Origin of the sequence: Pseudomonas sp. Cab53 (assembly GCF_018325965.1) — a bacterium.
GTDB classification, from domain to species: Bacteria; Pseudomonadota; Gammaproteobacteria; order Pseudomonadales; family Pseudomonadaceae; genus Aquipseudomonas; species Aquipseudomonas chlororaphis_E.
In genome coordinates this window covers 1,008,187-1,120,291 of the sequence record NZ_AP021902.1, presented here as the reverse complement: position 1 = coordinate 1,120,291, position 112,105 = coordinate 1,008,187, and the positions used below count along the sequence as shown (strand labels likewise).

At 61.7% G+C, this 112,105-nt stretch carries 114 protein-coding genes, 1 other RNA gene and 1 pseudogene (2 of these 116 running past the window's edge); 46 read left to right on the top strand and 70 right to left on the bottom strand.

Annotated elements, in window-relative coordinates:
• The 8 genes from murF to rsmI all read right to left on the bottom strand — a co-directional run.
• Nucleotides 1-1,071: the 5' portion of a UDP-N-acetylmuramoyl-tripeptide--D-alanyl-D-alanine ligase gene (gene murF, locus KI241_RS04810; RefSeq protein ID WP_042729554.1), read on the bottom strand. Its footprint begins 297 nt before the window's first position; the window shows 1,071 of its 1,368 coding nt (coding positions 1-1,071); the start codon lies at nt 1,069-1,071; its stop codon lies off the left edge, out of view.
• On the bottom strand, nt 1,064-2,527 hold the full coding sequence (locus KI241_RS04805; RefSeq protein WP_042729553.1) for a UDP-N-acetylmuramoyl-L-alanyl-D-glutamate--2,6-diaminopimelate ligase: 1,464 nt from the start codon (nt 2,525-2,527) through the stop codon (nt 1,064-1,066). Before KI241_RS04805 ends, murF begins: the two co-directional genes overlap by 8 nt.
• Nucleotides 2,527-4,266: a penicillin-binding protein 2 gene (locus KI241_RS04800; RefSeq protein ID WP_172679750.1), complete on the bottom strand. Its 1,740-nt coding sequence runs from the start codon at nt 4,264-4,266 to the stop codon at nt 2,527-2,529. Before KI241_RS04800 ends, KI241_RS04805 begins: the two co-directional genes overlap by 1 nt.
• Nucleotides 4,266-4,559, bottom strand: a complete 294-nt coding sequence (gene ftsL / locus KI241_RS04795) for a cell division protein FtsL (RefSeq protein ID WP_018930128.1) — start codon at nt 4,557-4,559, stop codon at nt 4,266-4,268. Before ftsL ends, KI241_RS04800 begins: the two co-directional genes overlap by 1 nt.
• The gene (rsmH, locus tag KI241_RS04790; protein ID WP_047738223.1) at nt 4,556-5,503 is read right to left on the bottom strand and encodes a 16S rRNA (cytosine(1402)-N(4))-methyltransferase RsmH; all 948 of its coding nucleotides are present in this window, start codon (nt 5,501-5,503) and stop codon (nt 4,556-4,558) included. Before rsmH ends, ftsL begins: the two co-directional genes overlap by 4 nt.
• Nucleotides 5,500-5,955, bottom strand: a complete 456-nt coding sequence (gene mraZ, locus KI241_RS04785; RefSeq protein ID WP_003205355.1) for a division/cell wall cluster transcriptional repressor MraZ — start codon at nt 5,953-5,955, stop codon at nt 5,500-5,502. Before mraZ ends, rsmH begins: the two co-directional genes overlap by 4 nt.
• A 308-nt stretch (nt 5,956-6,263) precedes the next feature.
• An RNA gene (gene rnpB, locus KI241_RS04780) (RNase P RNA component class A) lies at nt 6,264-6,617 on the bottom strand.
• Between the two features lie 74 nt (nt 6,618-6,691).
• Nucleotides 6,692-7,597: a 16S rRNA (cytidine(1402)-2'-O)-methyltransferase gene (rsmI, locus tag KI241_RS04775; RefSeq protein ID WP_042729550.1), complete on the bottom strand. Its 906-nt coding sequence runs from the start codon at nt 7,595-7,597 to the stop codon at nt 6,692-6,694.
• 208 nt (nt 7,598-7,805) lie between these two features.
• Between rsmI and KI241_RS04770 the strand changes: the two genes are divergently transcribed.
• The 4 genes from KI241_RS04770 to KI241_RS04755 all read left to right on the top strand — a co-directional run bounded on the left by KI241_RS04770 (nt 7,806) and on the right by KI241_RS04755 (nt 11,261).
• Complete coding sequence (locus tag KI241_RS04770; protein ID WP_212803428.1) at nt 7,806-9,617, top strand: penicillin-binding protein activator; 1,812 nt, start codon at nt 7,806-7,808, stop codon at nt 9,615-9,617.
• Entirely contained in the window at nt 9,617-9,979 is a 363-nt protein-coding gene (locus KI241_RS04765; protein WP_042729548.1) for a YraN family protein, read from the top strand. Before KI241_RS04770 ends, KI241_RS04765 begins: the two co-directional genes overlap by 1 nt.
• Nucleotides 9,980-10,092: 113 nt before the next feature.
• Nucleotides 10,093-10,686: a phosphoheptose isomerase gene (locus tag KI241_RS04760; RefSeq protein WP_042729547.1), complete on the top strand. Its 594-nt coding sequence runs from the start codon at nt 10,093-10,095 to the stop codon at nt 10,684-10,686.
• Nucleotides 10,683-11,261, top strand: a complete 579-nt coding sequence (locus KI241_RS04755; RefSeq protein ID WP_042729546.1) for a BON domain-containing protein — start codon at nt 10,683-10,685, stop codon at nt 11,259-11,261. The genes KI241_RS04760 and KI241_RS04755 overlap by 4 nt, the downstream gene beginning before the upstream one ends.
• A gap of 612 nt (nt 11,262-11,873) precedes the next feature.
• Here KI241_RS04755 and KI241_RS04750 read toward each other — a convergent pair.
• The 8 genes from KI241_RS04750 to rplM all read right to left on the bottom strand — a co-directional run bounded on the left by KI241_RS04750 (nt 11,874) and on the right by rplM (nt 17,591).
• Nucleotides 11,874-12,173, bottom strand: a complete 300-nt coding sequence (locus KI241_RS04750; RefSeq protein ID WP_237614185.1) for a hypothetical protein — start codon at nt 12,171-12,173, stop codon at nt 11,874-11,876.
• A gap of 536 nt (nt 12,174-12,709) precedes the next feature.
• Nucleotides 12,710-13,120 carry a ClpXP protease specificity-enhancing factor gene (locus KI241_RS04745; protein WP_042732146.1) on the bottom strand — a complete coding sequence of 137 codons (411 nt, stop codon included), beginning with the start codon at nt 13,118-13,120 and terminating at the stop codon, nt 12,710-12,712.
• A gap of 16 nt (nt 13,121-13,136) precedes the next feature.
• Entirely contained in the window at nt 13,137-13,754 is a 618-nt protein-coding gene (locus KI241_RS04740; RefSeq protein WP_042732147.1) for a glutathione S-transferase N-terminal domain-containing protein, read from the bottom strand.
• 158 nt (nt 13,755-13,912) lie between these two features.
• On the bottom strand, nt 13,913-14,695 hold the full coding sequence (locus tag KI241_RS04735) for a cytochrome c1 (RefSeq protein WP_042732148.1): 783 nt from the start codon (nt 14,693-14,695) through the stop codon (nt 13,913-13,915).
• Complete coding sequence (locus KI241_RS04730) at nt 14,695-15,906, bottom strand: cytochrome bc complex cytochrome b subunit (RefSeq protein ID WP_042732149.1); 1,212 nt, start codon at nt 15,904-15,906, stop codon at nt 14,695-14,697. Before KI241_RS04730 ends, KI241_RS04735 begins: the two co-directional genes overlap by 1 nt.
• A complete protein-coding gene (gene petA / locus KI241_RS04725; RefSeq protein ID WP_003205363.1) occupies nt 15,906-16,499 on the bottom strand; it encodes a ubiquinol-cytochrome c reductase iron-sulfur subunit in 594 nt (197 codons plus the stop codon). Before petA ends, KI241_RS04730 begins: the two co-directional genes overlap by 1 nt.
• A gap of 256 nt (nt 16,500-16,755) precedes the next feature.
• A complete protein-coding gene (rpsI, locus tag KI241_RS04720; RefSeq protein ID WP_003228056.1) occupies nt 16,756-17,148 on the bottom strand; it encodes a 30S ribosomal protein S9 in 393 nt (130 codons plus the stop codon).
• Nucleotides 17,149-17,162: 14 nt separating this feature from the next.
• Nucleotides 17,163-17,591, bottom strand: coding sequence for a 50S ribosomal protein L13 (gene rplM, locus KI241_RS04715; RefSeq protein ID WP_003205365.1), 429 nt, complete (start codon nt 17,589-17,591; stop codon nt 17,163-17,165).
• Between the two features lie 245 nt (nt 17,592-17,836).
• Between rplM and KI241_RS04710 the strand changes: the two genes are divergently transcribed.
• Nucleotides 17,837-18,877: an NADP(H)-dependent aldo-keto reductase gene (locus KI241_RS04710; RefSeq protein WP_047738232.1), complete on the top strand. Its 1,041-nt coding sequence runs from the start codon at nt 17,837-17,839 to the stop codon at nt 18,875-18,877.
• 131 nt (nt 18,878-19,008) lie between these two features.
• Here KI241_RS04710 and KI241_RS04705 read toward each other — a convergent pair whose 3' ends face one another.
• The gene (locus tag KI241_RS04705) at nt 19,009-20,145 is read right to left on the bottom strand and encodes an acyl-CoA dehydrogenase family protein (RefSeq protein WP_047738234.1); all 1,137 of its coding nucleotides are present in this window, start codon (nt 20,143-20,145) and stop codon (nt 19,009-19,011) included.
• 245 nt (nt 20,146-20,390) lie between these two features.
• Here KI241_RS04705 and KI241_RS04700 point away from each other — a divergent pair, with 245 nt between their 5' ends.
• On the top strand, nt 20,391-21,287 hold the full coding sequence (locus KI241_RS04700; RefSeq protein WP_172679749.1) for a GlxA family transcriptional regulator: 897 nt from the start codon (nt 20,391-20,393) through the stop codon (nt 21,285-21,287).
• 190 nt (nt 21,288-21,477) lie between these two features.
• Here KI241_RS04700 and zapE read toward each other — a convergent pair whose 3' ends face one another.
• From zapE to KI241_RS04685, 3 genes are all read right to left on the bottom strand, one after another.
• Nucleotides 21,478-22,572 carry a cell division protein ZapE gene (gene zapE / locus KI241_RS04695; RefSeq protein ID WP_042728267.1) on the bottom strand — a complete coding sequence of 365 codons (1,095 nt, stop codon included), beginning with the start codon at nt 22,570-22,572 and terminating at the stop codon, nt 21,478-21,480.
• 101 nt (nt 22,573-22,673) lie between these two features.
• Nucleotides 22,674-24,029, bottom strand: coding sequence for a tryptophan--tRNA ligase (locus tag KI241_RS04690; RefSeq protein ID WP_047738236.1), 1,356 nt, complete (start codon nt 24,027-24,029; stop codon nt 22,674-22,676).
• A gap of 24 nt (nt 24,030-24,053) precedes the next feature.
• Complete coding sequence (locus KI241_RS04685) at nt 24,054-24,683, bottom strand: alpha/beta fold hydrolase (protein ID WP_042728265.1); 630 nt, start codon at nt 24,681-24,683, stop codon at nt 24,054-24,056.
• A gap of 147 nt (nt 24,684-24,830) precedes the next feature.
• On the opposite strand from KI241_RS04685, the gene KI241_RS04680 reads away from it, so the two are divergent.
• Nucleotides 24,831-25,268, top strand: coding sequence for a DUF1043 family protein (locus tag KI241_RS04680; RefSeq protein WP_042728264.1), 438 nt, complete (start codon nt 24,831-24,833; stop codon nt 25,266-25,268).
• Between the two features lie 228 nt (nt 25,269-25,496).
• Here the strand turns inward: KI241_RS04680 and KI241_RS04675 are convergent, their stop codons facing one another.
• Entirely contained in the window at nt 25,497-26,231 is a 735-nt protein-coding gene (locus KI241_RS04675; RefSeq protein ID WP_018604257.1) for an OmpA family lipoprotein, read from the bottom strand.
• A 240-nt stretch (nt 26,232-26,471) separates the two neighbouring features.
• The gene (locus KI241_RS04670; protein WP_042728263.1) at nt 26,472-27,647 is read right to left on the bottom strand and encodes an aspartate aminotransferase family protein; all 1,176 of its coding nucleotides are present in this window, start codon (nt 27,645-27,647) and stop codon (nt 26,472-26,474) included.
• A gap of 98 nt (nt 27,648-27,745) precedes the next feature.
• Between KI241_RS04670 and KI241_RS04665 the strand changes: the two genes are divergently transcribed.
• The 4 genes from KI241_RS04665 (at nt 27,746) to KI241_RS04650 (ending at nt 31,444) form a co-directional block, all read left to right on the top strand.
• Complete coding sequence (locus KI241_RS04665; protein WP_212803427.1) at nt 27,746-28,663, top strand: LysR family transcriptional regulator; 918 nt, start codon at nt 27,746-27,748, stop codon at nt 28,661-28,663.
• 114 nt (nt 28,664-28,777) lie between these two features.
• Entirely contained in the window at nt 28,778-29,791 is a 1,014-nt protein-coding gene (locus tag KI241_RS04660) for a sensor domain-containing diguanylate cyclase (protein ID WP_212803859.1), read from the top strand.
• Between the two features lie 66 nt (nt 29,792-29,857).
• Nucleotides 29,858-30,601, top strand: coding sequence for a DUF72 domain-containing protein (locus tag KI241_RS04655; RefSeq protein ID WP_042728261.1), 744 nt, complete (start codon nt 29,858-29,860; stop codon nt 30,599-30,601).
• Nucleotides 30,602-30,739: 138 nt separating this feature from the next.
• The gene (locus tag KI241_RS04650; protein ID WP_042728260.1) at nt 30,740-31,444 is read left to right on the top strand and encodes a hypothetical protein; all 705 of its coding nucleotides are present in this window, start codon (nt 30,740-30,742) and stop codon (nt 31,442-31,444) included.
• A 210-nt stretch (nt 31,445-31,654) separates the two neighbouring features.
• On the opposite strand, the gene KI241_RS04645 is transcribed toward KI241_RS04650, so the two are convergent.
• The 9 genes from KI241_RS04645 to hmpA form a co-directional block, all read right to left on the bottom strand.
• Complete coding sequence (locus KI241_RS04645; protein WP_042728259.1) at nt 31,655-31,969, bottom strand: helix-turn-helix domain-containing protein; 315 nt, start codon at nt 31,967-31,969, stop codon at nt 31,655-31,657.
• Nucleotides 31,966-32,310, bottom strand: a complete 345-nt coding sequence (locus KI241_RS04640) for a hypothetical protein (RefSeq protein ID WP_042728258.1) — start codon at nt 32,308-32,310, stop codon at nt 31,966-31,968. Before KI241_RS04640 ends, KI241_RS04645 begins: the two co-directional genes overlap by 4 nt.
• A 137-nt stretch (nt 32,311-32,447) precedes the next feature.
• The gene (gene cyoE / locus KI241_RS04635; protein WP_025211928.1) at nt 32,448-33,335 is read right to left on the bottom strand and encodes a heme o synthase; all 888 of its coding nucleotides are present in this window, start codon (nt 33,333-33,335) and stop codon (nt 32,448-32,450) included.
• Nucleotides 33,336-33,346: 11 nt separating this feature from the next.
• A complete protein-coding gene (gene cyoD, locus KI241_RS04630) occupies nt 33,347-33,682 on the bottom strand; it encodes a cytochrome o ubiquinol oxidase subunit IV (RefSeq protein WP_025211927.1) in 336 nt (111 codons plus the stop codon).
• Nucleotides 33,683-34,309 (bottom strand): cytochrome o ubiquinol oxidase subunit III, encoded by a 627-nt coding sequence (locus KI241_RS04625; protein WP_042728257.1) that lies wholly within the window; start codon nt 34,307-34,309, stop codon nt 33,683-33,685. It lies immediately after the preceding gene.
• Nucleotides 34,310-34,312: 3 nt separating this feature from the next.
• Nucleotides 34,313-36,343 (bottom strand): cytochrome o ubiquinol oxidase subunit I, encoded by a 2,031-nt coding sequence (gene cyoB, locus KI241_RS04620; RefSeq protein ID WP_042728256.1) that lies wholly within the window; start codon nt 36,341-36,343, stop codon nt 34,313-34,315.
• Between the two features lie 3 nt (nt 36,344-36,346).
• Complete coding sequence (gene cyoA, locus KI241_RS04615) at nt 36,347-37,294, bottom strand: ubiquinol oxidase subunit II (protein WP_042728255.1); 948 nt, start codon at nt 37,292-37,294, stop codon at nt 36,347-36,349.
• Nucleotides 37,295-38,071: 777 nt separating this feature from the next.
• Entirely contained in the window at nt 38,072-38,581 is a 510-nt protein-coding gene (locus KI241_RS04610; RefSeq protein ID WP_042728254.1) for a disulfide bond formation protein B, read from the bottom strand.
• 296 nt (nt 38,582-38,877) lie between these two features.
• The gene (gene hmpA, locus KI241_RS04605) at nt 38,878-40,059 is read right to left on the bottom strand and encodes an NO-inducible flavohemoprotein (protein ID WP_042728253.1); all 1,182 of its coding nucleotides are present in this window, start codon (nt 40,057-40,059) and stop codon (nt 38,878-38,880) included.
• A 144-nt stretch (nt 40,060-40,203) separates the two neighbouring features.
• Between hmpA and norR the strand changes: the two genes are divergently transcribed.
• The 5 genes from norR to KI241_RS04580 all read left to right on the top strand — a co-directional run bounded on the left by norR (nt 40,204) and on the right by KI241_RS04580 (nt 45,340).
• Nucleotides 40,204-41,760, top strand: coding sequence for a nitric oxide reductase transcriptional regulator NorR (norR, locus tag KI241_RS04600; protein ID WP_212803426.1), 1,557 nt, complete (start codon nt 40,204-40,206; stop codon nt 41,758-41,760).
• A 248-nt stretch (nt 41,761-42,008) separates the two neighbouring features.
• Nucleotides 42,009-42,911 (top strand): chemotaxis protein, encoded by a 903-nt coding sequence (locus KI241_RS04595; protein ID WP_042728251.1) that lies wholly within the window; start codon nt 42,009-42,011, stop codon nt 42,909-42,911.
• Nucleotides 42,912-43,016: 105 nt separating this feature from the next.
• A complete protein-coding gene (locus tag KI241_RS04590) occupies nt 43,017-43,343 on the top strand; it encodes a hypothetical protein (protein WP_042728250.1) in 327 nt (108 codons plus the stop codon).
• 80 nt (nt 43,344-43,423) lie between these two features.
• Nucleotides 43,424-44,173: a YkgJ family cysteine cluster protein gene (locus KI241_RS04585; protein ID WP_212803425.1), complete on the top strand. Its 750-nt coding sequence runs from the start codon at nt 43,424-43,426 to the stop codon at nt 44,171-44,173.
• A gap of 195 nt (nt 44,174-44,368) precedes the next feature.
• Entirely contained in the window at nt 44,369-45,340 is a 972-nt protein-coding gene (locus KI241_RS04580) for a D-glycerate dehydrogenase (RefSeq protein ID WP_042728248.1), read from the top strand.
• Nucleotides 45,341-45,428: 88 nt separating this feature from the next.
• Here the strand turns inward: KI241_RS04580 and KI241_RS04575 are convergent, their stop codons facing one another.
• Nucleotides 45,429-46,331, bottom strand: coding sequence for a DMT family transporter (locus KI241_RS04575; RefSeq protein ID WP_047738250.1), 903 nt, complete (start codon nt 46,329-46,331; stop codon nt 45,429-45,431).
• 139 nt (nt 46,332-46,470) lie between these two features.
• Here KI241_RS04575 and KI241_RS04570 point away from each other — a divergent pair, with 139 nt between their 5' ends.
• On the top strand, nt 46,471-47,349 hold the full coding sequence (locus KI241_RS04570; protein WP_212803424.1) for an AraC family transcriptional regulator: 879 nt from the start codon (nt 46,471-46,473) through the stop codon (nt 47,347-47,349).
• Nucleotides 47,350-47,426: 77 nt separating this feature from the next.
• On the opposite strand, the gene KI241_RS04565 is transcribed toward KI241_RS04570, so the two are convergent.
• Complete coding sequence (locus tag KI241_RS04565; protein WP_212803423.1) at nt 47,427-47,837, bottom strand: HPF/RaiA family ribosome-associated protein; 411 nt, start codon at nt 47,835-47,837, stop codon at nt 47,427-47,429.
• 495 nt (nt 47,838-48,332) lie between these two features.
• Between KI241_RS04565 and KI241_RS04560 the strand changes: the two genes are divergently transcribed.
• A complete protein-coding gene (locus tag KI241_RS04560) occupies nt 48,333-48,650 on the top strand; it encodes a DUF3509 domain-containing protein (RefSeq protein ID WP_042728244.1) in 318 nt (105 codons plus the stop codon).
• On the opposite strand, the gene KI241_RS04555 is transcribed toward KI241_RS04560, so the two are convergent.
• Entirely contained in the window at nt 48,647-49,147 is a 501-nt protein-coding gene (locus tag KI241_RS04555) for a phosphate-starvation-inducible PsiE family protein (protein ID WP_042728243.1), read from the bottom strand. The genes KI241_RS04560 and KI241_RS04555 overlap by 4 nt on opposite strands.
• A 450-nt stretch (nt 49,148-49,597) precedes the next feature.
• Here KI241_RS04555 and KI241_RS04550 point away from each other — a divergent pair, with 450 nt between their 5' ends.
• A complete protein-coding gene (locus KI241_RS04550) occupies nt 49,598-49,864 on the top strand; it encodes a YebG family protein (protein ID WP_123578208.1) in 267 nt (88 codons plus the stop codon).
• Between the two features lie 351 nt (nt 49,865-50,215).
• Here KI241_RS04550 and KI241_RS04545 read toward each other — a convergent pair whose 3' ends face one another.
• The 3 genes from KI241_RS04545 to KI241_RS04535 form a co-directional block, all read right to left on the bottom strand.
• Nucleotides 50,216-51,847, bottom strand: a complete 1,632-nt coding sequence (locus KI241_RS04545) for a methyl-accepting chemotaxis protein (protein ID WP_212803422.1) — start codon at nt 51,845-51,847, stop codon at nt 50,216-50,218.
• A gap of 161 nt (nt 51,848-52,008) precedes the next feature.
• Nucleotides 52,009-52,911: an AraC family transcriptional regulator gene (locus KI241_RS04540; RefSeq protein WP_259697617.1), complete on the bottom strand. Its 903-nt coding sequence runs from the start codon at nt 52,909-52,911 to the stop codon at nt 52,009-52,011.
• A gap of 612 nt (nt 52,912-53,523) precedes the next feature.
• Complete coding sequence (locus KI241_RS04535) at nt 53,524-54,543, bottom strand: Glu/Leu/Phe/Val dehydrogenase dimerization domain-containing protein (RefSeq protein ID WP_042728238.1); 1,020 nt, start codon at nt 54,541-54,543, stop codon at nt 53,524-53,526.
• 185 nt (nt 54,544-54,728) lie between these two features.
• Between KI241_RS04535 and KI241_RS04530 the strand changes: the two genes are divergently transcribed.
• Nucleotides 54,729-55,532, top strand: a complete 804-nt coding sequence (locus KI241_RS04530) for a tetratricopeptide repeat protein (RefSeq protein WP_042728237.1) — start codon at nt 54,729-54,731, stop codon at nt 55,530-55,532.
• A gap of 199 nt (nt 55,533-55,731) precedes the next feature.
• On the opposite strand, the gene maiA is transcribed toward KI241_RS04530, so the two are convergent.
• From maiA to hmgA, 3 genes are read right to left on the bottom strand one after another with little or no spacing between them, the layout of a single operon-like run.
• Entirely contained in the window at nt 55,732-56,373 is a 642-nt protein-coding gene (maiA, locus tag KI241_RS04525) for a maleylacetoacetate isomerase (protein WP_047738255.1), read from the bottom strand.
• A gap of 9 nt (nt 56,374-56,382) precedes the next feature.
• Nucleotides 56,383-57,687 (bottom strand): fumarylacetoacetase, encoded by a 1,305-nt coding sequence (fahA, locus tag KI241_RS04520; RefSeq protein WP_042729374.1) that lies wholly within the window; start codon nt 57,685-57,687, stop codon nt 56,383-56,385.
• A gap of 3 nt (nt 57,688-57,690) precedes the next feature.
• On the bottom strand, nt 57,691-58,995 hold the full coding sequence (hmgA, locus tag KI241_RS04515) for a homogentisate 1,2-dioxygenase (RefSeq protein ID WP_042729375.1): 1,305 nt from the start codon (nt 58,993-58,995) through the stop codon (nt 57,691-57,693).
• 152 nt (nt 58,996-59,147) lie between these two features.
• Between hmgA and KI241_RS04510 the strand changes: the two genes are divergently transcribed.
• The gene (locus tag KI241_RS04510) at nt 59,148-59,969 is read left to right on the top strand and encodes an IclR family transcriptional regulator (protein ID WP_042729376.1); all 822 of its coding nucleotides are present in this window, start codon (nt 59,148-59,150) and stop codon (nt 59,967-59,969) included.
• Here KI241_RS04510 and KI241_RS04505 read toward each other — a convergent pair.
• The 8 genes from KI241_RS04505 to KI241_RS04470 form a co-directional block, all read right to left on the bottom strand.
• Complete coding sequence (locus KI241_RS04505; RefSeq protein ID WP_042729395.1) at nt 59,934-60,635, bottom strand: hypothetical protein; 702 nt, start codon at nt 60,633-60,635, stop codon at nt 59,934-59,936. The genes KI241_RS04510 and KI241_RS04505 overlap by 36 nt on opposite strands.
• 121 nt (nt 60,636-60,756) lie before the next feature.
• Nucleotides 60,757-63,306, bottom strand: a complete 2,550-nt coding sequence (locus KI241_RS04500; RefSeq protein WP_042729377.1) for a LuxR C-terminal-related transcriptional regulator — start codon at nt 63,304-63,306, stop codon at nt 60,757-60,759.
• A 185-nt stretch (nt 63,307-63,491) separates the two neighbouring features.
• A complete protein-coding gene (locus KI241_RS04495) occupies nt 63,492-64,859 on the bottom strand; it encodes a DUF1329 domain-containing protein (protein ID WP_042729378.1) in 1,368 nt (455 codons plus the stop codon).
• Between the two features lie 22 nt (nt 64,860-64,881).
• Entirely contained in the window at nt 64,882-66,675 is a 1,794-nt protein-coding gene (locus KI241_RS04490) for a DUF1302 domain-containing protein (RefSeq protein ID WP_042729379.1), read from the bottom strand.
• Nucleotides 66,676-67,192: 517 nt separating this feature from the next.
• On the bottom strand, nt 67,193-68,104 hold the full coding sequence (locus KI241_RS04485) for an SDR family oxidoreductase (RefSeq protein ID WP_212803421.1): 912 nt from the start codon (nt 68,102-68,104) through the stop codon (nt 67,193-67,195).
• Between the two features lie 372 nt (nt 68,105-68,476).
• On the bottom strand, nt 68,477-69,379 hold the full coding sequence (locus KI241_RS04480; RefSeq protein ID WP_212803420.1) for an alpha/beta hydrolase: 903 nt from the start codon (nt 69,377-69,379) through the stop codon (nt 68,477-68,479).
• On the bottom strand, nt 69,379-70,161 hold the full coding sequence (locus KI241_RS04475; RefSeq protein ID WP_212803419.1) for a class II aldolase/adducin family protein: 783 nt from the start codon (nt 70,159-70,161) through the stop codon (nt 69,379-69,381). The genes KI241_RS04480 and KI241_RS04475 overlap by 1 nt, the downstream gene beginning before the upstream one ends.
• Before the next feature lie 143 nt (nt 70,162-70,304).
• Entirely contained in the window at nt 70,305-70,760 is a 456-nt protein-coding gene (locus KI241_RS04470; RefSeq protein WP_042729383.1) for a flavodoxin, read from the bottom strand.
• Between the two features lie 160 nt (nt 70,761-70,920).
• Between KI241_RS04470 and KI241_RS04465 the strand changes: the two genes are divergently transcribed.
• Nucleotides 70,921-71,397 (top strand): PAS domain-containing protein, encoded by a 477-nt coding sequence (locus tag KI241_RS04465; protein WP_042729384.1) that lies wholly within the window; start codon nt 70,921-70,923, stop codon nt 71,395-71,397.
• A 54-nt stretch (nt 71,398-71,451) separates the two neighbouring features.
• The gene (locus KI241_RS04460) at nt 71,452-72,057 is read left to right on the top strand and encodes a hypothetical protein (protein WP_042729385.1); all 606 of its coding nucleotides are present in this window, start codon (nt 71,452-71,454) and stop codon (nt 72,055-72,057) included.
• On the opposite strand, the gene KI241_RS04455 is transcribed toward KI241_RS04460, so the two are convergent.
• On the bottom strand, nt 72,058-73,017 hold the full coding sequence (locus KI241_RS04455) for a MerR family transcriptional regulator (protein ID WP_042729386.1): 960 nt from the start codon (nt 73,015-73,017) through the stop codon (nt 72,058-72,060).
• A gap of 190 nt (nt 73,018-73,207) precedes the next feature.
• Between KI241_RS04455 and folM the strand changes: the two genes are divergently transcribed.
• The 5 genes from folM (at nt 73,208) to KI241_RS04430 (ending at nt 76,521) form a co-directional block, all read left to right on the top strand.
• The gene (gene folM / locus KI241_RS04450) at nt 73,208-73,918 is read left to right on the top strand and encodes a dihydromonapterin reductase (RefSeq protein ID WP_042729387.1); all 711 of its coding nucleotides are present in this window, start codon (nt 73,208-73,210) and stop codon (nt 73,916-73,918) included.
• A 50-nt stretch (nt 73,919-73,968) separates the two neighbouring features.
• Nucleotides 73,969-74,349: a dihydroneopterin triphosphate 2'-epimerase gene (gene folX / locus KI241_RS04445; protein WP_042729388.1), complete on the top strand. Its 381-nt coding sequence runs from the start codon at nt 73,969-73,971 to the stop codon at nt 74,347-74,349.
• 89 nt (nt 74,350-74,438) lie between these two features.
• Nucleotides 74,439-74,735, top strand: coding sequence for a DUF1244 domain-containing protein (locus KI241_RS04440; protein WP_042729389.1), 297 nt, complete (start codon nt 74,439-74,441; stop codon nt 74,733-74,735).
• Nucleotides 74,728-75,066, top strand: coding sequence for a HopJ type III effector protein (locus tag KI241_RS04435; RefSeq protein WP_042729390.1), 339 nt, complete (start codon nt 74,728-74,730; stop codon nt 75,064-75,066). Before KI241_RS04440 ends, KI241_RS04435 begins: the two co-directional genes overlap by 8 nt.
• Nucleotides 75,067-75,270: 204 nt before the next feature.
• Nucleotides 75,271-76,521, top strand: a complete 1,251-nt coding sequence (locus tag KI241_RS04430) for an aspartate aminotransferase family protein (protein WP_042729391.1) — start codon at nt 75,271-75,273, stop codon at nt 76,519-76,521.
• A gap of 179 nt (nt 76,522-76,700) precedes the next feature.
• Here the strand turns inward: KI241_RS04430 and trxB are convergent, their stop codons facing one another.
• The gene (gene trxB / locus KI241_RS04425) at nt 76,701-77,663 is read right to left on the bottom strand and encodes a thioredoxin-disulfide reductase (RefSeq protein WP_003205459.1); all 963 of its coding nucleotides are present in this window, start codon (nt 77,661-77,663) and stop codon (nt 76,701-76,703) included.
• A 309-nt stretch (nt 77,664-77,972) separates the two neighbouring features.
• On the opposite strand from trxB, the gene cysZ reads away from it, so the two are divergent.
• The gene (gene cysZ, locus KI241_RS04420; protein ID WP_042729392.1) at nt 77,973-78,731 is read left to right on the top strand and encodes a sulfate transporter CysZ; all 759 of its coding nucleotides are present in this window, start codon (nt 77,973-77,975) and stop codon (nt 78,729-78,731) included.
• 37 nt (nt 78,732-78,768) lie between these two features.
• Nucleotides 78,769-79,968, top strand: coding sequence for a glycosyltransferase family 1 protein (locus KI241_RS04415; protein ID WP_212803418.1), 1,200 nt, complete (start codon nt 78,769-78,771; stop codon nt 79,966-79,968).
• A gap of 131 nt (nt 79,969-80,099) precedes the next feature.
• Here KI241_RS04415 and KI241_RS04410 read toward each other — a convergent pair whose 3' ends face one another.
• The 3 genes from KI241_RS04410 to KI241_RS04400 form a co-directional block, all read right to left on the bottom strand.
• Nucleotides 80,100-81,203 carry an NADH:flavin oxidoreductase gene (locus KI241_RS04410; RefSeq protein ID WP_042729394.1) on the bottom strand — a complete coding sequence of 368 codons (1,104 nt, stop codon included), beginning with the start codon at nt 81,201-81,203 and terminating at the stop codon, nt 80,100-80,102.
• A gap of 241 nt (nt 81,204-81,444) precedes the next feature.
• Nucleotides 81,445-81,927 carry a glutathione peroxidase gene (locus KI241_RS04405; RefSeq protein ID WP_047738275.1) on the bottom strand — a complete coding sequence of 161 codons (483 nt, stop codon included), beginning with the start codon at nt 81,925-81,927 and terminating at the stop codon, nt 81,445-81,447.
• Between the two features lie 115 nt (nt 81,928-82,042).
• Complete coding sequence (locus KI241_RS04400; protein ID WP_047738276.1) at nt 82,043-82,528, bottom strand: peptidylprolyl isomerase; 486 nt, start codon at nt 82,526-82,528, stop codon at nt 82,043-82,045.
• Here KI241_RS04400 and KI241_RS04395 point away from each other — a divergent pair.
• The 3 genes from KI241_RS04395 (at nt 82,497) to KI241_RS04385 (ending at nt 85,905) form a co-directional block, all read left to right on the top strand.
• On the top strand, nt 82,497-82,835 hold the full coding sequence (locus KI241_RS04395) for a DUF3565 domain-containing protein (protein WP_080964411.1): 339 nt from the start codon (nt 82,497-82,499) through the stop codon (nt 82,833-82,835). The two genes, KI241_RS04400 and KI241_RS04395, sit on opposite strands and share 32 nt — an antisense overlap.
• Before the next feature lie 61 nt (nt 82,836-82,896).
• Nucleotides 82,897-84,996, top strand: a complete 2,100-nt coding sequence (pta, locus tag KI241_RS04390) for a phosphate acetyltransferase (RefSeq protein ID WP_047738280.1) — start codon at nt 82,897-82,899, stop codon at nt 84,994-84,996.
• Nucleotides 84,997-85,905, top strand: a complete 909-nt coding sequence (locus KI241_RS04385) for an acyltransferase (protein ID WP_042732317.1) — start codon at nt 84,997-84,999, stop codon at nt 85,903-85,905.
• 183 nt (nt 85,906-86,088) lie between these two features.
• Here KI241_RS04385 and cysN read toward each other — a convergent pair whose 3' ends face one another.
• The 4 genes from cysN to KI241_RS04365 all read right to left on the bottom strand — a co-directional run bounded on the left by cysN (nt 86,089) and on the right by KI241_RS04365 (nt 90,430).
• Nucleotides 86,089-87,987, bottom strand: a complete 1,899-nt coding sequence (gene cysN, locus KI241_RS04380) for a sulfate adenylyltransferase subunit CysN (RefSeq protein WP_042732316.1) — start codon at nt 87,985-87,987, stop codon at nt 86,089-86,091.
• Nucleotides 87,988-88,040: 53 nt separating this feature from the next.
• Nucleotides 88,041-88,382, bottom strand: coding sequence for a four helix bundle protein (locus KI241_RS04375; protein ID WP_042732315.1), 342 nt, complete (start codon nt 88,380-88,382; stop codon nt 88,041-88,043).
• 104 nt (nt 88,383-88,486) lie between these two features.
• Nucleotides 88,487-89,404, bottom strand: a complete 918-nt coding sequence (gene cysD, locus KI241_RS04370; protein ID WP_042732314.1) for a sulfate adenylyltransferase subunit CysD — start codon at nt 89,402-89,404, stop codon at nt 88,487-88,489.
• Between the two features lie 267 nt (nt 89,405-89,671).
• Nucleotides 89,672-90,430, bottom strand: a complete 759-nt coding sequence (locus KI241_RS04365) for a Nif3-like dinuclear metal center hexameric protein (protein WP_042732518.1) — start codon at nt 90,428-90,430, stop codon at nt 89,672-89,674.
• 104 nt (nt 90,431-90,534) lie between these two features.
• Here KI241_RS04365 and algW point away from each other — a divergent pair, with 104 nt between their 5' ends.
• From algW to KI241_RS04350, 3 genes are all read left to right on the top strand, one after another.
• Nucleotides 90,535-91,695 (top strand): Do family serine endopeptidase AlgW, encoded by a 1,161-nt coding sequence (gene algW, locus KI241_RS04360; protein ID WP_042732519.1) that lies wholly within the window; start codon nt 90,535-90,537, stop codon nt 91,693-91,695.
• A gap of 254 nt (nt 91,696-91,949) precedes the next feature.
• Complete coding sequence (locus KI241_RS04355; protein ID WP_042732520.1) at nt 91,950-94,055, top strand: TonB-dependent siderophore receptor; 2,106 nt, start codon at nt 91,950-91,952, stop codon at nt 94,053-94,055.
• Nucleotides 94,056-94,067: 12 nt separating this feature from the next.
• Entirely contained in the window at nt 94,068-94,787 is a 720-nt protein-coding gene (locus KI241_RS04350) for a DUF4198 domain-containing protein (protein WP_042732521.1), read from the top strand.
• A gap of 59 nt (nt 94,788-94,846) precedes the next feature.
• On the opposite strand, the gene hisC is transcribed toward KI241_RS04350, so the two are convergent.
• From hisC to KI241_RS04300, 10 genes are all read right to left on the bottom strand, one after another.
• On the bottom strand, nt 94,847-95,899 hold the full coding sequence (gene hisC, locus KI241_RS04345; RefSeq protein ID WP_212803417.1) for a histidinol-phosphate transaminase: 1,053 nt from the start codon (nt 95,897-95,899) through the stop codon (nt 94,847-94,849).
• The gene (hisD, locus tag KI241_RS04340) at nt 95,896-97,239 is read right to left on the bottom strand and encodes a histidinol dehydrogenase (protein ID WP_042729871.1); all 1,344 of its coding nucleotides are present in this window, start codon (nt 97,237-97,239) and stop codon (nt 95,896-95,898) included. Before hisD ends, hisC begins: the two co-directional genes overlap by 4 nt.
• A gap of 122 nt (nt 97,240-97,361) precedes the next feature.
• Nucleotides 97,362-97,997, bottom strand: a complete 636-nt coding sequence (hisG, locus tag KI241_RS04335) for an ATP phosphoribosyltransferase (RefSeq protein WP_042729872.1) — start codon at nt 97,995-97,997, stop codon at nt 97,362-97,364.
• 146 nt (nt 97,998-98,143) lie between these two features.
• Nucleotides 98,144-99,409 (bottom strand): UDP-N-acetylglucosamine 1-carboxyvinyltransferase, encoded by a 1,266-nt coding sequence (gene murA, locus KI241_RS04330; RefSeq protein ID WP_042729873.1) that lies wholly within the window; start codon nt 99,407-99,409, stop codon nt 98,144-98,146.
• A 22-nt stretch (nt 99,410-99,431) separates the two neighbouring features.
• The gene (locus KI241_RS04325; protein WP_042729874.1) at nt 99,432-99,671 is read right to left on the bottom strand and encodes a BolA family protein; all 240 of its coding nucleotides are present in this window, start codon (nt 99,669-99,671) and stop codon (nt 99,432-99,434) included.
• Between the two features lie 113 nt (nt 99,672-99,784).
• A complete protein-coding gene (locus KI241_RS04320; protein WP_042729893.1) occupies nt 99,785-100,090 on the bottom strand; it encodes an STAS domain-containing protein in 306 nt (101 codons plus the stop codon).
• 8 nt (nt 100,091-100,098) lie between these two features.
• A complete protein-coding gene (locus tag KI241_RS04315) occupies nt 100,099-100,752 on the bottom strand; it encodes an ABC transporter substrate-binding protein (protein ID WP_042729875.1) in 654 nt (217 codons plus the stop codon).
• An 11-nt stretch (nt 100,753-100,763) separates the two neighbouring features.
• The gene (gene mlaD / locus KI241_RS04310; protein WP_042729876.1) at nt 100,764-101,231 is read right to left on the bottom strand and encodes an outer membrane lipid asymmetry maintenance protein MlaD; all 468 of its coding nucleotides are present in this window, start codon (nt 101,229-101,231) and stop codon (nt 100,764-100,766) included.
• Nucleotides 101,231-102,028, bottom strand: coding sequence for a lipid asymmetry maintenance ABC transporter permease subunit MlaE (gene mlaE / locus KI241_RS04305; RefSeq protein WP_042729877.1), 798 nt, complete (start codon nt 102,026-102,028; stop codon nt 101,231-101,233). Before mlaE ends, mlaD begins: the two co-directional genes overlap by 1 nt.
• Nucleotides 102,028-102,837: an ATP-binding cassette domain-containing protein gene (locus KI241_RS04300; protein WP_042729878.1), complete on the bottom strand. Its 810-nt coding sequence runs from the start codon at nt 102,835-102,837 to the stop codon at nt 102,028-102,030. The genes mlaE and KI241_RS04300 overlap by 1 nt, the downstream gene beginning before the upstream one ends.
• A gap of 277 nt (nt 102,838-103,114) precedes the next feature.
• Between KI241_RS04300 and KI241_RS04295 the strand changes: the two genes are divergently transcribed.
• The 10 genes from KI241_RS04295 (at nt 103,115) to KI241_RS04250 (ending at nt 110,118) form a co-directional block, all read left to right on the top strand.
• Entirely contained in the window at nt 103,115-104,089 is a 975-nt protein-coding gene (locus tag KI241_RS04295) for a KpsF/GutQ family sugar-phosphate isomerase (RefSeq protein WP_042729879.1), read from the top strand.
• Complete coding sequence (locus KI241_RS04290; protein ID WP_042729880.1) at nt 104,090-104,614, top strand: HAD family hydrolase; 525 nt, start codon at nt 104,090-104,092, stop codon at nt 104,612-104,614.
• 7 nt (nt 104,615-104,621) lie between these two features.
• Entirely contained in the window at nt 104,622-105,191 is a 570-nt protein-coding gene (gene lptC / locus KI241_RS04285; protein ID WP_042729881.1) for an LPS export ABC transporter periplasmic protein LptC, read from the top strand.
• Nucleotides 105,178-105,723, top strand: coding sequence for a lipopolysaccharide transport periplasmic protein LptA (lptA, locus tag KI241_RS04280; protein WP_042729882.1), 546 nt, complete (start codon nt 105,178-105,180; stop codon nt 105,721-105,723). Before lptC ends, lptA begins: the two co-directional genes overlap by 14 nt.
• Complete coding sequence (gene lptB, locus KI241_RS04275; RefSeq protein ID WP_018614004.1) at nt 105,723-106,448, top strand: LPS export ABC transporter ATP-binding protein; 726 nt, start codon at nt 105,723-105,725, stop codon at nt 106,446-106,448. Before lptA ends, lptB begins: the two co-directional genes overlap by 1 nt.
• Before the next feature lie 164 nt (nt 106,449-106,612).
• On the top strand, nt 106,613-108,106 hold the full coding sequence (locus KI241_RS04270) for an RNA polymerase factor sigma-54 (RefSeq protein WP_042729883.1): 1,494 nt from the start codon (nt 106,613-106,615) through the stop codon (nt 108,104-108,106).
• A 76-nt stretch (nt 108,107-108,182) separates the two neighbouring features.
• Nucleotides 108,183-108,491 (top strand): ribosome-associated translation inhibitor RaiA, encoded by a 309-nt coding sequence (gene raiA / locus KI241_RS04265; protein ID WP_003178005.1) that lies wholly within the window; start codon nt 108,183-108,185, stop codon nt 108,489-108,491.
• Nucleotides 108,492-108,502: 11 nt separating this feature from the next.
• The gene (ptsN, locus tag KI241_RS04260) at nt 108,503-108,967 is read left to right on the top strand and encodes a PTS IIA-like nitrogen regulatory protein PtsN (RefSeq protein WP_042729884.1); all 465 of its coding nucleotides are present in this window, start codon (nt 108,503-108,505) and stop codon (nt 108,965-108,967) included.
• 2 nt (nt 108,968-108,969) lie between these two features.
• Nucleotides 108,970-109,827, top strand: coding sequence for an RNase adapter RapZ (rapZ, locus tag KI241_RS04255; protein WP_042729885.1), 858 nt, complete (start codon nt 108,970-108,972; stop codon nt 109,825-109,827).
• A gap of 15 nt (nt 109,828-109,842) precedes the next feature.
• Entirely contained in the window at nt 109,843-110,118 is a 276-nt protein-coding gene (locus KI241_RS04250) for an HPr family phosphocarrier protein (RefSeq protein ID WP_042729886.1), read from the top strand.
• On the opposite strand, the pseudogene KI241_RS04245 reads toward KI241_RS04250, so the two are convergent.
• The 3 genes and pseudogenes from KI241_RS04245 to KI241_RS04235 form a co-directional block, all read right to left on the bottom strand.
• Nucleotides 110,097-110,728 (bottom strand): annotated as a pseudogene (locus tag KI241_RS04245) (superoxide dismutase). The gene KI241_RS04250 and the pseudogene KI241_RS04245 sit on opposite strands and share 22 nt — an antisense overlap.
• Nucleotides 110,729-110,730: 2 nt before the next feature.
• Complete coding sequence (locus tag KI241_RS04240; RefSeq protein ID WP_042729888.1) at nt 110,731-111,171, bottom strand: tetratricopeptide repeat protein; 441 nt, start codon at nt 111,169-111,171, stop codon at nt 110,731-110,733.
• A 26-nt stretch (nt 111,172-111,197) separates the two neighbouring features.
• Nucleotides 111,198-112,105, bottom strand: the 3' portion of a protein-coding gene (locus KI241_RS04235; protein ID WP_042729889.1) for a class II fumarate hydratase. The gene runs 469 nt beyond the window's last position; the window shows 908 of its 1,377 coding nt (coding positions 470-1,377); its start codon lies beyond the right edge, outside the window; the stop codon is at nt 111,198-111,200.

The window sequence follows — 112,105 nt, the reverse complement described above, 5'->3', positions numbered from 1 at the left end:
GGTGCGACCGGTAAAACCGGCGAGGATATCCACCGCCGCGCACATGGACGTCGGGTTGGCGTTGTAGGTGTCGTCGATGACCCGCATGCCGTTGCTGGCCAACTGCGCGACGCAACGGCCCTTGACCGGTTGCACCGCGTTCAGCCCGGCGACGATGCCTGGCAGCGACACGCCCAGGGCATGGGCCGCCGCCGCTGCGGCCAGGGCGTTGGCAATGTTATGGGTGCCGAGCAGGTTCAACTGCACTCGCTCGGCCCCGTCGGGGCTGTGCAGGTTGAAGGCCGGGCAACCGCGTGCGTCACGGTCCAGGTCGCTGGCGTAGAAATTGGCGGCGAGGTTACTCAAGGCAAAGGTCAGCACCTTGCGTTCGCCCGCCCGGGTCTTCCAGATTTCGAAGGCCTTGTCGTCCAGGTTCAGCACGGCGATGCCATCGGCTTGCAGCCCTTCGATGATCTCACCCTTGGCCTCGACGATCTTGTCCGGCCCGCCGAACTCGCCGACGTGGGCGGTCCCGGCATTGTTCAGCACCGCCACATGCGGCTGGGTCAGGCCCACGGTGTAGGCGATTTCGCCGAGCCGCGAAGCGCCCAGCTCGATGACCGCGGCCGTGTGCTCCGGTGCCAGCTCCAGCAGGGTCAATGGCACGCCGAGGTCGTTGTTCAGGTTGCCCCGGGTCGCCAGCACGGGCCCACGGGTGCGCAGGATGCTGGCCAGCATTTCCTTGACCGTGGTCTTGCCGCTGGAGCCGGTGATGGCCGCGACCGGGTTGCCATACGCCGCGCGATTCAGCGCACCGAGTTGGCCCAGGGCCTGGCGCGTGTCGTCGACCAGCAACTGTGGCAGCGCGCTGTTGGTCACTTCGCGCTCGACCAGCGCCGCGACTGCACCTTTGGTCGCTACGTCGTTCAGGTAATCGTGGCCGTCGAAGCGCGGGCCGGTCAGGGCGACGAACAACTGGCCCGGCGCAATGGCCCGGCTGTCGATGCTGACGCCGTTGAAGGTGGCGTCCGCGGCGATGAGGCGCGCATTCAGGGCGCTGGTCAATTCGCTGAGCGTCAGGGCCTTAAGCATGGGCCACCTCCCACGCGGTCAGGGCGTGATCCGCTTCCACCAGGTCGGAGAAGGCATGGCGCACGCCGTTGATTTCCTGGTAGTCCTCGTGGCCCTTGCCGGCCAGCACGATCACGTCGTCCGCCGAAGCGCCGGCGATCAACTGGGCGATGGCCTGGCCGCGACCGGCCACGAAGGTGACGTTGTCCGCCACCGAGAATCCGGCACGGATGTCGTCGAAAATCTGCAACGGGTCTTCGGTCCGTGGGTTGTCATCGGTGACCAGCACGCCGTCGGCCAGCCGCTCGACCACTTCGGCCATCAGCGGGCGCTTGCCGCGATCGCGATCGCCGCCGCAGCCGAACAGGCACAGCAACTTGCCCTTGGCATGGGGCCGCAGGGCCATCAAAACTTTTTCCAGCGCATCGGGCGTATGGGCGTAGTCGACCACCACCAGCGGTTGCGTGCCGCCACCCAGGCGCTGCATGCGCCCGGCCGGGCCTTCGAGCTTGGGCAGGACCTTGAGGATTTCGTCCAGCGCGTAGTCCAGGCCCAGCAAGGCGCCGATGGCGGCCAGTACGTTGCTCAGGTTGAAGCGACCGAGCAAGGTGCTGCGCAAATGGTGTTCGCCCTGGGGCGTGACCAACGTGGCGCGCACGCCCTCGTCATCGAACTGGGCCTGGCGTACATAGAGGTAGGCACCCGCGTCTTCCAGGCTGTAGGTGATCAGCCGGGACTCGTGCGAGTCGGCGGCCAGTTGCCGGCCGAACGCGTCGTCGATGTTGATGACCCGGCATTTCAGGTCATTCCAGGCGAAGAGCTTGGCCTTGGCTTCGCCGTAGGCCTGCATGGTGCCGTGGTAGTCCAGGTGATCGCGGGACAGGTTGGTCAGCACGGCGACATCGAACGCCAGCGCGGTCACGCGTCCCTGATCCAGGCCATGGGAGGACACTTCCATCGCGACGGCCTTGGCACCGGCCTTTTTCAGGTCGGCCAGGGTCGCTTGCACGGCGATCGGGTTCGGCGTGGTGTGCAGGCCGCTGGCCAAGGCGCCATGGAACCCGCTGCCCAGGGTTCCGACAATGCCGCAGTGCTGGCCGAGCAGGTCCAGGGCCTGGGCCACCAGTTGGGTCACGCTGGTCTTGCCGTTGGTGCCGGTCACGCCAATCAGGTTCAGGTGGCGGCTCGGGTCGCCATAGAAGCGCCCGGCGATGTCCGACAGTTGGGCCGCCAGGCCCTTGACCGGAATCAGCGGGACGTCGGTGATCGGCAACACCGTCGCGCCCTGCACTTCATAGGCCACGGCCGCCGCGCCACGCTGGAGGGCGTCGGCGATATGGGCACGGCCATCGAAACGGGCGCCCGGCACCGCCAGGAACAGATCGCCGGCACGCACATTACGACTGTCCAGGGCCAGCTCGCGAATCAGCAGGTCGTGCCCGGCATGGGCAAAAATCTTGTTCAGGCTCAGGGACATCAGCCGCGCCCTCCTTCGGCTTTCAAGGGAACGACCGGTGCGGTACTGGCTTGCTGCGTCGGCGGCAGGTTATCCGGGGTGATGTTCATCAGGCGCAGGGTGCCGGACATCACTTTGCTGAACACCGGCGCCGAGACCAGGCCACCGAAGTAACCAGCCTTGCTCGGTTCGTCGATGACCACGACGATGGCGTAGCGCGGATCGCTCATCGGACCGAAGCCGGCAAACAACGAACGGTAGGAGTTCTCGGCATAGCCCTTGGTGCCCACGGAAGTCTTGCGGGCCGTACCGGACTTACCGGCGACATGGTACGCCGGCACCTGGGCACGGAAGACGCCCCGGGGCGCCTCGATCACCTGTTGCAGCATGCCCTGCATGGTCTTCGCGACGTTCTCCGGGATCACCTGGGTGGTCTGCGGGGCCTTGTCGGTCTTGATCAGGGTCAGCGGCGCGATGCGCCCGTTGTTCGCCAGCGCGGAAAACGCGTGGACCAACTGGATCGCCGTCACCGAAACGCCGTAGCCGTAGGACAGCGTGGCCGTCTCGGCCTTGCGCCAGTCGCGGTAGTTGGGCAGGTTGCCGACCCGTTCGCCCGGGAAGCCCAGGCCGGTGTCCTGGCCGAGGCCGATCTTCTGCGCCAGGCGGTAGATGGTCTCGCCGCCAATGTCGAAGGCGATCTTGCTCATGCCCACGTTACTGGAGTTGATCAGGATGCCGGTCAGGTCGAGCACCGGGCCTTCGGTCTTGGACACGTCACGAATGGTGTATTTGCCGATCTGCAAAGTGCCTGGGTACACCTCGACGGTATCGCTCGGCTTCCAGCGACCGGTTTCCAGGGCGGCGGCCATCGACACGGCCTTCATGGTCGAACCCGGCTCGAATACGTCGATCATCGCGCGGTTGCGCATCATCGCCGGCTGCAGGTTGCGACGGTTGTTCGGGTTGTAGGTCGGCTGGTTGACCATGGCCAGGATCTCGCCGGTCTTCACGTCCATGATCACCAGGCTGCCGGCCTTGGCACCGTTCTCGACGATGGCATTGCGCAGTTCGCGGTTGGCCAGGTATTGCAGGCGCAGGTCAATGGACAACGCCAAGGGCTTGCCGGCCTTGGCGTTCTTGGTGACCTGGACATCCTTGATCAGCCTGCCGCGCCGATCCTTGATGACCTGGCGCTTGCCGGCGACGCCAGCGAGCCATTCGTCATAGGCCAGCTCGACCCCTTCACGGCCGCGGTCATCGATGTCGGTAAAGCCGACCATGTGGGCCGTGACTTCACCGGCCGGGTAGAACCGCCGGAACTCTTCGATGCCATAGACGCCCGGCACTTTCAGGTCGAGCACACTTTGGCCTTGCTCAGGCGTCAGCCCGCGCACCAGGTAGATGAATTCTTTATTGGCCTGGGCTTCAAGGCGTTCGGCCAGAGCCTTGGGATCCTGCCCGAGGGCGGCTGCCAGCGCTGGCCACTTTTCCTTGGCCAACTGCATTTCCTTGGCGTTGGCCCACAAGGTGGTCACAGGGGTACTCACCGCCAACGGCTCGCCATTGCGGTCGGTGATCAGGCCACGGTGGGCCGGGATCGGAATGTGTCGCACGCTGCGCGCGTCGCCCTGCCCCTTGAGGAAGTCACGGTCGACGACCTGCAGGTCGATGATGCGCCAGGAAATCGCCGCCACCATGATCCCGAGCAACCCCAGGACCAGGCGGAACCGCCACGGGAACAATGCCCCTTCGAGCTTCATCATGGCGCCACCATCTGCACTTCGGCAGCGCCGGGAATGCGCATCTTCAGTTGTTCGGTGGCCAGTACTTCGATGCGGCTATGGGCGGTCCAGGTGCTCTGCTCCAGGATCAATCGCCCCCACTCGGCCTGCGCCTTGTCGCGCACGCTGAGTTCGTTGTAGAGGGTATTGAGCAACTGCCGGTTCCAATGTGCGCTATAGGACACGCCGATGGCCGACACGAGCACGCCGATGAACAGCAGCAGCATGAAAAAGCTGCCGCCTGGCAGGGGCTTGGCGAAGAGCTTGCTCACCGCAACTTCTCCGCGACACGCATGACCGCACTGCGGGCACGCGGGTTGGCCTTGAGTTCGGCTTCGGAGGCGAACTGCGCCTTGCCGTGGATCTTGATTTTCGGCACAAAGGCTTCGAAACGCACCGGCAGGTTGCGTGGCAGATTATCGGCCTCGCCCTTGGTGAGCTTGCGCATGAACAGCTTGACGATGCGATCTTCCAGGGAGTGGAAGCTGATCACCACCAGCCGGCCGCCGACTTCCAGGGCGTCGAGCGCCGCTTCGAGGCCGGCCTCGAGGTCGCCCAGTTCATTATTGACGTGAATGCGCAAACCCTGGAAAGCCCGGGTCGCCGGGTTCTTGCCCTTCTCCCAGGCCGGGTTGGCAACCTTGAGCACCTCGGCCAGATCGCCAGTGCGTTCGAAAGGCTTGATGTCGCGGCGCTCGACCACGGCACGAGCCATGCGCCCGGAGAAACGCTCTTCACCGTATTCCTTGAAGACGCGGGCGATTTCTTCTACCGAGGCGGTGTTGACGAATTCGGCGGCGCTGATGCCCCGGGACGGGTCCATGCGCATATCCAGCGGGCCGTCGTTGAGGAAACTGAAACCGCGCTCCGGGTCGTCCAACTGCGGCGAAGACACGCCCAGGTCGAGCAACACGCCACTGACCTTGCCGGCCAGGCCGCGCCCAGCGACCTCCGCGCCCAGCTCGGCAAAGCTGCGCTGCACAACGACAAAGCGGCCGTCTTCGGCCGCCAGCGCTTGCCCGGTGGCAATCGCTTGAGGATCTTTGTCGAATCCCAGCAGGCGACCACCCGGCCCCAGCTGGCTGAGGATCAACCGGCTGTGCCCGCCGCGACCGAACGTGCCGTCCAGATAGCAGCCATCAGGACGTACCGCGAGCGCCTCGACGGCCTCGTCAAGCAGTACGGTGATGTGGTTAAAGCCGCTATCAGTAGTCACAGGATCAAATCACGCAGTTCGTCAGGCATGGCGCCCGGTTGTTGAATAGCAGCAAGGTCAGCGGCAGAAACCGCATTCCAGGCATCTTCGTCCCATAGCTGGAACTTGTTCAGCTGGCCGACCAGCATCGCGCGCTTGTCCAACTTGGCGTATTCGCGCAGACGCGGTGGAACCAGGAAACGACCGCTGCCGTCGAGCTCGAGATCGACGGCATTACCGATCAGCAAACGCTGCAGCCGGCGGTTTTCTTCACGCAGCGAAGGCAGTGCGCGCAGTTTGGTTTCAATGATTTCCCACTCATCCAGAGGGTAAACGCACAGACATGGGTCAACGGCATCGATCGTGACGATTAATTGTCCCGAACTTCGCGAAACGAGCTCGTCACGATACCGGCTCGGCATGGCGAGACGGCCTTTTGCATCGAGACTGATAGCGTTGGCTCCGCGAAACACGTCAGCGTTTCTCCACTTTTTGGCGTTTTACCTTCAAAAAAACCCACTTCATGCCACTTTCCGCCACTTGCGCACACTATAGGAATGCGCCCACCGCACCGTCAAGGCACGGATTGCAGGAAAAGCCTTATAGATCGGAGATTTAGGAGCGTTTCAGAAGGGTTAACGGGAATCTGACGTAGGAATTTTCACCCCAACCCGAGCAGGCACAGGAAGCTGCGCGCACAAGTTAAAGTGATTTATTAAGAGTAAGATTTTTTTGGTCTTAGGAATTGCGTCTGCCAGTGATTCAGGCAGGAAGGGAAAAGGTGGAGAGTCGATCTGTAAGCCGGGTTCTGTCTTGAACAGTCATTCGTCTACGATGGCCATCACTGGACATCTTTAGCAACCTACCCGGTCCCAGCGCGGGCCACGCCTTGGGACCCTATTTGGTCTTGCTCCAAGTGGGGTTTACCTAGCCACGAACTGTTGCCAGCCGTGCGGTGCGCTCTTACCGCACCTTTTCACCCTTACCGGCGCCGAAACGCTTAGGCGGTTATTTTCTGTGGCACTTTCCGTAGGCTCACGCCTCCCAGGCATTACCTGGCACTTCGCCCTATGGAGCCCGGACTTTCCTCCCCCCTCTAATTCTCATAGAGGGCAGCGACTGTCCGATCGACTCTCCGCCGCGAAGGTTAACGGTAGAGCGCCCGAAGAACAAGCGCTAAAAGCCTTTGGCCAGCCCGGCGCCCCGGTTTCATTGCCCCTTCTGTTTATCCAGCGCGACCTGGTACAACACGTTCTTGCGCTCGCCGGTAATCTGCGCCGCGAGGGCAGCGGCGCGCTTGAGCGGCATTTCCTCCAGCAGCAGGTCGAGGATGCGCATCGCTTCGCTGCTGACCGCATCTTCACTGTCCGGCGGCGTCCAGCCCGCCACCAGCACGACGCACTCACCGCGCTGCTGGTTGCTGTCGCTTTCGACGAAGGCGCGCAACTGCGCCAGGGGTAAGCCTTTGAGTGTCTCGAAGGTCTTGGTCAATTCGCGGGCCAGCAACGCCGGCCGCTCAGCACCGAATACCAGCTCCATGTCCTGCAGGCATTCGAGGATGCGGTGCGGCGCTTCATAGAAGATCAGCGTGCGCGGCTCTTCCTTTATAGCCTCCAGGCGCGCCCGACGCCCCACCGCCTTGGCCGGCAGAAAGCCTTCGAAGATGAAACGATCCGACGGCAGGCCCGCCGCGGACAATGCCGCGATCAAGGCGCACGCCCCCGGCACCGGCACCACGTTGATGCCGGCGGCGCGGGCCTGGCGCACCAGGTGATAGCCTGGGTCGGAAATCAGCGGTGTGCCCGCGTCGGAGATCAGCGCGACGTTGTCACCGGCCAACAGCCGGGTAATGAAACGGCTGCCTTCGTCTCGCTCGTTGTGCTCATGGCAGGCCGCCAACGGCGTGGAGATGCCGAAATGCTGCAGCAGGCGCTGGGAATGGCGCGTGTCTTCGGCGGCGATGAGGGCCACGTCCTGCAGGATTTTCAGCGCCCGGGCGCTGATATCGTCCAGGTTGCCGATGGGCGTCGCCACCACATAAAGCGAGCCGGCAGCGGAATTCAAAGCACCTGGAGCAGTCAAAACGCACACCTCATGATCGGTAAAAGCCGCCATTGTAGCGTGTGCAGGACGTCTCGGCTGTTCACGTAAGCCGTTGTGGCGAGGGAGCTTGTTCCCGCACCACAGGGCAATACCTGTCTTTTGTGCTGCACCGCACTCTTTGAAATACCTAAATTGACCGATTCACGCCACTAACATCGCGCCCCGGCCAGTGCTTGGGTACAATTCGACGCTAATTTGATCTCGTATCAGGAACACTTACATGATCGCTTGCCTGCGGCTGTTCTCCGCCCTCTGCCTCGCTGCCCTCCTGGCGGCCTGCGCCAGCTCGCCCTCCTCCAGCCTTGGCGAACTTCCACGGACCCCGGATGCCAGTATCGAGCAGTTGCTCGAACAGGCCGCCCAAAGCAAAACGCCGGAAAAAGCCGCGCTGCTGCGCCTGAGCGCCGCCGACCTGGCCTACCGCCAGGGCAATGCCGGCCAGTCCGCGCAGATCCTGCAACAAGTACCGATGGAACAACTCAAGCCCGGCCAGCAGATTTTCGCCAGCACGCTGTCGGCCGAACTGGCGATGACCCGCAACCAGCCCAAGGCCGCCCTGACGGCACTGAGCCATCCTAGCCTGCAACACCTGAGCGAAATGCCGGTGGAGCAACAGGTCCGCACCGGCACCGTACGTGCCCGCGCCCTGGAGGCCGACGGCCAGACCCTGGCCGCCGCCAAGGAACGCATCTTCATCGCGCCCCTGCTGGAGAACGACGCAGCGGCAAAGAACCACGAAGCCATCTGGTCGCTGATCGCCTCGCTGCCCACCGACCAACTGCAACCGATCTCCAACGATGACCTGGGTGGCTGGCTGAGCCTGGCCCAGGCGGTGAAGACTGCCGGCACCCTGGAACAGCAGCAGGCGGCCATCGATCACTGGCGCGAACAGAATCCAAAGCACCCCGCCGCCCTTCAACTGCCGACGCCACTGGTCAAGCTCAAGGCGCTGGCGAGCCAGCCGCTGAGCAAGATCGCCCTGCTGCTGCCGCAGAACGGCCCGCTGGCCTCGGTCGCCAAGGCGCTGCGCGAGGGCTTCCTGGCCGCCCATTATCAGGCCCAACAAGCCGGGCAGAACCCGCCGGGCATCCAGCTGTATGACAGCTCCAGCCTGACCTCCATGGACGAGTTCTACCGCAAGGCCCAGGCCGACGGCGTGCAATTGGTGGTCGGCCCGCTGGAGAAACCCTTGGTCAAGCAGATCAGCGCCCGCGCGCAATTGCCGATCACTACCCTGGCGCTGAACTACAGCGAAGGCGAGCAAGGTCCCGCCCAACTGTTCCAGTTCGGCCTGGCGCCTGAGGATGAAGCCCGCGAAGTGGCCCGTCGCGCTCGCGCCGACGGTCTGCACCGCGCCGCCGTCATGGTGCCGAAGGGTGAATGGGGCGACCGCGTCCTGAAAGCCTTCAGCCAGGACTGGCAGGGCAACGGCGGCACCATCATCGCCACTGAACGCGTTGACCAACCGGTGCAACTGGCCCAGCAGATCGCCGACATGTTCCAACTGCGCCAGAGCGAAGGTCGCGCCAAGAGCCTGCAGAACACCGTGGGCACCAACGTTGCCGCCCAGCCGTCCCGCCGCCAGGACATCGAGTTCATCTTCCTGGCGTCGACGCCGCAGCAGGCCCAGCAGATCAAGCCGACCCTGAACTTCCAATACGCCGGTGACGTGCCGGTCTACGCGACGTCCCAGGTGTTCAGCGCCAGCGGCGACCAGAACCAGTACAACGACATGAACGGCATTCGCTTCTGCGAGACGCCATGGTTGCTCGACGCCAACGATCCGCTGCGCAAGCAGGTCACCGCCCAGTGGCCGCAGGCCGGTGGCAGCCTGGGCCGCCTGTACGCGATGGGTGTGGACGCCTACCGCCTGGCACCTCGCCTGGGCCAGCTCAAGGCACTGCCGGACAGCCGCATCGAAGGCCTGTCGGGCAGCCTGGCCGTGTCCCCGTCCCAACGCATTCAACGCCAGTTGCCGTGGGCCCAGTTCGTCAACGGCCAGGTACAGCGCTTGCCGGACACCCAGCGCTGATGCCCGACCGATCACGCCAGCAAAGCGGACGGGATGCCGAGGGCCAGGCCCTCGCGCATCTCCAGCAACAGGGCCTGCGGCTGGTCGCGCAGAACTGGTTGTGCAAACGCGGCGAGCTTGATCTGGTCATGCTTGACGGCGATACAGTAGTATTCGTTGAAGTTCGCTACAGAAAAAATACCCAATGGGGTGGCGCGCTCGACAGCATCGACGCGCGCAAGCGCCAGAAGCTGGTCTTCGCTGCACAGTATTTCCTGCAACGCGAATCTCGCTGGGCCGATCACCCCTGCCGCTTCGACGTGGTTGCCATCGACAGCAACGCCGATCAGCTGAACTGGCTGCAGAACGCTTTCGACAGTTGAACGGTCGACGCCCATGACCAGCCGAGCCGGAAACCTTCACTCAACTTATTGCTCTTTGCTTTGCGGGCCGCACATGTTTGTGCCGATAAGCCGCGCTACTTAAGGTCACACAGATGGACATGCAATCGCGAATTCGCCAGCTTTTTCAGGCCAGTATCGACACCAAGCAACAGGCGATGGACGTACTTGCACCACACATCGAGCAAGCCAGCCAGGTGATGGTCAACGCCCTGCTCAACGAGGGCAAGATGCTGTCGTGCGGCAACGGCGGCTCGGCCGGCGACGCCCAGCACTTCTCGTCCGAACTGCTCAACCGCTTCGAGCGCGAGCGCCCGAGCCTGCCAGCCATCGCGCTGACGACCGACAGCTCGACGATCACCTCGATCGCCAACGACTACAGCTACAACGAAGTCTTCTCCAAACAGATCCGCGCCTTGGGCCAACCTGGCGATGTGCTGCTGGCTATTTCCACCAGCGGCAACTCCGCCAACATTATTCAAGCGATCCAGGCCGCACATGATCGCGAAATGATTGTCGTAGCATTGACCGGGCGCGACGGCGGCGGCATGGCTTCACTGCTGCTGCCTGAAGATGTCGAGATCCGCGTACCGGCCAAAGTCACCGCACGTATCCAGGAAGTCCATCTGCTGGCGATCCACTGTCTCTGCGACCTGATCGACAGCCAAATATTCGGGAGTGAAGAATGACCCCTAATCGCCTGGGCCTTCTGGCCCTGACCCTGTGCCTCGGCATCAGCGGCTGCACCTCGGTGGTTAATGCCAGCCGGGAGAAGCCGATCGAGGACGACCGCGGCACCCGTACCTTCGGCAGCAAGATCGACGACTCGCTGATCGAAACCAAGGCCGGCGTGAACATCGCCAAGGCCGACCCGGACCTGGACAACAACTCGCACATCGTCGTGACCAGCTTCAACGGCGTTGTGCTGCTGGCCGGCCAGACCCCGCGCGCCGACCTCAAGGCCAAGGCCGAACAGGCCGCCAGCTCGGTGCAGCGGGTCAAGACCGTGCACAACGAACTGCAGGTCCTGCAACCGTCCTCGCTGCTGGCCCGCCAGAACGATGCCTGGCTGACCACCAAGATCAAGACCCAGATGCTCACCGACGCCAGCATTCCTGGCTCGCGGATCAAGGTTGTGACTGAGAATGGCATCGTTTATCTGCTGGGCTTGCTGACCAAGCAGGAAGCCGCCCAGGCGACCAATCTGGTGCAGGGGGTGTCTGGGGTGCAGAAGATTGTGAAGTTGTTTGAGTATATTGACTGAGGGGAGTGGCGGTTCTTGATGCTGCGCTTGGTTTGACTGGAAAAACGGTGCTTCTTTATAAGGGGGGCGCCGTTTTTTTGAGGGAGTGGTTTGTGTGAATATCCGTTTCTTCGGTAACGGCTGCTTGGGGTTCCGCCCTTACGGCGGGTCACTTTTGGAAGAGCCCGGAGTGCCGGCCAGCCAAAAGTAACCAAAAGCGCTTTGCCCCACCACTGGGCACCTCGCCAAGGCTCGGTGTTCCCTCACTCCGGCATTGCTCCGTGGGCCCGCCGCGAAGGGCCATCCATGGCCCACGGCTATCCCGGCATCCATGCCGGGATGCCCACTGCGCAATGCCTGCGTTCGGCCCTTGTGTTTATGGGGCGCCTAAGATCAAAAGCAAAAGCAAAAGCAAAAGCAAAAGCAAAAGCAAAAGCAAAAGCAGGAGCGAGGCGGCCTAATGGCTGACCTGACTTTCCGGCTGCACCTCAATCCAACTGTGGGAGCGGGCTTGCTCGCGAAGACGGCCTCACAGCCGACCTATCTCTCCCGGCTGTACCTAAGTCCAACTGTGGGAGCGAGCTTGCTCGCGATTGCAGTGTGTCAGCCAACATCAATGCTGCTGACCTGACGCTATCGCGAGCAAGCTCGCTCCCACAGAGGGCTAGGCTGAATACCAAGCGCCAAATGATGCCGCGAGCCTTCCAGGTCGAATGCGAGTTCGTTGGCCATGGCGTCCGCCGAGGACAGGGTTCCGCTGAGATTGGCGAGCAAGCATTCGTTATCGAGGCCTTTCACGACGGTGAATACCTGGCCCGGTTTTGGTTCGTCTTGGGACTTATCCAACTTCGCCAGCAAGTAGTGATCAAGCACGCGTTGGGTGGTTTCGTCTTGCTGCTTGGCTTTGGATTTTGCGGACGGCGAGGAAGGCACAGCCCTCGCCACAGGGGTGGGTGTCGCAATCCAGGGCTGTGCTTGACCATGGCATTCGATTTACCGGAAATACACCTTGAGAGATTGGGTGGCTGTCAGACCGTCTTCGCGAGCAAGCTCGCTCCCACAGGATTCAGCTACGGCCGGAAAAGTCAGACCGACCGTTAGGCCGCCTCGCTTTGGCTTTGGCTTTGGCTTTGGCTTTGGCTTTGGCTTTGGCTCTGGCTCTGGCTCTGGCTTTTGATCTTAGACGCCCCATTAACCACAAGGGCCGAACGCAGGCATTGCGTAGTGGGCATCCCGGCATGGATGCCGGGATAGCCGCGCTGGGTCATGGATGACCCTTCGCGGCGGGCCCACGGAGCAATGCCGGAGTGAGGGAACACCGAGCCTTGGCGAGGTGCCCAGTGGTGGGGCAAGAGCGCTTTGGTTACTTTCGCGCTTTTCGAAAGTGACCCGCCGTAAGGGCGGAACCCTAAGCAGCCGTTACCGCAGAAACGGATCTACACACCAACCAATCAAAAACCGGCGCCCCGCTACTTCACCACCTTAAGACTAGGCCGCCCACTAGGCCGTGGCGGCTCGTCATCCGGCGGCAAGTCCTCGTCGGCCTCGAAGGCCTCCTCGCCGTCCAGCGGCGTTTCGAGCTCGAACACCATGCCCTGGCCGTTCTCCCGAGCATAAATCCCCAGGATCGCGGCGATAGGCACGAACAGCGTGTGCGGCACGCCCCCAAAGCGCCCTTCGAAACTCACGGCGTCGTTGTCCATGTGCAGATGGCGCACGGCAGCCGGCGAAACGTTCAGGACAATCTGCCCGTCATTGGCAAACCCCTGTGGCACCTGCACCGATGGATACTCGGCGTTGACCAGCATGTGCGGGGTACAGTCATTGTCCACAATCCACTCGTAGAGCGCGCGGACCAGATAAGGTCGACTGGAGTTCATAGCGGCTCCTTAAGCCTTAGCGCATGTCGCGTTCGACGCCAGACAGACTCGCCTGGAAAGCCTCACGCGCGAATTGGCGCTCCATATAATCAAGCAGCGGCTTGGCAGGCCGCGGCAGTTCGATACCCAGGACAGGCAATCGCCAGAGTATGGGTAATAGGCAGCAATCCACCAGACTTTGTTCCTCACTGAGAAAGAACGGCTTGTCGATGAACAGCGGCGATACGCCCGTCAGGCTTTCACGCAACTCTTTACGAGCCACGACCCGCGCAGGCTCCTTGGTCCGTGGGTCCAGGATCTGGTCCACCAACCCGCACCAGTCTCGCTGGATGCGATGCATCAGCAAACGACTGTTGGCACGCGCGACAGGGTACACCGGCAGCAAAGGCGGATGCGGATAACGCTCATCCAGGTATTCCATCACCACGGTCGACTCCCACAACGCCAGGTCGCGATCGACCAGCGTAGGCAGGCTGCCGTAAGGGTTCACCTCGATCAGTTTTGGCGGCTGACGGCCCGCTTCGACGTAGATGATCTCGGCGCTGACACCCTTCTCGGCCAGTACGATGCGTACCCGGTGGGAATAGTGGTCGGCGGGGTCGGAGTAGCAGGCCAACCGATTGGTCACGCCCATGGCGATCCTCCTCGCTTGTAGAAATTTTCGAAAAACGGAAAAACGAGCGCGCCCAGAGGGCGCCTCCCGTAACGCCTGGCCGACCAGGCTCGTTACACTTTCAGAGACGCCCTTGGGCGCGCACGATTAACAGCAACGGCTTACAGCTTACAGCTTTATCAATGCACGTCTTTCCAGTATTCACGCTTGAGCAGGTAAGCGAATACGAAGAAGAACGCCAGGTACAGCAATACATACGTACCGATGCGCTGATGCTCCAGCTTCACCGGGTTGGCCGAGTAGGCCAGGAAGGTCACCAGGTTCTTGACCTTCTCGTCGAACTGCTCAGGGGTCAAGGTGCCGCTGTTCGGCACGATGGTCAACTGATCGCAGGCTTCGTGAGTCAAGGCGGTGCCGGTCAACGGGTCGAATTGCTTCTTGCCGTTCTCGACGATCTGCACCTGTTTGCAGCCTACCACTTGGCGACCCTGCAGGCCGACCAGGACGTTAGGCATGCCGACGTTCGGGAAGACCTTGTTGTTCACGCCCCATGGACGCGCAGGATCTTCGTAGAACGACCGCAGGTAGCCGTAGAGCCAGTCGGTGCCACGCACTCGCGCCACCAGGGTCAGGTCGGGCGGCGCCGCGCCGAACCAGGTCTTGGCATCCGAAGGCTGCATGCCGACGGTCATGTGATCGCCCAGCTTGGCACCGGTGAACACCAGCTTCTCCAGCATCACTTCGTGGGGAATGCCCAAGTCATCGGCCACACGCTCGTAACGTTGGAACTTGGCGCTGTGGCAGCCCATGCAGTAGTTGGCGAACGTACGCGCGCCGTCCTGCATGGCGGCTTTGTCGGAAACGTCGATGTCGACTTTTTCCAGCTCAGGACCACCGTGTTCAGCCGCGAAGGACAGTACAGGCATGGCAGCAAGAATCAGTACAGCAAATAGCTTTTTCATCAGCCAGTCACCCTTTCCGGAACCGGTTTGGTCTTCTCGAGCCTGGTATAGAACGGCATCAGAATGAAGTAGGCGAAGTACAGGAAGGTGCACACCTGCGAAAGCAGCGTACGTTCCGGTGTCGGTGCCAGTACGCCCAGCACACCCAGGATCACGAACGAGATGCAGAACACCACCAGCCAGATTTTGCTCAGCCAGCCTTTGTAGCGCATCGACTTGACCGGACTGCGGTCCAGCCACGGCAGGACGAACAGCACGGCGATGGCCGCGCCCATGGCAATAACACCCAGCAGCTTGTCCGGAATCGCCCGCAAGATCGCGTAGAACGGCGTGAAGTACCAGACCGGGGCAATGTGCTCAGGGGTCTTGAAGGCGTTCGCCTGTTCGAAGTTCGGCTTCTCGAGGAAATACCCACCCATCTCCGGGAAGAAGAACACGATGGAGCAGAAGATGAACAGGAAGACCACCACACCAACGATGTCCTTCACGGTGTAGTACGGGTGGAAGGCGATGCCGTCCAGCGGTACGCCGTTTTCGTCCTTGTGTTTCTTGATGTCCACGCCGTCCGGGTTGTTCGAGCCGACTTCGTGCAGCGCCAGGATGTGCAGCACCACCAGGCCAAGGATCACGATCGGCAGGGCGACCACGTGCAGGGCGAAGAAGCGGTTCAGGGTGATGCCGGAGATCAGGTAGTCACCACGAATCCACTGGGTCAGGTCGTTGCCGATGACCGGGATCGCACCGAACAGCGAGATGATCACCTGGGCGCCCCAGTAGGACATCTGGCCCCACGGTAGCAGGTAGCCCATGAAGGCCTCGGCCATCAGCGCCAGGTAGATCAGCATGCCGAAGACCCACACCAGCTCACGCGGTTTCTGGTACGAACCGTAGAGCAGGCCACGGAACATGTGCAGATAGACCACGATGAAGAACGCCGAGGCGCCGGTGGAGTGCAGCAGACGCAGGATCGAACCGTACTCGACGTCGCGCATGATGTATTCGACAGAAGCGAATGCTTCTTCCGCCGACGGGGTGTAGCTCATGGTCAGCCAGACACCGGTGACGATCTGGTTGACCAGAACGAGCAGCGCCAGGGAGCCAAAGAAGTAGAAGAAGTTGAAGTTTTTTGGAGCGTAGTACTTGCTGAGATGGTCTTCCCACATCTTGGTCGCGGGAAAGCGCGCATCAACCCAATCCATTAGCTTGCTCATCACGCTTTCTCCGTATCGACGCCGATGACAATGATGTCGTCGGTCTCATAGGAATGCGGGGGAACTGGCAGGTTCAACGGTGCAGGCTGCGACTTGTAGACGCGACCGGCCAGGTCATAGTGGGAGCCGTGGCAAGGGCAGAAATAGCCACCGACCCAATCCTTGCCCAGGTCGGCCGGGGCCACTTCGGGACGGAACGTTGGCGAGCAACCCAGGTGCGTGCAGATCCCGATCAGTAGCAGGACTTCCGGCTTGATCGAACGCGTTTCAGGATTGACGTATTCCGGTTGGACCGAGTTCTTGGAGGATGGGTCGGACAGCTGACCCTCGATCTTTTTCAGATTCCCCAGGATTTCCTCTGTACGGCGGACGATGAACACCGGCTGGCCGCGCCACTCAGCAATCATCTGCTGGCCTGGCTCGATCTTGCTGACATTCACTTTCACCGGTGCACCTGCAGCTTTCGCCTTGGCACTGGGAAACCATGACCCCACGAACGGGACCGCAGCCCCCACCGCTCCTGCAGCACCCACCACGGATGTGGCTGCTACCAGGAAGCGACGCCGGCCTGCATTCACGCCGTCATTGCTCATTCAGTCCTCTCCCATCAGCTTTGTGGCCTGTTAGATCAGGCGTCTACTAAGTAAAAATCTGAACTTATAAAAATTTTGCCGAATGGTAATGAAAAGCCCCAATTCTGACAAGGTAATTACCAAGCGGCCAAACCGCTAAGCCTTGTAGTATAGGGGTTCTACGAATGTGGCAAGTTGTCACAGAGCAATTCTTTCACGCATAAAAAAACGCCCAGCTCCGTGAGGAACTGGGCGCCTTTTGAAAGCGGAAGCGAAATTAACGCTTCGAGTACTGCGGACGCTTACGCGCTTTACGCAGACCGACTTTCTTACGTTCAACTTCACGAGCATCGCGAGTCACGAAGCCGGCTTTGCGCAGGGCGCTACGCAGGGTTTCGTCGTAGTCCATCAGGGCGCGAGTGATGCCGTGGCGGATTGCGCCAGCCTGGCCACTTACACCACCACCGATAACGGTGACGTAGATGTCGAATTTTTCGACGGTCTCGGTCAGTTCCAGCGGCTGACGAACTACCATGCGGGCAGTTTCGCGGCCGAAGAAATTATCCAGGGAGCGGTTGTTGATGGAGATATTACCAGTGCCCGGACGCAGGAAAACGCGTGCGGTTGCAGTCTTGCGACGGCCAGTGCCGTAATTTTGAGTCGCCGACATAATGAACTATTCCGTTAAAACTTCAGTTCTTGGGGCTGCTGAGCAGTATGAGGGTGAGCAGCGCCCGCATAAACCTTCAGCTTACGATACATGTCGCGACCCAGCGGGTTCTTAGGCAGCATGCCTTTAACCGCGGTCTCGATCACGCGCTCAGGGGCCTTGGCGATCAGCTTTTCAAAGTTGATCGACTTGATGCCGCCAGGAAAACCGGAGTGGGAGTAGTACATTTTGTCAGTGGTTTTAGCGCCAGTAACACGTACTTGCTCAGCGTTGATCACGACGATGTAGTCGCCGGTGTCAACGTGAGGGGTGTACTCAGGCTTGTGCTTGCCACGCAGACGGCTCGCGATTTCGGTGGCCAGACGACCCAGGGTCTGACCAGCAGCGTCGACGACGAACCAGTCGCGCTTTACTGTTTCCGGTTTAGCAGTAAAAGTTTTCATTCTTTATAGCCTCAGGGGCCGCCCTGTAAATTAGACGGCGGATCTTACTGAATAGTGCGTACTTTGACAAGTCAAAGGCAGCCGGATACAGACGCTTTCGGGGGCTCGGGTCGGCGCGTCCGTTCAACGGCAAGATTCTTCGGCGGCGGGGCATCACTTCCACTGCAGAAAGAGGTGCGCAATTATGCAGATTGCGAAAACTTTTTCAACCTGCTTTTATGATTGTTTTGCCCAAGGAGGTCCCGATGGACTATCGCCAGCTAGGCCGTACCGATCTGAACGTGAGCGCCCTGTGCCTCGGCACCATGACCTGGGGTGAGCAGAACAGCGAGGCCGAGGCCTTCGCCCAGATCGAGCGCGCCAAGGGCGCCGGCATCAATTTCATGGACACCGCCGAGATGTACCCGGTCCCGCCGAAGGCCGAGACCTATGCCACCACCGAGCGCTACATCGGCAATTATTTCAAGAGCCGCGGCGACCGCGCCGACTGGATCCTGGCGAGCAAGATCGCCGGCCCGGGCAACACCATCGACTACATCCGCGACAAGCAGCTCAAGCATAACCGCCGGCACATCGTCGAGGCCGTGGACGCCAGCCTCAAGCGCCTGCAAACCGACTGGATCGACCTCTACCAACTGCACTGGCCGGAACGCAGCACCAATTTCTTCGGCCAACTGGGCTACCAGCACAAGGCCGACGAGGACTTCACCCCGCTGGAGGAAACCCTCGAAGCCCTGGACGAACAGGTGCGCGCGGGCAAGATCCGCCACATCGGCCTGTCCAACGAAACGCCCTGGGGCACGATGAAGTTCCTCGCCCTGGCCGAAGCCCGGGGCTGGCCGCGCGCCGTGTCGATCCAGAACCCCTACAACCTGCTCAACCGCAGCTTCGAGGTCGGCCTGGCGGAAATCGCCATCCGCGAACAGTGCGGGCTGCTGGCCTACTCGCCCTTGGCGTTCGGCTTCCTGTCGGGCAAGTACGAAGGAGGCGCACGACCCGCCAAGGGCCGCCTGAGCTTGTACAGCCGCTTCACGCGCTACTTCAACCCGCAATCGGAAGCGGCGTGCAGCCGTTATGTGGCGCTGGCCCGGGAGCACGGCCTGGACCCGGCGCAGATGGCGCTGGCGTTCGTCACCCAGCAGCCGTTCGTAACCAGCAACATCATTGGCGCCACCACGCTGGAACAACTGGACAGCAACATCGCCAGCGCCGACCTGAAGCTCTCGAAGGAAGTCCTGGCAGGGATCGAGGCGATCCACAAGGATCATCCGAACCCGGCGCCTTGATCACCCGGTAAAAGCCTTCGCGAGCAAGCCCGCTCCCACAGGGTTTTGTGTCTGAACACTCTTTCGTGATCGACGCAGGACTCCTGTGGGAGCGGGCTTGCTCGCGAAAGCGATCCCGAACTCACCGAAAATCAAAGCGACCGCGCAATGATCTCCTTCATGATCTCGTTCGTCCCGGCATAGATCCGCTGCACCCGCGCATCGGCCCACGCCCGGGCAATCGGGTACTCCCACATGAAGCCGTAACCGCCGTGCAACTGCACGCATTCGTCGAGCACCTTGCATTGCAGGTCAGTGCCCCAGTACTTGGCCATCGCCGCCGTCGGCACATCGAGCTTGCCCTGCAGGTGCAACTCCAGGCAGCGATCGACGAAGACCCGGCCAATCTGAATCTCGGTGGCCATTTCCGCCAACTTGAAGCGGGTGTTCTGGAAGTCCGCGATGGATTTGCCAAACGCCTTGCGGTCACGGGTGTAGTCAAGGGTCCATTGCAGGGCCGCTTCGGCCGAGGCCAGGCCGCCGATGGCGACGGTCAGGCGCTCCTGGGGCAGTTCCTGCATCAAGTAGGCAAAACCCATCCCGGCTTGCCCGAGCAGGTTTTCCTTTGGGATGCGGACATCCTGGAAGAACAGTTCCGACGTGTCCTGGGCCTTCATGCCGACTTTTTCCAGGCGCTTGCCCTTCTCGAAGCCCGGCGTCCCCGCCTCCACCAGGAACAGGCTGGTGCCCTTCGCACCGGCCTTCGGATCGGTCTTGGCGACGACAATCACCAGGTCCGCCAGGAAGCCATTGGTGATGAAGGTCTTGGAACCGTTGATGACGTATTCGTCGCCCTCCAGCACCGCGGTGGTCTTCACGCCCTGCAGGTCGGAGCCGGCGCCAGGCTCGGTCATGGCAATGGCCGTGACCATCTCGCCAGACACCAGCTTCGGCAGGTACTTGTGCTTCAGCGCTTCGCTGCCGTAATGCAGGATGTAGGGCGCGACGATGTCGGAGTGCAATGAGAAGCCGATCCCGGTCAGGCCCAGGCGGCCGATTTCCTCGATCACCACCGTGCTGTAGAGAAAATCGGCCTCAAGCCCGCCGTATGCCTCGGGCAGGTGGGAGCACAGCATGCCCGCCTCCCCTGCCTTGTTCCAGAGCTGGCGGTCCACATGCCCCTGCTTTTCCCACTGGCTGTGGTACGGCACGGCTTCTTTTTCAAGGAAGGTTCGTACGCTGTCACGAAACAATTCGTGCTCGGGGCTGAACAGGGTTCTCGGGATCATGGGGCACCTTTTCGTTATTGTTCGACGTGGTTATCCAACAGAGCCTAAGCCGGCGAAGAATGACAGGACACTGGACACATCCGACAAAAAATAAGACGATCCAGCCGTTTGGTGACCACTTTCCCCTATAAAAATAAAGATGAATTATGTCCATGCACGTCTCCACGCCCTTGCGGCGCGTCAGTATCCTGGCTATCGACCGGGTCTTCGCCTTCACCCTCATGCAAGCCAAGGACTTCTTCTACCTGGCCAGCCTGCGCTATGGCAAACAGCTGGGCCTGGGCCTGACACCGGCGTTCGAAATCCGCCTGGTCAGCCCGGACGGCAAACCGGTCAACAGTTTCAGCGACGTGATCATGCCGGTGGACGGCGGCCTGGAAGACACTGACGTCATTATTCTCCCGGCGTTCTGGGATGACTTCCAGGCGCTGTGCCAGCGCTATCCGCAGATCCTGCCCTGGCTGCGCGAGCAGCACGCTCGCGGCGCGGTACTCTGCGGCGAAGCCACCGGGGTGTTCTGGCTGGCCGAAGCCGGGCTGCTCGATGGCAAGGAGGCGACCACCTACTGGCGCTTCTTCAACGCGTTCAAGGAGCGCTTTCCCCAGGTCCACCTCAACCAGGACAAGCACCTGACCGACGCCGACAACCTGTTCTGCGCCGGCGGCACGACATCGGCGTGCGACCTGTACATCTATCTCATCGAACGCTTCTGCGGCGCCAACGTGGCCCAGGCGGTGGCGCGGGATATTCTGTATGAAGTGCAGCGCAGCTACTCACCCGGGCGGATCGGCTTCGGCGGGCAGAAGCTGCACCAGGACGTGATCATCCTGCAGATCCAGCACTGGCTCGAAGAACACTTCGCCGACAAGTTCCGCTTCGAAGACGTTGCCCGCGAGCATGGCATGAGCATCCGCAACTTCATGCGCCGCTTCCAGACCGCCACCGGAGACAAGCCACTGCATTACCTGCAACGGCTGCGCATCGAAACGGCCAAGGGCCTGCTCTCCGGCAGCCGCAAGAGCATCAAGACCATCAGCTACGAAGTGGGCTACGACGACGCGAGCTTTTTCGCCCGCCTGTTCCGTCAACACACCGACCTGTCACCGAACCAGTATCGGCAGCAGTTCCAGCAGGCGGCGTAGCCCGGAGGCTTGGCAACGATCCACTGTGGGAGCGGGCTTGCTCGCGAAGGCGGCGGTTCAGCAGCATTGATACTGACTGACACGACGCCATCGCGAGCAAGCTCGCTCCCACAGGGTTATGCAGTGAACGGCTAAATCTCCCGCGCACAAAAAAGGCCTGCAATCGCAGGCCCTTTTTTATGCGAACGCCCTACGGCTTGTGCGCCCGCGACAGGAATTCGTGGGATTGCATTTCCAGCAGGCGACTGAGGGTGCGCTGGAATTCGAAGGTCAGGCGACCGCCGGTGTAGAGGTCCTTGAGTTCGACTTCCGCCGAGATGATCAGCTTCACGTTACGGTCGTAGAACTCGTCGACCATGTTGATGAAGCGACGGGCGATGTCGTCGGTGGTGACGCTCATCTGTTCAACACCACTGAGCAGCACGGCGTGGAAGATCTTGCCCAGTTCGATGTAGTCGTTCTGGCTGCGCGGGCCGTCGCACAGTTCGCGGAAGTCGAACCAGGCGACGTCGTCGCAGGTGCGGATGGCGCGAATCTCACGGTTCTCGATGATCAGCACGTCATTTTCGATGGCCTGGGTGCATTCCGGCGTCAGGGCGCGGAAGCTCTTGCGCAGGCTTTCTTCGGCGGCGGCATCCAGCGGGAAGTGGAACAGCTCGGCTTGCTCAAGGTGACGCAGGCGGTAGTCGACGCCGCTGTCGACGTTGACGATCTCGGTGTGTTCCTTGATCAGCGCAATGGCCGGCAGGAAGCGTGCGCGTTGCAGGCCGTCCTTGTACAGGCCGTCCGGGACGATGTTCGAGGTGGCGACCAGGGTCACGCCGTTCTTGAACAGCTCTTCCATCAGGGTGCCGAGGATCATCGCGTCGGTGATGTCGGACACGAAGAACTCATCGAAGCAGATCACCCGGGTTTCCTGGGCAAAGCGCTTGGCGATGATGGTCAGCGGGTTCTTCTCGCCACCCAGGGTCTTCATTTCCTCGTGCACGCGCTTCATGAAACGGTGAAAGTGCGTGCGAGTCTTTTCCTTGAAGGGCAGCGCTTCGAAGAAGGTGTCCACCAGATAGGTCTTGCCACGGCCCACGCCGCCCCAGAAATACAGGCCCTTGACCGGTGCCTGGTCTTTTTTGCCGAACAGTTTGCCCAACAAGCCTGGCTTGTTGTTCGACGCGGCGATCAGGTCATCGTACAGGCGCTGCAAATGGCGCACCGCCGTTTCCTGGGCTGCGTCGTGGAAGAACTCCGGGCGTTTCAGATCAGCTTGGTATCGTTCTAGGGGCGTCATATTCGTTAGCAAGGCAACAAAAACGGGCCGTCACTGTAGCGATGGCCCAAGGGAATGGCAATCGGCCCTTATTCGGGCCGATGGTCGGGTGGTCCGCTGGATCAGTCTTGAGCAGGCGTCAGGGCGACGCGCAATGCATCGATGGCGGCATCCCGGGCGGTGCTGTCGGAAAACTCCGGGCTGTGCGCCACACAGTCGTCGTCCAGCCACACACTGAAGCCCAGCTCGGTGTTGCGCACCTCCAGCGGCTGGCCGGCCTGCAACTGCTTGGTGACCTGGCCGGCCGCCTTGCCATCGGCAAAATGACGGGACAGCAACAGTTGTTCACCGTCGGCCGCCAGCAGGCGGAAACGGAAGCTGCCGTCGTCTTCGCGGAAACTGACGAAGCGTGCCGCCTTGGCAGCCTTTTTCTTCGTGCCGGCTGCCACCTGGACCTGGCTGACGAACGAACGCAGGCCAACGGCCTCACGCAGCTCATTGAGGAACGGCGTCGCCACGGCGCGGGCTTTCTTCGCGCCCAGTTGCAGGATGTCCTCGAGGTCCGACGGACGCTCGATGAGTTGGTGATAACGCTCGCGGGCCTCGCCCAGCTCGCTGTCGAGCAACTGGAACAGGCGATTCTTCGCCTCGCCCCAACCCAGGCCCTGCAGCAGTTCACTGCGGAACCCAGCCGCCTGGTCGGGCGTGGCGAAGGCCTGGAACAGGGTGAACAGGTGCGCGTTGTCCGGGTCCTTGGCTTCGCCCGGTGCGCGGGAGTCGGTGACGATCCGCGAGATCGCATCCTTCATGTCCTTGGCGCTGCTGAACAACGGAATGGTGTTGTCATAGCTCTTGGACATCTTGCGCCCGTCGAGCCCCGGCAGCGTGGCGACGCTTTCTTCGATCAGCGCCTCGGGCATGGTGAAGAACTCCTTGCCCTGGCCGAACAGGTGATTGAAGCGCTGGCCGATGTCGCGGGCCATTTCCACGTGCTGGATCTGGTCGCGACCGACCGGCACCTTGTGGGCGTTGAACATCAGGATGTCGGCGGCCATCAACACCGGGTAGCTGTAAAGGCCCATGGTGATGCCGGCATCCGGGTCTTCGCCGGTCTCGACGTTCTTGTCCACCGAGGCCTTGTAGGCGTGCGCACGGTTGAGCAGGCCCTTGGCGGCGACGCAGGTCAACAGCCAGGTCAGCTCGGGGATCTCGGGAATGTCGGACTGGCGATAGAACGTCACGCGGTCCACATCCAGGCCACCGGCCAGCCAGGTCGCGGCGATTTCCAGGCGCGAGCGCTGGATGCGCAGCGGGTCATCGCACTTGATCAGGGCGTGGTAGTCGGCCAGGAAGTAGAACGAGTCGGCATTGCTGTCGCGGCTGGCGACGATCGCCGGACGGATGGCGCCGGCGTAGTTGCCCAGGTGCGGGGTGCCGGTGGTAGTGATGCCGGTCAGGATACGGGTACGAGTCGTCATGGGTTATCGCTTGTCAGACTGCTGTCAATTCGAGAGGCGCGGCAGGATCAGATCCTTGAGATCGGTCAGCTTGCCATGAAAAAAGTGTCCGCATTCTGCCACTTTCAGCAGCTCATGGGGGCGTTGGAGCGCGTCGGACCATTCGTAGACGAGTTGGGGGTCGACGACTTCGTCGGTTTCCGGCTGGATCACGGTCAGTTCGCCGCCCACAGGCAAGGGCGATTGCGCGTCCAAACGCATCACCGCCGGGGCCACCATGAACAAGTGCTTGAGCGGTTGCCCGAGGGCTTCCAGGCGCCCGCCAAGGCTGGCCGCCACGAATCCGCCGAACGAGAAACCGAAGAGCGTCAGTGGCAGTTGCGGGTATTTTTCCCGCAGCCACGCCGCCGCGGCCTGGGCGTCGTCCACCTCACCGGTGCCCATGTCATGGCTGCCAGCGCTGGCACCGACGCCACGATAATTGAAACGCAAAGTCACCAGGCCGGCATCCCGGGCAGTGCGCTGCAGGGTCGAAACCACTTTGTTGAGCATGGTCCCGCCCTGCACCGGGTTCGGGTGACAGATCAGCGCCAGGCCACGCGGGGTCTCGCTGTCCAGGTACAGGGCTTCCAGTTGGCCCACCGGGCCGTCGATGAATACAGGGGTTTCGCGCATAAGCAAGGAAAGAACTCCGTGACCTCGAATAGGGTCAACTCGTCTAGCTAAAAGTCTGTGCCTGGCATGATTGCGATGTTCGTCGCGGTATACAGCGCAGGTCCGAGCCGTTAACGTAAAGCAAAGCCGTTTATAGAGGAAGGACTCGTGGAACACTCGCTCTTAGTTTGGTTGTTGCCGACTCTTGCCCTGGTCGCGGGTGTCGCCATTGGATTCCTGCTTGCCCGACTGCTGCCCAACGCGGTGCCCAACAGCACCCAACGTCAGCTGGACGACATTCAGGAACGTTTCGACAGTTATCAGAATGAAGTGGTCACCCACTTCAACAGCACCGCTTCGCTGGTGAAAAAACTCACCCAGAGCTACCAGGACGTACAGGATCATCTGTCCGAAGGCGCCAACCGCCTGGCCCTGGACGAACAGACTCGCCAACGCTTGCTCGCGGCCCTGCACGCCGACGCAGGCCAGGCGCCACGGGAACGCCTGACCCCGCCAAGAGAGGTCCAGGAACCGCCCCGGGACTACGCGCCCAAAGCCCCCAATTCGCCGGGCATGCTCGATGAGCATTACGGCTTGAAGAAGTAACGCCGGCCACCAATAAAAAGCCCGCCCGATCACTTGATCGGGCGGGCTTTTTTAGCCCAAGAAAATTCCTGTGGGAGCGAGCTTGCTCGCGATGACGGCGGCACATCCCACATCACCGGTTCAGGCAGACCGCTATCGCGAGCAAGCTCGCTCCCACAGGGGGTGGCGCCAGCCACAAAAAACGGGGGCCATGTCTGCATGGCCCCCGTTTCATTTACCGCACAGCCGTTATGGGTACTGCTGGTAAGTCTGCCCCTGCTGCTGTGGCGCCTGGTACTGCTGGCCGGGGATGGCCTTGAGGTTGACTTCGACGCGGCGGTTCTGGGCGCGACCATTGACGTCGGCGTTGCTGGCCACGGGGTTGTCCGGGCCGGCGCCACGGGCGCTCAGGTTGGCGCCGCTCACGCCCTGGGACGTCAGGTAGGTCGCCACGCTTTGTGCACGACGCTGGGACAGGTCCATGTTGTGCTGGCGACTGCCGGTGCTGTCGGTGTAACCGACGATCTCGATCTGGTTCTGGTTGAACTCCTTGAGGGAATTCGCCAGGTTGTTCAGCGGCTGGTAGAAGCTGGACGCGATGTTCGCCGAGTCGGTGGCGAAGGTGATGTTGCCTGGCATGATCAACTTGATCTGGTCACCCTGGCGCTGCACTTCAACGCCGGTATTGGCCATGCTCGCGCGCAGTTTCTTTTCCTGCTGGTCGGCGTAGTAGCCGTAGCCGGCCGCGGACGCCCCGACCACCGCCGCACCGATCAACGCGCCTTTGCCACGGTTATCGTGGCCGATGGCCGCGCCGGCCAATGCCCCGGCCAGGGCGCCGAGGCCGCCGTACTTGGCGGTCTTGCTCATGCCGGAAGATTCCGTGGAGGCCTGGCCCTGGTTGTCATAAGGGTTAGGCGATGCGCAACCGGACAACAAGGCCACAGCGGTTGCGACGACGATCAAGCGACGCGAGGTGAACATGGAATGCTCCTGGTTTGAGTCTGGAGTGCCAGGGCGTAGGCAACCGACTCTGGCTGGCGTTTGAACGCGCCAATCGGCAAAAATTCCGTCCCGCTGCGTTTCGCCTGGCTGCGCTGCCTTGTGCAAGGGCCGCGGCTCAGGGCTTGGTCACCCGGTGCCGATGGCCGTCGTGCGGCCCGATGTGCAAAGCCGATGGGTGGGGGCCCTGATCAGCGCCCCCCCCCTGGTCTATTGGCGAGCTCAGCCCTCGACGAGGCTGCGGGCCACGCCCCTGACGATCATCTCCACTTCCCGCCCGTCCAGGGTCAGTGGCGGCAGCACGCGGATGATCTTGCCGCGGGTGACGTTGATCAGCAGACCGTGATCCCGGGCCGCGCGCAGGGCCAGGTCGCGCACCGGTTGCTTGAGTTCGATGCCGATCATCAGGCCCTGGCCACGGATCGCCAGCACATTCGGGTTGTCCGCCAACTCGGCCCGCAGCCGGCTGAGCAATTGCTCACCCTGACGCCGGGCGTTATCCACCAGCCCTTGCTCCTCGATAATCGCCAGTACCGTGCAACCGGCCCGACAAGCCAAGGGGTTACCGCCAAAGGTGCTGCCGTGGCTGCCGGGCGTGAACAGCTCGGCGGCCTTGCCCCGGGCCAGGCATGCGCCGATGGGCACACCGTTGCCCAGACCCTTGGCGAGGGTCATGACGTCCGGCACGATGCCCTCGTGCTGGAACGCGAACCACTGGCCCGTGCGACCGATGCCCGTCTGGATCTCGTCGAGCATCAGCAGCCAGGCCCGGCGGCTGCACAGTTGACGCAAGGCCTTGAGGTAACCGGGCGGCGCGAGTTGCACTCCGCTTTCGCCCTGGATCGGCTCGACCAGTACCGCGACGATGCGATCGGCATGAGCCCGCTGGACGTCCTCCAGCGCGGCGAGGTCGCCAAACGGCACCTTGATGAAATCCCCCGGCAGGCGGTTGAAACCCAGGCGCACCGACGGGCCATCGCTGGCAGACATCGTGCCCAGGGTACGACCGTGGAACGCGTTGTCCATGACCACCACCAGCGGCTGCTCCACGCCCCTGTGCCAACCATAGAGCCGCGCCAGTTTCAGCGCGGTCTCGTTGGCCTCGGCCCCCGAATTGTTGAAGAACACCCGCGTAAGCCCGGACAGTTCGGTGAGCTTGTGCGCCAGGCGTTGCTGCCAGTCGATGCTGTACAGGTTGGACGTGTGCAGCAACAGGCCGGCCTGTTCACTGATCGCCGCCACCAACCTGGGGTGGGAATGGCCAACGTTGGTCACCGCCACGCCCGCCACCGCATCAAGGTATTCGCGACCGTCCTGGTCCCACAGGCGCGTGCCCAAGCCGCGAGTGAAGCTCAGCGCCAGGGGTTGGTAAGTGGACATCAGGCAGGCTGCGGTCATGACATCAAGCTCCATCGGGTGGTTTTTTCCAGTATGGTTAGCCACCCTTGCTGGATAAACGCCGCTTTACTTCAATCATTTAAAAGCCGAGCTTGATAATGGACCTGTTCCAGGCAATGACCGTCTACGTGAAAGTGGTGGAAACCGGCAGCCTGACCGCTGCGGCCCAGGCGTGCGAAATGTCCACCACCATGGTGGGCAATCATCTTCGCGCGCTGGAACAGCGCCTGGGTGTGCGCCTGATCAACCGGACGACCCGACGCCAGCGCCTGACCGAATTCGGCTCGACCTACTATCAGCGCTGCCTGGAAGTGCTGGGGCTGGTGGCCGACTCCGAACGCCTGGCCGAACAGACGCAAGGCGAACCCACCGGCACCCTGCGCATCACCGCACCGCTGACCTTCGGCACCGAACGCCTGGCCCCGGCACTGGCGGATTTCAACCAGCGCTTTCCCCAGGTCAAGCTCGACGTGGTGCTGACCAACCAGCGCCTGGACCTGCTCGACCACGGGTTCGATGCCGCCATCCGCTTGGGTCATCCCGATCCGAAGATGATCGCCCGGCCGTTGATGGACTACACCCTCACCGTCTGTGCGTCCAAGGCTTACCTGGCTCGACGAGGCACACCAAGGCAACCCGCCGACCTGCAACAGCATGACTGCCTGTCGTTCGCCTACTCGGCGGGAGACGAGTGGCGCTTCGCCCAGGACCACTGGCCGATCAACGGGCCAGAGGGCGAAATCAAGGTGCCGGTGAACGGCCCCATGCTGATCAACAGCTCTTCCGGCCTGCACCGTGCCGCGCTGGCCGGCATGGGCGTGGTGATGCTGCCCGACGCGTTGGTGGCCCAGGACCTGAAGGAAGGACATCTGGTGGCGCTGCTGCAGGATTACCAATTGCCCCATCGGCCCATGAGCCTGATGTACGCGCAGGATCGCTACCGTTTGCCGAAGCTGCGCAGTTTTGTCGAGTTCGCCCTGCAGCGTTGGGGTAAACCTCGAACAGCGGCCGAATGAGCGCATGACGAGGCTCGCCCGGACGCCGTGCGGCGCTAGTGGCGCACCGCCCCATCGGCTACTCTGCAACCGCGAACGAGCATTTTGATATCAAGGTTGATTGAGGGACGCATGATGGGAAATGCCTCGAACATGGATGCGTTGCGGTTCGACTTGTCGGACCTGGACGAAGGCGTGCTGCACACCATCCTGGAGCTGGTCAGCGACGGCATCTGGGACTGGAACGCCAATACCGGTTTCGTCTACCGCAACCCCGGCTGGTACACGATGCTGGGTTACCCGCCGCATTCCCTCAACAACACCGTGCTGACCTGGGAAAACGTGATCCATCCCGAGGACTACCCGCGGGTGATGGCGTTGTTCGACGATTACCTGGAGCAGCGCTCCACCGGCTACCAGGCCGAGTACCGCTGCCGCATGCGCGACGGCGGCTGGCTCTGGATCGAAGACCGCGGCTACATCATCGCCCGCAACCCCGACGGCACGGTGGCGCGCATGCTCGGCGCCCACCGCAGCATCGACGACAAGAAGCGCCTGTTCGAACAACTGGAGCGGCGCAATTCGTCATTGGAAGCGGCCATCGAAGAACGCACCCGCGAGCTGTCCCGGGTCAACCAGCAGTTGCAGGTCCAGCTCGATGAAAACCGCAGGCTGGCCGAAACCGACGCGTTGACGCGGGTTGCCAATCGCTATCGCCTGGAGCAGGCCCTGCCGCTGGCGTGCGAGCGCGCCCAGCGCTTTCGCGAGCCGTTGTGCCTGATCGCCATGGATGTCGATGACTTCAAGGACATCAACGATCGCTACGGCCACGCGTTCGGCGACGCGGCCCTGGTGCAAGTGGTGCAGAGTGTCCAGCGCAGCGAGCGTGACGGCGACTTGCTGGCGCGCTGGGGCGGCGATGAATTCATTCTGATCTTGCCCAACACCACCCTGGCTGACGCCCGGCTGGTGGCCGAAACCATTCGCCGTGGCCTGTCCGACCTGCTGCCGGTGGGCGACTTCCAGATCACCATGAGCTTCGGCGTGGTGCAGCGCCTCGACGATGAACAGCAGGCGGCGCTGCTGGACCGGGCGGACCAGGCGCTGTATCGCTCCAAGATGGCGGGCAAAAACGTGATCTGCGAGTAAAAAGAATGCAGCTTCGAGGCTCGTGAAACGGTCACAAGGGAATCCCCTGTCACCCGGTTTTCGACCTTGCCGACTCAATCCACTTCACCGTCTCGCGTTTACCTGGGCTGCGCCGGCTGGTCGCTGCCCCGGGAGCAGTGGCCTGCGTTTCCCGTCGAAGGGACTCATCTGCAGCGCTACAGTGCTCGATTCACGGCCGTCGAGATCAACAGCTCGTTCTACCGCGCGCATCGCCCCGCCACCTACGCCAAGTGGGCTGACAGCGTTGCCCCCGGTTTCCGGTTCTCGGTCAAGGTACCCAGGCAGATCACCCATGAACGGCGCCTGATCGATTGCGAAGGATGGGTGGACGAGTTCCTGGGGCAGTGTTCGCAGTTGGGCGAAAAACTCGGGTGCCTGTTGGTTCAATTGCCGCCATCGCTGGCTTTCGATGACGCCGTCGCCCGGGCGTTCTTCACGGCCCTGCGTGACCGATACCAAGGCCCGACCGTGCTGGAGCCGCGACACCCGAGCTGGCTTGCGCCGCAGGCCATGGCGCTGTTGCAGGCCGAGCGCATCGGCCGTGTCGCAGCCGACCCATCGCCCTTGCCCGACGGCGACCAGCCCGCCGGCTGGCCGGGCATTCGTTACTACCGCCTGCACGGTTCGCCACGGATCTACTACTCGCCCTACGAAGACGCCTGGCTGGCGCACCTGGCCGAACAATTGAAGGCCGATCCGCACACGCCGACCTGGTGCATCTTCGACAACACCGCCAGCGGCGCCGCGACAGCCGACGCCTTGCGGCTGATGAAGCTGTTGCGCGACTGAACACCGAGCCCGCCAACAAATGCGCACCGGCCAACGGTCCGACCGTGACAACGTTGCCCGCGTCCAATAGATTAGTCGGCCGGAAAAAGCTCAACGCCTTTCTCGCCTCATCCCGCTAACAGAAGTAGTGAAATTTCAATGTCCGATTCCAACACCGCTGAATCCGTAGTCACCCTCTCGTCCAAAGCGGAATACGAAAACTCCATCAATCTTTCACAGCATCTGCCCCAGGCCAAGAGCATCAGCGAGATGGTCCTGGATGCCTTCCAGTCGAACCGCGAAAGCGATCAGATCCGCGAACTGCGCACCGCCATCCGCCAGGCCCACGATGCGTTCGACGATGACAAGGCCTACGAACTGATGGGCCAGCTCAAGCAACTCAAGGACGCCGAAGCCGCCGACTTCGCGGCACTGGAAGACTTGAGCAGCCGCTTCCCCATCAGCCGCATACTTTCCAGCTACAAGGATGACCCGGCATTTCAGGAACTGGTCTATGGCCTGGCCTTGAAGGTCCTGAACCAGACCCACCAGGCCATCAGCAACCCGAGCGGCGGCAAAGGCAAGGCCTCGCGTGCCAAGAAGGACGCCGAAGTCTTTGTCATCAGCAAGGACGGCATCAGCGTCACCCTGCCCTTGCGCACCCCGCGCTCCAAGCCGAACGTCGACCGCGAAGCCTTCGAGTTCCTGGGCTTCAACTTTGTCGGCGAAGGCGATGACGCCGAGTTGGAAAGCGAAACCTTCCTGGACAATGACGGCACCGAACAACCGGTCACCCGCAAAAGCATCGTCACCGCCCTGCAACAGCAAAAGGCATTCGACGGCTACAGCATCGCCCAGCAATAACCTGTCACCCGAAGCCATTTTTTGTGGGAGCGGGCTTGCTCGCGAAGACGTCGTGTCAGCCAACATCACCGTCAACTGCGCCACCGCATTCGCGAGCAAGCCCGCTCCCACAAGGGTTCAACGGCGTTCACTGCCCCAGACACCGTCGCAAAAAAGCCCCGCGCTTCTCTCGAAGGCGGGGCTTTTTCATGGCAGCGATGCAGGCGTTCCTCAAACAGCTGCGAGCCGCTCGACCATGTCTGGAAACTTCTCGACCAACCTGATCAACAGAGCCGCCTGGGCATTGGGCCTGGACTTTTCCTGCTCCCAGTTCCTGAGCGTGCCAGGACTGGTCCTGATGCTCTTGGCGAAAACGGCTTGGGACATGTGGAGCTTGTCACGCAACGCCACAATTTCCTGGGCCGATACCTCGGGCGCTGGTTTATCTTCGATCGATACCTGGCGAAGGGTCAGCTTGCCCTCCCGGTGAGCGGCCATTTCCTCGATGCCCTGCATCATCTCGGCAAACAGATCACGTTTTTTCATAAGGTACCTCGCACTTTCAACTCAGCCTCAATGGCGCGCTTGAGCGACTTCTCTTGCTCGCGGGTCAGGTTTTCCAACTCGTCCTTGTCATAAATCGCGAACATCCAGAACTGAAGATCATTCATGAGCCAATAGTAAATGACTCGCAAACCACCTCGCTTCCCCTTGCCACGACGCTCATCGAACCAGCGCAGCTTACGAAAGCCGCCGGTACGTGGCATGACGTCACCGGCCGTTGGGTGCTGCAGCAGATAGGACTGGAGCAAACGATATTCATCGTCAGTCAGGTAATGTCCCACCGTGGCGGTGAACGCAGTCGTTTCAAAAAATAAGGTATGCATGGCAGAAACTATAAGCAAATTGCCCACAGTTCAACACGCCATAATCTATTGCGACGAATGACAGTCAATCCAGGCCTGTCTACACAAAAAACCCGCGCTTCTCTCGAAGGCGGGGCTTTTTGTACAGCGTCTGAAGCTTAGGGTGCGTACGTCAGCAGCAGCTCACTGGGCACCTTGAAGTCCAGGGACATCATGACGCTCAGGGCGGTGATGGTGAAGATCGAGAACACGAACAGCTTGCGTGCCCAGACCGTGTCATCCACGGCCTTGTAGCCGGTCCAGGCCATGTACAGCCAGTACATGCCCATGGCGGCGGCGACGGCGAGGTAGCTCATGCCGGCGTAGCCGCTGAATGTCAGCATCAAGGTCGCCACGAGGAAGGCCAGGATATAGAGCAGGATGTGCTTCTTGGCCACCCGGATACCGCGCTTGACCGGCAACACCGGAATCGAAGCCGCCAGGTAGTCGTTGAAGCGGAAGATCGCGATGGCATAGGAATGCGGCATCTGCCACAGGCTGAACATCACCAGCAGCGTCAGCGCGGCCATGTCGAAGCTGTTGCTCACCGCGACGTAGCCGATCACCGGCGGCATCGCCCCCGACAGGCTGCCCACCAGCGTGCCGTGGACCGACTTGCGCTTGAGGTACAGGCTATAGAGGCCGACGTAGATCACAAAGCCGATCACCGCGAACAACGCCGCCAACGGGTTGGCCACCCGATACAGCAGCGCCACCCCGGCCACGCCCAGCACCGTGGCGAACGCCAGGGCCAGTTGCACCGGGATCAGGCCCTGGACCAGGGCTCGGTTCTTGGTGCGCTCCATCTTGATGTCGATGTCGCGGTCGATGCAGTTGTTGAACACGCAACCCGACGCGACCACCAAGGAAGTGCCGATCATCGCCGCCAGGAAGATGGCCAGATCGACATGCCCTTTCGAGGCCAGGAAAAACCCGCCTGCCACAGAAAGCACGTTACCGAAAATGATCCCCGGCTTGGTGATTTGGATAAAGTGCTTTAAGGACATCCGGACTTTCCTCAGTGCGCCATCATGTTGGTGTGGATGCTGAACATGATCCACAACGACAGACCGACCAGCAGGACAATCACGATCGCGGCAAAGACAAACGCGACCACGTTGTTGCGTTGGGCGGCGGAGCGGTCCAGGTGCAGGAAATACACCAGGTGCACCAGTACCTGGACCACGGCGAAGATCAGGATGATCCACAGGGTCAGGCTCTTGGGCAGCGTCGGGTACATCACCAGGCCGAATGGAATGACGGTCAGGATCACCGACAGGATGAAACCGATGGCGTAGGACTTGACGCTGCCGTGGCCGGCGTCGTGGCCATCGTGGGAATGTGCGTTAGCCATTTACAGGGTCCCCATCAGATAAACAACGGTGAATACGCAGATCCACACCACGTCCAGGAAGTGCCAGAACAGGCTCAGGCAGCTCAGGCGCGTCTTGTTGGTAGCGGTCAGGCCGTTTTTCTGGACCTGGTACATCATGATCGCCATCCAGATCAGGCCGCTGGTCACGTGCAGGCCGTGGGTGCCGACCAGGGTGAAGAAGCCCGACAGGAAGCCGCTGCGGTTCGGACCGTAGCCTTCGGAGATCAGCATGTGGAACTCGTTGATCTCCATGCCGATGAAGCCGGCACCGAACAGGAAGGTCATGGCCAGCCAGCCCAGGACCTGGTTCTTCTTGCCCTTGAACAACGCCAGCATGGCGAAGCCGTAGGTGATCGAGCTGAACAGCAGCAAGGCGGTTTCGCCCAGTACGTACGGCAGCTCGAAGATGTCGTGGCCCGACGGGCCACCGGCGACGTTGTTTACCAGCACCGCGTACGCCGCGAAGATCGACGCAAACAGAATGCAGTCGGTCATCAGGTAGAGCCAGAAACCGAATACGGTCATCTCGCCCGAGTCGTGGTGATGGTCATCGTGCCCATGGTCATGACCATGGGCGTGTCCAACATTGGTCACTAAGTTCGACATGGTTTAAGCCTGTTCCAACGAGGTTTCAACACGGGTGGCGGAGGCTGGGATCTTCCCGGCCGCGACCAGACGTTTGTGCTGCTCGGCTTCGGTGCGCTCGATGACATCCACCGGCACCATGTAGCCCTGATCGTCACGGGCAGCATGAATCACGAAATACGCCACGGTGCCGACCAGGCTTGCGATGGCCAGCCACCAGATGTGCCAGATCATCGCGAAACCGAACACCGTCAACAGGCCGCCCATGACCACACCGGTGGCGGTGTTGTTTGGCATGTGGATCGGCTCGTACTTGGCCGGAACCTGGTACGCGGTACCGTTTTCCTTGGCTTCGGTGAACGGGTCGATGACGTCTGCCTTTGGCAGCACGGCGAAGTTGTAGAACGGCGGTGGCGACGAGGTCGACCATTCCAGGGTATGGGCATTCCACGGGTCGCCGTGTTCGCACATGTTCTCTGGCTTGTTGCGGTCGCGCACGCTGACATACAGCTGGATCAGCTGGCAGGCGATACCCACAGCGATCATCACCGCACCGAACATGGCGACGTACAGGTACGGCACCCACTCAGGGTTGGTGGTGGTGTTCAGGCGACGGGTCATGCCCATGAAGCCCAGTACATAGAGCGGCATGAACGCGACGAAGAAGCCGGTGATCCAGAACCAGAACGCTGCCTTGCCCCAGCCTTCGTGCAGCTTGAAGCCGAACGCTTTCGGGAAGTAGAAGGCGAAGCCGGCGATATAGCCGAACACCGCACCGCCGATGATCACGTTGTGGAAGTGCGCGATCACGAACAGGCTGTTGTGCAGCACGAAGTCAGCACCCGGGATGGCCAGCAATACGCCGGTCATGCCGCCAATGGCGAAGGTCACCATGAAGCCCAGGGTCCACATCACGTGGCTGGTGAAGCGCAGACGGCCCTGATAGATCGTGAACAGCCAGTTGAACAGCTTCACCCCGGTCGGGATCGAAATCAGCATCGTCGCCAGGCCGAAGAAGGCGTTGACGCTCGCACCCGAACCCATGGTGAAGAAGTGGTGCAGCCAGACCATGAAGCCCAGCACCGAGATCGCGCCGCTGGCGTAGATCATCGAGTGGTGGCCGAACAGTTTCTTGCCGGAGAACGTCGAGATGACTTCGGAGAAAATCCCGAACGCCGGCAGGATCAGGATGTACACCTCGGGGTGACCCCAGGCCCAGAACAGGTTCACGTACATCATCGGATTCCCACCCAGTTCATTGGTGAAAATGTGGAAATCCATGTAGCGGTCAAGCGTCAGCAGAGCCAGGGTAGCGGTCAGGATCGGGAACGAAGCGACGATCAGCACGTTGGCCCAGGTGCAGGTCCAGGTGAAGATCGGCATGTCCATCAACTTCATGCCAGGGGTACGCATTTTCAGCACGGTGGCGAGGAAGTTGACCCCCGTCAGCGTCGTACCCAACCCGGATAGCTGTAGCGCCCAGATGTAGTAATCCATCCCCACGCCCGGACTGTATTGCAAGCCCGACAGCGGCGGATAGGCCACCCAACCGGTCTTGGCGAATTCGCCAACGCCCAGGGACAGGTTGATCAGCACCACGCCGGAAACCAGCAGCCAGAAGCTCAGGGAGTTCAGGAACGGGAAGGCAACGTCACGCGCGCCGATCTGCAGCGGCACTGCAAGGTTCATCAGGCCGGTGAAGAAAGGCATCGCCATGAAGATGATCATGATCACACCGTGGGCGGTGAAGATCTGGTCATAGTGTTCAGGCGGCAGGTAGCCAGGCGAACCCTCGGTGGCCATGGCCAACTGGGTACGCATCATGATGGCGTCGGCAAAACCACGCAGCAGCATGACCATGGCGACGATGATGTACATCACGCCGATTTTCTTGTGGTCGACCGAGGTCAGCCACTCGGTCCACAGGTAGGTCCACTTCTTGAAGTAAGTGATACCCGCAAACAGCGCCAGGCCACCGAGCGCGATGATGGCGAGGGTCACCATGACAATCGGCTCGTGGAACGGGATCGCTTCCCAACTTAATTTACCAAACATCGTTTACTCCTCTGCCCCGGCAGCTGAATGCGAACTCATGTCCATCCCTTCCATGTTGTGAGCCACTTCCTTCTCTTTCTTCTCGTGGTGCATCGGCTTGCCCGGGTTCATCCCTTCATACTTGTCGATGATGGTCTGGAACAGGTTCGGCGTGACCGAGGAGTAGAGTTCGACTGGGTTGTTCTGGCTCGGCTTGGAAAGGGCTTCGTATTCAGCCTTTTCAAGCTGTTTAGGTGCCTTTTTCACTTCGTTGACCCAGGCGTCGAAATCTTCCTGGGTCGTGGCGATTGCCTTGAACTTCATGCCGGTGAAACCTGCACCGCTGTAGTTGGCGGAGATACCGTCGAGTTCAGCGTTCTGGTTGGCAATCAGGTGCAGCTTGGTCTGCATGCCCGCCATCGCGTAGATCTGGCCGCCCAGGCCCGGGATGAAGAACGAGTTCATCACGGTGTCGGAGGTGACCTTGAAGTTGATCGGCGTGTGGGCCGGGAACACGATCTTGTTGACGGTGGCGATGCCTTGTTCCGGGTAGATGAACAGCCACTTCCAGTCCATCGAGACGACTTCGATGGTGACCGGCTTGACGTCCGAATCCAGCGGACGGTAAGGGTCCAGGGCGTGGGTCGACTTGTAGGTGACATAACCCAGGGCAATGATGATCAGGACTGGAATCGTCCACACCGCGACTTCGATCTTGGTCGAGTGCGACCACTTCGGCGTGTACACGGCCTTGGTGTTGGACGCGCGGTATTTCCAGGCGAACAGGAAGGTCATGACGATAACCGGCACGACCACCAGCAGCATCAGCAGCGTGGCGGTGATGATCAGGTTGCGCTCATCCAGGCCGACCTGGCCCTTGGGATCGAGCAAGGTCATGTTGCAGCCTCCCAGCAGCAACGTGCCGAGCAACGGCAACAAGCCTAGTAATCGGGGGTACCTGTTTTTACTCATCTCACGACCTCTAAAGCAGCTTGCGCAATGCAGTTGGGTTTTGATCGCCAACACTTCACCCTGCCAAGGGTTGGCATTTTTCTTGGATTGAATAAGGGCTGCCCGTCGAACGTCAGACGCTGTTCGACACATCCTGGGCCAGCAGTGAGTTCTTATTCGTTGGTCAAAAGGCCTAGTTCAAGCCCAATTCCATTTGGTGCGGGTATTGGAGGCTCCGACACCTGGGGTCGCATGGGGCGCTGGCGCCCTTCGACCACCCTCGTGCTCAAAGCCTGAGCCGGGTCGGAAAATCGGTGCGGGCGATTGTAGTGAGCTGAGGCGCTGTAGACCATGTTTCATCCCGAAATAATTTTTCTCCGATCCGGCAATAATCCTTCACCGAAATTGCAACAGGCCAGCATGTTATCGAAATTGATTCTCAACAAGACCCCCAAAAAAGGTAAGGCTACTACGCCCGATTTAGACAGCCTGGCGTATTCACGGTGAAGATTTTTTCGCGCAAAGCGCCTGTTTTACGGGGGTTGGGCCGCACGTCGCTTCGCTGTTAAAAATGCCTGCTGGCCGGGAAGAGGGTTTTAGGAAATCCGCCGAACTTTTGTTACAGGAGTGGGTGTTTATTCACCCCTGCAAAGGCGGTAGGACTCCAAATATGTGACAACATGTCGCACATTGTCGCAGGCCATTCTTGCCTCGGATCAAGGACGACCCGCCACAAGGCTGAAACGAAAAACGCCCCGGCTCTGCTGGAGAGAAACCGGGGCGTTCAGGAAGGGGGATTCAGCGCAATTGCTTGCGGTTGCGCGACACCAGCAACGGCACCAGCACCACCGTCAGGACGAAGGCCACCAGGGCCCATTGCGCCAGGGACAGGCCGAGGATCGGCGGGTAGGGGGTGGAGCAGAAGCCATCGACCTGGAACCCCAGCGGGAAGATCTTCGCCAGTGGCAGACCATCGACAATCGGCTGTAACACGTCAACGCCGCAGCTGACGGCCGGGAAGAACTGGGTGTACACGTGATGCCCCGCCACCCCCGCGCCGGCCAGGGCACTGAGCACCACCAGCCCCTCGAAAATCGTCACGCTGCGACGGGTGCGCATGGCCGCACCAATAAAGGCGAAGATTGCGATCAGCAATAGCGCATAGCGCTGCAGGATGCACAGCGGGCACGGCGCCTCGCCGAGGGCCACCTGCATGTACAGCGCGCCGCCGATCAACGCCAGGCAGATCAGCCCCAGCAACACCAGATAGCGCCGCTCACGACCTAACCGCGTCATTTCCTCATTCATTGCGTTTCCCTTTGTCTACATGGATCAACGCGCGGCCTTGCAACACTCGGCGCGCCATCGGATGGCCGAAGTCTACACGCTGACCATGACAGTGAACGAGCGGCCGCCGGCAACTTTGCAGGCAATAGACAGGAAAAGCGTTAAGGGCGGATTAATTTGCGTGGGTGCAAAAGCTTTGGGAATGGGGTTGGGCATGCTGGCCCCTTCGCGAGCAAGCTCGCTCCCACTGGTTTTTTCGGGGTGTTCACGGGCTGTGTTCACGCCAAAACGTTGTGGGAGCGGGCCTGCCAGGCTGTTTACTCCAGCGCCGCCGCCGGCCCGAAGAATTCGTAGCGGCTCTGCCCATCCGGCACGCCCAGGGCCTTGAGGTGGCGCTTGACGGCGCCCATGAAGCCCTTCGGCCCGAGGAAGTAAGCGTCCAGGTCACGCTGTTCCGGCAGCCAGTGCGCCAGTTGCGCCTCGCTCAACAACCCGACCTTGTCGGCCGGCGGGCTCACGCCGTCGTCTTCGTCGTAGCAGTAGAAACGCTTGAGTTGCGGGTGCCGTTTGGCCAGGTCATCGATCCAGTCACGGAACGCATGGGCCCGGCCGTTGCGGGCGCAGTGGATGAAATGCACCGGGCGCTCGGTTTGCAAGGCCGCTTGCAACATCGCCAGGGTCGGGGTGATGCCAACGCCGCCACTGATCAGCACCAGCGGCTTGTCGCTGGCCGTCAGGTAGAAATCCCCGGACGGCGGGAACAGCTGGATGCTGTCGCCGATCTGGACATGATGATGCAGGTGGTTGGACACCCGCCCGCCTGGCTCGCGCTTGACGCTGATCCGGTACTGGCCGTTGTCCGCCAGGGCCGACAGCGAATAGTTGCGACGCACTTCCTCGCCGTCCAGGATCAGCTTCATACCGATGTACTGGCCGGGCTCGGCGAGCAGGATCGGCCCCTTGTCCGCTGGCTCGAAGTAGAACGACGTGATCTCCGAGCTCTCCTGCACCTTGGCCGTCAGCACGAACGTCCGCTCGCCACGCCAGCCACCCGGCGCCGCGGCTTTCTGCTCATACAGGCCAGACTCGGCACCGATCAGGATATCGGCCAATTGGTTGTAGGCCGCCGCCCATGCGGAAATCACTTCGGGGGTGGCGATCTCTTCGCCCAGCACCTCGGCAATCGCCCGCAGCAGGCAGGAACCGACAATCGGATAATGCTCCGGCAGGATCTGCAAGGCGACGTGCTTGTTGACGATCTTCGCCACCAGGTCTCCCAACTGGTCGAGCTGGTCGATGTGGCGGGCATACATCAACACGCCATTGGCCAATGCCCGGGGCTGATCGCCACTGGCCTGGTGCGCCTGGTTGAACAGCGGGCGTACCTGAGGGTATTCGGACAGCATCATGCGGTAGAAATGGGTGATCAGTGCCTCGCCGCCGCTTTCCAGCAATGGAACGGTGGCACGAATAATGGCGCGTTGTTCTTGACTGAGCATTAAGGTGACTCCTGATGTGTACGGATACCCTCTCTTATCAGTTTCCATGCCAATATTTTTATCGTTATTTATCAATTAGTTATAAATAAAATAGTCATAAAGACACAGACCGCTTTATAGTCTTTGTGACTACATGGAGTCATTATGACCGCAACCTCCCTACTCACCTCCCTGCTGCCGCTGGTGGCAGACCTGTCTCGCGAATTGCCTGAAGGCGAACGCTATCGCCGCCTGCTCGGCGCCTTGCGCGCGTTGCTGCCCTGCGATGCGGCCGCCTTGTTGCGCCTTGACGGAGACTGCCTGGTGCCCCTGGCGGTGGATGGGTTGAGCGCCGACACACTGGGTCGGCGCTTCCGGGTCAGCGAACACCCGCGCTTCGAGGCCCTGCTGGCCAACCCGGAGCCTACCCGCTTCGCCGCCGACAGCGCCCTGCCCGACCCCTACGACGGCTTGGTCGAAGGCCTGGACGAACACCTTGAAGTCCATGACTGCATGGGCTGCCCGCTGTTCGTCGATGAGCGCCCCTGGGGCCTGTTGACCCTAGACGCGCTGGACCCGGGGCGCTTCGAACCGATCGATCTCGGTGCCCTGCAAGCCTTCGCCAGCCTCGCCGCCGCGACGGTCAGCGCTGCCGAACGCATTGAGCGCCTGGCCTTGAAGGCCGAAGACGAACACCGTCGCGCCGAGGTCTACCGCCAGGCCAGCGGCCAACAGCACCGCGACATGGTCGGCCAGAGCAAGGCCCACAAGCGCCTGGTGGAAGAAATCAACCTGGTGGGCGGCAGCGACCTGACCGTGCTGATTACAGGCGAAACCGGGGTCGGCAAGGAACTGGTGGCCCAGGCCATCCATGGCGCCTCGAAACGCGCCGAACAGCCGCTGATCAGCCTCAACTGCGCCGCGCTGCCGGACACGCTCGTGGAAAGCGAGCTCTTCGGCCATGTACGAGGGGCCTTCACCGGCGCCACCAGTGACCGGCGCGGCAAATTCGAACTGGCCGACGGCGGGACGTTGTTCCTCGACGAAGTGGGCGAGCTGTCGCTGACCGTCCAGGCCAAGCTGTTGCGCGTGCTGCAAAGCGGCCAGTTGCAACGGCTGGGCTCGGACAAGGAGCACCGGGTCGATGTACGGCTGATCGCGGCCACCAATCGCGACCTCGCCGAAGAAGTGCGCAACGGCCGTTACCGGGCCGACTTCTATCATCGCTTGAGTGTGTATCCGCTGCAGGTTCCGGCGCTTCGCGATCGCGGCCGGGACGTGCTGTTGCTCAGCGGCTTCTTCCTGGAGCAGAACCGTTCGCGCATGGGCCTGGGCAGCTTGCGCCTGAGCAGCGATGCCCAGGCGGCTCTGTTGGCCTACGACTGGCCGGGCAATGTGCGCGAGTTGGAGCACCTGATCGGCCGCAGCGCCCTGAAGGCCCTGGGCCGTTGCCCGGTGCGACCGAAAATCCTCAGCCTCGGCGCCCAGGACCTGGACCTGCCGCAAGTCGCTGTGGATAACGCCGCGCCCTCGGCCGTCAATCCGCAGCCCAACATGACCGGGTTCACCGGGGATCTGCGCGAAGCCGTCGATCAGTTCCAACGCAGCCTCATCGGCACGGCCCTGGAACGCCACCAGCACAATTGGGCCAGCGCCGCCCGTGAGCTGGGCCTGGACCGGGCGAACCTGGGGCGGATGGCGCGGCGGTTAGGGCTTAAATAGCTTTTGTAACGAGGGAGCTTGCCCCCGCTCAGGTTGCACAGCGCCCCTCTCTTTATGGGCGCTGCGCACCCAAGCGGGAGCAAGCTCCCTCGCCACACAAAGCCATCTGCCCAGGGCGTCTGCTCAAGACGATCCCGCTGTCGACAGGTTTCCCCCTAAAGCCTGCCCCCAACGGGTCGATAACCCGTTATCACAAGCTGTTTTGGCGTTCTTCACGCTCGCCCCACCTTTTTCCACAGAAGGTTTTTATGTCTTCCAACAAAGCCCGCGCAGATTCACTTTCGCTTCTGCTGTTTACCTTGCGCAGCGGCAAGCTGATGGCGATCAACCTGCTCAAGGTCAGCGAAATCATTCCCTGCCCGCCGCTGACCAAGCTGCCGGAGTCGCACCCGCACGTCAAAGGCATCGCCACCCTGCGCGGGACCTCGCTGTCGGTGATTGACCTGAGCCGCGCCATCGGCGAGCGCCCCTTGGAAGATCCGGACGGCGGCTGCCTGATCGTCACCGATGTCAGCCGTTCCAAGCAGGGCCTGCATGTGCAGGCCGTGAGCAAGATCGTCCACTGCCTGACCACCGACATCAAACCGCCGCCCTACGGTTCCGGCGGCGTGCGGGCGTTCATCACCGGCGTGACCTCGGTGGATGGCACCCTGGTGCAAGTGCTGGATATCGAGAAGGTCATCCACGGCATCGCGCCGGCACAAATCGAAACCGCGCCCACCGAGCTGAGCATGGAAGACGCCGAGGTGCTGGGCAACGCCCGGATCCTGGTGGTCGATGACAGCCAGGTCGCGCTGCAACAATCGGTGCACACGTTGCGCAACCTGGGCCTGCAATGCCACACCGCCCGCAGCGCCAAGGAAGCCATCGAATGCCTGTTGGACCTGCAAGGCACCGCAGGGCAGATCAACCTGATCGTCTCTGACATCGAGATGTCCGAGATGGACGGCTACGCCCTCACCCGGACCCTGCGCGAAACACCGGACTTCGCCCACCTCTACGTGTTGCTGCACACCTCCCTGGACAGCGCCATGAACGCCGAAAAGGCCCGCCTGGCCGGCGCCAATGGCGTGCTGACCAAGTTCTCCTCGCCGGAACTGACCAAGTGCCTGATCACCGCCGCCAAGGCCGTGGCCGAACAAGGTCACTGAAACCTATCGGCCCGGCTGTGGCGCCTGCGTTCCAACGCGGGGGCCATCGCCGTCCGGCAACCTCAGGCATACTCGTGCCCTGACATCCCGGAACGAGGCCCTTCGATGAAAACCCGCACATTGATTCTCATTGGCTTCACCGCCCTGGCCGCCCAGGCCCATGCCTCCAGCCCGGACGCCTGGGCTGCCTACGATAAAGCCGTGCTGGCCAGCTGCGTCAAGGCCAGTGGCCTGAAGAACGTCGAACCGGTGGGCAGCGCCGCGCAATTCGACGATCGGGTCGGCTACACCGCACTGTTGCTGCAAGGCCAGTACCCACAGAAACACATGAAAGGGGCAACCGGTACCGAGTTGTGCCTCTACCGCAAGAAGACCAAGACCGCCCATGTGACCGAGTGGGACTCGATCCGCCCCGCCTCCGCCGATCGGTGAGTGGCGCATAACTTGCTTCGTCCGGCGCATCACGGCGTTTTTCTGTCGCCGCTTTCCAGCCATTTGCGAACGGGCGTTCAATGAGCACAAGGTTTTCCTGCGTAGGGTGCGGCAAATGCTGCTCCGACCACCACGTCCCCCTGACCCTTTCGGAGGCTCGGATGTGGGCCGAGGACGGCGGCCAGGTCATTGTCCTGGTGGAAGCCTTCCTGTCCAACGGGCTCGGCTTGCCAACGACGCAACGCGAGCATGCCGAGCGGCGCTCGGCGGTGGTCCGCAGCGGCACTGCCGAGGCCCGTGTGGCGATCACGTTCGCCGCCTACAACGCCGGCCCCTGCCGCAATCTTGACGCAGACAATCGGTGCGGCATTTACGAACGCCGCCCCTTGGTGTGCCGCATCTATCCGATGGAAATCAACCCGCACATCCCTCTCAATCCAGCGGCCAAGGACTGCCCGCCACAATCCTGGGAAACCGGCCCGCAACTGATCGTCGGCGGCACGTTGGTCGATGAGGAACTGGCCACGCTGATCGAACGCTCGCGCCAGGCCGATCGCGAAGACATCACGACCAAGGACCGCATCTGCGCCGCCCTGGGTATTCGCACCACCGCGCTGAAAGGCGACGGCTTCACCGCGTACCTGCCAGACATGGCCGCATTCGCCAGCGTGCTCGACCAGGTGCAATTGCAGCCAACGGAGCAGGCAACCGGCGAATGGCTGTTCCATCTGTCCGGGGATGACGTAGCCCACGAAGTCATGGCCTGTGGGGCGCGGGTCGTCACCGAGGCGGCCTCGGATTATGCGTTTATTTCGCTGCGGGCCGCCTAGACCTGCGGGACGGCAACGTCATCCCCTTTGGAAGCGGGCTTGCATTGAACATTGACGCAAGCTGACCCGACGTCTTCGCGAGCAAGCCCGCTCCCACAAGGGAAATTTATGGGCGCTCCATCAAGCCCCCTCTCGCCTAACCCTCGCCGAGAATGTTAGCGTGCTTGGTATTGCCTCCAAGACGAGCCTCGCACGATGAAAAAAACCGTACTTGCCTTCAGCCGTATCACGCCCCAAGTGGTCGAGCGCCTGCAACAGGACTTCGACGTGATCGTGCCCAACCCGTCGAACGGCGACATCAATGCCCAGTTCAACGAAGCCCTGCCCCACGCCCACGGCCTGATCGGGGTCGGGCGCAAATTGGGACGCGAACAATTGCAAAACGCTGCGAACCTGCAAGTGGTGTCCAGCATCTCGGTGGGCTTCGACAACTACGACCTGGCCTACTTCAATGAGCGCGGGATCCTGCTGACCAACACCCCCGACGTGCTCACCGAAAGCACCGCCGACCTGGCCTTCGCCTTGCTGATGAGCAGCGCCCGTCGCGTGGCGGAGCTGGATGCCTGGACCAAGGCCGGGCAGTGGCAAGCCACGGTGGGGCCACAATTGTTTGGCACCGACGTGCACGGCAAGACCCTGGGCATCGTCGGCATGGGCAACATCGGCGCCGCCATCGCCCGCCGTGGCCGGTTCGGGTTCAACATGCCGATTCTCTACAGTGGCAACAGCCGCAAGCCCGAGCTGGAAAGCCAGTTGGGCGCACAATTTCGCGAGCTGGATCAGTTGTTGGCCGAAGCGGACTTCGTGTGCCTGGTCGTGCCATTGAGCGAGAAGACCCGCCACCTGATCGGGCAGCGCGAGCTGGGCCTGATGAAGTCCAGTGCCATCCTGGTCAACATTTCCCGCGGCCCGGTGGTGGATGAGCCGGCGCTGATCGAGGCCTTGCAGAGCAACCGCATCCGCGGCGCCGGCCTGGACGTGTACGAAAAAGAACCGCTGGCTGAATCGCCGTTGTTCCAGTTGAAGAATGCCGTCACCCTGCCCCACATCGGCTCGGCCACCTTCGAGACCCGTGCCGCCATGGCCGACCTGGCAGTGGATAACTTGCGCAGTGCCTTGATGGGCGAGCGACCGCAAAACCTGGTCAACCCACAAGTCTGGAAATAAGCCACCCGGCAGATCGGCTGCCAAGGGACGCAAACCGTGGCGAGGGAGCTTGCTCCCTCGCCACAGGTTTATCTCTGGACGTTATAGGTCAGCGTGCGCCCAAGGCGACATTCGGCGCCACTGGCCGAGGCTTGCGAAACACCAGCACGTTCCCCAGCATCACCAATACCAGCCCAACCAATGCCGGCGCCGTCCACTGGTAGCCTTCGGCAACTGCCGAGACATTCAACGCCACCACCGGGAACAGCACCGTGCAATACGCCGCCCGCTCCGGCCCCATGCGTCCGACCAAAGTCAGGTAGGCAGTAAAGCCGATCACCGAGCCCGGAATCACCAGATACAACAGCGAACCGATGTAGCGCGAGTTCCACTCCATGTCGAAGGCAATGCCCTTGAAGGCACACCAGGCCGCCAGCATCATCGCGCCATAGGCCATGCCCCAGGCGTTGGTGGTCAAGGGCTTGAGACCGGCCTTCTGTTGCAGGCTCGAGAGCATGTTGCCCGCCGAGAAACACAAGGTGCCCAGCAGCGCCAATGCCAACCCGAGCAGCGTTTGCGGGCTGGCGTGGTGGCCGGCCAACTCCGGCCAGAACAGCAACGCCAACCCCGACAACCCCAGCGCGCCCCCCAACAGCACGTTTCGGGCAATCCGCTGACCGAAGAACACCCGGGCATTGAGGGCGTTCCAGAGCGTGGCGGTGGAAAACACCACGGCGACCAAGCCACTGGGGATCCACTGGCTGGCGGTGAGAAAGCACATGAAGTTGATGCAAAACAGGCACAGGCCCTGGGCCACGCAAATCAGGTGACCGCGCCGGTTCATCACTTGCAGCCGCCGGCTGAGCAGCAGCAGCGCGAACAGGATCAACGCGGCGAGACCGAAGCGGTAGACAATCGACACCGGGATGGCAACGACGCCCAGTTGCAGTTTCAGCGCGATCCAGGTCGTGCCCCAGATGAGCACGGTGAGCAGGTACAACGAGAGGTTCATGGCGACAACTCCTGGCAATGACCTCCAGTATCACGACGCCATCCAACCGGCACTTGCATAAACTTGCGGTTTTGTCGGCGACCAGGCTGGCAGGCGCCAGCCGACAGAGTAGGATGCAAGGCGTTGGAGAGAACCGATCATGCCCACACTGCAAACCCTGCAAGTTTTCCAAGCCCTCGCCAGTTCGCCCAATGCTCGCCTGGAGCACAGTGCCGAGCTTGGCGACGGCATGGCAGCCGCCCTGTGGAGCAATCATCATGACGCCCGGGACTATGAGGCTCCGACCCACCACACGCTGTCGTGCTACATCGCGGGTGGCACCGGCACGTTTCGCCGCGAGCGGCCTGCCACCACCGGCGGCCCCGGCAAACTCTGCATCCTGCCGGCCGGGCATGAGTCAGCCTGGGTCATCAACGGCGATATTCGCCTTGCCCACTTGTACTTCAGCCCGGAACAATTCGCCCTCGGGTGCGTCACGCTGCTGGACCGCGAGCCCCGCCAGGTGCAACTGCACGAGGCGACATTTCTCGACGACCCGCAGCAGGCCAGGCGTTTTCGCCAGTTGATCGCCTTGAACTGGGACGAGCCCGGCGAACGGCTGCTGACGTCCAGCCTGGCCCACGACCTGCTCGACCACCTGCTGCTCAGCCAGGTCGGCCAGCGCCAAGGGCTGCGCCTCAAGGGTGGCCTGGCCGCGCACCAGCGGCGCTTGCTGGTGGAGTACATCGACAGCCACCTGGCCGACGCCATCAGCCTCGGTCATCTGGCGGCGCTGTGTGCACTGTCGCACTACCACTTCGCGCGGATGTTTCGCGAAAGCTTCGAGCTCCCCCCTCACCAATACCTGCTGGCAAGGCGCCTGGCACGGGCACGGCAGCTGTTGCGCAGTACCTCGCAACCGCTGGGCGACGTGGCATTGGCCTGTGGATTTGCCAGCGCCAGCCACTTCACCAACCGTTTCCGCCAGGCGCTGGGCGCAACGCCGGGAGAGTATCGGCAGGCGTTCCTGGCCAGGTAATAGTGACGCTGAAATGAAAAGGGCCTGCAATGCAGGCCCTTTTTTCCGTTTCCGATGGGTTTGAATTGAACCGGGTATCAGCCGTGAAGCGCAGCCCGTTCGTTCTCCAGGAATTCTTCTTCCAGCAGCGCATCGGCCAATGCGACCGATTCGCTCGGCGCCGCACTGGCTGCGCGCTTGCCGCGCAATTTGCCGAACAGGTGCTCCAGGGCGTGCTCAAGCTTGGTCGCCGCACCTTCGATCGCCAGCTCCAGCGAATCGGCCTTGTGCGTCACGGAAACCGGCTGATGGCCTTTTGGCCGTGCCTCAAGCTGGCAACGCAGGTCATGGGGACCCGGCTTGTCGCCGTTCTCGTCCCGCAAATGAACTTCAACCCGTGTCAGATCTTCTTCATAACGTTCGAGCGTGCTTTCGATGGTAGTACGTACCCACTCCTCCAGTCGGATGCTGCTTTGAATATGGTTATCGCTGTTGACTTGGATTTGCATAGTTCATCCCTTATTTCAGCTAGCTCGCCGGGGGCCATCGACGTGGGTGCAACGGCCCCTTGAGTACAGAGTCGGGCTGGCGGAGGAACAATTCAACCCCTGAAAAAAGAAAAATATCCATTTGCAAATAAAGCCGGACAACGGGCAAAAGCGCTGTTAATGTCGGGAGTTTCCTCGCTACACCATTCTTCAGAAAACCATCCTCGCTGCACCGTCGACGCACATGGCGCCCTGAAACGGGCAAGCGTTGCCGCCTCATTTCCATCCATTGCAGCCCGATGCCCCGCGAACATTGTCCGACGATTTTTCCGGCATGCCCCTTGCTACCCCATGAGAGAGCCGCCACCGGTCTAGCCCCTTTTCGGGTTGTCAGCCGTGCGGCCCCTGGAAACACCCGATGAACACGATCATGGAATGGCCGATGGTCCGGTGTTGCGAACTAATCCCGATCAAGGCCGGTCAACAACTGCACGTTCAATCAGGCGGTGACGCATCATGGACAACCCTTTTCAGATCATTACCGACGCTTTTGCGCCGCACTATCAAATCAACCTGAGCATCCAGGGCCTGGACGGCAGCATCATGCTGACCCTGTCCAAAAGCGGGCGGATCGTCGCCAAGCGCATGATCAGCGCCCAGCAGCGCAACGACCCGGAACGCCTGCGGCGCCTGGTGCAGAGCATTCAGTTCGGCATTGCCATCGAACAGGGCCACAGCGCCGTGGCCATCCTCGAAGCCATGACCGGCGGGGACAACATCAAGCTGCCCCCACCGCACGCGCAAGGCGCGACATCTTCTGCGGCCGGTCTCTAGATCTCGCCTTTTTCCACCTCGGCATGCTCACTGGAACCCGCACCCACCTTGCGGTGCGGGTTTTCGATCTTCACCGAAGGAAACTGCGACGAGGCGTAGCGCACCACCAGGATCGCGAACGCCAGCAGCAGGATGCCGCCGCACAGGTAGATGATGCCCAGGTCCGGCGGGCTGTGGTGGGACACGTTGGAGATCAACAGACGCGTCAGCGCTGTGATGGCCACGTAGATCAGGAAGCGCACCGGCATGTGGTTGGTCTTGAAATAAATCCCGACCATCGCCCCCAACTCCAGGTAGATGAACAACAGCAGGATGTCATCGATCTTGATGTGCCCCGCCTCGATCATCTGCAGGAACTCCATCACCGCCGCCCACGCGGTCACCGCACCGATGGCGAACAACGCCAGGTAGTGGAAGGTCTCGACGAACAGGTTTCCCAACGATTCGGCCAGTTGATGCACGTTCTGGCGCAGGTTCTCGGCCCAGTTGATTTTCACGATGTAGGTTCCTTAGGTCGACTCGACCGGATGATGCGGGTTGGACGTGACGGTTTCTGCATGCAGAAAGAAGGCCAGCGGCTGGGGATGAGATGGCGATAAGCTGGCATCCGGCACGTCTGACGCGCAAATCAGCTTTGATGGCCTTGGACGACAAACACCGAAATCGGTCTACATTAAAAAGCCACTACCCAAAGTGAAGGGATTCGCTTATTCTTCGACCTGTACATAAATACAGTAGTCGCGCACTTCAAATCGTACAGATGGACCGAAGATGCGACTCGGTTTGACCGAAACTTTCGCAAGGCTGTGCCTGGGTTTCTTCTCCAGCATCGCCCAGCTGGCCCTGAGAACGATCAGGGAATGAATCTCGTATCACTGACTGACCCGCATGCAGCGCTGAGCGCATGTTCACTCAATTCGCACCGCACACTATGACGAGGCCAAAAAATGGCTGTTGAAACCCTTTACCGCAGTACCCGCGATTTGGAGACTACGTTCGTGGACCGAAAACTCGCCGATGCACACGACCAGATGCTTGAGCTGGCAGAGCTCCTCACGGAGGTGCTGATGAAAAACGTTGCCGGTCTCTCAGAGAAGCACGCCGAAGATGCAAGCATCTACATGGCGAAAAATCGCGCTATCTTTGCAGCGGCCTTCAAAAATAATGCAACGGCGCTGACTGAGCTCTCTGCCCCAACAGGTTCTGAAGGCTAGGTTCGGCCAGCATAGGGCAGATCATCCTGTGTGCTCCTGCTCGAAAAGCGAGCAGGAGCGCGATGCGACTCTCGCAGAGCTACTCCACAACGTATAGCCTGGGCCGCTGATGCCCTGAACGAACCTGTAAACTCACCAAGGTTCGCATTTGCTCACTGAGACGTTCCGTAGAGAGAAGAAGGCTTCTCAAGGCGTCGAGCAAGATTTTTTGCCCCTGGACATCCAGCTTGTTTCTACTGCTGGCAATTTCTTCGAGCAGATCCATAAGGTCGTTGCACAGTTCATTGACTGGATCCATCTCTGCCTCCAGGCACACTCTTAACAACTGACTTCACGTCCATTTTCACGTGCTTATCCAAAATTAAAGCCATCAAGCCGCTCCTTGAGCTTCGTCGCAATGTGCGCGAGCTCTTCACTCGCGGCCATCGTCTGATCGGAACGCACTGCCGACAGATTTGAAAGATCACGAATACGAATGATGCTGCGGTCCACGTCCTTGGCCACCAGCGCCTGCTCCTCACAAGCGGTTGCGATCATGGTATTACGCTCATCGATGCTGCTGACGGTGGTGGTAATGCCTTGCAGCGCCTTGTTCGCTGAAGCCGCTTGTTCGCGAGTCTGTGCGGCCTGTACAGCGCTGTCGTTCAGGGCGCTTACCGTTTCCTGAGTGCCGTTTTGGATATGACTGATCATACGTTCAATATCCATGGTCGAAGTGCTCGTACGGTGCGCCAGGGAACGAACCTCATCGGCAACCACGGCAAATCCCCGACCGGCCTCGCCCGCCCGCGCTGCCTCGATCGCCGCATTGAGCGCCAGCAAATTAGTCTGTTCGGCAACCGATCGGATCACTTCAAGTACCTTGCTGATCTCTACGGTATTGGACGCCAAAATATCTGCACGCTGTGAGGCATCGTTAACGCTGCCGTCCAAGCGCGCGATCGCGTTGAGCGTCGAATCAAGCTCCCGTTGACCATCGCGAGCCAAGTGCAAGGAAGCGCGCGACTCATCGGAAGTACTAATGGCATTGTGCGCGACTTCATCAACGGCCTGACTCATTTCAGTAATTGCAGTGGCGGCTTGTTCCAGCTCGCTGTTTTGCGCCTGGAGGTCGTTGTTGCTGCTACCGACCAAGACGCTTAACTCTTCTGCCGCGTTGGAAAGCTGGCCTGCCGCTTGATAAACGTCGATCAAGGTATCGCTCAAGTTTTTCCGCATGATCATAACGGCCCGCAGCAACAGCGCCGCTTCATCGTTCCCACTGGCGTCCTGCGCCGGTTCACGCAGATCGCCTCGGGCAATGGCGTTGGCACATTCCAACGCCTGTGCAATGGGCCTGGAAATGCTAACGGTCAGCCTATGCGCAAGAAATATTGCCCCTAGCGCCACCAACATAATCGCGGTCAGTGTCACTCGTATTGACGTCTCATAGGCGTTTTGTCCGGCTGCGCTAGCCGATTGTTGTGCTTGATCATTAAGCTTCTCCAGCTCACCTAGCACCTTGACCATGTTTTGAGCGATGCTGGACATCTCCCCTTCGACCAAAGCAGTGGCTTCGCCCGTCGAGCCACGCTTGATGAGATCGTGGACATGGAGCGCCGAAGTACGATAACTCTCGAAGAGCTTGCCTATTGTGGTGAACAGGCCTCGCTCCTGATCCGTACTGATGATGGGAAGATAAGCCGCCTGAGCCGCTTCAAATTCGCGGATATCAGCAACAAGCAAATTGTAGTTATTGGCAAGTTTCAAATCATCGGTGGACACCAGCAGACGAAATACACTGAATCGAGTCTTGCTAAAGGCCAAGATTATATCGTCTCCCAAGGCAATCCCTGGGAGAGCGTCCTGCTCAACCACCAGGCTCGCCTGCCTTATTTCCCTAGCCTTATACGTAGCAAAGGCGCTTACGCCTATTAAAGCGGCAATCACCAAAACGAAACAAAATCGGATCCGTGCCGCAAACTTCAGGCGTCTTAGCTGCATTGACTTACTCGTCCTATCGAAGAAATATCGACTTCGAATTCTCTCCTTAATCCCGGAAAATTAAGATAGCGTTGCACGCTCGGGGTAACTGAAACCCGCCTGAGGATAAGCGTTAAAAACAGATCACTTTGAACCGTGCCGAGACACCTACTCGCAAACGCCTACATCTTCTCGCGGGAACGACAAGCGCCTGGCGCCATACCAAACCATCTTTCGCAAGCCTTATTCAAAGCGCTGGAATGCCTGAACCCCAAACTGTAAGACACCTGCTTGAGCGTGAGCCTTGTGTTAACCAGCAAGTGATAGCAATGCTGCTTCTTAACCTGATCAACCAATGACTGAAAGCTTTTATTCTCTTTTTCCAAGGCTCTGATCAACTGATGGGTCGACATGCCCAAAGTGATTACAATATCGCCCATGGCCAGGGATCTGGCTTGAACCAGGTGCTGCAGGATCACTTTCTTCGTCGCTGCTGCAATATTTTCCGAGCGCATCTCATCCAGGCGGCGTTTAAGGTATTGATCATGAATTTGTTGCAGCGATGCGTCGGACGTTGCGATAGCGATATCCATGTCCGACTTTTGAAACACCATGGCATTGGCGGCACAGGAAAATCTCAGATCATGACCAAAGATCTGCTCCAACTGGCGAGTGTCTCGCGGTCTTTCATAGGCAAACTCTGCCCTTACAGGAGTAATACAAACAGTCGGTACAAGCCAGCGCAAGAGGCCCAGGGTAATAGCCGCCACGGCATCGATAAACGCCCTGGGCAGCACTTCACCTTGTGCATTACCCGACAAGCCCGCAATCCTGACCGTGGTTTCATCACCCTCAAAAAACATACAAAAACCCGTGCCGATGATGGAGTGATGATCAACCATTCGAGCCATCGCTTCGCCGAGGGTCGAGCTAGACATCACCGCATACCCTAAAACACCTAAGTGACCAGGGTGGGCACTTTTATAAGCCAGCAGACCTAAATCCTCATTGCCACTGTGGCGTATGGCGAGTTCGAATAATTGAGACAACTCACTCATGGGAACTTGTTCAACCCCATGAGACAAGACGTAGTTTTCAAGCCTGAGTAAAGTTCTTTTGTCGAAATTTGATATCGAGTTGATGAGCGCTCTGGCGAACGCTAGAGAAACACTCTGCAAACCTACCTCACACCCTGATGATCAAACTTTCAAATCTTTCACCCTGAGAGGTTTTCTGATCAATTGATCAGAAAACTACCGACAGGCAAGTGCCAGTCTATAACGCCACAGCCAAGCCTGGCTACCCGGCCCCGTTTCAGCACGCCACACTCCCCACAAAAAAAAGCCAACTGCTCAGAGAGTCAATATTCAACAAACCGCAACTAACCACCCGCAATAACCGCCTCATCTTCATCCTGAACTACTTAACTCAAAGTGCCTCCTCGGTGTTTGATTAAATGCGTCAGTGCGAATCACAGAGCCCTCAAGACCTGAGCCACCCACGCCACCTACATTCAAAATACGGGGCTGGCCCGGCTGGTCCTAGGCTCTGTTTGAAAAGTCTTGAGACGAAGGTCAGGCAAGGCGAAAACCGGCGAGGAACGGCCGGGGTCGCGCTCGACTTTACTGGAGTAAATGAGCATTCCGAGCCGGTTTTCAACGCAGCATGAACGAGTATCAAGGCTTTTCAGACAGAGCCTAGCGGTACAACAAGCGCTCTGCCAGTTCATCGGCCACCCGGGCCGGTGAGCGTTTCTCCGCCTGGGCATGGGCGAAGATTTCGGTCAGGCGCGCGCCGATCTTCGACAGGTGTGCGGTGATGCTCGGCAGTTCTTCGCCGCGGTGCTTGAGGGCGACGTAGATCAGGCCGCCGGAGTTGATCACGTAGTCGGGCGCATAGAGAATCCCGCGCCGCTCCAGTTGATCGGCCACTTGCAGGTTGCTCAATTGGTTATGGGCCGAACCGGCCACGGCCGAGCAACGCAGTTGCGCCACGCTGTGGCTGTTGAGCACGCCGCCCAGGCCACAGGGGGCGAGGATGTCGCAAGGGGTGCTGAGCAGTGCGTCATTGGCGATGGGGTGCGCGCCCAGTTGCTCCATCGCCAGCTGTACCTTGCCGGGGTCGATGTCGCTGACCAGCAGTTCGGCGCCAGCGGCGTGCAGTTGTTCGGCCAGGGCATAACCGACATTGCCCAGGCCCTGGATCGCCACGCGCAGGCTTTCCAGGTTATCGCTGCCCAGGCGAGCCATGGCGGTGGCCCGGATGCCGGCGAACACGCCCATCGCCGCATGGGGCGCGGGGTCTCCCGAGGCCGTGGTGCTGGTGACGTGGCGGGTCTGCTGGGCAATGCAATCCATGTCGGCCACCGACGTGCCGCTGTCGATGGCGGTGATGTAGCGTCCGTCCAACTGTTCAATGCACCGGCCAAAGGCTTCGAACAACGCGGCCCGGCTTTCGACATGGGCCGGACGCATGATCACCGCCACCCCGCCTCCCACGGGCAAGCCGGCCAGGGCAGCCTTGTAGCTCATGCCCTGGGCCAGGCGCACGGCGTCCGCCACGGCACTTTCGTCGTCGGGGTAGGCAAGATAACGACAGCCACCCAGGGCGGGCCCGGGACGGCTGCAATGAATGGCAATCACCGCCTTCAACCCGGTCATCGGGTCTACGCTTAAGTGCAGCGATTCAAGGCGGGAGCTTTGCATGAGAGCGAACATCGACAGGCTCCCGAATCACTTTGTTCGTTTCGCCAGTATAGGCGCGCGCTCGAAATTTGCTGAAACACACCGGCATAAGGCCGGTGGGCCGCCAGCCTTTTCGGTATAACCGCCGACTGCGCCGGCCCGGGACTGGACGAAAATCCATGGCAGAGCTACAACGGGGACATAGCCCGGAGAGTGTGATGAAACCGCGCCAAGCCTTTTTTGCCTGCCTGCACCGCTCGCCCCCGGCGCTGTTCGAAGCTGCGCTGTGGATCGCCGCCGAACATGATCGCGACGTCGACGTGCCGGCCCTGCTGCGCGACTTCAGGGATCTGCAACAACGGGTCAGCCATGACCTGCCGATGCTGCCGGTGAGCGAGTTGGCCCAACCTTTGTTACGTCAGCTCAACGACCTGGGGTTCGCCCAGGACGACGCCACACCGCTGCGCCCGCGGGCGGCATTGCTCGACAAGGTCCTGGTGGGCAAGCGCGGGCAGCCGCTGGCCCTCGGCCTGATTGCCCTGGAACTGGCGCGCGGCCTGGAGATCCCGATGGTCGGCGTCAATTTCCCTGGCCACTTCCTGCTGAAGGTGCCTGGGGCCGACCATTTGCTCGATCCGTGCGGCGGACGCCGGTTGTACCCCCATGACTGCCGGGACCTGCTGCACCGTCAATATGGCGCGAACATGCCGCTCAAGGCTGAACACCTGGTCAACGCCGAGCCGCTGCAGATGCTCCAGCGACTGTCACGCAACCTGCGCCAGTTGCACCTGGCGAACGACGACTACATTGCCGCGCTGATCGACGCCGAACGGGTGCTGGAACTGGGTAACGCCAGCGCCGCCGACTACCTGGCCCGCGCCAGCCTGTACCAGCGACTCGATTGCCCCAACGCCGAGCGATTCGACCTGGAGCATGCGCTGATGCTCAGCGAAGACCCGATCCAGCGGCTCCGGCTGACGGAGCGGCTGGGGCACCTGCCACCGAACTCGATTGTGCATTGAGACAGGATGAAGCGGGCCCCTGTTGACCGACCTGACGCCTTCGCGAGCAAGCTCGCTCCCACAAGGCGCTGTGTGCTGCCGGCAGAGAGAGGGCGGCTGTCGGGCCGCCTTCGCGAGCAAGCTCGCTCCCACAGTGGGGCCGCTACCTATTCCCTGTGGGAGCGGGCTTGCCCGCGAAGGCGTCAGGTCGGTCACGGCCCTATCCGGCAGGCGTATCGGGCTGATTTGCAGGATGCGCCCGCTGGAACGCCGCATGCCCGGCCGCCAGCCCCGCCACTCGACAGATCCGCGGGTACGCCTGCAACGAGACATTGAACCGCTCAGCCGCGTACAACTGCGGAATCAAGTAGACATCCGCCAGTCCCGGCGTCGCGCCGAAGCAAAAACCCTCATCGCCGATCAACCGCTCCACCGCCGCCAACCCCTGGCTGATCCAGTGTCCGATCCACTCCGTCACCTGCCCCTCGTCATGCCCCCATTGGCGCAGTTTGTTGAGCACGCTGACGTTGTGCAGCGGGTGAATATCGCAACCGATCAAGGCCGCGACGCCCCGCTCGTGGGCTCGAATGGCCAAGTCCGCGTTGAGCAACGGCACCTGCGGATACCGTTCTTCCAGGTACTCGATGATCGCGGGAGATTGCACCAGCACATCCCCCTCATCGGTCCTCAACGCGGGCACTCGCCCCTGGGGATTGATCGCCAGGTAGGCCGGCTGGCGATGCTCGCCTCCCGGCGGGGCGATCAGGTTGATGGGCAGGGCCTGATAGTCCAGGCCCTTGAGCGCCAGGGCGATGCGCACCCGGTACGACGAAGTGGAGCGGTAGTAGGTATAGAGTTCCATGCTCGCCCCTCAACGCGCCGGCAGGATCTTGCCACGGCACTCGCCAAACCCGATGGAGGCAAAGCCCTCGCGGCGGCAACGGGCCCGCAGGATGATTTCGTCACCGTCCTCGAGGAACCTGCGCACTTCGCCAGACGCCAGCTCGATCGGCTTCTTACCACCCTCGGTGATTTCCAGCAGGCTGCCAAACTGACCATTCTGCGGGCCCGACAAGGTGCCCGAACCAAACAGGTCACCGGCCTGCAACTGGCAACCATTGACGCTGTGGTGCGCCACCATCTGCGCCACGGTCCAGTACATGTACTGGGTGTTACTCAAGGTCAGGCGATGCGCCGGCAGGTTCTGCTCGCGCATGGCGTCGGTCAGCAGCAGCACTTCCAGTTCGATGTCGAAGGCACCACCGGCCTGGTCGCGCGCATCCAGCAGATACGGCAGCGGTTGCGGATCGCCCTGCGGACGCGCGGGTTGGGCACGACGAAACGGTTCGAGCGCCTCGGCCGTCACGACCCACGGCGAAATGCTGGTGAGGAAACTCTTCGACAGGAAGGGCCCCAGCGGCTGGTATTCCCACGCCTGGATATCCCGGGCCGACCAGTCGTTGAGCAGGCAGAAACCGCCAATGTGCTCGGCGGCGTCACCAATGGCGATGGGTTCGCCCAATGCATTGCCCTGGCCGATCCAGATCCCCAGCTCCAATTCATAGTCCAGCCGTGCGCACGGACCGAAGGTGGGTTCGGCCTGACCGGCCGGCAGCGTCTGCCCCTTGGGACGGCGCACGTCGGTGCCGGAGGGACGGATGGTCGAGGCACGGCCGTGATAACCGATGGGCACGTACTTGTAGTTGGGCAGCAGCGGGTTGTCGGGGCGGAACAGCTTGCCGACATTCTGTGCGTGCTCGATCCCTACGTAGAAATCGGTGTAGTCATTGATCCTGGCCGGCAGGTGCAACTGGCAATCGGCCGCGGGGAACAGCCATTGGGACTGCTGGGCTTCGAGCTGGGCACGCTGAGGGCTGTCCTCGCGCAGCAGCTCCAGCAGCCGCTCACGCAAGGCGACACGGGCGCCACGGCCCAGCTCGAAAAACCCATTGAGCTCACCGCCCACCATGGCTTCGACCGCTGCTCGCGCCGCGCCGTCGAACAGGCCGGCCTGCAACGCGGCCGACAGATCGAGAATCTGCTCGCCGATGGCCACGCCGCCGCGTCGGGTGCCGCCCTGGTGGCTGAAGATGCCCAGTGGCAGGTTCTGCAGCGGGAAATCGGCATGACCGTTGGCAGAGGCCACCCAGCTACGGACGGGGGAAAGTTGAGTCATGGGTTATCTCCGGGTCGGGTCGAAGGTGACAGGCAGCGAAGCCCAGCACCCATCGTAGTCGGTTTGCAGTTGCGGGCAGTCCATGGCGAAACGGCTCGGACGCAGCACTTGGCTGGTCTCGAACATGAAGGCCATGGTGTGGTCGATTTTCGCCGGCTGAAGTTCGGCGTTGATCGCCTTGGTGCAGGTTTCGCCGTCCGGGCCATGGGCGCTCATGCAGCTGTGCAACGACGCCCCGCCGGGCACGAAGCCCTCGGCCTTGGCATCGTAGGCGCCCTGGATCAGGCCCATGAATTCGTTCATCAGGTTGCGATGGAACCAGGGTGGACGGAAGGTCTTCTCGGCCACCATCCAGCGGGGTGGGAAAATGACGAAATCCAGGTTGGCCAGGCCGTGGACGCTGGTGGGCGAGGTCAACACGGTGAAAATCGACGGGTCCGGGTGGTCGAAGCTGACGGTGCCGATGGTGTTGAACCGCCGCAGATCATATTTGTACGGCACGTTGTTGCCGTGCCAGGCGACCACGTCGAAGGGCGAGTGCCCCAGCTCGCAAGCCCACAACTGGCCGAGGAACTTCTGCACCAGGGTGGTGGGCTGGGCGAGGTTCTCGTAATGGGCGACCGGTGTCAGGAAGTCCCGCGGGTTGGCCAGGCCATTGCTGCCGATGGGCCCGAGGTCCGGCAGACGCAGCGGCGCGCCATGGTTTTCGGCGAGGTAACCGCGGGCCTGCGCATCCAGCAGTTCAACGCGAAACTTCAAGCCCCGGGGCAGCACGGCGATTTCCAGCGGCGCCAGTTCCAGCACGCCCAGTTCGGTGATGATCCGCAACCGGCCCAACTGCGGCACGATCAGCCATTCACCGTCGGCATTGAAGAACACCCGCTCCATGGAGCGGTTGGCGCAATAGTGAAAAATGCTGATGCCGGCCGGCTTGTCCATGCCGGCATTGGCGGCCATGCGCACCAGGCCATCGAGGAAATCGGTGGGCTGCGCGGGATTCTCCAGCGGGTTCCAGCGCAACCGATTGGGCGTGACCTCGCCCAGCGGGCCGCCGACCAGTTGCCGCTCCAATGGGGTGAAGGCCGGGTGGTTGGCCGACGGCCGGATGCGGTACATCCAGGTTCGCCGAGCCTCGCTGCGGGCCATGGTGAACGCGGTGCCGGAGAACAATTCGGCGTACAGCCCGTAAGGGGCTTTTTGCGGAGAGTTCTGGCCGACGGGCAAAGCGTCGGGCAAGGCTTCGCTGGCGAACTCATTGCCGAAGCCTGATTGATAAGCCAGGTCCGACGCTGGGGAATCGAGGTTCATGGAGCCTCCAGGGATGCGGCCCGTGACTCATGGGGTGAGTGTCAGGCGCACCGGGTTATTTTTATCGTAATTCAATTACGCATAACGTAATTTGCTCGACAACGACCGTCAAGCTATAAAGACGCCCATTCGCCTCTGGACCCCGCGCCGCCATGCAAACCCCGCTCAATAACGGTAAACAGAAAGTCCGCTCGGCCGAAGTCGGCACTGACATTCTCAAGGCCTTGGCCGAGCTGTCGCCGTCCACGTCGCTGTCGCGCCTGGCCGAGCACGTGCAAATGCCGGCAAGCAAGGTGCATCGCTACTTGCAGGCGTTGATTGCCAGCGGATTCGCCGAGCAGAACACCGCCACCAACCACTACGGCCTGGGCCGCGAAGCGCTGCGCGTCGGGCTGGCGGCATTGAACGGCATGGACGTGCTGCAAGTGGCCGCCATGCCCCTGGCCGAGTTGCGCGATGACCTGAACGAAACCTGCTTCCTGGCGGTATGGGGCAACCACGGCGCCACCGTGGTGCGCATCGAACCTGCCGTGCGCGCCGTGACGGTCGTGACGCAACTGGGCTCGGTGCTGCCCCTGCTCAGTTCGTCCACCGGGCTGGTGTTCAGCGCGTACCTGCCCGAGCGCGAGACGATCGGCTTGCGCGAACAGGAAGTGCAAGGATCCGAGCGGCATGCCCTGGCCGACGACCAGGCCTATGCCACCTTGTGCGAACAGATCCGCAACCGCGGCCTGCACCACGTGCACGGCCTGCTGATGCCCGGCGTGGATGCCTTGTCCGCCCCGGTGTTCAATGCGGTCGGCCAGGTGACGGCGGTGATGACCATCGTCGGCCCGACCTCGCTGTTCCACGCCGACGAAAACGGCCCGGCGGCGCAACGATTGCTCGCCGCGACCCGGGCCGTGAGTTGGCGGATGGGGTATGAAACCGATGGAAGATCAGCCCAGGAAGTCGGGGACGATCCTGATCAGTAGGTCATTGAGGTGGGCAGGCGTCAGGCGCGGATGCAGGTGACGCTCTTCGCCGCTGAAGGGGACCAGGTAGATGGCCTGGGGATCGCCCTTGGCATGGTAAGGAATATCGTTGTTGCGTAGGTGCGCCAGCAAGTACTCAACCAGGGGTTCGGAAGAAAACACCACCGGGTTTGCAACGTCATGGTTGACGAAGCTGGTGATGAAGACTTTCTCCAGATCGACGCCGGGCAGATGGACTTTCAACGCGCCATGAAGCGCTTCGGCGCTCAACGGCAGGATGGGCCGCTCGGACAAATCCATCCCGGGCTTTTCAGCCAGGCCCGTCACAATGTCCGCCACGATTTTCTCGAAGGTGATCAAGTCCAGCGCCTTGACCCGATCTTCGACGGCAAAGGAATACCGCTTGCTGAAGATATTGGTGATGCCTTGGGTGTAATGCGCCAAGGTCTGTTTCTGAACGCAGGCCAGTGTTTCATCGAACAATGTCCTGGACGTTTCAACCTGGGGGTCGGGAAACCCGGCCACGGTATTCAGATACAGGTTATGCGGGTTGAGGCCCAGTGCCTCCAGGTGATCGCCCAACAGCACTTGCACGGCAAAATCGACGCGAGTGAGCTTGAGGGCAAGCAGTCTTTCGGAATACGTAGAAAACGTTTGAGTGTTCATGAACATCCTTGTCATTTCATGGCCCGAACGTCCTGTTCGAACCGGCATCGCCGTTATAACCCAACTCCCCCTCCGGGGGTAAAAGCGCAACTGTAAGCACGCGTAAGGCTTGCAGTGCGCCCTATCCCATCATCCCCATGACCTTGGCCTTCGCCACTGCCTGGGTACGCCGCTGGACGCCCAACTTGCTGTGTATGCGCCGTGAATGGGTTTTTACCGTGTGCAACGAGATGAACAGCCGTTCGGCAATCTGTTGGTTGGAATAACCTTGGGCAATCAGTTCCAGCACTTCCAGTTCGCGATGACTGAGCAAGGCGTCCTCGGGGGCCGCCGGCGGTTCGATCGGGCCTGACGATTGCGCCCAGTGCAACAGTTCGGGCTGGCGCAGGCGCAGTTCGCACAAGGCTTGCTGGGCGCGCCAACAGGCCACGCGCTCCAGGCCTTCCTGGACAAGCACGCGGGCCTGCGAGCGGTCGGCGGTCAACCAGGCCACCTCCGCCAGCGCCAGGTGCAGCTCGGTTTCCAGGCCGTGCATTTCCGCGTAACGGGCCTGGGCGATCATGGCCTCCAGGCGTGCCATCGGGTCTTGCGCGCGGTGCAGGTGCACCTCGGTCAACAGCAACAGGTATTCAAGCCGAGGAATCAACTCCAGGGTCGCGGGCGGTGCGTGCTTGGCATGGGGCCCGCGAAAATGCCGCAGCACGCGGGTCAAGGCTTCGTGGGCCAGTTCGGCGCGCCCCTGCTGCAACCAGAACTGACAACTGATCTGCAGCAATACACCGCGGTAAACGGTGTCGGGAATGTGCCGCTGCTGCATGATCCGCTCGGCGTCGCGCAGTTGCATGAAGGCCTCGCCATAGTCGCCCTGGTTGGCCGCCAGGCTGGCCTTGCCGAGAAAGCCGTAAAGTACCTGTTTATCCTGGCTGCGCAGGCCGATTTCCAACCCGGCCTGGAACTGCTCGGCGGCGCGCTCTTCAAAACCCATGCGCAGCGCCAGGCGTCCACGCCGCAAGGCGATACGGCCCAGCAGCGGGGAAAAATCCTGGCCGGGCTTGTCGAGCCGCGCCTGGACATCGCCCAGCAATTCGTCGGCCCGATGCGGCGCACCGCGTTGCTCCAGCACTTGTGCGTGATCCAGTTCCAGCAGCCCTTCGAACACCAGCGAGCCTTCGGCACGGGCCAGGCACAGCGCCTGGCGGTTGATCCACTGCGCCGAGGCCAGGTCGCCCTTGAGCAACGCCTGCTGGGTCAATCCCGACTGACACAACAGGCGCGAGGCCCAGGCCTGCGGATCCAGATGAGCCTGGGCCTGGAGGAAATGTTCGCGGGCCGGATCTCCGTCGCCCGACAGGTGCAGCAGCCAGCCCCGCAGGACCTGCCAGCGTGCGATCAACTGGCGCTGCTGGCAGGCCCGCGGCTGGGGTGCGAACCGCGTGAGTTGCTCGATGCACACTGCGGCCTGGTCGAAGCGACCGGCAAACAACAGCGCTGCGGTGACCAACCCTACCGATTGCGGCGTGCCAAGGGACAGCGCCTCGCCCTGCTGGTCATGCAAGTTCAGCAGCAACACGACGTTGCGGCCCTGCAAGAGGTGCTCGAAGCTCAGATGCTGCAAGACACTCACGGCCGTCTCGAACTCGTGGGCCAACATCGCCTGCTCGAATGCCATGGGCCAATCCTGTTCGGCGGCAAACCACTGGCAGGCCCGGCGATGCCAGGAACGGCCCTGGGGCCAGGGTTCCTCGCGAACCAGTCGGGCCAGGGCCGGGAAGATCTGCAACCAGTCCGAGGAGTGTTCCCACGGCTCGATGAAACAGCCCAGGTCCTTCAACAGCGGGAGGCATTCAACGCCCACCGTGTCGCCGAACAGATGCTCGCAAAGCCGGGCATTGAAACGTGGCAAGTGGGCGAGCACGCGCCAGGCTTGCGCCAGGTCCGGGCTCAGGGCGCTGAACAGCTCGTACTCCAGGTAGTCCGCCAGGGTTCCGGGCCGCCCCGGCGTGGCGTGGCTGCGCGCCCATTCGCAACGTTCGAGCAAGCTGATGCGCACCCCGGCGCACCAGCCGCCGCTGCGCTGTATCACCTCGCGGGCGGTGCGGGCCGCCTGGGGGCCAGGCAAATGACGCAGCAGTTGCTGGACATCGCCAGGGCTGAACACCAGCGCCTGCGTGTCGAATTCGTGCAGCTCATCGTCGAGCAACAGCCGCGGCCAATTGCAGTGCGGCCGGCGACGGCCGTTCAGCCACAGGTGCAAGGCCGGGCTGCTGGTGTTCAACAGGCGGTCGAGCCATTGGTCCAGCTCGGGATTCGGCACCCGGCAGTAATCATCCAGGAACAGCCAGGTGGGTGTTTGCAGGCGCGCCAGGTGGGCCAGCAGCCCCGCTTCGTCCATCACTGGCAGGCCCAGGGTCTGCGCCAGTCGCTCGCCCATCTGCGCGGGGGTCAACGCAACGCCACCCAGCGGCAACCAATGCAGTCGGCAGTCGGCGGGGGCCTTGAGAAAACACTCGGCGAACAGCGCACTCTTGCCACTCCCCGCGGGCGCGCACAGCAGTTTTACCCGTGCCTCGGAAGTCAGCAACGGCTCGCTCAAGGACCGCCGCGGTACATGCGTCGAGGACAGGCGGGGCAGCAATCCTGGACGGTCCGGACACGGGGTCATGGCAGTCATGTACGAAGGTCCTGTTTATTGTTGTTTCATCACCCTAGTCCTGTGTCGCTGACCTTTGGAGAAGTATTCAGCGCGCTGATTGGCGCCCATAAAAAAACGACCGGCAGAGGCAACTGCCGGTCGTTCACGATGCCCTTGCGCAGACACCACTCTGTGGCGAGGGAGCTCGCTCCCTCGCCACACCTTTAACGCACGCCCGAGGACCGCAGCGCCGCCGGCGTGTAGTCCGCCGCCCGCGCTTCGAAGCCGTACTCGTAGCTGTGCTTCTCCTCGTTCTTCATCCCCAGGGCGATGTACCGGCCGGCGATGATGTCGTAGAGCGCTTCGAGGGTGTAGCCCGGGTTCTGGTGGTCGTAGTAGAACTGGGCATGACCTTCGGCCACGCGCCACAGTTGGCCGCGACCGTCGTAGTGATCCACCACCGCGGCTTGCCAGCTGTCCTCGTCGATGTACATGTGGCGCTTGGCGTAGATGTGGCGCTCGCTGGGCTTGACCGTGCCCACCACTTCCCAGACCCGGTGCAGCTCATAGCGGGTCAGGTCCTGGTTGATGTGGCCGGCCTTGATCACATCGTCGTACTTGAGGGTCGGCGAATCGAGCTTGTAGCTGTTGTACGGGATGTACATTTCCTTCTTGCCGACCAGCTTCCAGTCGTAGCGATCCGGGGCGCCGGAAAACAAGTCGAAGTTGTCGGAGGTGCGCAGGCCATCGGCCGCGGTGCCCGGACCGTCGTAGGCCACTTGCGGGGCGCGGCGCACGCGGCGTTGACCGGCGTTGTAGATCCACGCCAGGCGCGGCTCCTTCACCTGGTCGAGGGTTTCATGCACCAGCAGTACGTTGCCGGCCAGGCGCGCCGGGGCGGTGACCTCCTGCTTGAAATAGGTCAGCACGTTGCTGGCCTTTTCCGGGTCGGCGTCCTTGATCAGGAACGGCACGGCCACTTCTTCTTCGAAGCGGATCGGCGTGAAGCTGCCGTTGGTCTGCGGCGTCGCCTGGGTAATGATGCGGCGCAGGTTGCCGCCGTGATAGCGGGTGATGTGGTTCCACAGCACCTCCACGCCGTTCTTGGGGATCGGGAACGCGTAGTAACGGTTACCGGTGAAGTTGGCCAGGCCGTTACCGTCGTTGATGGACGTTACGTTCAGCGCACTGCGCTTGGCCGACTCGTAGATTTCCGGCGGCAGCGCAACGCTGCGATGGGTCGGGTAGACCGGGATCTTGTAGGTCTCGGGGTAGCGCTTGAACATCGCGACCTGGCCTTCGGACAGCTTGTCCTTGTACTTGTCCACGGTCGCGGCGGTGATGGTGAACAGCGGTTTTTCATTGGCGAACGGGTCGGCCAGAAAGCCCTTGCTGTCCACGGCACCGGCATTTTTCGGGATACCACCGGTCCAGGCCGGGATCGAACCATCGGCGTTGCCGGCCTTTTCCGCGCCCAGCGGCGTCAGGGTGGTGCCCAGCTTGTTGGCTTCCTCCGGCGAAACCGCCGCCATCACGTTCGCGGCCAGCAGGCTCAAGGCCAGGGCACCGCATTGCAGGATCATCTTGCGCATTGGGTTTTCCTTGTCAGCCAGATCAGAAGTTCACGCCGAAGCTCAACGCGAGGAAGTCGCGGTCTTTGAGAACGTTGTAGTCGCCGCCAAAAAAGTCGGTGTAGCTCAGGCTGGCGGTGTAGGTGTTGCGGTAGTCGGCATCGACACCCAGGCTGACGGCCTTGGCGCCTTCGTTGAACAGGCCGTTGGGACCGTAGCCGGCCACGTCGTGGGACCAGGACACGTTGGGCTTGAAGTTCACCCCGCCGATGACGTTGGAGTAGTCGAGAATCGCCCGGGCGCGGTAGCCCCAGGACGTGGACGTGACGAAACCGTCGGTGTCGCCATTGAAGCCGTACTGGCCGAAGACCGAGTCGCGGCCGTAGCGCAACTTGTCCCTGGATTCCAGCCCGCCGACATGCACCACCGCGGCCTCGCCCACCAGGGTCAGGCGATCGGCGCCCCACACCTGATCGACAAAGTGCGTCAGGGTGCTCTGGACCTGGGTGATTTCCTTGCGCCGGTAACCGGTGTTGTCCGCCCCCGGCCTGGTGGCGATGGGCGACGCCGCACCGCCGGCAATCGGATTAACCAGGGCCAGGGTCAGGTCGTTGGTGCTCAGTTGCACCGGCGCATTGGGCCGGTAGCTGATTTCACCGGTCCACGCGGTGCCGGTGGGCAGCGTGGTGGAGAAGCTGGCGCCATACAGGCGAATATCTTCAGGGTACTCAAGGTAGTACTGCCCGCGTCCCAGCATCACGCTCTGGGCCAGGCCCGAACCACTGCCGGGGGCCAGGCCATTGGCGATCGCGACCATTCCCGGCAGGGCCGCGAGGGTGGACGCACCCGCCGTGGTGGTGCCGACGGTGGGTGTGCGGCTGTGGTAGTTCATGAAGTACAGGCCGTACTCGGTGTCATCGCCGAGCCAGCGCAACGCCGTGCCCCACTGGCCGGAGTCACGGGCATCGCGGTCGCCACCACGGGGGATGATCACCCCTTCGCGCGACACCTGGATGCCCTGGCCGAACAGCGCGGTCAACGGCTGGAACGGCGCAATGGCCGGGCTGCCCACGGTGTAGCCGGTGGTGCAGCCGTCGGCCACCACGTCGTTGCCGAAGAAGGTGCCGCAGTTATCGACGACTGTCTGGTCCCATTCCAACTGATAGAAACCTTCGAGGGTGAGCTTGTCGGTCAGGCCCTGGGAGGCGAACAGCATGTTCACCGGGATCAGGCCTTCCTTGATCTCCGCACCCGGGCGACGGAACGCCGACACGTCGATCGGGTTGATGCTGTTGATGGAGTTGCCGATGAAGGTACTTTCACCCCAGCTGACCACCTGCTTGCCGGCACGCACCGTGCCCGGCAAATCGGCGATGGAATAGTTGTGGTAGACGAACGCGTCGAGGATCTCAGCCCCCGACGACTTCGCGCCTTCCTTGCGGTTGCTGTCGCTGATGTCCTTGAACTCACGGTTTTCGTCCTTGAGTTCGAAGTCGTACCAGTACTTGCCGCGTACGAACACACCGGTGTCGCCGTACTTGAGTTCGAGGTCGTGCAAGCCCTTGAAGATCTTGGAAAACGTCTCGCCTTTCTTGAAGTTCAGCCGCCCGTCATCCCCGGTGGACGATTGCCCCCGACCGCCGTTGACGGTGCCGACGAAATCCTTGTCCGCATCGCGCATGCCCCAGCTCGCGCCCACGGACAACGAAGAGTCGAACTGACCTTCGATTTCACCAATGTTGAATGAAACAGCCTGCGCCTGGGCACAGCAACCCAAGGCCACCGCGGCGGCGAGTGCCTGCGGCTTGAAGATGGCGCGCATTGTTATTGTTGTCATGCGTCTTCCCCGGTGAGTGACAGAGGCTTCACCCTACTGCCGCACGCCAGGGGCGATAAGCGCACCAAGGAGGTATTCGCGCTGTACCCCGAAAGGATTACCCCCCATACCAGGCGGGCCTTCGCGCAGGGCATCGACGCACTGGATGATGGGTTATCAGCCAGGCGCATGTTCCAGCGGCCGGCCTCACTGTTGCGTGCCCTGCAACAGTGCATGTCCGGATCCGGGCTGTTTCCAGGCACTCTGGATCCCTATGCTGGCCGGGCTTGCAGCGCAACGGGCCTGCAAGCGCAAGCCGCCATGGCATCCCTCATGCCTGGCGCACCGTCATTCGGATGGATTGGCGCATTCGATCCATCGTCCCGTGTGTACCGACGTTGATTTGTAGCTCCTTTGCAACGTCACGCTTAGGCCGCTGCTTTTTGCAGCGGCCTTTTTTATGGGAAGCGCACAGAGGATGGCGAGAGGCTCGCCACGGATTACCCGAGACGGGTTGCCACGGGTCGAGGACGCGGGGTTAAACGGCGTAGCGTTGCAGGTTCGCCATCATCTCCTTCAAGGCTTCCAGGTTGTCATTGGGGTGCACCGCATCCTCGAAGTCGCAGATCTGCTGCCAATGGGCAGCGACGTCTTCGGGTGAAAAACCTGTGCGCGGGTCGAAGCCTGCACCCAGGCTGCGTTCCCAACGGACCTTGCCCATCCAGCCGCCGCCCACTTCGAACAGGCCGCTGGTTTCCTGGCAGGCTTCACTGGCCAGGTACACCACCAGCGGGCTGACGAGTTCGGGCTTGAGTTGCTCGAACACCTGCGGCGGAATCAGGCCCTCGGTCATGCGGGTGCCGCCGGTGGGGGCAATGGCATTGACCAGGATGTTGTTCTTGCGCCCCTCGATGGCCAGGGTACGCGTCAGCCCATACAACCCGAGCTTGGCCATGCCGTAGTTGGATTGGCCGAAGTTGCCGTAGATACCCGAGGTAGAGGCGGTGAAAATCACCCGTCCATAATTCTGCTCACGCAGGTGCGGCCAGGCGGCGCGGGTCACCTTGTAGGCCCCTTCGACATGGACGCGGTAGACCAGGTCCCAGTCGGCGTCGTCCATCTTGTGAAAAGTCTTGTCCCGCAGGATCCCGGCGTTGTTGACCACCACGTCGACCCGGCCGAACACGTCGAGGGCATTCTGCACGAGCTTGTCGCCATCGGTGACCGAATCGTGGTTGGCCTCGGCAATGCCGCCCGCCGCGCGGATTTCAGCCACCACCCGGTCTGCCGCCGAGGCATTGGCCCCTTCCCCCTGGGCCGAACCGCCCAAGTCGTTGACCAGTACCTTCGCGCCGTGCCTGGCGAACAGCAGGGCATGGGCCCGCCCCAGGCCACCGCCGGCCCCGGTGACGATCACGACTTTATCTTCGAAGCGCACAGACTCATTCATGGCAGAACTCCAGCAGGCCTATAGGACATTGAGGCCGAGTGTCCGGCACTCGTCGGCCGGTCACAATGAAATGGGCTGGGAGTGAATAGTGGGCGATAAGGTGGGGGGATGATGCGATGCCAGAGGTGAGATCACTCTGTTCATCCAGAAGTGAGACCGCGGTGCCGCTTTCGCGGGCAAGCCCGCTCCCACAGGAAATCGAGCCGGGCATCACATCCGGGAACACCCAGAAACATTGTGGGAGCGGGCTTGCTCGCGAAGGCGGTCCTTCAGTCAGAAATGCGCTGCCTGACACGCCGCTTTCGCGGGCAAGCCCGCTCCCACAAGGGATTGAGTCGGGCAGCACATCCGGCCGGCCCACACAGGGTTGTGTCAGGAGTAGGCCACCTTTCTGCACCGTGGCGCGATGTTTTCGCGAAACGCCAGGTAATGCTTGAGCACCTGCACCGGGGCCTCGGTGTGGGGGTAGTGGCCGATCTCGGACAGCAGCACCGTATCCGGATTGGGGATCAGCGATTCGTAGCGCGCCACCATGTGCTCGCCGGAAATCGGATCGAGCGCCCCGTCGATCACCCGCAAGGGCACGTCGTCACGCTGCATCGCCTGCACCCAGCGATCACGCTGTACTCGCCGCTCGGGAATGTAGGCGATGAGCTTGTGCATGATCCGCGGCCCGTGATGCGCTTCTATCAGGCTCCAGAAATCATCCAGCACGCTTTCGGTGGGGCCGGTGCGGGGGCCGAAGATCTGCCGGAAGCTCTTGACCAGGCTTTGCCGCGAAAACGCCCGCCCCAGCAGCCAGCCCAGCGGGCTGAGCAACAGTTTCTGGGCCAGCACCGGCCGGTGGGTTTCGGGGAACAGGCCGCCATTGAGAAAGACGCAACTGGCAACGTTGAGGCGCGCTTCGTAGTGCCGGGCGATGAGTTCCTGGGCCACACTGTCACCGTAGTCGTGGGCCAGCACATGCACCCCTTGCCGCACGTTCAGGTGCGCCAGCAAGGCCTGTTGCAGATCGGCCTGTTCCAGCAGGCTGTAGGTGTGGTCCGCCGGCTTGGCGGAGTCGCCGAAACCGAGCATGTCGCAGGCGATCACCCGGTAGCGCTGCGCCAACGGCTGCCACAGGTAATGCCAGTCCCAACTGGCAGTAGGAAAGCCGTGGATCAGCAGCAGCGGCTCGCCCTGCCCCGCCACCCAGTAACGGATGGCATGGCCGCGGAACAGGAAGATCTGGCTGCGCTGGCGCCAGATACGCAAGGGAATCTGGGCCAGAGGCATCAGCTTTTATACCCGCTGTCCTGTTGGTCGAGCTTGCGCAACAACGCCGGCCAGGCCAGCGCGCCGCCCATGCCTTGGGCACTTCTGGTCACCCCGGCGATCATCGCCCGGGCGCCGGCCAGGATCTGCGGTTCGATACCGATCAGCTCGGCGCCACCGTTCTGCGCCAGGACCTGAATGTCACAGGCGCGCTGGAAAATGAACATCATCAGGAACGTATCGGCGATGCTGGCGCCACAGGTCAGCAAGCCATGGTTGTGCAGCATCAGGAAGTTGCTGTCACCCAGGTCCGCCTGCAGGCGCGCCTTCTCTTCGTGGTTCAAGGCCACGCCTTCGTAGGCGTGATAAGCCAGGCTCGACAGCACGAACAACGACTGCTGGCTGATCGGCAGCACCCCTTGCTTCTGCGCCGACACCGCCACGCCGGTGGCGGTGTGGGTGTGCAGCACGCACGTCACGTCGTGGCGCACCTCATGCACGGCGCTGTGGATGGTGTAGCCGGCCGGGTTGATGTCGTAGGGGCTGTCCATCAGCTTGTTGCCGGCCTGGTCGACCTTGACCAGGCTGGAGGCGGTGATCTCGTGGAACATCAGCCCGTACGGGTTGATCAGGAAATCCTCGGTGCCGGGGACCTTCGCGGAAATGTGGGTGAAGATCAGGTCATCCCAGCCATGCATCGCAACCAGGCGGTAACAGGCGGCCAGGTCCACCCGGGTTTGCCATTCAGCCGCACTGACCTGTTCCTTGATACCGAGTGTCGTTTGGATGGGCGCTACGCTCACGGCTCTGACCCCTTTGTTTTCTTATTATATGAATCGCGTTTTTCAAACTTCATACGCAAGAAAAATGAGTCTAGCCAGCTCTCCCCGGGCCGCTAGTTGCATTGGCAGCCAGCTTACTGGCCGAGCGAGTCATCGCGAGTGCATCAAGTACGCAAGGCTTCGATCAAGGCCTGTAGCCACGGCTCGGCGTCGCTTTCAGGCGTGACGCTCTCGCTGGCGTCCAGGCGCAGCATGGGCAGCACCTCTCGCACGCCCAGTTCGGCGAACAACTCGCTCATCTGCTCACCACCAGCGCAGAAGGTGTCCCCGTAGCTGGCATCGCCCAAGCCGATCACACCCCCAGGCAACCCACGAAGGAATGCCGGCAACTGGTCGCGCAGGGTCGAATACAACGGCATCAGGTTGTCCGGCAACTCCCCCATGCCCGTCGTCGAGGTCACCGCTAGCATCGCCTGCGGAGCGAACGCCTGGATATCCGCCAGGGTGGCGCGCGGGTTGTGCCACGCCTCGAAACCCGCCGCTTCGAGCAGTTTGGCGGCGTGCCGGGCGACTTCTTCGGCGGTGCCATAGACCGAGCCGGAAAGGATGGCGACTTTCATCAATCTGATCCTGAACCTGAATAAAAGAGCCGGGGATAGTAACAGCTGCACCCGCCAAGCTGCGAATGGCTCTCAATGGGAGCTGATGGCCAGTAGACAGCCTGTTGAATTCTTCTAGAATGCTGGCTCTAAACAAGGACGTTTCAACGGGAGCTGCGCCATGATCAACGCTCATTTGATGCAACTGGTCATCAACGCGACCAACGACGGGATTGTCATCGCCGAAAAAGAAGGTGACGAGGACAATATCCTGATCTATGTGAACCCGGCCTTCGAACGCCTGACCGGCTACAGCCGCGAGGAAATCCTCTATCAGGATTGTCGTTTCCTCCAGTCGGGTGATCGCGACCAGCCCGCCCTGAAGCACATTCGCCAGACCTTGGAACAAGGCGGTGCCTGCCGTGAGGTGCTGCGTAACTACCGCAAGGACGGCACGCCGTTCTGGAATGAGTTGTCGCTCTCCACGGTCAGAAACGAAGCCGATGGGCGTACGTACTTCGTCGGCGTGCAAAAGGACGTCACGGCCCAGGTCAAGGCTCAACAGCGCACGGCCCAGTTGGAAAAGGAACTGGCCGAAGCGCGGGAAACGATTGCCCGGCTCGAAGCGACGAACGGCGCAAACAAAATAGCGAATTAACGGTCAGTCACTACAATCATCAGTGAAAATGCACATCACCTCTTCGAGCCCATCATGCCGCGCGATGCCCTCCTGACGCAGGATGAACTGGATTTCATCCGGACCATGCAGCACAACCCGCAACTCAATGAGCGGGATGTCACGTCGAGCTTGCTGGTAAACGGTGGCTCGCAGATCCGTGACCTGCTGACGCGCCTGGCGGCGAACGAGCAGGTGACGCTACAAGCCAACTTCGAAAACCAGCAGATGACGTTCCCCTTGCACCTGGTGGAAGACGAATTCCATGCCATGCACCTGCGCCTGGGCGTGCCGAGCATCTACGAAGACGGCCCGAAGGTACGTCCCTGGCGCCTGACCCTCGAAGAGCCCGTGGCACTGGAAAACATCAAGGGCCAGCCGGGCTCGCTCTGGGTGCACGAGGTCTCGTGCAAGGGCGTCCTGGTGGAAAGCCGCAGTCGTACCAAGCCACTCAAGCAATTCGCCTTGTGGTTCAGCCCCTCGGGCTATGAACGGATTTCATTGCGCGGCACCTTCGAACGGGAAACCGCCCAGGGCTTGTACGCCTACCATCTGAGCCAGGATGACCAGGACGAGACCGAACGCCTGCGCCAGTACATCCTGCAGCAACATCGCCTGACCCATCCGACGATGCATCTCTGATCAGGTGTCCAGGTTGCCTGCCAGAAATTGACGCAGGCGCTGGCGCATCACGGTCCCTTCGTTACCCAGGCAGCCGATCGACGAACCGGCCAGGGCGTCCTGCGCCAGGTCAGACGCATCGCCGGCCAGCAACAACGGGCAATCCAGGCTCATGGCCAACTTGCCCAGGCGCTTGGGCAATTCGGGGGCCGGCGCATGATGGGACACCACCACCAGCGCGAGCGGCTGGATCTTCTGGCACACCAGGGTCAGCTCATCGAAAGGCAAACCGGTCGCCAGCACCCTGACCCCCACATCCGCCTTGGACAGGAACAGCGCCGTGACCAGCAGCTCCAGCTCGCGACACTGGCCGGCGATGGCGCAGACCAGCACCCGTCGCGACACGCCTTCGCGCTTGAGCAGCAACCGCTGGATGATGCGTGAACGCAGGAAACCGTCGAAGAACACCCATTCGCTGGTTTGCCCGAACACTTGCTGGCGTTGCAGCAACTGCCGCCAGAGCGGCATCAGGATGTCCTGGAAGACGACGGGCACCGCGTAGGTGGAAAAGATCTGGCCATAGATGCGGTCCAGTTCCACGTCGTCGAACTGACCCACCGCATCCGCCACCTGCTGCTGCCATTGGGCGTAGTCGGCCCTGACCAGGTCCGAGGGAATCAACGCGCAGACCGACTGCACCGACTCGGTCTTCGCCAGGATCTTGCCCACCTTGCTGACCGCCACGCCACGCTCGATCCAGGCCAGGATGCTGCGTACCTTTTCAATGTCGCCCAACGAATACAGGCGGTGTCCGCTGTCGGTGCGAGTGGGCTGGATCAGGCCGTAGCGACGCTCCCAGGCGCGCAGCGTCACAGGGTTCACACCGGTCAGGCGCGCGACTTCACGGATGGGGAACAAGTCTTCGCGCGCCCAGGCCCCTGGCGCCTTGAAGATGAAATTGTCCTCAGTGATTACGCTCATGTTGGCAGACCCATCCGGCTGGCGAATTGGATCCCAGTCTACTCCTTCCGGCAGATGTCATGACAAGAACAAAACGTCGCCGCTGCGCGGTTTTGTTGTTTTGTGCGCGATCTGGAATATCACCGGCCCACGTAGGAGACGCCCCCTGTCGCTGTTATAGTTTTTACTCCAGTCGCGAACCGAGCCCCTTATGCCCAGCGCCCCCGCTCCGATCCTGATCACCGGCGCCGCCCAACGCGTCGGCCTGCATTGTGCCCGCCGCTGCCTGGAAGACGGCCAGCCGGTGATCGCGACCTATCGCACCGAACGCCCGGGCGTACAGGTACTGCGGGACCTTGGAGCCACTGTGCTGTTTGCCGATTTCTCCAGCGAAGCCGGGATCCTGGCCTTTATCGAGCGGCTTCAGCAGCACACTGATCGCCTGCGGGCCATCGTGCACAACGCGTCGGCCTGGCTGGCCGAAGACCCCGGCAACGAAGCGCAGGCATTCGGCGCCATGTTCGGCGTGCACATGCTGGCGCCGTACCTGATCAACCTGCACTGCGCCGGCTTGCTGCAGCGTTCGAACCCGGCCGACATCGTGCACATCAGCGATGACGTGACGCGCAAGGGCAGCACCCGACACATCGCCTACTGCGCCACCAAGGCCGGCCTCGAAAGCCTGACCTTGTCATTCGCGGCAAAATACGCACCGGCCATCAAGGTCAACGGCATCGCCCCGGCCCTGCTAATGTTCAATCCCGAAGACGACGCGGCCTACCGGGCCAAGGCCCTGGCCAAGTCCGCACTGGGTATCGAGCCCGGCAGCGAGGTGATCTACCAGAGCCTGCGCTACCTGCTGGACAACCCTTATGTCACCGGCACGACGCTGTCCGTCAACGGCGGGCGGCACGTCAAGTAGCCCGGCGTTGCCTTCATGAGTTTCTGCAATTGATTCGACGGAGCCCGTAAATGTCACAACTTCAGCCCGCCATGGCACGCATCAAGGTCAAGGACCTGCGCCTGCGCACCTTCATCGGCATCAACGAGGACGAGATCCTCAACAAACAGGATGTGTTGATCAACCTGACCATCCTCTACGCCGCCCAGGAGGCGGTGCGCGACAATGACATCGACCACGCCTTGAACTACCGCACCATCACCAAGGCGGTGATCGCCCACGTGGAGGGCAATCGCTTCGCCCTGCTCGAACGCCTGACCCAGGAGCTTTTGGACCTGATCATGGCCAACGAGTCGGTGCTGTACGCCGAAGTCGAGGTCGACAAGCCCCATGCCTTGCGCTTTGCCGAGTCGGTGTCGATCACCCTGGCGGCCAGCCGGGCGACCCAATAGCCGCTGCCGGCTTCAAGCTGTAAGCTTCAAGCCTGACCCCCAACATGCAGCTTGAAGCTAGCCCTTGAAGCTGTCTTGCAGAGACCACCATGAACGAGCAACAACGCCTCGAACTCGAAGCCGCCGCTTTCCGCCGGCTGGTTGCCCACCTGGACAGCCGCAAGGATGTGCAGAACATCGACCTGATGAACCTGTCCGGCTTCTGCCGCAACTGCCTGTCCAAGTGGTACAAGGCCGCCGCCGATGAACGCCAGATCGAGGTCAGCCTCGACGAAGCCCGCGAAGTGATCTACGGCATGCCGTACGCCGAGTGGAAAGCCCAATACCAGAAAGAAGCCAGCGCCGAACAGCAAGCGGCGTTCGCCAAAGGAAAACCCGATGCCTGATCTCGATACCCTGCGCACCCGCCTCAAGAGCGGTGAACACCTGTTCGCCGACACCCTGGCCTTCATCGCCGCCGGCTACGACTATCAACCCCAGGCCTTCACCAATGGCGGCGTGACCAACGCCGCCGGGCAGAACGAAGGCTCGTGCAAGACCCTGGGCCTGGCCTTGCTCGAAGGCTTGAGCGACGAAGAAGCGCTCCTGGCATTCGGCGAGCATTACCGTTCGGTGCTGGCCACGCCCGAAGGCAGCGATCACGGCAATATCCGCGCGCTGATGGCGCATGGGTTGGCCGGTGTGAAATTCGAGGCGCAGCCGCTGCAGCGTCGCTGATCCCAAAACCGCCGCCATGTCGAAATCGGCTTTCGTGGCGAAAGCACTTGCTCCCTCGCCACGAAAGCTTCGTCGTCACGCACACAGTGCGCCTGTTCCACATCCCGACTTTTAAGATTGACCCGGCAACTTTATTTCGTTTGCCCACGCCCTTCGCTCACCGCTTGAATAGCGCACGCCATCTTCCCTTGCGAGCGGTCATTCATGAGCAGCGAAACCATCAGCCAGTCGATTTCCATCGTGCACCCCGTCAGCCTCAGCCACGGCAGGAACGCCGAAGTCTGGGACACCGATGGCAAGCGCTACATCGATTTCGTCGGTGGCATCGGCGTGTTGAACCTCGGCCATTGCCATCCACGCATTGTCGAGGCGATTCGCACACAGGCGACCCGGCTGACCCACTACGCATTCAACGCTGCACCGCATGTGCCCTACATTGAACTGATGGAACGCCTGAGCGCGTTCATACCGGTGGACTACCCGGTCAGTGGCATGCTCACCAACAGCGGTGCCGAAGCGGCGGAGAACGCCTTGAAGATCGTGCGCGGCGCCACCGGCCGCACCGCCGTCGTGGCGTTTGACGGCGCGTTCCATGGCCGCACCCTGGCCACGCTCAACCTCAACGGCAAGGTCGCGCCGTACAAACAGAAGGTCGGCGTGCTGCCCGGGCCGGTCTATCACCTGCCGTATCCGAGCCAGGACAACGGCATCACGTGCGCCGAGGCGCTCAAGGCCATGGAGCGGCTGTTCAGCGTCGAGATCGATGTGAACGACGTGGCCTGTTTCATCATCGAACCGGTGCAGGGCGAAGCCGGTTTCCTGGCCTTGGACATACCCTTTGCCCAGGCCCTGCGGCAGTTCTGCGATAAGCAGGGAATCGTGCTGATCGTCGATGAGATCCAGTCCGGCTTCGGTCGCACCGGCCAGCGCTTCGCATTTTCGCGCCTGGGCATCGAGCCGGACCTGATCCTGCTGGGCAAGAGCATCGCCGGCGGCGTGCCACTGGGCGCGGTGGTGGGACGCAAGGCGTTGCTGGACAACCTGCCCAAGGGTGGGCTGGGCGGTACCTATTCAGGCAACCCCATCGCCTGCGCCGCCGCATTGGCAACCCTGGACGAGATGACCGACACCCACCTGCACACCTGGGGCACGCAACAGGAAGCTGCGATTGTCAGCCGCTACGAAGCCTGGCGCCATCGTAGGGTGACGCCGTACCTCGGCCGCCTGACCGGCGTCGGCGCGATGCGCGGCCTCGAACTGGCCCATGCCGACGGCACGCCAGCACCGGCACAACTGACCCAGTTGCTGGCCCTGGCACGGGAAGCGGGTCTGCTGTTGATGCCCAGTGGCAAGTCGCGACACATCATCCGCCTGCTGGCACCGTTGACGACCGAGCCGGCAGTGTTGGAGGAAGGCCTGGATATTCTCGAAGCGTGCCTGGCGAAGTTGTCCTGATACGATCTACAAGCCATGGATAACTTGTGGGAGCGGGCTTGCTCGCGAATGCGGTGGGTCAGCCAGCATAGGTTTGACTGACATACCGCATTCGCGAGCAAGCCCGCTCAAACAGGGGTTCGAGGAATGTCACCCACATGAAAAAACCGGCCGAAGCCGGTTTTTTTGTGCCCGATGAATCAGAACGAAGCGTTCTGCAGGCCGTCCAGGTAACGCTCGGTGTCCAGGGCCGCCATGCAGCCGGCGCCGGCCGAGGTGATGGCCTGGCGGTAGACGTGGTCGGCCACGTCGCCGGCCGCGAAGATGCCTTCGACGCTGGTGGCGGTGGCATTGCCGTCACGGCCACCCTTGACGACCAGGTAGCCGTCCTTGAGCTCCAGCTGGCCTTCGAACAGCGAAGTGTTCGGCGTGTGGCCGATGGCGATGAACACACCGTCGACCTTGATCTCGTCGAAACTGCCATCGTTGTTCTTCAGGCGTGCGCCGGTCACGCCCATGTTGTCGCCCAGCACTTCGTCCAGGGTCGCGTTGAGCTTGAGGATGATCTTGCCTTCGGCAACGCGGGCGTTGAGCTTGTCGATCAGGATCTTCTCGGCGCGGAAGGTTTCACGACGGTGGATCAGGGTGACCGTGCTGGCGATGTTGGCCAGGTACAAGGCTTCCTCGACAGCGGTGTTGCCGCCGCCGACCACTGCCACGGGTTTGTTGCGATAGAAGAAACCGTCGCAGGTGGCGCAGGCGGAAACACCCTTGCCCATGAAGGCTTCTTCCGATGGCAGGCCCAGGTAGCGCGCGCTGGCACCGGTGGCGATGATCAGGGCATCGCACGTGTAGGTCGCGCTGTCACCGGTCAGGGTGTAGGGCTTGGCGGCAAAGTCCACGGCGTTGATGTGATCGAAAACGATCTCGGTTTCGAAGCGCTCGGCGTGTTCTTTCATGCGCTCCATCAGGGCCGGGCCGGTCAGGCCGTGGACATCGCCCGGCCAGTTGTCGACTTCGGTGGTGGTGGTCAATTGACCGCCGGCCTGCATGCCGGTGATCAGCAGCGGCTTGAGGTTGGCACGGGCGGCATAGACAGCAGCGCTGTAACCGGCAGGGCCGGAACCGAGGATAATCACTCGCGAATGACGGACTTCAGACATGACCTGCTCCTGTTGACCGGACCCTGCGGCCCGGAACGCCGGGTGAGCGGCGTGAATAAAAAAGACCGTTGACGCACTTGGGGAAGGCTGGGTTCGACGGTCCTGAAAAAGAATGGGTGCAGCGTATCGAGGGAGCGAAGATTAAGGAAATACGGTTTAACAATCCAGCTCATAGGTGAGCTCTATTCGCAATGGTCGCTCCAATAGCAGCGGTTGTGGCCTGAAACGTTGTTACACGCCATGTCGCCGCTTTCGCGCGCCAGACAAAGTCGGTAAGGTCGGCGCGATCAACTTCGTTCGGAGCTCCTCATGCCCGCCCCTGTCCTGTCCGGCCCGCAATACCTGCAAGAAGGCCTCAAGCTGGTCTTGAGCCCGGGCCTGCGCCTGTTCGTCCTGTTGCCGTTGGCCATCAACCTGGTGCTGTTCGTCGGGCTGATCTACCTGGCCGGCCACCAGTTCAGCCTGTGGGTCGACACCCTGATGCCCTCGCTGCCAGAGTGGCTGGGCTTCCTCAGCTACATTCTCTGGCCGTTGTTCGTGGTACTGGTGGTGCTGATGGTGTTCTTCACCTTCACCCTACTCGCCAACATCATCGCCGCGCCGTTCAACGGTTTTCTCGCGGAAAAGGTCGAGGTGGTCATCCGTGGCACCGATGACTTCCCGGCATTCAGCTGGGGTGAGCTGATCGCAATGGTTCCTCGCACCTTCGCCCGGGAGGCGCGCAAGCTCGGCTATTTCCTGCCCCGCGCCCTGGGGCTGTTCGTGCTGTCGTTCATTCCGGTGGTCAACCTGGTAGCCGCCCCGCTGTGGCTGCTGTTCGGGGTGTGGATGATGGCGATCCAGTACATCGACTACCCGGCGGACAACCACAAGCTGGGCTGGAACGAAATGCTCGCCTGGCTGCGGCAGAAGCGCTGGCAGAGCCTGGGCTTTGGCGGCAGCGTTTACCTGGCGCTGCTGATCCCCGTGGTCAACATCCTGATGATGCCGGCGGCCGTGGCCGGGGCGACCTTGTTCTGGGTGCGCGAGCAAGGGGCCGAAACCGCGTTGGCGCGGCAGGTCCCTTAAGGTCACAAATCCATCATCCTGACGTCACAATGACGACATGGCCCCGGTCGACACTGGGGTCATGACCACACACCTGCACATCACCCTCATCACTGAAACCTTCCCGCCGGAAATCAATGGTGTGGCCAATACCCTGGGCCGTCTGTACGACGGTTTGTGCGCCCGAGGGCACCGGGTCGAGCTGATCCGTCCCCGCCAGGGCGACGACCAGCGCCAGGCCAGTGACGAGCAATTGCTGTTGTGCCGGGGCTGGCCGCTGCCGGGTTATCCGGGCCTGCAGTGGGGCCAGGCGTCGATGCACAAGCTGCTGCGGCGCTGGAAACGTCACCGTCCCGACGTGCTGTACATCGCCACCGAAGGCCCGCTTGGGCTAGCCGCGTTGCGGGCGGCGCGGCGCCTGGGGATCGCGGTGGTCAGTGGTTTCCACACCAATTTCCAGCAGTACACCCAGCAATACGGGCTCGGGCTGTTGAGCCGCGTACTCACGCATTACCTGCGCTGGTTTCATAATCGCTCCCACCTGACCCTCGTCCCCAGCCTCAGCCAGCGCCTGGAGCTGGAACGGCGGCACTTCGAACGCGTGGCATTGTTGTCGCGGGGTGTGGACAGCCAGCTGTTTCACCCGATAAAGCGCTCGGCCAGCCTGCGCGAGGCCTGGGGCCTGGGCGATGACGACATGGCAGTGATTCATGTCGGACGCCTGGCGCCGGAGAAGAACCTCGGCTTGCTCAAGCGCAGTTTCGACAGGCTGCGCAGGACATTCCCAGAGCGGCGGATGAAGCTGGTGGTGATCGGCGATGGCCCGCAACGCGCCGAACTGGAACAGGCATTGCCCGAGGCGATTTTCTGCGGTTCGCAACGTGGCGAAACGCTGGCCAGCCACTATGCCTCGGGAGACCTGTTTGTCTTCCCGAGCCTGACCGAAACCTTCGGCAACGTGGTGCTCGAAGCGCTGGCGTCGGGGTTGGGCGTGGTGGCCTATGACCAGGCCGCGGCGGCCCAGCACATTCGTCACGGCTATAACGGCGTGCTGGCGATGCCAGGGGATGAAGAGGCGTTCTGCGAGGCCGCCTGTTGGTTGCTGGAGGGTCGCGAGAACTTGCGCTGTGTGAGGCTCAATGCCCGCCAGCATGCCAGCCGCCAGGGTTGGACGGCCGTGATCGAGCAGTTCGAGGCGCAGTTGCGCGGGGCTTGCATGACTGAGCAGGTGATACCTGCCACCTCGACAATGCGTTAGTCCCAGGTGCCGTGCAGATCGCCATCGCGAGCTCGCTCCCACAAGGGATCCTGGTCGCGGACAAGGTAGGTGTCCGCCAGAGATCAGTGTGGGAGCGAGCTTGCTCGCGATAGCGTCAGTTCAGTCAGTACTTAAACCAAGGTCATCAACGCGTCGCGGCTGAACGGCAGGATCTCCTGCTCGCGGCCGTCGCGAACTTTTTGCGCCCAGTCCGGATCCACCAGCAACGCACGCCCCACCGCCACCAGGTCGAACTCATCGTTGTTCAGGCGCTCCAGCAACTTCTCCAGGCTGGCGGGCTGGGCGACCTTGTCGGTGTTGACCATGAACTGCAGGAACTCGCCATCCAGGCCGACGCTGCCCACGGTAATGGTCGGCTTGCCGGTGAGCTTGCGGGTCCAGCCGGCCAGGTTCAGCTCGGAGCCTTCGAATTCCGGTTCCCAGAAACGCCGCGTCGAGCAGTGGAAAATGTCCACGCCGGCGTCGGACAACGGCTTGAGGAATTCGCCCAACGCCTGCGGCGTCTGCACCAGGCGGGCGGTGTAGTCCTGCTGTTTCCATTGGGAAAAACGGAAGATGATCGGGAAGCCCTCGCCCACCGCCGCGCGCACGGCACGGATCAGCTCGATCGCGAAGCGCGAACGGTTGGCCAGGCTGCCACCGTAACCGTCGGTACGCTGGTTGCTGCCCTCCCAGAAGAACTGGTCCACCAGGTAGCCATGGGCTCCGTGGATCTCCACACCGTCCATGCCGATGGCCTGGGCATCCTTCGCGGCCTGAGCGAATGCGGCAACGACCTCGTCGATGTCCGCCTGGGTCATGCCATGGACCACCACCTGGCCGTCCTTGAGTTTTTCGGTCGGCCCGTAGCCCGGCACGCTGGCATCCGGCTCGGTCCCGATGCGGCGCACACTGCCCACATGCCACAGTTGCGGAACGATCTTGCCACCTTCGGCATGTACCGCGTCGACCACCTGCTTCCAACCGGCCAGCGCGGCGTCACCGTAGAAATGCGGCACGTGGGGATAACCGTTGGAAGCCTTGTGCCCGACCGTGGTGCCCTCGGTGATGATCAGGCCGACGCCGGCGGCTGCGCGGCGGCGGTAGTACTCGACCACCTTGGCATTCGGCACCCCGCCCGGCGAGAAGGAACGGGTCATCGGCGCCATCACGACCCGGGTCGGCAGCTCCAATGCGCCGAGGTGGAAAGGTTTGAACAGGGCTTTTACAGGCATGGGGGCACTCCACGGGGACAAGGTCGCAGGTCAATATGACGGGGATAATATGCAGCGTGGCGCTGGCTGGGTAGCACTATTGATTGGAGTGATTAAGGATCAGAAGGGAGCACTGAGGTTTACTCAATCATGAACCCCGTGGTGAGGGAGCTTGCTCCCGCTGGGCTGCGTAGCCGCCCGTTTTTTGGCGGTTGCCGCGCAACCGAGCGGGAGCAAGCTCCCTCGCCACAGGGGCCGGGCTTCAACCCAATGCTTTTTCGATGGCCTGGATCACCGCGGGGTCATCCGGCGCCGTGCGCGGCGAGAAGCGGGCCAGCACGCGGCCGTCCTTACCCAGCAGGAATTTCTCGAAGTTCCAGGTGATGTCGCCGGGAAACTCGGCACCCTCGCCCGCCAGCAGGCGATACAACTGATGGCGGTCATGACCGTTCACTTCCAGCTTGCTGGACAACGGGAATGTGACGCCATAGTTAAGGCTGCAGAAGTCCTGGATCTCCTGCTCGGTCCCGGGTTCTTGCCCGGCGAACTGGTTGCAGGGCAGCCCCAGTACGCTGAAGCCCCGGTCCTTGAATTGCTGGTGGAGGTTTTCCAACGCGGCGTACTGAGGCGTCAGGCCACATTTGGAGGCGACGTTGACCACCAGCACGACTTGCCCCTTGAACGGCGCCAGAGGAAGCTCCTGACCATCCAGAGCTTTCAGTTTAAGGTCGTGGAAAGCACTCATGACGAACTCCAGGTTTGCAGGTCTTTTCGAAACAGCCACGGTCGATGCTAACAGCAACCGACCAAAAAAGGCGCCTCACGGCGCCTTTTCAGTTCTCTGAGCGTAGCGCAGAAAATCAGTGGTGATGACCACCTTCGCCATGGACGTGACCATGGGCCACTTCTTCCTGGCTGGCGTCACGGATGTCGACGACCTTGACCTTGAAGTTCAGGCGCTGGCCGGCCAGCGGGTGGTTGCCGTCGACAGTCACGTCGTCGCCTTCCAGATCGCGAATGGTGACGATCTGCATCTGGCCATCGGGGGCCGATGCGTGGAACTGCATGCCCACTTCCAGCTCGTCGACGCCTTCGAACATGCTGCGGCTCAGGGTGCTGACCAGTTCGGCGGAGTACTCGCCATAGGCATCTTCCGGCTCGACGGTCACGTTCAGCTCGTCACCGGTGGTTTTACCTTCCAGGGCTTTTTCCAGGCCCTGGATGATGTTGCCTGCACCGTGCAGGTAGACCAGCGGTGCGCCGCCGGCAGAGCTGTCGATGACCTCACCAGCGTCGTTGGTCAGGGTATAGTCGATGGAGACAGCCTTATTGGCGGCGATCAGCATGGGGCGAGACCTTTTGCATAAGAATGAAGAACGGACAAGTCTAAACAAGGATTTGCCCGAAAGCGAACGGAACCCGGACAAACGGACCTGCGCGGCCAGACCGACGGTCAGCGGTTTCCACCAGGACGAGGACGGGCACTGGGTGGCCGAGCTGTCCTGCGGGCATACCCAGCATCTGCGCCACCAGCCGCCCTGGCAATCCCGGGCCTGGGTCCTGGACCCGGCGCAACGTATTGAAAAAATAGGCCAGCCCTTTGATTGCGGCTGGTGCGCGCAGGCCCCCGTTAGCGATAACCTTGGCGACTGAATTTCACGGCAGACGGCCAGACATAGGCCTCGCCCTTGCCATGCACCCTTAGAGAACCCGCATGCAAACTTTTTTTATCGCGCCCACCGATTTTGGCGTGGGTCTGACCTCCATCAGCCTCGGGCTGGTGCGTACCCTCGAACGGGCCGGGTTGAAAGTCGGCTTTTTCAAACCCATTGCCCAGCCGCACCCCGGCGACACCGGGCCGGAGCGCTCGACCGAACTGGTGGCGCGCACCCATGGTCTGAAACCGCCACAACCCCTGGGCCTGGCCCACGTCGAACGCATGCTTGGCGACGGCCAGCTCGATGAGCTGCTGGAAGAAATCATCACCCTGTACCAGCAGGCCGCCATCGGCAAGGACGTGCTGGTGGTCGAAGGCATGGTCCCGACCCGCAACGCCAGCTACGCCGCCCGGGTCAACCTGCACCTGGCCAAGAGCCTGGACGCCGAAGTCATCCTGGTATCGGCGCCGGAAAACGAAGTGCTGACCGAGCTGTCCGGCCGGGTTGAGTTGCAGGCGCAATTGTTCGGCGGGCCGAAAGACCCGAAAGTGCTCGGCGTGATCCTGAACAAGGTCCGCACCGAGGAAAGCATGGACGCCTTCTCCGCCCGCCTCAAGGAACACTCTCCCCTGCTGCGCAGCGGCGATTTCCGCCTGCTGGGCTGCATCCCGTTTCGTCCGGAACTCAATGCGCCGCGTACCCGCGACGTGGCCGACCTGATGGGCGCGCAGGTGCTCAATGCCGGCGACTACGAAAGCCGGCGCATGAGCAACATCATCATTTGCGCCCGGACCATGCGCAACACCGTGGAACTGCTCAAGCCCGGCGTGCTGGTGGTCACCCCCGGCGATCGCGACGACATCATCCTGGCGGTGAGCCTGGCCGCCATCAACGGCGTGCCGCTGGCCGGCCTGTTGCTGACCAGCGACACCCTGCCCGACCCACGCATCATGGACTTGTGTCGCGGCGCCTTGCAGGCCGGCCTGCCGGTGCTGTCGGTGAGCACCGGCTCCTACGACACCGCCAACCTGCTCAACGGCCTGAACAAGGAAATCCCGATCGACGACCGCGAGCGCGCCGAGATCATCACCGACTTCGTCGCCAGCCACCTGGACGCCAACTGGCTGCACCAGCGCTGCGGCACGCCACGGGAGATGCGCCTGTCGCCTGCCGTGTTCCGCTACCAATTGATCCAGCGCGCCCAGGCCGCCAACAAGCGCATCGTCCTGCCCGAAGGCAGCGAGCCGCTGACCGTCCAGGCCGCCGCCATTTGCCAGGCCCGGGGCATCGCCCGCTGCGTGCTGCTGGCCAAGCCGGCCGACGTCGAAGCCGTGGCCCGTGCCCAAGGCATCGAACTGCCGCCGGGGCTGGAGATTCTCGACCCGGACTCGATCCGCGAGCGCTATGTCGAGCCCATGGTGCGACTGCGCAAGAGCAAGAGCCTGAACGCGCCAATGGCCGAGCAGCAACTGGAAGACACCGTGGTGATCGGCACCATGATGCTGGCGCTCGATGAAGTGGACGGGCTGGTGTCCGGCGTCATCCACTCCACCGCCAACACCATCCGCCCGGCGCTGCAATTGATCAAGACCGCGCCGGGTTGCTCCCTGGTGTCCTCGGTGTTCTTCATGCTGTTTCCCGAGGAAGTGCTGGTCTATGGCGACTGCGTGATGAACCCGCACCCCAGTGCCGCGGAACTGGCGGAGATCGCCCTGCAGAGCGCCGACTCGGCCGCCGCGTTCGGCATCACGCCACGGGTGGCGATGCTCAGTTACTCCAGCGGCGAATCGGCCAGTGGTGAGGAAGTCGAGAAAGTCCGCGAAGCCACGCTGTTGGCCCACGAGGCGCAACATGGCCTGCTGATCGACGGCCCGCTGCAGTACGACGCCGCCGCCAACGAAACCGTGGCGCGGCAACTGGCGCCCAATAGCCAGGTGGCCGGCCGGGCGACGGTGTTCATCTTCCCGGATCTGAACACCGGCAACACCACCCACAAGGCCGTACAGCGCAGCGCCGACTGCGTCAGCCTCGGCCCGATGCTGCAAGGCCTGCGCAAGCCGGTGAACGACTTGCCGCGCGGTGCCCAGGTCGACGACATCGTGTACACCATCGCCCTGACCGCGATCCAAGCCGCCAACCGACCCATGGACATTTAAATGCTGGATTTCCTGCCTGCCCCGGTACGCGGCGTCATCGCCTCGCTGCTGCTGGCCCTCAATACCATTGTCTGCTGCACACCGCTGTTCATCGTAGCGATCTTCAAGTTGCTGCTGCCCTTCCCCGTCGCCCAGCGCTTCACCAACTGGCTGATGAGCCATATCCATGAAGCCTGGATCAGCAACAACAAGGCCTGGATGAACCTGCTGCGCCGCACCCGCTGGCACCTCAGTGGCCTGGAGGGCCTGGACTACCAGCACTCGTACCTGATCACCAGCAACCACCAGAGCTGGGTCGACATCATGGTGTTGCAGTACGTGCTGAACCGTCGTGTGCGTCCGTTGAAGTTCTTCCTCAAGCAGGAGCTGATCTGGGTGCCAGTGATCGGCCTGGCCTGGTGGGCGCTGGGGTTCCCGTTCATGAAGCGCTACTCCAAGGCTTATCTGGAGAAGTACCCGGAAAAGAAAGGCAAGGACCTGGAAACCACCCGCAAGACCTGCGCGAAGTTTCGCGACAATCCGGTGGGTATTTTCAATTTTGTCGAAGGCACGCGTTTCACCGAAGGCAAGCATGCCCAGCAGCAGTCACCGTTCCGCTACCTGCTCAAGCCCAAGGCCGGCGGCATCGCGTTCGTGCTGGATGCCATGGGTGAGCAACTGGAGTCGATCATCAACGTGACCATCCACTACCCCGGCGGTCGCCCGGGGTATTGGGACCTGCTGTGCGGCAACGTTGCCGAGGTGGTCGTGCACTTCCAGGAACTGAAGATCCCACCCCAGTTCATCGGCAAGAGCTACGACCTGGACGGCGTGTATCGCCTGGAGTTCCAAGGCTGGATCAACCAGTTGTGGCAGGACAAGGATGCGTTGCTGGAACAGATGCATCGGGAACATCCCGCCAAGTCTTGAGGTGGCTGCACTGGCCTCATCGCGAGCAAGCTCGCTCCCACAGGGATCGGTGTGAACGCCGGCTCTGTATTCACTGACAATCCCCTGTGGGAGCGAGCTTGCTCGCGATAGCACCCCTCCAGACAACAAAAAAAGCCCGCCGATGATCGCTCATCGGCGGGCTTTTTGTTGGCCAGCGCGGTGTCAGATCGCGCCGCGGCTGCGCAGCAGGTCCAGCACTTGCTTGACGCTTTCTTCCAGGGTCAGTGCCTGGGTGTCGATCACCAGGTCGGCATCCAGCGGCACGTCATACGGGAAGGACTCGCCCGGGATGTTGTCGCCGGCGGCGGCATACAGCCCTTGCGGGTCACGCTGGGCACACACGCTCGGCGAGGCCTGGACGTAGACCGTCAGCAGACGCTCCTTGCCGATCAGGTCCTTGGCCTGCTCACGCCCTTCGGCACTCGGCGCCACGAACGCCGCCAGGGTCAACAGGCCGGCTTCGTTGAACTGACGGGCGACGTGGGCCGCACGACGCCAATTCTCGGTGCGTCCGGCGCGGTCTTGCGGCAGGCCCTTGTTCAGGTCGTGACGCAGGTTCTGGCCGTCGAGCACGAACACCGCGCGTCCCGAGTCGAACAGCTTGCGCTCCACGGCATAGGCCAGCGTGCTCTTGCCAGCGCCCGACAGGCCACTGAACAGGACGGTGGCCGGCTTCTGGCCGAAACGCTGGGCGCGCTCTTCCACCGACACGTGGGCCAGCTTGCCGTGATGGGTGCTGCTGCCGTGGGCCAATGGCTGGGCCACGATCATGCCGGCACCGACGGTGCCGTTGGTCAGGCGATCGATGACGATGAACGCGCCGGTGGTGCGGTTGCTCTCGTAGCCGTCCAGAGCGATCGGTGCATCCAGGGCGATCTTCACCTTGCCGATTTCGTTGAGCTGCAACGCGCTGGCCGGCCCCTCTTCCAGGGTGTTCACGTCCACCTTGTTGACGATGCTGGCAATCGAGCCCGGCACGTAGCTGGTGGCCCGCTTGATGTCGTATTTCTTGCCCGGCAACATCGGTTCTTCAGCCATCCACACCAGCATCGCTTCGAAGCTGTCGGTGACCGGCGGCACATTGTCGGCATGCACCAGCAGGTCGCCGCGGGAGATGTCGATCTCGTCTTCCATGGTCAGCGTCACCGCCTGGCCAGGACCGGCCTGCTCCAGCTCACCTTCGAAGGTGACGATGGACTTGACCCGGCTGCTCTTGCCCGAAGGCAACACCACCACTTCGTCGCCCTTGTGCACGATGCCGCTGGCCAGGGTGCCGGCGAAACCGCGGAAGTTCAGGTTCGGACGGTTGACGTATTGCACCGGGAAGCGCAGGTCGGTGAAGTTACGGTCGCCCGCCACTTCCACGGTCTCGAGGATTTCCATCAGCGACTGGCCGGTGTACCACGGCGAGCGCTCGGACTTGTTCACCACGTTGTCGCCCTTGAGGGCCGACATCGGTACGAAATGCATGCTCGTGGGCTTCATCTTCAAGCCTTCGGCGAACTGCAGGTAGTCGGCCTTGATCGACTCGAACACGCCCTGGTCGAAGTCCTTGAGGTCCATCTTGTTGATGGCCACGACGATATGCTTGATGCCCAGCAACGAGGCGATGAAGCTGTGGCGACGGGTCTGGGTCTGCACGCCGTAGCGCGCGTCCACCAGGATGATCGCCAGGTCACAGGTGGACGCACCGGTGGCCATGTTGCGGGTGTACTGCTCATGGCCGGGGGTGTCGGCGATGATGAACTTACGCTTGGCGGTGGAGAAATAACGGTACGCGACGTCGATGGTGATGCCTTGCTCACGCTCGGCCTGCAAGCCGTCGACCAGCAACGCCAGGTCGATGTCGTCGCCGGTGGTGCCGACTTTCTTCGAATCGCGGGTAATGGCTTCCAGGTGATCTTCGTAGATCATCTTGGAGTCGTGCAGCAGACGCCCGATCAGGGTGCTCTTGCCGTCGTCGACGTTGCCGCAGGTCAGAAAGCGCAGCAATTCCTTGCGCTCGTGCTGGCCCAGGTAGGCGAGGATGTCCTCGCTGATCAAATCAGATTGATGGCTCATTGCATTCAAGCTCCGAGCTGTAAGCTTCAAGCGGCAAGCTTGTCGGCGTACAGCTAGTCAGAAATTTTATTGATCAACCCGCCTAGCATCCTAGAGAGCTCTCGGGTTTCTTTAATCCAATTTTCAGCCAGTGGTTCTGCAATATAAGCAATATCTCGGGCTATCAGGATCTGGGTGCGCAACTCTCCACAAGAAGCCTTCGCCATCCAGAGAAAGTGGATCTTTTCCTTGGAACTCCGACGCTCCATGCCTTCAGCAACATTGGAAGGCACTGAAAGTGCAGAACGGGTGATTTGGTCCTTGAATCCAAAATCCCCGCATCGCGCAAACTCTCGATAAATCCCCACCGCCAAACATTTGCTTCGCTGCCAGACAATCAACTTCTCGAAATCCATTACGAGTCACCCAATCGCGGCTCGCAACAACCGGCTGCAAGCACCAAGCTGCGAAGTTACGCATACCGCCTCTAACTTGCAGCTTGCCGCTTGTAACTCGAAGCTTAAAAGTACCCCTGACGTTTCTTATCTTCCATCGAGCCTGCGCCATCGTGGTCGATGACCCGGCCCTGGCGCTCGGAAGTTCGCGTCAGGAGCATTTCCTGAATGATGTCCGTCAGGCTTTCGGCCTCGGACTCCACCGCGCCCGTCAACGGGTAGCAGCCAAGGGTACGGAAACGCACTTTCTTCTTGACGATACGGGCTTTGTCCTCGTCGGAAAGGTGCTCGAGGATGCGCTCGTCGTCGATCATGATCAGGGTGCCGTTCTTCTCGATCACTTCACGCTCGGCGGCGAAGTACAGCGGCACGATCGGGATGCCTTCGAGGTAGATGTACTGCCAGATGTCCAGCTCGGTCCAGTTCGACAGCGGGAACACGCGGATCGACTCGCCTTTGTTGACCTTGCCGTTGTAGACGTTCCACAGCTCCGGGCGCTGGTTCTTCGGGTCCCAGCGGTGCTTGCTGTCACGGAACGAGTAGACGCGCTCCTTGGCGCGGGATTTCTCTTCGTCGCGACGGGCACCGCCGAACGCGGCGTCGAAACCATGCTTGTCCAGCGCCTGCTTGAGGCCCTGGGTCTTCATGATGTCGGTGTGCTTGGCGCTGCCGTGGGTAAATGGGTTGATGCCCTGTGCCACGCCCTCGGGGTTCACATGGGTGATCAGGTCCAGGCCCATTTCCTCGACCATGCGATCGCGGAACTTGTACATCTCCTGGAATTTCCAGCGGGTATCGACGTGCATCACCGGAAACGGCAGCTTGCCAGGGAAAAACGCCTTGCGTGCCAGGTGCAGCATTACGGCGGAGTCTTTGCCGATGGAGTACAGCATCACCGGGTTATCGAACTCGGCGGCCACCTCGCGGATGATGTGGATGCTTTCCGCCTCCAGCTGTTTCAGGTGCGTCAGTTTGTCGACCATGGCTACTCACGAAAACTATCTTATGAACGGCCAGCGGGCCGTGTTCGAGCGGGGAATCCTAGCACAGCGACCTCTTCTAATCAGGGCGCCAACTAGATCGAAACAGCATATGGATATGCCTGGCTGTTCGGGTGTTGCATGAACCTTTGTGGGAGCGGGCTTGCTCGCGAAGGCGGTGGATCAGTTGCCTGAAGTGTTGACTGGTATAGCGACTTCGCGAGCAAGCCCGCTCCCACACAAGCGCGCTTCAACAGGGGTTACAAACTGTCAGATCGGATTCGGGCAATCTACGAAGATGTGCTCCAGGGCAAACCGGCGCGCCAGGTAGTCGCCCAAGGCCTGGACGCCGTAGCGCTCGGTCGCATGATGGCCGGCGGCGATGAAGCTGATGCCGTTTTCCCGGGCGCTGTGGAAGGTCTGCTCCGAGGCTTCGCCGCTGAGGTACAGGTCAACCCCGGCCAGCACCGCCTGATCGATATAGCCCTGGCCACCACCGGTGCACCAGCCGACTCGCCGGATCATCGACTCACCTTCGATCAGCAGGGGTTCGCGGCCCATGGCCTCCTGGACCTTGCGGGCGAAATCCCGGGCGGTCATGGGCTCGGCCAGGGAGCCCACCAGGCCGACGACCTTGGGGTTGTCCGGGTCCAGCGGCCCCTCGACCGTGATATCCAGTTGGCGAGCCAGTTGCACGTTGTTGCCGACCTCCGGGTGCAGGTCCAGGGGCAAGTGATAGGCCAGCAGGCTGATGTCGTGCTTGAGCAGGGTTTTCAAGCGACGCTGCTTCATGCCCGTGACGCAGGGGTTCTCGCCCTTCCAGAAGTAACCGTGGTGCACCAGCACCAGGTCGGCGCTGGCTTCCACGGCCGCCTCGAGCAACGCCTGGCTGGCCGTGACACCGCTGACAATGCGCATCACCTGGGGCGCGCCTTCAACCTGCAGGCCGTTGGGGCAATAATCGGCAATCCTGTTGCTTGCCAGGTAGCGGTCCGCTTCTTCGACCAGGGTGCTCAGGGCGACGGCCATGAAAAGACTCCTAAATATCCCGTTCAGAGGCGCGCGCGGCCTCGTATAATGCGCGACATTATGGGCGGTCCCATACCGCCTGCAACCTTTGTAGGACATGCTTAATGCTCAAGGCGCTGCGTTTTTCCGGCTGGCCGCTGTTGGCCGGCGTGCTTGTCGCTCTATTGATTATCCAGCGCTACCCGGAATGGGTCGGCCTGCCGAGCCTCGATGTCAACCTGCAGCAGGCGCCGCAACCCAAGACCCTGTTGCAGGGCCCGGTGTCCTATGCAGACGCCGTCACCACCGCGGCGCCGGCGGTGGTCAACCTGTACACCACCAAGGTCATCAACAAGCCCAGCCACCCGCTGTTCGAGGACCCGCAGTTCCGGCGCTTCTTCGGTGATAACTCGCCCAAGCAGAAGCGCATGGAGTCGAGCCTGGGCTCGGGCGTGATCATGAGCCCCGAAGGCTACCTGCTGACCAACAACCACGTGACCAGCGGCGCCGACCAGATCGTGGTCGCCCTCAAGGATGGCCGCGAAACCCTGGCCCGCGTGATCGGCAGCGACCCGGAAACCGATCTCGCGGTGCTGAAGATCGACCTGAAGAACCTGCCGGCCATCACCATCGGCCGTTCCGACAGCATCCGCATCGGCGACGTCGCCCTGGCCATCGGCAACCCGTTCGGGGTCGGCCAGACCGTGACCATGGGCATCATCAGCGCCACCGGCCGCAACCAGCTGGGCCTGAACAACTACGAAGACTTCATCCAGACCGACGCCGCCATCAACCCCGGCAACTCCGGCGGCGCGCTGGTGGACGCCAACGGCAACCTCACGGGGATCAACACGGCGATCTTCTCCAAGTCCGGCGGCAGCCAGGGCATTGGCTTCGCGATCCCGGTGAAACTGGCGATGGAAGTGATGAAGTCCATCATCGAACACGGCCAGGTGATTCGCGGCTGGCTGGGCATCGAAGTCCAGCCACTGACCCAGGAATTGGCGGAGTCCTTCGGCTTGTCGGGACGGCCAGGCATCGTGGTCGCGGGGATTTTCCGCGACGGCCCGGCGCAGAAGGCCGGCTTGCAACTGGGTGACGTGATCCTGAGCATCGACGGCGAACCAGCCGGCGACGGCCGCCGCTCGATGAACCAGGTGGCGCGGATCAAGCCCACCGACAAAGTCACCATCCAGGTGATGCGCAACGGCAAGGAGCTCAAGCTCACCGCCGAAATCGGCCTGCGCCCACCGCCCGCGCCAGTGGCCGTCAAAGAAGAGCAGTAGCCCGCTCAAATCCCCTTTGTGGCGAGGGGATTTATCTGTGGCGAGGGGATTCATCCCCGTTGGGCTGCGCAGCAGCCCCCTTGAACCCTCAAACTGATCGTATGGCCTCCCGGGCTGCTTCGCAGCCCAACGGGAGCAAGCTCCCTCGCCACGAAGAACCTGGCAGCTTGCGATTTCGTGTTAAATCATGGATAGCATAAATTCTCATTAGTAGTGTTATATTGTTTCAATTAAGGAAATTGGAACAACATAACATGTCATCTTTAAAACGGATTTCTTTCGTCAGCCTGGCCTTCGGCCTGTTGGGCGATCCAGCCCTCGCTGAAGAACCCCAGCCCCTGGAACTGGACGCCATCACCGTCACGTCCGATTACGAATCGCCCTCCGGCCCCGTCAAGGGCTATCGTGCCACTCGCTCGGCCAGCGCCACCAAAACCGACACGGCCCTGCGCGACATCCCCCAATCGATCAGTGTGATTCCCGCCAGCGTGCTCAAGGACCTGGGCAGCACCCAGGTGGAGCGGGCGTTGGAATATGCGGGGGGCGTGTCGAAACAGAACAACTTCGGTGGCCTGACGCTCTACGAATACAGCGTGCGCGGCTTCACCACCTCGGAGTTCTACAAGGACGGCTTCAGCGCCAACCGGGGTTACCCAAGCACACCAGACACGGCCAACATCGAACGCATCGAAGTGCTCAAAGGCCCGGCGGCGAGCCTGTATGGACGCGGCGATCCCGGCGGCACGGTGAACATCGTCACCAAAAAGCCCCAGCCAGACGCCTTCACCACCCTGCAAGCCAGCGCCGGCAGTTGGGATCGCTACCGCACCGCGCTGGACGTCAACAAACCGCTGGATGCCGAGGGCAACCTGTTGTCGCGGGTCAATCTGGCGATCGAGGACAACCACAGCTTTCGCGACCACGTCGACGGCCAGCGGGTGTTCGTCGCCCCCACGCTCAGTTGGCAACTGAACCCCGACACCCGCTTGCTGCTGGAAAGTGAAATCGTGCGCCACCGTTCGACCTTCGACCGCGGCATCGTCGCCCCGGACAATCGCTGGAGTGGCGTTTCGCGCTCGACTTTCCTGGGCGAACCCAACGACGGTGACATCGACAACCACAACAACATGCTCCAGGCCGCCCTCGAACATCAGCTCAACGACGCGTGGCAAGTGCGCCTGGCCAGTCATTACAAGCAAGGCGAACTCTGGGGCTTTGCCTCCGAAGCACGCCCGCTGAATGCCGACGGCCACACCGTCAATCGCCGCTACCGCGAGCGGGACAACGACTGGCATGACAGCATCACCCAGTTGGAACTGCGCGGCCTGTTCGACCTCGGGCCCTGGCAGCATGAACTGCTGATCGGCGGCGAGTACGAGGATTATCGCAAGAACGAACGCGTCACCACCGTCAACGGGGGCGCTTACCCCATCGACCTCTACCACCCCGTCTACGGTCAGCCAAAACCCAACGGGCTGCGCACCGGCACGGACTTCTTCGAACGCGTGCAAAGCCGCGCGCTGAGCCTCCAGGACCAGATCGTCTTCACCGACCGGTTGCGGGGCATGATCGGCATGCGCTACGAACACTTCGAACAGCACATCGACGATCACACCACGCGCGTCACCCGGCGCCAACGCCACGACGCCCTGACGCAACGGGCCGGCCTGTTGTACCAACTGACACCTGAAGTCGGGTTGTTCGCCAATGCATCCACTTCGTTCAAGCCCAACAACGGCCTGGATGCCCAGGGAAAATCTTTCAACCCCGAGGAAGGCACCGGCTATGAAGTCGGGCTCAAGAGCGAGTTGTTCGAAGGTCGCCTGAGCACCACCCTGGCGGCGTTCCATATCGAAAAGGAAAACGTCCTGGCCCTCGACCCGGGCACCGACACCAGCCGTGCCATGGGCAAGGCCCGCAGTCAGGGCATCGATCTGCAAGTTACCGGGCAGTTGACCGACGCCATCCGGGTGATCGGCGCCTTCGCCTACATCGATGCCGAAGTGACCCGAGGTGACGAAACCATTCCCACCGGCAGCCGGATCCTCGGCGTTGCCAAGCGCAGCGGCAGCCTGCTGGGGGTGTATGAATTCCAGGATGGGCGACTGCGGGGCTCGGACGTCGGTGCGGCGTTCACCTACGTCGGCGATCGCTCAGGCGAAGCCGGCGGCGACTTCCAATTGCCGGCCTACCACACCGTGGACCTGCTGGCGCATTACAAGGCCAGCGAGACCGTCACCGTGGGTCTGAACCTGAACAACGTCTTCGACGAAAAATACTACGAACGCGCCTACAGCAACTATTGGGTCAACCCCGGCGAGCCGCGCAACTTCACCGTCAGCCTCACCCTCGACCTGTAAAGGAACCCCCGCATGAAACACCCCAAGACAATCGCCCTACTCGGCCTGCTCCTGGCAACACAGGCTTCGGCCCATGGTTTGTGGACCGAACAACGGCGCGGCAACATCGAAGTGGTCTACGGCCATGGCGCCGAGGACAACACGTTCAAGGCCCAGAAAATCAGCGGTGCCTGGGCTTATGACCTCGCCGGCAAAATGATCCCCGTCACGGTGCAACGCCTACCCGACCACGCCCGCCTGCAACCGCTCAAGCCGCCGGCGGTGCTGGCGGTGGCACTGGACAACGGCCCGTGGTCGCAGACGGCCGACCAGCGCTGGGTCAATGAAGGACGCAGCAAAGTACCGGGGGCAATCGCGTCGACCCACACCTTCAAGTACAGCCTGGCCATCTACCAACCGGGGGCAAAGCTGCCGAAGCTGGAGTCGATCAAGTTCCTGATCCGGCCCCAAGTCGATCCGCTGACGGTCGGCCCCGGCCAGTCGCTACCGGTGCAGGTGTGGCTGGATGGGAAACCGGCGGCCGGGGTGAAGCTGGTGGGCGATTACCGCAACGCGCCGAACACCGTATCCACCGAAACAGACGCCGACGGCCGGGCTACGGTACTGGTGCGTAACGAAGGGTTGAATGTCATCGCCGCCCAGATGGAGGTCCCGCTCACGGACGACCAGGACGCTGCCACCCGTGGTGTTTTCACCTCACTGACCTTTCTCGGCGAGCCCCATCACGAATGAGGCCTTGATGTACCCAACCTGTGGGAGCAAGCCTGCTCCCACAAGGCCGACCTGGGGCTTTAGAGTTCGCCCAAGCCGTCGATCAGCGCCTGGTTCTGCTCCGGGGTACCGATGCTGATCCGCAGGAACTGGGCGATCCGCTCCTGCTTGAAGTGCCGCACGATGACGCCCTGCTCCCGCAGTTTGGCCGCCAGACCCGCCGCATCATGCCGAGGGTGGCGAGCGAAGATGAAGTTGGCCGCCGACGGCAGCACTTCAAAACCCTTGGCCTGCAGCTGCGCCACCACCCATTCGCGGTGCTCGATGACCAGGCGGCAGGTCTGCTCGAAATACTCGCGGTCGTCGAACGCCGCTGCGCCGCCGACATTCGCCAGCCGATCCAGCGGGTAGGAGTTGAAGCTGTTCTTGATCCGCTCCAACGCTTCGATCAGGTCCGGATGGCCCACCGCCAGGCCCACCCGCAACCCCGCCAACGAGCGGGACTTGGACAGGGTCTGGGTGACCAGCAGGTTCGGGTAACGGTCCACCAGGCGGATGGCCGTTTCGCCACCGAAGTCGATGTAGGCCTCATCGACCACCACCACCGACGCCGGGTTGGCCTTGAGGATCTGCTCCACCGCGTCCAGTGCCAGCAGGCAGCCAGTCGGGGCGTTCGGGTTTGGGAAGATGATCCCGCCGTTCGGCTTGGCATAGTCCGCCGGGTCGATCCGGAACTGCGCGTCCAGCGGCACCGCGTCGAACGAAATGCCGTACAGCCCGCAGTACACCGGATAGAAGCTGTAGCTGATGTCCGGGAACAGGATCGGCTGGTCGTGCTGCAGCAAGCCGTGAAAGATGTGCGCCAACACTTCGTCCGAACCGTTGCCAAGGAACACCTGGTTCCCCTGTACCCCGTAGTAGCGGGCCACGGCACTCTTCAACTGGTCACTGTTGGGGTCGGGGTACAAGCGCAGGTTGTCGTTCAACTCGGCCTGCATCGCCGCGAGTGCCTTGGGCGACGGCCCGAACGGGTTCTCGTTGGTGTTGAGCTTGACCAGTCGGGTCAGCTTCGGTTGCTCGCCCGGCACGTAGGGCACCAGGTCCTTGACGAACGGGCTCCAGAATTTGCTCATTTCAGTTTCCCCTGCCCTTCACTGGAAAGCTCATCGACAATGCGGTACTCGGCGCTGCGGGCGTGGGCGCTCAGCGATTCGCCACGGGCCAGCACGGAAGCCGTCTTGCCCAGCTCGGACGCACCCTGCTCGGAGCAGAAAATGATCGACGAACGCTTCTGGAAGTCATACACCCCCAGCGGCGACGAGAAGCGTGCGGTACCGGACGTCGGCAGTACGTGGTTGGGCCCTGCGCAGTAGTCGCCCAAGGCTTCGCTGGTGTGGCGGCCCATGAAGATCGCGCCGGCGTGACGGATCTTCGGCAACCAGGCCTGCGGATCAGCGACCGACAACTCCAGGTGTTCCGGAGCGATGCGGTTGGCGACCTCGATGGCCTGCTCCATGTCATCGACCTTGATCAGCGCGCCACGGCCGTTGATCGAGGTGTTGATGATCTCGGCGCGGTCCATGGTCGGCAGCAGCTTGTCGATGCTGGCGGCGACCTTGTCGAGGAACCCGGCGTCGGGGCTGACCAGGATCGCCTGGGCGTCTTCGTCGTGCTCGGCCTGGGAGAACAGGTCCATGGCGATCCAGTCCGGGTCGGTCTGGCCGTCGCACACCACGAGGATCTCCGAAGGACCGGCGATCATGTCGATGCCCACCTGGCCGAACACGTGGCGCTTGGCAGTGGCGACATAGATGTTGCCCGGCCCGACCACCTTGTCGACCCGCGGCACGCTTTCGGTGCCATAGGCCAACGCAGCCACGGCCTGGGCGCCGCCGATGGTGAACACCCGGTCCACCCCGGCGATGCAAGCAGCCGCCAACACCAGCTCGTTGAGTTCACCGCGCGGGGTCGGCACCACCATCACCACTTCGGCCACGCCCGCGACCTTGGCCGGGATGGCGTTCATCAGCACCGACGATGGATAGGACGCCTTGCCACCCGGTACGTACAGGCCGGCACGGTCCAGCGGCGTGACCTTCTGGCCCAGCACCGTGCCATCGGCCTCGGTGTAGGTCCAGGAGTCCTGCTTTTGCCGTTCGTGATAGTCGCGTACCCGGGAGGCGGCTTTTTCCAGGGCTTCGCGCTGGGCCACGGTGATCCGGGTCAGGGCCAGCTCCAGGCGCTCGCGCGGCAGGATCAGGTCAGCCATGGACGCCGCTTGCAGGCCGTCGAACTTCTGGGTGAACTCCACCAACGCGGCATCGCCACGCTCGCGCACCGCCTTGATGATGTCCAGCACCCGCTGGTTGACCGAGTCGTCTGACACACTTTCCCAGCTCAGCAGATGATCCAGATGATGTGCGAAATCCGGATCGGCAGCGTTGAGTCGGCGAATCGAAGTGGGAGCGGTCATAGCGAGGGCCTCATTAATGGCAAATGCTCAGGCGCCCTAAGCTACCAGTCCATTCGCGTGGGCACCTGAGAAAATTGGCTATGACACGGATAGACGGGCGCGACCGAAGTCGCGCAGGTGTATCAGCCGCGGTGTCGCGATTCCACTGCCTTGCGCAGGGTATCGATCAAAGCCTGGATACGGGCGTGCTGCATTTTCATCGAAGCCTTGTTGACGATCAGCCGGGAGCTGATGTCCGCGATGAAATCCTGGGGCTCCAGGCCGTTGGCCCGCAGGGTATTACCGGTGTCGACCACGTCGATGATCTTGTCCGCAAGGCCGATCAGCGGCGCCAGTTCCATTGAACCGTACAGCTTGATGATATCGACCTGGCGCCCTTGCTCGGCGTAATAGCGTTTGGCAATGTTGACGAATTTGGTCGCCACCCGCAGACGCCCCTTGGGCTGCGGCGCGCCGACTTTACCGGCGGTCATCAGCTTGCAACGGGCGATTTGCAGGTCCAGGGGCTCGTACAGGCCCTGGCCGCCGTATTCCATCAGCACGTCCTTGCCGGCAACGCCCAGGTCGGCCGCGCCATGTTCAACGTAGGTTGGCACATCAGTGGCACGCACGATCAGCAAGCGCACGTCGGCCTGAGTCGTGGGGATGATCAGCTTGCGGCTCTTGTCCGGATTCTCGGTCGGCACAATGCCCGCTTCAGCCAGAAGCGGCAGGGTGTCGTCAAGGATACGGCCCTTGGACAGTGCGATGGTCAACATGGAAAGCGTCAGTCCTTATCAAGGTACTCGTGCCCGGACGCAAACGGCGCCGGACACACATCGAGGGTGCAAACACCCTCGATTTGAAACGAATCAAAGGACGCGTCCTTGCGCCCACGGAAAGTGCCTGAGCAGCGCCTTTCCAACTAGCCCGGTACGCGGCGGATCTTGGCGCCGAGCATCTGCAGTTTCTCTTCGATGCACTCGTAGCCACGGTCTATGTGGTAGATGCGGTCGATCAGGGTGTCGCCTTCGGCAATCAGGGCCGAGATCACCAGGCTGGCCGAGGCCCGCAGGTCGGTGGCCATCACTGGCGCGCCCTTGAGCTTCTCGTTGCCGGTGACGATGGCGGTGTTGCCTTCGACCTGGATCTTGGCGCCCATGCGATGCAGCTCGTACACGTGCATGAAACGGTTTTCGAAGATCGTCTCGATCACCGCGCCCGTGCCTTCGGCAATCGCGTTGAGGGAGATGAACTGGGCTTGCATGTCGGTCGGGAACGCCGGGTACGGAGCGGTCCGCACGTTAACGGCCTTTGGCCGCTTGCCGTGCATGTTCACTTCGATCCAGTCTTCGCCACAGGTGACTTCGGCGCCGGCTTCCTTGAGTTTTTCCAAAACCGCTTCGAGGATGGTCGGATCGGTGTCCTTGACCTTGACGCGGCCACCGGTGACGGCAGCAGCCACCAGGTAGGTGCCGGTTTCGATCCGGTCCGGCATCACCTTGTAGGTGGCCGAATGCAAGCGCTCGACGCCGTCGATGGTGATGGTGTCGGTGCCGGCACCGCTGATCTTGGCACCCATGGCGATCAGGAAGTTCGCCAGGTCCACCACTTCAGGCTCGCGCGCGGCGTTCTGCAACACGCTGCGGCCCTTGGCCAACGCCGCGGCCATCATGATGTTCTCGGTCCCGGTCACGCTGACGGTATCGAAGAAGAAATGCGCGCCACGCAGGCCGCCTTCAGGTGCCTTGGCCTTGATGTAGCCGCCTTCGACGTCGATCACCGCGCCCATGGCTTCCAGGCCGCGGATGTGCAGGTCCACCGGACGCGAACCGATGGCGCAACCGCCAGGCAAGGCGACTTCGGCTTCGCCGAAGCGGGCGACCATCGGGCCCAGGACCAGGATCGACGCACGCATGGTCTTGACCAGTTCATACGGTGCGACCAGGGTCTTGATGGTGCGCGGGTCGATCTCGACGGCGAGTTTCTCGTCGATCACCGGCTCGATGCCCATGCGGCCGAACAGCTCGATCATCGTGGTGATGTCGTGCAGGTGCGGCAGGTTGGCCACGGTCACCGGGCCATCGCACAGCAGGGTCGCGGCCAGAATCGGCAGAGCGGAGTTCTTTGCCCCGGAAATACGGATTTCGCCATCAAGACGAACGCCGCCGGTAATAATCAGTTTATCCATAAGAATCTCGACGCCCTTGGGCTCAGGTGCGCTCGGCCCAGGCCGCGCTGCTGAAAAATTTCATAGTGACCGCGTGGATGCTGCCATCGGTGATCCATGGGTTCAAATGGGCATAGACCTGCTGCTGACGCTTCACCGGGCTCAATGCCGCCAGTTCATCGCTGATCACGTTCAACTGAAAGTTGCAGCCTTCGCCTTCAACTTCCACCTGCGTACCTGGCAGTTTTGCTTCAAGGAAGCTCTTAACTTCTACAGCCTGCATGCTCAACCTCAATCGGCGCCCAGTGCGCGCGGGTCGCACATCATACAAAAAAGCCCCGCGCCTGCGAACCCCGCATAGCAGGACTCTGACAGGGGGCTTCTCGCGGATGTGGGTCAGGGGTGCGCCAACAGCTCGGTCAATTCGCTGACCTGGGCTATTTCGCGCATGTCTTCGGGCATCGCGCGGATGCTCCACGTCTTGCCGGCCGCCTTGGCGTCCCGGATGAAGCACAGCAGCAGCGACAAGCCGACACTGCTGGACTTCTGCACCGCCGAGCAGTCAATGACCACTTCGGCGGCACCGGAGGACTTAATCAGCGCCTGGCCCTGCTTGCGCAAGGCCGGGCCGGTGCGATAGTCCAGCACACCACTGAGCATCAGCTCGCCGGCCTGGCCCGGACGAACGGCCGACTCACTCACCGGCTCGATCATTGTTCCTGCTTCTCTTTGGCTTCTTCGGTCACTTCCTTGGCCTTGGCGACTTCGCCAGCCCAACCGTCGATGGTCTTGTCCAGGTTGTTGCCATTGCGCTGCATCGCGTCGGCGAACTGGTCACGGAACAGTTTGCCAATGTTGATGCCGTTGATGATCACGTTGCGCACTTTCCACTCGTCGTTGATCTTCTCGAGCGTGTAGGAAACCGGGTAGACCGCGCCGTTGTTGCCCTTGACCTGCATGTCGACGCTGGTGCGGGTGCCGCTCTCATCCTTCGCCGGCGAGACGGTGATGCCCTGGTTGTTGTACTCGAGCAACGCGTTGCCGTAGAACTGCATCAGGCTGCGCTTGAAGTTTTCCTGGAAGCGGGCCATCTGCGCAGGGGAAGCCTTGCGCGAGTACTTGACGGTCATGATGCTCTTGGAAATGCCGTCGGCGTCCACGACCGGGCCGACGATACCGTTGAGCGCGTCATAGAACGCGCTCGGGTCTTGCTTGTATTTCTCTTTGTTGGCGGCAAGGTCTGCCAGCAACCGGGTGGTGGTGTCCTGGATGATGTCGTGAGCCGAAGGCGCGGCCACGGCGTTGCCCATCAGCGGCAGCGCCGCGAGCAACACCAACAGGCCACGTCGCAAGATAGAGATCATTCAAAAGCTCCTCATTTGGCGTCTTTGCTAACGGTATTGAGCAGGAATTTACCGATCAGGTCTTCGAGCACCAGGGACGACTGCGTATCGTGGATGGTTCCGCCGTCCTTGAGCACGGTTTCTTCCCCGCCTACGCTGAGGCCAATGTACTTCTCGCCCAGCAGCCCAGCCGTGAGGATAGATGCCGTGGTGTCAGTCGGCAGGTTGTCCACGCGCTTTTCCAGCTGCAGCGTCACCCGACCGGTGAAATCCTCTCGGTTCAGATCGATTGCCGTGACCTTGCCGATGGTCACACCGGCCATGGTCACCTTGGCTCTGACAGTCAAACCGGCGATATTGTCGAAATAAGCATAAAGTTTATAAGTGTCGGTGCTTGCCGTCGGCGCCAGCCCACTGACTCGCAGGGCCAGCAGCAGCAAAGCCAGGATGCCAGCCAGCAAGAAAAGGCCGACACCGATTTCCAGGGTGCGGTTTTGCATCAGAAATCTCCAAACATCAAGGCGGTCAGAATAAAGTCAAGGCCCAGGACCGCCAGCGAGGCGTACACCACGGTCTTGGTTGTGGCACGGCTGATCCCCTCTGACGTGGGCTCACAGTCATAGCCTTGAAACACGGCGATCCAGGTCACCACGAAAGCGAATACGGCACTTTTGATCACGCCGTTGAGCACATCGCCGAGGAAGTCGACGCTGTTCTGCATGTTGGACCAGTAGGAACCTTCATAGACCCCCAGCCAGTCGACCGCGACCCAGGAACCGCCCCAGATCCCGACGACGCTGAAGATCATCGCCAGCACCGGCAGGGAAATGAAGCCGGCCCACAGGCGCGGGGCAATGATGTACTTGAGCGGGTCCACGCCGATCATTTCCAGGCTGGACAGTTGCTCGGTGGACTTCATGTTACCGATTTCAGCCGTCAACGCCGAACCGGCACGCCCGGCGAACAGCAGCGCGGTCACCACCGGGCCGAGTTCGCGCAGCAGGGTCAGCGCGACCATCTGCCCGACGGCCTGCTCCGAGCCGTAGCTGGACAGGATGCTGAAGCCTTGCAGGGCCAGCACCATGCCGATGAAGATCCCGGAGACCACGATGATCACCAGGGACATCACGCCCACGGCATGCAATTGCTTGACCAGCAGGCCAAAACCGCCGCCGGTGGAGTTGCGGCCCAGCAAGGCGTGCATCAGGAACAACGAGGAACGGCCCAGCACGGCCACCACGTCGATACCCGATCGGCCAAACAGGCGGATTCTTTCCAGTAATGATTTCTTGCGCATCAGCGCTTCCCCAGCAGATCGGTACGGTAATCCGTGGCCGGAAAATGGAACGCCACCGGGCCGTCCGGATCACCCTTCATGAATTGGCGAATGCGCGGGTTGTCCGAGTCCTTGAGCTCCTGGGGCGTGCCCTGCCCCAGCACCTGGCCATCGCCCACCACGTAGATGTAGTCCGCGATGCTGGCGGTTTCGGCCAGGTCGTGGGACACCACGATACTGGTGATGCCCAGCGCGTCGTTGAGCAGGCGGATCAGGCGCACGAGCACGCCCATGGCGATCGGGTCCTGCCCGACGAAGGGTTCGTCGTACATGAGGATCTTCGGATCGAGGGCAATCGCCCGCGCCAGGGCGACCCGGCGCTTCATGCCGCCGGACAGCTCGTCCGGCATCAGGTCGAGGGCGCCACGCAGCCCGACGGCCTGCAACTTGAGCAGCACGATGTCGCGGATCATCTCTTCCGGCAGGTCGGTATGGACCCGCAGGGGAAAGGCCACGTTCTCGAAAACGTCCAGGTCGGTAAACAATGCACCACTCTGGAACAGCACGCCCATGTGCTTGCGCGCATCGAACAGGTCGCTGCGCGACAACTGGGGAAGATTCTGGCCATTGACCCAGACTTCGCCGGCACTGGGACGCAACTGCGCGCCCATCAGCCGCAGCAACGTGGTCTTGCCGCACCCGGAAGGCCCCATGATGCCGGTCACCTTGCCGCGTGGAATGCGAATATCGATGTCATTGAAAATGCTGCGCGTCCCTCGCTTGAAGGACAGCCCCTTCAGCTCGACCGCGTAAGCGTTGTCGGCACTCATCTAAACTCCTTGCGATGCAGCCTCACATTCGAATGCCCCGGCCTGCCGACAAACGCCGGTACCGCCGGGCACCCGAACCGGCGGCGAACTATATCACTGCAACACCCTTGCGCCCAAGGCCCAAGCCTGGGGCCAGTCGGCCTGGATCCACGGATAAAGACCACACTTTGTGTCAGGCCGGGCGACCCATTCACACAAAGCATGACGAACTTACGTGAGGGAATTGTTCATTGCCGCTATAATCGCCGCCTTTTCATCGGGCTATACGATTTCTGACATGAGCCAATCCAGCGACCTGATTCAATCGGCACAACGTACCATCCGCCTCGAGCTCGAAGCCGTACAAGGCTTGCTGCCCCATATCGACGCTGATTTCGTACGCGCCTGCGAGATGATTCTGGCCAGCAAGGGCCGCGTGGTCGTGGTCGGCATGGGCAAGTCCGGGCACATCGGCAACAAGATTGCCGCCACGCTGGCCAGCACCGGCACCACGGCATTTTTCGTTCACCCGGCCGAAGCCAGCCACGGCGACATGGGCATGATCACCCGGGATGACGTCATCCTCGCCCTGTCCAACTCCGGCTCCACCAATGAAATCGTCACGCTGCTGCCGTTGATCAAGCGCCTGGGCATCCAGTTGATCAGCCTCACCGGCAACCCCGACTCGCCCCTGGCCAAGGCCGCCGACGTGAACCTTAACGTGCATGTCGAGCACGAAGCCTGCCCGCTGAACCTGGCACCGACCTCATCCACCACCGCCGCGCTGGTCATGGGCGATGCCCTGGCCGTGGCCCTGCTGGAAGCCCGGGGTTTCACCGCCGAAGACTTCGCCTTCTCCCACCCCGGCGGCGCCCTCGGCCGTCGCCTGCTGCTGAAGGTCGACGACGTGATGCACGCCGGCCAGGAGTTGCCGCAGGTGCAGCGCGGCACCTTGCTCAAGGATGCCCTGATGGAGATGACCCGCAAGGGCCTGGGCATGACGGTGGTCCTGGAAGCCGACGGCAAGCTGGCCGGGATCTTCACCGACGGCGACCTGCGCCGCACCCTGGACCGCACCATCGACATCCACAGCGCCACCATCGACCAGGTGATGACGCCCCACGGCAAGACCGCCCGCGCCGAGATGCTCGCCGCCGAGGCCCTGAAGATCATGGAAGACCACAAGATCAACGCCCTGGTGGTCGTCGACGACGAAGACCGTCCGGTGGGCGCCCTGAACATGCACGATCTGCTGCGTGCGGGAGTCATGTAAATGAGCACAGACCTGTTGCAACGCGGCAAGGCCATCAAGCTGGCGGTATTCGATGTGGACGGCGTACTGACCGACGGTCGCCTGTATTTCCTCGAGGACGGCAGCGAGTTCAAGACCTTCAACACCCTCGACGGCCAGGGCATCAAGATGCTGATGGCCGCCGGCGTGCAGACCGCGATCATCAGCGGCCGCAAGACCCCGGTGGTCGAACGGCGCGCCAAGAACCTCGGCATCCCGCACCTTTACCAGGGGCGCGAGGACAAACTCGTCGTCCTCGACGAACTTCTGGGCCAACTCAACCTAAGCTATGAACAGGTGGCCTACCTCGGTGACGACCTGCCGGACCTGCCGGTGATCCGCCGCGTCGGCCTTGGCATGGCCGTGGCCAATGCGGCCGGCTTCGTACGCGAGCACGCCCACGGTGTGACCACGGCGCGCGGCGGCGAAGGCGCGGCCCGCGAATTCTGTGAACTGATCCTGCGCGCCCAGGGCCGCCTCGAAGCGGCCAACGCCGCGTACCTGTGAGCCAATTATGCTGAGCAAGAAGATTCGCACCATCGTGGTGTTTGCCTGTATCGCGGCGATTTTCGCGGCGGTGGGCTACTGGAACATCAGCCCGGAACGGTTTCTCGACCAGCCCGCGCCGGTGGTCGAGGAAAAGATCGACTGGTATGCGACCAACACCCACACCCTGCAATACCTGCCCGACGGAAAAGTGCAGTACGAAATGACAGCCGACAAGGTCGACCACGTCAAGGCAACCGACATTACGCTGGTCACCACGCCGGACCTGAACATGTTTCGCGGCACCGAGTTTCCGTGGCACGTGCAGAGCAAGCGCGCCGAAGTCAATTCCGGCGGCACCGAAGTGGAGTTGATCGACTCGGTGCGCGTGGCCCGGACCGACGAGAAGAACCGCACGACCATCATCACCAGCACACGCATGACGGTGTTCCCGCAGCAACAATATGCGCAGACCGAGCAACCCGTTAGAATCGACGGCGCCGGGGGTGTATCGACCGGCACGGGAATGAAGGCGTATTTGAAGGAAAGCAGGATACACCTGCTATCGAACGTAAGAGGACAGTATGAAGCTCGCTAAAACCCTCCCTATTTTGCTCAGTCTGGGCGCAGCACTGGGAAGCGCGAGCGCCTGGGCTCTTCCCAACGACCGCGACCAGCCTATCCGCATCCAGGCCGACGACGCCCAATTGGACGACAAGAACGGCGTAGCCACCTACAAGGGCGATGTGATCATCACCCAGGGCTCGATGAAAGTGACCGGCAACACCGTGACCATCACGCGCACCCAGTCCGGCGACATCGACGTGGTGACCTCGGTCGGCAACCTGGCCTACTTCGAGCAGTTGCAGACCGCCGGCGACACCAAGCCTGTGCAGGGCTATGGCGTGACCATCCAGTACCACGCCTCCCAGGACCGCGTCGTTCTGATCGACCGCGCCAAGGTCGTCGACAAGGACAACAACGTCACCCAGGGTGAGAAGATCGTCTACGACACCAACAAGAAACTGGCCAGCGCCGGTCGCGCCACCGGCAGCAAGGTGACCGAGCAGCGCCCACGGATCGACATGGTGATCCAGCCTAAAAAGAAAACCGACCAGAAGGCCCAGTAATGGCAACTCTGAAAGCTCAGCACTTGGCCAAGAGCTACAAGAGCCGTCAAGTCGTGCGTGATGTCAGCCTGTCCATCGACAGCGGCCAGATCGTCGGCCTGCTCGGCCCCAACGGCGCGGGCAAGACCACCTGCTTCTACATGATCGTCGGCCTGGTCCAGGCCGACCAGGGTCGCGTACTGATCGACGACCTGGATGTCAGCCACCAGCCGATGCACGGCCGGGCCAAGGCCGGTATCGGCTACTTGCCGCAAGAAGCGTCGATCTTCCGCAAGCTGTCGGTCGCCGACAACATCATGGCGATCCTCGAGACCCGCAAGGAACTCGACAAGGCCGGTCGTCGCCAGGAACTGGAAAGCCTGCTGCAGGAATTCCATATCAGCCACATTCGCGACAACCTGGGCATGAGCCTGTCCGGTGGTGAACGGCGCCGGGTGGAAATCGCCCGGGCCCTGGCCACCGCACCGAAGTTCATCCTGCTCGACGAACCCTTCGCCGGCGTGGACCCGATCTCGGTGGGCGACATCAAGCAGATCATCCACCACCTCAAGGCCAAGGGCATCGGCGTGCTCATCACCGACCACAACGTGCGCGAGACCCTGGATATCTGCGAGACCGCCTATATCGTCAATGACGGCCAGTTGATCGCCGAAGGCGACTCCGCCGCCATCCTGGCCAACGACCTGGTCAAGGAAGTGTACCTGGGCCATGAGTTCCGCCTGTAAGCACGAGTGTCTGGCGAATCGCCGCGGGCATTGCTGATTTTATTATGGTGATGCCCTAGGCAAACACTTCAGTTTCAGGCATATAATTTGCTTAAGTTTGGCGCTTCGGCGCCCTGTAGTGGATGGCGCATGTGCGCCGGCGAATAAGGTGTTAAGCCCCTGCCATGAAACCATCGCTAGTCTTGAGAATGGGCCAGCAGCTGACGATGACGCCGCAGCTGCAACAGGCCATCCGCCTGCTCCAATTGTCGACCCTGGACCTGCAACAGGAAATCCAAGAGGCTCTGGAGTCCAATCCGATGCTCGAACGCCAGGAAGAAGGCGACGACTTCGACAACACCGACCCGCTGGCCGACAACGTCGAGCAGAAGACCAACACCGAGATCCCCGAACCGTCCTACCAGGAAGCCGCCCCGACGGTGGACAACCTCGAGGACGGCGAATGGAACGAACGCATTCCCAACGACCTGCCCGTGGACACGGCCTGGGAAGACGTCTACCAGACCAGCGCCAGCAGCCTGCCGAGCAGCGATGACGACGAGTGGGACTTCACCACCCGCACCTCCGCCGGCGAAAGCCTGCAAAGCCACTTGCTGTGGCAGTTGAACCTGGCGCCGATGTCCGACACCGATCGCCTGATCGCCGTCACCCTGATCGACTGCATCAACAACCAGGGCTACCTGGACGAGACCCTGGAAGAAATCCTGGAAGCCTTCGACCCCGAGCTCGACATCGAGCTGGACGAGATCGAGGCCGTTCTCCACCGGATCCAACAGTTCGAGCCGGCCGGCATCGGCGCCCGCAACCTGGGCGAATGCCTGCTGCTGCAACTGCGCCAGTTGCCGGCCAAGACACCCTGGCTGACCGAAGCCAAGCGACTGGTCACCGACTACATCGACCTGCTGGGCGGCCGCGACTACAGCCAGTTGATGCGCCGCATGAAGCTCAAGGAAGACGAACTGCGCCAGGTCATCGAACTGGTGCAGAGCCTCAACCCGCGCCCCGGCTCGCAGATCGAATCCACCGAACCCGAATACGTGGTGCCCGACGTCATCGTGCGCAAGCACAACGATCGCTGGCTGGTCGAGCTGAACCAGGAGTCGGTGCCCAAGCTGCGGGTCAACGCCCAGTACGCCGGCTTCGTCAGGCGCGCCGACACCAGCGCCGACAACACCTTCATGCGCAACCAGTTGCAGGAAGCGCGCTGGTTCATCAAGAGCCTGCAGAGTCGCAACGAAACCCTGATGAAAGTGGCCACCCAGATCGTCGAGCATCAGCGCGGCTTCCTGGAGTACGGCGACGAAGCGATGAAACCGTTGGTCCTGCATGACATTGCCGAGGCAGTGGGCATGCACGAGTCGACGATTTCCCGGGTAACCACCCAGAAATTCATGCATACCCCACGGGGCATCTATGAATTGAAATACTTTTTCTCCAGCCATGTCAGCACCTCCGAAGGCGGCGAATGCTCGTCCACGGCCATCCGCGCAATCATCAAGAAACTGGTGGCTGCGGAAAATCAGAAAAAGCCGTTGAGTGACAGCAAGATCGCTGGTTTACTGGAGGCACAAGGCATTCAGGTGGCCCGCCGTACCGTCGCCAAGTACCGCGAATCCCTCGGGATCGCACCTTCGAGCGAACGCAAGCGGTTGATGTAACAGGCCACGCCACAGCGTTCCAGTGGCAGGCATTTCTGCCTGCCGCTTTATGCACTGGCAACGAAGGAGAAGCTGTATGCAAGTCAACATCAGTGGACACCAACTGGAAGTGACCGAACCCCTGCGCACCTATATCGGCGAAAAACTCGACCGATTGGAAAGGCATTTCGACAAGATCACCAATGTGCAAGTCACGATGAACGTCGAGAAGCTGCTGCAGAAAATCGAAGCCACGTTGCATATTCCCGGCGGAGAGGTGGTTGCCAATGCGGAGCACACAGACATGTATGCCGCGATTGACCTGCTGACCGACAAGCTGGATCGCCAACTCAAAAAGCATAAGGAAAAGACCCAGAGCCTCCTCCAGGGCGCTACCGGTCGTTAACCCCCCAATCCATGATCCGACTAGAAACCATCCTGACCCCCGGCCGTTCCCTGGTGAACGCGCCGGGCGGCAGTAAAAAGAAAGCCCTCGAACAAATCGCCAACCTGATCCACCGCGAAGTGCCGGATCTGGAAATGCAGGACGTCTTCGAGGCCCTCGTTGCCCGTGAAAAACTCGGCTCCACCGGTTTTGGCAACGGCATCGCCATTCCTCACTGCCGCCTCAAGGGATGCACCTCGCCCATCAGCGCGTTGCTGCACCTTGAAGCCGCCATCGATTTCGACGCCATTGACGGCGCACCGGTCGACCTGCTGTTCGTACTGCTGGTCCCGGAAGCGGCGACCGATGCGCATCTTGAGCTGCTGCGCCAGATCGCCAGCATGCTGGACCGCAAGGAAGTGCGCGAAAAATTGCGCAGCGCACCGACTAACCAAGCCTTGTATCAGGTTGTCCTGGACGAGCAGAACGGTCATTAAACATGCGCATGATCATCGTCAGTGGTCGCTCCGGCTCCGGTAAAAGCACGGCCCTCAATGTGCTTGAGGACAGCGGCTACTACTGCATAGACAACCTGCCCGCCGGCTTGCTGCCGGAGCTGGCCGAGCGCGCGATGATCCATACCGAGCTGGCGCAGCCTTTGGTGGCGGTGTCCATCGACGCGCGCAACCTGCCTAGCCACCTGTCGCGTTTCCCGGCCCTGCTCGAGGAAGTGCGCAGCCGGCACATCCAGTGCGATGTCTTGTACCTGGATGCTGATGAAGAAACACTGCTCAAGCGGTTTTCCGAAACCCGCCGGCGCCACCCGCTGAGCAACGCCAATCGCTCCCTGGCCGAAGCCATCGAGGATGAGAGCCAACTGCTGGGGCCGATTGCCGACCTGGCGGACCTGAAGGTCAATACCACGAACCTGAACCTGTATCAGCTGCGCGACACCATCAAGTTGCGCCTGCTGAACCAGCCGGAGCCAGGTACGGCGTTCCTGGTGGAGTCGTTCGGGTTCAAACGTGGCATGCCCGTGGACGCCGACCTGGTGTTCGACGTGCGCTGCCTGCCCAACCCTTATTGGAAACCGGAGTTGCGCGAGCAGTCCGGGCTCGACCAACCGGTAATCGACTACCTGGCCGCACAGCCGGATGTCGAAGAGATGTACCAGGATATTTCCAGCTACCTGCTCAAGTGGCTGCCCCGCTTTGCCGCCAGCAACCGTGCCTACGTCACGATTGCCATTGGCTGCACGGGCGGCCATCACCGCTCCGTCTACCTGACCGAACGCCTGGGTCAGCTCCTGCAACAATCCCTGAAGAATGTCCAGGTTCGCCACCGCGACCTCAGTTAAAGGATTCACATCGCGATGCCTGCTCAGGAAATAGAAATCATCAACAAGCTGGGGCTGCACGCCCGGGCTTCAGCCAAATTCGTTGGCGTGGCAGGCCGGTTCAAGGACACGACTATCCGCGTCGGTCGGACGCCTGAAACCATGATCGACGGCAAGAGCATCATGGCCATGATGATGCTCGCTGCCGGCAAGGGCACCAAGATCCACCTGGCCACCGAAGGCGAAGAGGCGCAGGAAGCGATGGATGCCCTGGTGGCCTTGATCAACAACTATTTCGACGAAGGCGAATAAGCGCCTAGCGCGGCCTCGTAGCGCCGCGCCACTTCTGGCCAGTTGATCACGTTGTAGAACGCGCTGATGTATTCGGGCCGACGGTTCTGGTAGCGCAGGTAGTAGGCGTGCTCCCACACGTCCAGCCCCAGGATCGGCGTATTGCCATTCATCAGCGGGCTGTCCTGGTTGCCGCTGCTTTCCACCACCAGGGTATTTTGCAGTGTCACGCTCAGCCAGGCCCAGCCACTGCCGAAGCGGGTGAGCGCGGCCTTGGTGAAGGCTTCCTTGAAACGCTCCAGGCCACCCAGTTGCGTTTCGATCGCTTCGGCCAAGGCGCCTTCCGGCCGCCCTCCCCCTGGGAACTCATCACCTCCCAGAACAACGAATGGTTGGCATGGCCACCGCCCTGGTTGATCACAGCGGCTTTCAGGTCCTGGGGCAATTGCGCCACACTGGAAACCAGTTTCTCGACGGGCCAGCTGGCGTATTCGGTGCCCTCTACCGCAGCGTTGAGGTTGTTGATGTAGGTCTGGTGATGCTTGGTGTAGTGGATTTCCATGGTCTGCGCATCGATGTGCGGCTCCAGGGCGTCGTAGGCGTAGGGCAATGCAGGCAAGGTAAAAGCCATTTTCAATGAACTCCGTAATGAACCGGGGCATTGCACGGCCGCGATGAGGCGGCATCGCAGTGCAGCAGGCGTTGGGTGCGAGGGTATTCGCCGTGCTCGCTGATGAAATTCAGCAGTTCGACGTAGGTCTTGTGGCTCTGGCGCAGCGCCGCTGCACGCAGGGCCGGTGCCAGGCGTTCGTCCTGCATGGTTTGCAACAGGCGTTGGTGAATGGCGCACAGGTACTCGACGCTCTCCTCCGGCTGGTTCAGGCACAAGTGCAGGTCCGCCAGGTTGTGATGGGAAACGACACAGGCAGCCACGGCTTCATCGGCGTCCGGCCAGCGCTCGAACAACACCTGGGCCAAGGCCAGTGCCTGCAGATAGGCTTCCCGGGCATCCACCCACTCGCCCAGCCTGAACCAGCGATTGGCGCGTTCGATCGTTCGTTTCCAGTGTTCCATGATCAATCCTCCACAGGTGTGTCGGGTTAAACGCCGCCAGCGGTGAGCTTCTCGGGGTCCAGCAGAACCTCGAGTTCGCTACGGCTCAGATGGGTGTATTCCAGGGCGACATCGATGACCGGGCGGCCTTGCCGGTAGGCCGTCTTGGCGATTTCAGCGGCCTTCTGGTAACCGATGATCGGGTTCAAGGCGGTAACCAGGATCGGATTGCGCGACAACGCATCCTTGAGCCGGGCTTCGTTGACCTTGAACGTGGCGATGGCCTTGTCCGCCAGCAAACGGCTGGCGGTGGACATCAGGGCAATGCTGCTCAACAGGTTCTGGGCGATGATCGGCAACATCACGTTCAGTTCGAAATTACCGGACTGACCGGCGACGGTGATCACCGTGTCGTTGCCGATGACCTGGGCTGCCACCATCGCCGTGGCTTCGGGGATCACCGGGTTGACCTTGCCGGGCATGATCGACGAGCCCGGCTGCAGGCCTTCGAGCTCGATCTCGCCCAGGCCAGCCAACGGCCCGGAATTCATCCAGCGCAGGTCGTTGGCGATTTTCATCAGCGACACCGCGGTGGTCTTGAGCTGGCCGGACACTGCCACGGCAGTGTCCTGGGAACCGATCAGCGCGAACAGGTGCTTGCCTGGAGTGAATTGCACCCCGGTCAATTGCGTCAGTTGCTGGCTGAACAGCTCGGCGAAACGCGGATGGGCATTGACCCCGGTGCCCACCGCCGTACCGCCCTGGGCCAGCGCTTGCAGGCTCGGCAGCAAGTCCTGCAGGTGACCGATGTTGGCCTTGAGTTGCTGCGCCCAACCCTCGAGCACCTGGCTCAAGCGCACCGGCATGGCATCCATCAGGTGGGTACGGCCGGTCTTGATGAACGGGTGGACCTGCACGGCCTTGTGCTCGATCACCTGCACCAGGTGCAGCAACG

What these genes read in the sequence shown, in the direction of transcription:
- KI241_RS04805 (WP_042729553.1), bottom strand. Translation starts at nt 2,527, where the DNA reads ATGTCCCTGAGCCTGAACAAGATTTTTGCCCATGCCGGGCACGACCTG.
- KI241_RS04800 (WP_172679750.1), bottom strand. Translation starts at nt 4,266, where the DNA reads ATGAAGCTCGAAGGGGCATTGTTCCCGTGGCGGTTCCGCCTGGTCCTG.
- rsmI (WP_042729550.1), bottom strand. Translation starts at nt 7,597, where the DNA reads ATGGCGGCTTTTACCGATCATGAGGTGTGCGTTTTGACTGCTCCAGGT.
- KI241_RS04770 (WP_212803428.1), top strand. Translation starts at nt 7,806, where the DNA reads ATGATCGCTTGCCTGCGGCTGTTCTCCGCCCTCTGCCTCGCTGCCCTC.
- KI241_RS04765 (WP_042729548.1), top strand. Translation starts at nt 9,617, where the DNA reads ATGCCCGACCGATCACGCCAGCAAAGCGGACGGGATGCCGAGGGCCAG.
- KI241_RS04760 (WP_042729547.1), top strand. Translation starts at nt 10,093, where the DNA reads ATGGACATGCAATCGCGAATTCGCCAGCTTTTTCAGGCCAGTATCGAC.
- KI241_RS04755 (WP_042729546.1), top strand. Translation starts at nt 10,683, where the DNA reads ATGACCCCTAATCGCCTGGGCCTTCTGGCCCTGACCCTGTGCCTCGGC.
- KI241_RS04745 (WP_042732146.1), bottom strand. Translation starts at nt 13,120, where the DNA reads ATGAACTCCAGTCGACCTTATCTGGTCCGCGCGCTCTACGAGTGGATT.
- KI241_RS04740 (WP_042732147.1), bottom strand. Translation starts at nt 13,754, where the DNA reads ATGGGCGTGACCAATCGGTTGGCCTGCTACTCCGACCCCGCCGACCAC.
- KI241_RS04735 (WP_042732148.1), bottom strand. Translation starts at nt 14,695, where the DNA reads ATGAAAAAGCTATTTGCTGTACTGATTCTTGCTGCCATGCCTGTACTG.
- KI241_RS04730 (WP_042732149.1), bottom strand. Translation starts at nt 15,906, where the DNA reads ATGAGCAAGCTAATGGATTGGGTTGATGCGCGCTTTCCCGCGACCAAG.
- petA (WP_003205363.1), bottom strand. Translation starts at nt 16,499, where the DNA reads ATGAGCAATGACGGCGTGAATGCAGGCCGGCGTCGCTTCCTGGTAGCA.
- rpsI (WP_003228056.1), bottom strand. Translation starts at nt 17,148, where the DNA reads ATGTCGGCGACTCAAAATTACGGCACTGGCCGTCGCAAGACTGCAACC.
- rplM (WP_003205365.1), bottom strand. Translation starts at nt 17,591, where the DNA reads ATGAAAACTTTTACTGCTAAACCGGAAACAGTAAAGCGCGACTGGTTC.
- KI241_RS04710 (WP_047738232.1), top strand. Translation starts at nt 17,837, where the DNA reads ATGGACTATCGCCAGCTAGGCCGTACCGATCTGAACGTGAGCGCCCTG.
- KI241_RS04705 (WP_047738234.1), bottom strand. Translation starts at nt 20,145, where the DNA reads ATGATCCCGAGAACCCTGTTCAGCCCCGAGCACGAATTGTTTCGTGAC.
- zapE (WP_042728267.1), bottom strand. Translation starts at nt 22,572, where the DNA reads ATGACGCCCCTAGAACGATACCAAGCTGATCTGAAACGCCCGGAGTTC.
- KI241_RS04690 (WP_047738236.1), bottom strand. Translation starts at nt 24,029, where the DNA reads ATGACGACTCGTACCCGTATCCTGACCGGCATCACTACCACCGGCACC.
- KI241_RS04685 (WP_042728265.1), bottom strand. Translation starts at nt 24,683, where the DNA reads ATGCGCGAAACCCCTGTATTCATCGACGGCCCGGTGGGCCAACTGGAA.
- KI241_RS04675 (WP_018604257.1), bottom strand. Translation starts at nt 26,231, where the DNA reads ATGTTCACCTCGCGTCGCTTGATCGTCGTCGCAACCGCTGTGGCCTTG.
- KI241_RS04670 (WP_042728263.1), bottom strand. Translation starts at nt 27,647, where the DNA reads ATGACCGCAGCCTGCCTGATGTCCACTTACCAACCCCTGGCGCTGAGC.
- KI241_RS04665 (WP_212803427.1), top strand. Translation starts at nt 27,746, where the DNA reads ATGGACCTGTTCCAGGCAATGACCGTCTACGTGAAAGTGGTGGAAACC.
- KI241_RS04660 (WP_212803859.1), top strand. Translation starts at nt 28,778, where the DNA reads ATGGGAAATGCCTCGAACATGGATGCGTTGCGGTTCGACTTGTCGGAC.
- KI241_RS04650 (WP_042728260.1), top strand. Translation starts at nt 30,740, where the DNA reads ATGTCCGATTCCAACACCGCTGAATCCGTAGTCACCCTCTCGTCCAAA.
- KI241_RS04645 (WP_042728259.1), bottom strand. Translation starts at nt 31,969, where the DNA reads ATGAAAAAACGTGATCTGTTTGCCGAGATGATGCAGGGCATCGAGGAA.
- KI241_RS04640 (WP_042728258.1), bottom strand. Translation starts at nt 32,310, where the DNA reads ATGCATACCTTATTTTTTGAAACGACTGCGTTCACCGCCACGGTGGGA.
- cyoE (WP_025211928.1), bottom strand. Translation starts at nt 33,335, where the DNA reads ATGTCCTTAAAGCACTTTATCCAAATCACCAAGCCGGGGATCATTTTC.
- cyoD (WP_025211927.1), bottom strand. Translation starts at nt 33,682, where the DNA reads ATGGCTAACGCACATTCCCACGATGGCCACGACGCCGGCCACGGCAGC.
- KI241_RS04625 (WP_042728257.1), bottom strand. Translation starts at nt 34,309, where the DNA reads ATGTCGAACTTAGTGACCAATGTTGGACACGCCCATGGTCATGACCAT.
- cyoB (WP_042728256.1), bottom strand. Translation starts at nt 36,343, where the DNA reads ATGTTTGGTAAATTAAGTTGGGAAGCGATCCCGTTCCACGAGCCGATT.
- cyoA (WP_042728255.1), bottom strand. Translation starts at nt 37,294, where the DNA reads ATGAGTAAAAACAGGTACCCCCGATTACTAGGCTTGTTGCCGTTGCTC.
- KI241_RS04610 (WP_042728254.1), bottom strand. Translation starts at nt 38,581, where the DNA reads ATGAATGAGGAAATGACGCGGTTAGGTCGTGAGCGGCGCTATCTGGTG.
- hmpA (WP_042728253.1), bottom strand. Translation starts at nt 40,059, where the DNA reads ATGCTCAGTCAAGAACAACGCGCCATTATTCGTGCCACCGTTCCATTG.
- norR (WP_212803426.1), top strand. Translation starts at nt 40,204, where the DNA reads ATGACCGCAACCTCCCTACTCACCTCCCTGCTGCCGCTGGTGGCAGAC.
- KI241_RS04595 (WP_042728251.1), top strand. Translation starts at nt 42,009, where the DNA reads ATGTCTTCCAACAAAGCCCGCGCAGATTCACTTTCGCTTCTGCTGTTT.
- KI241_RS04590 (WP_042728250.1), top strand. Translation starts at nt 43,017, where the DNA reads ATGAAAACCCGCACATTGATTCTCATTGGCTTCACCGCCCTGGCCGCC.
- KI241_RS04585 (WP_212803425.1), top strand. Translation starts at nt 43,424, where the DNA reads ATGAGCACAAGGTTTTCCTGCGTAGGGTGCGGCAAATGCTGCTCCGAC.
- KI241_RS04580 (WP_042728248.1), top strand. Translation starts at nt 44,369, where the DNA reads ATGAAAAAAACCGTACTTGCCTTCAGCCGTATCACGCCCCAAGTGGTC.
- KI241_RS04575 (WP_047738250.1), bottom strand. Translation starts at nt 46,331, where the DNA reads ATGAACCTCTCGTTGTACCTGCTCACCGTGCTCATCTGGGGCACGACC.
- KI241_RS04570 (WP_212803424.1), top strand. Translation starts at nt 46,471, where the DNA reads ATGCCCACACTGCAAACCCTGCAAGTTTTCCAAGCCCTCGCCAGTTCG.
- KI241_RS04565 (WP_212803423.1), bottom strand. Translation starts at nt 47,837, where the DNA reads ATGCAAATCCAAGTCAACAGCGATAACCATATTCAAAGCAGCATCCGA.
- KI241_RS04560 (WP_042728244.1), top strand. Translation starts at nt 48,333, where the DNA reads ATGGACAACCCTTTTCAGATCATTACCGACGCTTTTGCGCCGCACTAT.
- KI241_RS04550 (WP_123578208.1), top strand. Translation starts at nt 49,598, where the DNA reads ATGGCTGTTGAAACCCTTTACCGCAGTACCCGCGATTTGGAGACTACG.
- KI241_RS04545 (WP_212803422.1), bottom strand. Translation starts at nt 51,847, where the DNA reads ATGCAGCTAAGACGCCTGAAGTTTGCGGCACGGATCCGATTTTGTTTC.
- KI241_RS04535 (WP_042728238.1), bottom strand. Translation starts at nt 54,543, where the DNA reads ATGTTCGCTCTCATGCAAAGCTCCCGCCTTGAATCGCTGCACTTAAGC.
- KI241_RS04530 (WP_042728237.1), top strand. Translation starts at nt 54,729, where the DNA reads ATGAAACCGCGCCAAGCCTTTTTTGCCTGCCTGCACCGCTCGCCCCCG.
- maiA (WP_047738255.1), bottom strand. Translation starts at nt 56,373, where the DNA reads ATGGAACTCTATACCTACTACCGCTCCACTTCGTCGTACCGGGTGCGC.
- fahA (WP_042729374.1), bottom strand. Translation starts at nt 57,687, where the DNA reads ATGACTCAACTTTCCCCCGTCCGTAGCTGGGTGGCCTCTGCCAACGGT.
- hmgA (WP_042729375.1), bottom strand. Translation starts at nt 58,995, where the DNA reads ATGAACCTCGATTCCCCAGCGTCGGACCTGGCTTATCAATCAGGCTTC.
- KI241_RS04510 (WP_042729376.1), top strand. Translation starts at nt 59,148, where the DNA reads ATGCAAACCCCGCTCAATAACGGTAAACAGAAAGTCCGCTCGGCCGAA.
- KI241_RS04505 (WP_042729395.1), bottom strand. Translation starts at nt 60,635, where the DNA reads ATGAACACTCAAACGTTTTCTACGTATTCCGAAAGACTGCTTGCCCTC.
- KI241_RS04500 (WP_042729377.1), bottom strand. Translation starts at nt 63,306, where the DNA reads ATGACTGCCATGACCCCGTGTCCGGACCGTCCAGGATTGCTGCCCCGC.
- KI241_RS04495 (WP_042729378.1), bottom strand. Translation starts at nt 64,859, where the DNA reads ATGCGCAAGATGATCCTGCAATGCGGTGCCCTGGCCTTGAGCCTGCTG.
- KI241_RS04490 (WP_042729379.1), bottom strand. Translation starts at nt 66,675, where the DNA reads ATGACAACAATAACAATGCGCGCCATCTTCAAGCCGCAGGCACTCGCC.
- KI241_RS04485 (WP_212803421.1), bottom strand. Translation starts at nt 68,104, where the DNA reads ATGAATGAGTCTGTGCGCTTCGAAGATAAAGTCGTGATCGTCACCGGG.
- KI241_RS04480 (WP_212803420.1), bottom strand. Translation starts at nt 69,379, where the DNA reads ATGCCTCTGGCCCAGATTCCCTTGCGTATCTGGCGCCAGCGCAGCCAG.
- KI241_RS04470 (WP_042729383.1), bottom strand. Translation starts at nt 70,760, where the DNA reads ATGAAAGTCGCCATCCTTTCCGGCTCGGTCTATGGCACCGCCGAAGAA.
- KI241_RS04465 (WP_042729384.1), top strand. Translation starts at nt 70,921, where the DNA reads ATGATCAACGCTCATTTGATGCAACTGGTCATCAACGCGACCAACGAC.
- KI241_RS04460 (WP_042729385.1), top strand. Translation starts at nt 71,452, where the DNA reads ATGCCGCGCGATGCCCTCCTGACGCAGGATGAACTGGATTTCATCCGG.
- KI241_RS04455 (WP_042729386.1), bottom strand. Translation starts at nt 73,017, where the DNA reads ATGAGCGTAATCACTGAGGACAATTTCATCTTCAAGGCGCCAGGGGCC.
- folM (WP_042729387.1), top strand. Translation starts at nt 73,208, where the DNA reads ATGCCCAGCGCCCCCGCTCCGATCCTGATCACCGGCGCCGCCCAACGC.
- folX (WP_042729388.1), top strand. Translation starts at nt 73,969, where the DNA reads ATGTCACAACTTCAGCCCGCCATGGCACGCATCAAGGTCAAGGACCTG.
- KI241_RS04440 (WP_042729389.1), top strand. Translation starts at nt 74,439, where the DNA reads ATGAACGAGCAACAACGCCTCGAACTCGAAGCCGCCGCTTTCCGCCGG.
- KI241_RS04435 (WP_042729390.1), top strand. Translation starts at nt 74,728, where the DNA reads ATGCCTGATCTCGATACCCTGCGCACCCGCCTCAAGAGCGGTGAACAC.
- KI241_RS04430 (WP_042729391.1), top strand. Translation starts at nt 75,271, where the DNA reads ATGAGCAGCGAAACCATCAGCCAGTCGATTTCCATCGTGCACCCCGTC.
- trxB (WP_003205459.1), bottom strand. Translation starts at nt 77,663, where the DNA reads ATGTCTGAAGTCCGTCATTCGCGAGTGATTATCCTCGGTTCCGGCCCT.
- cysZ (WP_042729392.1), top strand. Translation starts at nt 77,973, where the DNA reads ATGCCCGCCCCTGTCCTGTCCGGCCCGCAATACCTGCAAGAAGGCCTC.
- KI241_RS04415 (WP_212803418.1), top strand. Translation starts at nt 78,769, where the DNA reads ATGGCCCCGGTCGACACTGGGGTCATGACCACACACCTGCACATCACC.
- KI241_RS04410 (WP_042729394.1), bottom strand. Translation starts at nt 81,203, where the DNA reads ATGCCTGTAAAAGCCCTGTTCAAACCTTTCCACCTCGGCGCATTGGAG.
- KI241_RS04405 (WP_047738275.1), bottom strand. Translation starts at nt 81,927, where the DNA reads ATGAGTGCTTTCCACGACCTTAAACTGAAAGCTCTGGATGGTCAGGAG.
- KI241_RS04395 (WP_080964411.1), top strand. Translation starts at nt 82,497, where the DNA reads ATGGAGACAGCCTTATTGGCGGCGATCAGCATGGGGCGAGACCTTTTG.
- KI241_RS04400 (WP_047738276.1), bottom strand. Translation starts at nt 82,528, where the DNA reads ATGCTGATCGCCGCCAATAAGGCTGTCTCCATCGACTATACCCTGACC.
- pta (WP_047738280.1), top strand. Translation starts at nt 82,897, where the DNA reads ATGCAAACTTTTTTTATCGCGCCCACCGATTTTGGCGTGGGTCTGACC.
- KI241_RS04385 (WP_042732317.1), top strand. Translation starts at nt 84,997, where the DNA reads ATGCTGGATTTCCTGCCTGCCCCGGTACGCGGCGTCATCGCCTCGCTG.
- cysN (WP_042732316.1), bottom strand. Translation starts at nt 87,987, where the DNA reads ATGAGCCATCAATCTGATTTGATCAGCGAGGACATCCTCGCCTACCTG.
- KI241_RS04375 (WP_042732315.1), bottom strand. Translation starts at nt 88,382, where the DNA reads ATGGATTTCGAGAAGTTGATTGTCTGGCAGCGAAGCAAATGTTTGGCG.
- cysD (WP_042732314.1), bottom strand. Translation starts at nt 89,404, where the DNA reads ATGGTCGACAAACTGACGCACCTGAAACAGCTGGAGGCGGAAAGCATC.
- KI241_RS04365 (WP_042732518.1), bottom strand. Translation starts at nt 90,430, where the DNA reads ATGGCCGTCGCCCTGAGCACCCTGGTCGAAGAAGCGGACCGCTACCTG.
- algW (WP_042732519.1), top strand. Translation starts at nt 90,535, where the DNA reads ATGCTCAAGGCGCTGCGTTTTTCCGGCTGGCCGCTGTTGGCCGGCGTG.
- KI241_RS04355 (WP_042732520.1), top strand. Translation starts at nt 91,950, where the DNA reads ATGTCATCTTTAAAACGGATTTCTTTCGTCAGCCTGGCCTTCGGCCTG.
- KI241_RS04350 (WP_042732521.1), top strand. Translation starts at nt 94,068, where the DNA reads ATGAAACACCCCAAGACAATCGCCCTACTCGGCCTGCTCCTGGCAACA.
- hisC (WP_212803417.1), bottom strand. Translation starts at nt 95,899, where the DNA reads ATGAGCAAATTCTGGAGCCCGTTCGTCAAGGACCTGGTGCCCTACGTG.
- hisD (WP_042729871.1), bottom strand. Translation starts at nt 97,239, where the DNA reads ATGACCGCTCCCACTTCGATTCGCCGACTCAACGCTGCCGATCCGGAT.
- hisG (WP_042729872.1), bottom strand. Translation starts at nt 97,997, where the DNA reads ATGTTGACCATCGCACTGTCCAAGGGCCGTATCCTTGACGACACCCTG.
- murA (WP_042729873.1), bottom strand. Translation starts at nt 99,409, where the DNA reads ATGGATAAACTGATTATTACCGGCGGCGTTCGTCTTGATGGCGAAATC.
- KI241_RS04325 (WP_042729874.1), bottom strand. Translation starts at nt 99,671, where the DNA reads ATGCAGGCTGTAGAAGTTAAGAGCTTCCTTGAAGCAAAACTGCCAGGT.
- KI241_RS04315 (WP_042729875.1), bottom strand. Translation starts at nt 100,752, where the DNA reads ATGATCTCTATCTTGCGACGTGGCCTGTTGGTGTTGCTCGCGGCGCTG.
- mlaD (WP_042729876.1), bottom strand. Translation starts at nt 101,231, where the DNA reads ATGCAAAACCGCACCCTGGAAATCGGTGTCGGCCTTTTCTTGCTGGCT.
- mlaE (WP_042729877.1), bottom strand. Translation starts at nt 102,028, where the DNA reads ATGCGCAAGAAATCATTACTGGAAAGAATCCGCCTGTTTGGCCGATCG.
- KI241_RS04300 (WP_042729878.1), bottom strand. Translation starts at nt 102,837, where the DNA reads ATGAGTGCCGACAACGCTTACGCGGTCGAGCTGAAGGGGCTGTCCTTC.
- KI241_RS04295 (WP_042729879.1), top strand. Translation starts at nt 103,115, where the DNA reads ATGAGCCAATCCAGCGACCTGATTCAATCGGCACAACGTACCATCCGC.
- KI241_RS04290 (WP_042729880.1), top strand. Translation starts at nt 104,090, where the DNA reads ATGAGCACAGACCTGTTGCAACGCGGCAAGGCCATCAAGCTGGCGGTA.
- lptC (WP_042729881.1), top strand. Translation starts at nt 104,622, where the DNA reads ATGCTGAGCAAGAAGATTCGCACCATCGTGGTGTTTGCCTGTATCGCG.
- lptA (WP_042729882.1), top strand. Translation starts at nt 105,178, where the DNA reads ATGAAGCTCGCTAAAACCCTCCCTATTTTGCTCAGTCTGGGCGCAGCA.
- lptB (WP_018614004.1), top strand. Translation starts at nt 105,723, where the DNA reads ATGGCAACTCTGAAAGCTCAGCACTTGGCCAAGAGCTACAAGAGCCGT.
- KI241_RS04270 (WP_042729883.1), top strand. Translation starts at nt 106,613, where the DNA reads ATGAAACCATCGCTAGTCTTGAGAATGGGCCAGCAGCTGACGATGACG.
- raiA (WP_003178005.1), top strand. Translation starts at nt 108,183, where the DNA reads ATGCAAGTCAACATCAGTGGACACCAACTGGAAGTGACCGAACCCCTG.
- ptsN (WP_042729884.1), top strand. Translation starts at nt 108,503, where the DNA reads ATGATCCGACTAGAAACCATCCTGACCCCCGGCCGTTCCCTGGTGAAC.
- rapZ (WP_042729885.1), top strand. Translation starts at nt 108,970, where the DNA reads ATGCGCATGATCATCGTCAGTGGTCGCTCCGGCTCCGGTAAAAGCACG.
- KI241_RS04250 (WP_042729886.1), top strand. Translation starts at nt 109,843, where the DNA reads ATGCCTGCTCAGGAAATAGAAATCATCAACAAGCTGGGGCTGCACGCC.
- KI241_RS04240 (WP_042729888.1), bottom strand. Translation starts at nt 111,171, where the DNA reads ATGGAACACTGGAAACGAACGATCGAACGCGCCAATCGCTGGTTCAGG.